Origin of the sequence: Streptomyces sp. LX-29 (assembly GCF_029541745.1) — a bacterium.
In the GTDB taxonomy this organism is placed as follows: Bacteria; Actinomycetota; Actinomycetes; order Streptomycetales; family Streptomycetaceae; genus Streptomyces.
Genome location: NZ_CP089746.1, coordinates 4,359,961 through 4,475,303 on the forward strand (window position 1 = coordinate 4,359,961; position 115,343 = coordinate 4,475,303).

At 74.2% G+C, this 115,343-nt stretch carries 87 protein-coding genes, 1 pseudogene and 1 riboswitch (2 of these 89 only partly in view); of the genes and pseudogenes, 55 read left to right on the forward strand and 33 right to left on the reverse strand.

The genetic code is table 11. From position 1 onward, the window contains the following. Together LRS74_RS18845 and thpR are read left to right on the forward strand one after the other, a co-directional pair. Positions 1-163: the end of an MFS transporter gene (locus LRS74_RS18845; RefSeq protein WP_277742088.1), read on the forward strand. The gene continues 1,298 nt to the left of window position 1, outside the view; 163 of the gene's 1,461 nt are visible here — the last part of the coding sequence; its start codon lies beyond the left edge, outside the window; its stop codon occupies positions 161-163. 223 nt (positions 164-386) lie between these two features. Continuing rightward, on the forward strand, positions 387-971 hold the full coding sequence (gene thpR / locus LRS74_RS18850; protein WP_277742089.1) for an RNA 2',3'-cyclic phosphodiesterase: 585 nt from the start codon (positions 387-389) through the stop codon (positions 969-971). Positions 972-1,197: 226 nt separating this feature from the next. On the opposite strand, the gene LRS74_RS18855 is transcribed toward thpR, so the two are convergent. Continuing rightward, entirely contained in the window at positions 1,198-2,193 is a 996-nt protein-coding gene (locus LRS74_RS18855; RefSeq protein WP_277742090.1) for an aldo/keto reductase, read from the reverse strand. 161 nt (positions 2,194-2,354) lie between these two features. On the opposite strand from LRS74_RS18855, the gene LRS74_RS18860 reads away from it, so the two are divergent. The 3 genes from LRS74_RS18860 (at position 2,355) to LRS74_RS18870 (ending at position 5,347) form a co-directional block, all read left to right on the forward strand. Further along, positions 2,355-3,011 carry a sigma-70 family RNA polymerase sigma factor gene (locus LRS74_RS18860; protein ID WP_277742091.1) on the forward strand — a complete coding sequence of 219 codons (657 nt, stop codon included), beginning with the start codon at positions 2,355-2,357 and terminating at the stop codon, positions 3,009-3,011. Beyond that, entirely contained in the window at positions 3,008-4,108 is a 1,101-nt protein-coding gene (locus LRS74_RS18865; RefSeq protein ID WP_277742092.1) for a CU044_5270 family protein, read from the forward strand. The genes LRS74_RS18860 and LRS74_RS18865 overlap by 4 nt, the downstream gene beginning before the upstream one ends. A gap of 180 nt (positions 4,109-4,288) precedes the next feature. Further along, positions 4,289-5,347, forward strand: a complete 1,059-nt coding sequence (locus tag LRS74_RS18870; protein ID WP_277742093.1) for a hypothetical protein — start codon at positions 4,289-4,291, stop codon at positions 5,345-5,347. Positions 5,348-5,379: 32 nt separating this feature from the next. On the opposite strand, the gene LRS74_RS18875 is transcribed toward LRS74_RS18870, so the two are convergent. Both LRS74_RS18875 and serC read right to left on the reverse strand, forming a co-directional pair. Continuing rightward, the gene (locus LRS74_RS18875; RefSeq protein WP_277742094.1) at positions 5,380-5,835 is read right to left on the reverse strand and encodes a PPOX class F420-dependent oxidoreductase; all 456 of its coding nucleotides are present in this window, start codon (positions 5,833-5,835) and stop codon (positions 5,380-5,382) included. A gap of 40 nt (positions 5,836-5,875) precedes the next feature. Next, the gene (serC, locus tag LRS74_RS18880) at positions 5,876-6,994 is read right to left on the reverse strand and encodes a phosphoserine transaminase (RefSeq protein WP_277742095.1); all 1,119 of its coding nucleotides are present in this window, start codon (positions 6,992-6,994) and stop codon (positions 5,876-5,878) included. A gap of 217 nt (positions 6,995-7,211) precedes the next feature. Between serC and LRS74_RS18885 the strand changes: the two genes are divergently transcribed. Then, a complete protein-coding gene (locus LRS74_RS18885) occupies positions 7,212-7,442 on the forward strand; it encodes a hypothetical protein (RefSeq protein ID WP_186319304.1) in 231 nt (76 codons plus the stop codon). Between the two features lie 184 nt (positions 7,443-7,626). Next, positions 7,627-10,755 carry an FAD-linked oxidase C-terminal domain-containing protein gene (locus LRS74_RS18890; RefSeq protein ID WP_277742096.1) on the forward strand — a complete coding sequence of 1,043 codons (3,129 nt, stop codon included), beginning with the start codon at positions 7,627-7,629 and terminating at the stop codon, positions 10,753-10,755. Between the two features lie 51 nt (positions 10,756-10,806). Here LRS74_RS18890 and LRS74_RS18895 read toward each other — a convergent pair whose 3' ends face one another. Next, complete coding sequence (locus tag LRS74_RS18895) at positions 10,807-11,700, reverse strand: ABC transporter permease (protein WP_277742097.1); 894 nt, start codon at positions 11,698-11,700, stop codon at positions 10,807-10,809. After that, positions 11,697-12,875, reverse strand: a complete 1,179-nt coding sequence (locus LRS74_RS18900) for an ATP-binding cassette domain-containing protein (protein ID WP_277742098.1) — start codon at positions 12,873-12,875, stop codon at positions 11,697-11,699. Before LRS74_RS18900 ends, LRS74_RS18895 begins: the two co-directional genes overlap by 4 nt. A 92-nt stretch (positions 12,876-12,967) precedes the next feature. On the opposite strand from LRS74_RS18900, the gene LRS74_RS18905 reads away from it, so the two are divergent. The 9 genes from LRS74_RS18905 to LRS74_RS18945 all read left to right on the forward strand — a co-directional run bounded on the left by LRS74_RS18905 (position 12,968) and on the right by LRS74_RS18945 (position 24,913). Next, positions 12,968-13,735: a TetR/AcrR family transcriptional regulator gene (locus tag LRS74_RS18905; RefSeq protein ID WP_277742099.1), complete on the forward strand. Its 768-nt coding sequence runs from the start codon at positions 12,968-12,970 to the stop codon at positions 13,733-13,735. 144 nt (positions 13,736-13,879) lie between these two features. After that, positions 13,880-14,686, forward strand: a complete 807-nt coding sequence (locus LRS74_RS18910) for a TIGR03084 family metal-binding protein (protein ID WP_277742100.1) — start codon at positions 13,880-13,882, stop codon at positions 14,684-14,686. 398 nt (positions 14,687-15,084) lie between these two features. Continuing rightward, positions 15,085-16,776, forward strand: a complete 1,692-nt coding sequence (locus tag LRS74_RS18915) for an acyclic terpene utilization AtuA family protein (RefSeq protein WP_277744819.1) — start codon at positions 15,085-15,087, stop codon at positions 16,774-16,776. Then, on the forward strand, positions 16,773-18,371 hold the full coding sequence (locus LRS74_RS18920; protein WP_277742101.1) for a carboxyl transferase domain-containing protein: 1,599 nt from the start codon (positions 16,773-16,775) through the stop codon (positions 18,369-18,371). Before LRS74_RS18915 ends, LRS74_RS18920 begins: the two co-directional genes overlap by 4 nt. 9 nt (positions 18,372-18,380) lie before the next feature. Next, positions 18,381-20,333, forward strand: a complete 1,953-nt coding sequence (locus tag LRS74_RS18925; protein ID WP_277742102.1) for a biotin carboxylase N-terminal domain-containing protein — start codon at positions 18,381-18,383, stop codon at positions 20,331-20,333. Between the two features lie 137 nt (positions 20,334-20,470). Next, positions 20,471-21,634, forward strand: a complete 1,164-nt coding sequence (locus LRS74_RS18930; RefSeq protein ID WP_277742103.1) for an acyl-CoA dehydrogenase family protein — start codon at positions 20,471-20,473, stop codon at positions 21,632-21,634. A 128-nt stretch (positions 21,635-21,762) separates the two neighbouring features. Then, positions 21,763-23,421 carry an AMP-binding protein gene (locus LRS74_RS18935; protein ID WP_277742104.1) on the forward strand — a complete coding sequence of 553 codons (1,659 nt, stop codon included), beginning with the start codon at positions 21,763-21,765 and terminating at the stop codon, positions 23,419-23,421. An 80-nt stretch (positions 23,422-23,501) separates the two neighbouring features. Next, positions 23,502-24,281, forward strand: a complete 780-nt coding sequence (locus LRS74_RS18940) for an enoyl-CoA hydratase family protein (RefSeq protein WP_277742105.1) — start codon at positions 23,502-23,504, stop codon at positions 24,279-24,281. Further along, the gene (locus tag LRS74_RS18945) at positions 24,266-24,913 is read left to right on the forward strand and encodes a TetR/AcrR family transcriptional regulator (protein ID WP_277742106.1); all 648 of its coding nucleotides are present in this window, start codon (positions 24,266-24,268) and stop codon (positions 24,911-24,913) included. Before LRS74_RS18940 ends, LRS74_RS18945 begins: the two co-directional genes overlap by 16 nt. Before the next feature lie 769 nt (positions 24,914-25,682). On the opposite strand, the gene LRS74_RS18950 is transcribed toward LRS74_RS18945, so the two are convergent. After that, entirely contained in the window at positions 25,683-26,783 is a 1,101-nt protein-coding gene (locus LRS74_RS18950) for a citrate synthase 2 (protein WP_277742107.1), read from the reverse strand. A 449-nt stretch (positions 26,784-27,232) separates the two neighbouring features. On the opposite strand from LRS74_RS18950, the gene pdxH reads away from it, so the two are divergent. Together pdxH and LRS74_RS18960 are read left to right on the forward strand one after the other, a co-directional pair. Continuing rightward, a complete protein-coding gene (gene pdxH / locus LRS74_RS18955) occupies positions 27,233-27,871 on the forward strand; it encodes a pyridoxamine 5'-phosphate oxidase (protein WP_277744820.1) in 639 nt (212 codons plus the stop codon). 636 nt (positions 27,872-28,507) lie between these two features. Next, a complete protein-coding gene (locus LRS74_RS18960) occupies positions 28,508-30,037 on the forward strand; it encodes a PAS domain-containing protein (RefSeq protein WP_277744821.1) in 1,530 nt (509 codons plus the stop codon). Positions 30,038-30,119: 82 nt separating this feature from the next. Here the strand turns inward: LRS74_RS18960 and LRS74_RS18965 are convergent, their stop codons facing one another. Then, positions 30,120-30,875 (reverse strand): SIS domain-containing protein, encoded by a 756-nt coding sequence (locus LRS74_RS18965; RefSeq protein ID WP_277742108.1) that lies wholly within the window; start codon positions 30,873-30,875, stop codon positions 30,120-30,122. A gap of 170 nt (positions 30,876-31,045) precedes the next feature. Between LRS74_RS18965 and LRS74_RS18970 the strand changes: the two genes are divergently transcribed. The 4 genes from LRS74_RS18970 to LRS74_RS18985 all read left to right on the forward strand — a co-directional run bounded on the left by LRS74_RS18970 (position 31,046) and on the right by LRS74_RS18985 (position 35,679). Then, a complete protein-coding gene (locus tag LRS74_RS18970) occupies positions 31,046-31,738 on the forward strand; it encodes a metal-dependent transcriptional regulator (protein ID WP_277742109.1) in 693 nt (230 codons plus the stop codon). A gap of 1,366 nt (positions 31,739-33,104) precedes the next feature. Further along, entirely contained in the window at positions 33,105-33,977 is an 873-nt protein-coding gene (locus LRS74_RS18975) for an alpha/beta hydrolase (RefSeq protein WP_277742110.1), read from the forward strand. Positions 33,978-34,193: 216 nt separating this feature from the next. Further along, entirely contained in the window at positions 34,194-35,042 is an 849-nt protein-coding gene (locus LRS74_RS18980; protein ID WP_277742111.1) for a hypothetical protein, read from the forward strand. 307 nt (positions 35,043-35,349) lie between these two features. Next, complete coding sequence (locus tag LRS74_RS18985) at positions 35,350-35,679, forward strand: SH3 domain-containing protein (RefSeq protein ID WP_260867810.1); 330 nt, start codon at positions 35,350-35,352, stop codon at positions 35,677-35,679. A 118-nt stretch (positions 35,680-35,797) separates the two neighbouring features. On the opposite strand, the gene LRS74_RS18990 is transcribed toward LRS74_RS18985, so the two are convergent. From LRS74_RS18990 to LRS74_RS19000, 3 genes are all read right to left on the reverse strand, one after another. Continuing rightward, positions 35,798-37,453, reverse strand: a complete 1,656-nt coding sequence (locus LRS74_RS18990) for a transporter (protein ID WP_277742112.1) — start codon at positions 37,451-37,453, stop codon at positions 35,798-35,800. Then, entirely contained in the window at positions 37,450-38,250 is an 801-nt protein-coding gene (locus tag LRS74_RS18995; RefSeq protein WP_277742113.1) for an ABC transporter ATP-binding protein, read from the reverse strand. Before LRS74_RS18995 ends, LRS74_RS18990 begins: the two co-directional genes overlap by 4 nt. 135 nt (positions 38,251-38,385) lie before the next feature. Beyond that, positions 38,386-39,051, reverse strand: a complete 666-nt coding sequence (locus tag LRS74_RS19000; RefSeq protein WP_277742114.1) for a bifunctional DNA primase/polymerase — start codon at positions 39,049-39,051, stop codon at positions 38,386-38,388. A gap of 358 nt (positions 39,052-39,409) precedes the next feature. On the opposite strand from LRS74_RS19000, the gene LRS74_RS19005 reads away from it, so the two are divergent. Both LRS74_RS19005 and LRS74_RS19010 read left to right on the forward strand, forming a co-directional pair. Next, the gene (locus LRS74_RS19005) at positions 39,410-40,798 is read left to right on the forward strand and encodes a transcriptional regulator (RefSeq protein WP_277742115.1); all 1,389 of its coding nucleotides are present in this window, start codon (positions 39,410-39,412) and stop codon (positions 40,796-40,798) included. Positions 40,799-40,943: 145 nt separating this feature from the next. Then, positions 40,944-42,872, forward strand: a complete 1,929-nt coding sequence (locus LRS74_RS19010) for a hypothetical protein (protein WP_277742116.1) — start codon at positions 40,944-40,946, stop codon at positions 42,870-42,872. Here the strand turns inward: LRS74_RS19010 and LRS74_RS19015 are convergent, their stop codons facing one another. Further along, positions 42,873-44,225, reverse strand: a complete 1,353-nt coding sequence (locus LRS74_RS19015; protein ID WP_277742117.1) for an ABC transporter substrate-binding protein — start codon at positions 44,223-44,225, stop codon at positions 42,873-42,875. A 171-nt stretch (positions 44,226-44,396) separates the two neighbouring features. On the opposite strand from LRS74_RS19015, the gene LRS74_RS19020 reads away from it, so the two are divergent. Next, entirely contained in the window at positions 44,397-44,846 is a 450-nt protein-coding gene (locus LRS74_RS19020; protein WP_277744822.1) for a hypothetical protein, read from the forward strand. A gap of 29 nt (positions 44,847-44,875) precedes the next feature. Continuing rightward, complete coding sequence (gene purU / locus LRS74_RS19025) at positions 44,876-45,760, forward strand: formyltetrahydrofolate deformylase (protein ID WP_277742118.1); 885 nt, start codon at positions 44,876-44,878, stop codon at positions 45,758-45,760. 166 nt (positions 45,761-45,926) lie between these two features. Here the strand turns inward: purU and LRS74_RS19030 are convergent, their stop codons facing one another. Beyond that, the gene (locus LRS74_RS19030; RefSeq protein WP_277744823.1) at positions 45,927-47,333 is read right to left on the reverse strand and encodes a zf-HC2 domain-containing protein; all 1,407 of its coding nucleotides are present in this window, start codon (positions 47,331-47,333) and stop codon (positions 45,927-45,929) included. Positions 47,334-47,509: 176 nt separating this feature from the next. Further along, a complete protein-coding gene (locus LRS74_RS19035) occupies positions 47,510-48,094 on the reverse strand; it encodes a sigma-70 family RNA polymerase sigma factor (RefSeq protein WP_277742119.1) in 585 nt (194 codons plus the stop codon). Positions 48,095-48,481: 387 nt separating this feature from the next. On the opposite strand from LRS74_RS19035, the gene LRS74_RS19040 reads away from it, so the two are divergent. Further along, positions 48,482-48,841, forward strand: coding sequence for an STAS domain-containing protein (locus LRS74_RS19040; protein ID WP_277744824.1), 360 nt, complete (start codon positions 48,482-48,484; stop codon positions 48,839-48,841). Positions 48,842-49,404: 563 nt separating this feature from the next. Here the strand turns inward: LRS74_RS19040 and LRS74_RS19045 are convergent. Both LRS74_RS19045 and LRS74_RS19050 read right to left on the reverse strand, forming a co-directional pair. Next, positions 49,405-50,511 carry a histidine kinase gene (locus tag LRS74_RS19045; RefSeq protein ID WP_277744825.1) on the reverse strand — a complete coding sequence of 369 codons (1,107 nt, stop codon included), beginning with the start codon at positions 50,509-50,511 and terminating at the stop codon, positions 49,405-49,407. A 242-nt stretch (positions 50,512-50,753) separates the two neighbouring features. Next, positions 50,754-51,494: a response regulator transcription factor gene (locus LRS74_RS19050; protein ID WP_277742120.1), complete on the reverse strand. Its 741-nt coding sequence runs from the start codon at positions 51,492-51,494 to the stop codon at positions 50,754-50,756. 178 nt (positions 51,495-51,672) lie between these two features. On the opposite strand from LRS74_RS19050, the gene LRS74_RS19055 reads away from it, so the two are divergent. Then, positions 51,673-52,590: a DUF4344 domain-containing metallopeptidase gene (locus tag LRS74_RS19055; RefSeq protein WP_277742121.1), complete on the forward strand. Its 918-nt coding sequence runs from the start codon at positions 51,673-51,675 to the stop codon at positions 52,588-52,590. 1,006 nt (positions 52,591-53,596) lie between these two features. On the opposite strand, the gene LRS74_RS19060 is transcribed toward LRS74_RS19055, so the two are convergent. Further along, positions 53,597-54,940 carry a helix-turn-helix transcriptional regulator gene (locus LRS74_RS19060; protein WP_277744826.1) on the reverse strand — a complete coding sequence of 448 codons (1,344 nt, stop codon included), beginning with the start codon at positions 54,938-54,940 and terminating at the stop codon, positions 53,597-53,599. Positions 54,941-55,791: 851 nt separating this feature from the next. Here LRS74_RS19060 and LRS74_RS19065 point away from each other — a divergent pair. Further along, positions 55,792-57,144, forward strand: a complete 1,353-nt coding sequence (locus LRS74_RS19065; RefSeq protein ID WP_277742122.1) for an alpha/beta fold hydrolase — start codon at positions 55,792-55,794, stop codon at positions 57,142-57,144. A 289-nt stretch (positions 57,145-57,433) separates the two neighbouring features. Beyond that, the gene (locus LRS74_RS19070; RefSeq protein ID WP_277742123.1) at positions 57,434-58,825 is read left to right on the forward strand and encodes a M64 family metallopeptidase; all 1,392 of its coding nucleotides are present in this window, start codon (positions 57,434-57,436) and stop codon (positions 58,823-58,825) included. 229 nt (positions 58,826-59,054) lie between these two features. On the opposite strand, the gene LRS74_RS19075 is transcribed toward LRS74_RS19070, so the two are convergent. Both LRS74_RS19075 and LRS74_RS19080 read right to left on the reverse strand, forming a co-directional pair. Continuing rightward, a complete protein-coding gene (locus LRS74_RS19075; protein ID WP_277742124.1) occupies positions 59,055-59,192 on the reverse strand; it encodes a hypothetical protein in 138 nt (45 codons plus the stop codon). A gap of 66 nt (positions 59,193-59,258) precedes the next feature. Further along, positions 59,259-60,434: a winged helix DNA-binding domain-containing protein gene (locus LRS74_RS19080; protein WP_277742125.1), complete on the reverse strand. Its 1,176-nt coding sequence runs from the start codon at positions 60,432-60,434 to the stop codon at positions 59,259-59,261. A gap of 195 nt (positions 60,435-60,629) precedes the next feature. Here LRS74_RS19080 and LRS74_RS19085 point away from each other — a divergent pair, with 195 nt between their 5' ends. From LRS74_RS19085 to LRS74_RS19095, 3 genes are all read left to right on the forward strand, one after another. Further along, positions 60,630-62,399 carry a serine/threonine-protein kinase gene (locus LRS74_RS19085; protein ID WP_277742126.1) on the forward strand — a complete coding sequence of 590 codons (1,770 nt, stop codon included), beginning with the start codon at positions 60,630-60,632 and terminating at the stop codon, positions 62,397-62,399. Between the two features lie 249 nt (positions 62,400-62,648). Then, on the forward strand, positions 62,649-64,307 hold the full coding sequence (locus LRS74_RS19090) for a succinic semialdehyde dehydrogenase (protein ID WP_277742127.1): 1,659 nt from the start codon (positions 62,649-62,651) through the stop codon (positions 64,305-64,307). Positions 64,308-64,494: 187 nt separating this feature from the next. Further along, positions 64,495-66,243: a GMC family oxidoreductase gene (locus tag LRS74_RS19095; protein WP_277744827.1), complete on the forward strand. Its 1,749-nt coding sequence runs from the start codon at positions 64,495-64,497 to the stop codon at positions 66,241-66,243. Positions 66,244-66,292: 49 nt separating this feature from the next. Here the strand turns inward: LRS74_RS19095 and LRS74_RS19100 are convergent, their stop codons facing one another. Next, on the reverse strand, positions 66,293-67,879 hold the full coding sequence (locus tag LRS74_RS19100; protein ID WP_277742128.1) for an IucA/IucC family C-terminal-domain containing protein: 1,587 nt from the start codon (positions 67,877-67,879) through the stop codon (positions 66,293-66,295). A 128-nt stretch (positions 67,880-68,007) separates the two neighbouring features. On the opposite strand from LRS74_RS19100, the gene LRS74_RS19105 reads away from it, so the two are divergent. Further along, positions 68,008-69,741, forward strand: coding sequence for an IucA/IucC family siderophore biosynthesis protein (locus LRS74_RS19105; protein ID WP_277742129.1), 1,734 nt, complete (start codon positions 68,008-68,010; stop codon positions 69,739-69,741). Between the two features lie 193 nt (positions 69,742-69,934). Here LRS74_RS19105 and LRS74_RS19110 read toward each other — a convergent pair whose 3' ends face one another. Together LRS74_RS19110 and LRS74_RS19115 are read right to left on the reverse strand one after the other, a co-directional pair. Continuing rightward, entirely contained in the window at positions 69,935-70,966 is a 1,032-nt protein-coding gene (locus tag LRS74_RS19110) for an LPXTG cell wall anchor domain-containing protein (protein ID WP_277742130.1), read from the reverse strand. Between the two features lie 1,222 nt (positions 70,967-72,188). Then, positions 72,189-72,509, reverse strand: a complete 321-nt coding sequence (locus tag LRS74_RS19115; protein WP_277742131.1) for a chorismate mutase — start codon at positions 72,507-72,509, stop codon at positions 72,189-72,191. A 266-nt stretch (positions 72,510-72,775) separates the two neighbouring features. Between LRS74_RS19115 and guaA the strand changes: the two genes are divergently transcribed. The 5 genes from guaA (at position 72,776) to LRS74_RS19140 (ending at position 77,949) form a co-directional block, all read left to right on the forward strand. After that, complete coding sequence (guaA, locus tag LRS74_RS19120) at positions 72,776-74,362, forward strand: glutamine-hydrolyzing GMP synthase (protein WP_277742132.1); 1,587 nt, start codon at positions 72,776-72,778, stop codon at positions 74,360-74,362. A gap of 117 nt (positions 74,363-74,479) precedes the next feature. After that, the gene (locus tag LRS74_RS19125; RefSeq protein ID WP_277742133.1) at positions 74,480-75,064 is read left to right on the forward strand and encodes a Uma2 family endonuclease; all 585 of its coding nucleotides are present in this window, start codon (positions 74,480-74,482) and stop codon (positions 75,062-75,064) included. Positions 75,065-75,145: 81 nt separating this feature from the next. After that, positions 75,146-75,937 carry a class II aldolase/adducin family protein gene (locus LRS74_RS19130; RefSeq protein ID WP_277742134.1) on the forward strand — a complete coding sequence of 264 codons (792 nt, stop codon included), beginning with the start codon at positions 75,146-75,148 and terminating at the stop codon, positions 75,935-75,937. Positions 75,938-76,100: 163 nt separating this feature from the next. Next, a complete protein-coding gene (locus LRS74_RS19135) occupies positions 76,101-77,360 on the forward strand; it encodes a hypothetical protein (protein WP_277744828.1) in 1,260 nt (419 codons plus the stop codon). A 61-nt stretch (positions 77,361-77,421) separates the two neighbouring features. Then, positions 77,422-77,949 (forward strand): DoxX family protein, encoded by a 528-nt coding sequence (locus LRS74_RS19140; RefSeq protein ID WP_277742135.1) that lies wholly within the window; start codon positions 77,422-77,424, stop codon positions 77,947-77,949. A 71-nt stretch (positions 77,950-78,020) separates the two neighbouring features. Here the strand turns inward: LRS74_RS19140 and LRS74_RS19145 are convergent, their stop codons facing one another. Both LRS74_RS19145 and LRS74_RS19150 read right to left on the reverse strand, forming a co-directional pair. After that, positions 78,021-78,233, reverse strand: coding sequence for a hypothetical protein (locus tag LRS74_RS19145; protein ID WP_277742136.1), 213 nt, complete (start codon positions 78,231-78,233; stop codon positions 78,021-78,023). After that, entirely contained in the window at positions 78,230-79,603 is a 1,374-nt protein-coding gene (locus tag LRS74_RS19150; RefSeq protein WP_277742137.1) for a PspC domain-containing protein, read from the reverse strand. Before LRS74_RS19150 ends, LRS74_RS19145 begins: the two co-directional genes overlap by 4 nt. 168 nt (positions 79,604-79,771) lie before the next feature. Here LRS74_RS19150 and LRS74_RS19155 point away from each other — a divergent pair, with 168 nt between their 5' ends. From LRS74_RS19155 to LRS74_RS19165, 3 genes are read left to right on the forward strand one after another with little or no spacing between them, the layout of a single operon-like run. Next, entirely contained in the window at positions 79,772-81,571 is a 1,800-nt protein-coding gene (locus tag LRS74_RS19155; protein WP_277742138.1) for a serine/threonine protein kinase, read from the forward strand. 43 nt (positions 81,572-81,614) lie between these two features. Further along, positions 81,615-82,895 carry an ATP-binding protein gene (locus LRS74_RS19160; protein ID WP_277742139.1) on the forward strand — a complete coding sequence of 427 codons (1,281 nt, stop codon included), beginning with the start codon at positions 81,615-81,617 and terminating at the stop codon, positions 82,893-82,895. Then, positions 82,892-83,581: a response regulator transcription factor gene (locus LRS74_RS19165; RefSeq protein ID WP_277742140.1), complete on the forward strand. Its 690-nt coding sequence runs from the start codon at positions 82,892-82,894 to the stop codon at positions 83,579-83,581. The genes LRS74_RS19160 and LRS74_RS19165 overlap by 4 nt, the downstream gene beginning before the upstream one ends. 36 nt (positions 83,582-83,617) lie before the next feature. Here LRS74_RS19165 and LRS74_RS19170 read toward each other — a convergent pair whose 3' ends face one another. Continuing rightward, the gene (locus tag LRS74_RS19170; RefSeq protein ID WP_277742141.1) at positions 83,618-84,265 is read right to left on the reverse strand and encodes a lipoprotein; all 648 of its coding nucleotides are present in this window, start codon (positions 84,263-84,265) and stop codon (positions 83,618-83,620) included. 229 nt (positions 84,266-84,494) lie between these two features. Between LRS74_RS19170 and LRS74_RS19175 the strand changes: the two genes are divergently transcribed. Then, on the forward strand, positions 84,495-85,556 hold the full coding sequence (locus LRS74_RS19175; RefSeq protein ID WP_277742142.1) for a Uma2 family endonuclease: 1,062 nt from the start codon (positions 84,495-84,497) through the stop codon (positions 85,554-85,556). A 112-nt stretch (positions 85,557-85,668) separates the two neighbouring features. On the opposite strand, the gene LRS74_RS19180 is transcribed toward LRS74_RS19175, so the two are convergent. After that, entirely contained in the window at positions 85,669-86,229 is a 561-nt protein-coding gene (locus LRS74_RS19180; protein ID WP_277742143.1) for a MarR family transcriptional regulator, read from the reverse strand. Between the two features lie 62 nt (positions 86,230-86,291). On the opposite strand from LRS74_RS19180, the pseudogene LRS74_RS19185 reads away from it, so the two are divergent. Both LRS74_RS19185 and LRS74_RS19190 read left to right on the forward strand, forming a co-directional pair. Next, positions 86,292-86,369, forward strand: a pseudogene (locus LRS74_RS19185) (nitroreductase family protein); the annotation flags it as partial. An 845-nt stretch (positions 86,370-87,214) separates the two neighbouring features. After that, complete coding sequence (locus LRS74_RS19190) at positions 87,215-88,444, forward strand: MFS transporter (protein ID WP_277742144.1); 1,230 nt, start codon at positions 87,215-87,217, stop codon at positions 88,442-88,444. Between the two features lie 59 nt (positions 88,445-88,503). On the opposite strand, the gene LRS74_RS19195 is transcribed toward LRS74_RS19190, so the two are convergent. Next, on the reverse strand, positions 88,504-89,574 hold the full coding sequence (locus LRS74_RS19195) for a C40 family peptidase (RefSeq protein ID WP_277742145.1): 1,071 nt from the start codon (positions 89,572-89,574) through the stop codon (positions 88,504-88,506). Positions 89,575-89,892: 318 nt separating this feature from the next. Here LRS74_RS19195 and LRS74_RS19200 point away from each other — a divergent pair, with 318 nt between their 5' ends. Further along, positions 89,893-90,246 carry a hypothetical protein gene (locus LRS74_RS19200; protein ID WP_277742146.1) on the forward strand — a complete coding sequence of 118 codons (354 nt, stop codon included), beginning with the start codon at positions 89,893-89,895 and terminating at the stop codon, positions 90,244-90,246. Between the two features lie 91 nt (positions 90,247-90,337). Here the strand turns inward: LRS74_RS19200 and LRS74_RS19205 are convergent, their stop codons facing one another. Further along, entirely contained in the window at positions 90,338-91,537 is a 1,200-nt protein-coding gene (locus LRS74_RS19205) for a C40 family peptidase (RefSeq protein WP_277742147.1), read from the reverse strand. A gap of 6 nt (positions 91,538-91,543) precedes the next feature. Further along, positions 91,544-91,728, reverse strand: a riboswitch (cyclic di-AMP (ydaO/yuaA leader). Between the two features lie 172 nt (positions 91,729-91,900). On the opposite strand from LRS74_RS19205, the gene pcrA reads away from it, so the two are divergent. Next, a complete protein-coding gene (pcrA, locus tag LRS74_RS19210; protein WP_277742148.1) occupies positions 91,901-94,423 on the forward strand; it encodes a DNA helicase PcrA in 2,523 nt (840 codons plus the stop codon). Between the two features lie 140 nt (positions 94,424-94,563). Here pcrA and LRS74_RS19215 read toward each other — a convergent pair whose 3' ends face one another. From LRS74_RS19215 to LRS74_RS19225, 3 genes are all read right to left on the reverse strand, one after another. Next, positions 94,564-96,018, reverse strand: a complete 1,455-nt coding sequence (locus LRS74_RS19215; protein WP_277742149.1) for a PLP-dependent aminotransferase family protein — start codon at positions 96,016-96,018, stop codon at positions 94,564-94,566. An 88-nt stretch (positions 96,019-96,106) separates the two neighbouring features. Beyond that, a complete protein-coding gene (locus LRS74_RS19220) occupies positions 96,107-97,771 on the reverse strand; it encodes a M23 family metallopeptidase (RefSeq protein WP_277742150.1) in 1,665 nt (554 codons plus the stop codon). 216 nt (positions 97,772-97,987) lie between these two features. Next, positions 97,988-98,971 carry an alpha/beta fold hydrolase gene (locus LRS74_RS19225; RefSeq protein ID WP_277742151.1) on the reverse strand — a complete coding sequence of 328 codons (984 nt, stop codon included), beginning with the start codon at positions 98,969-98,971 and terminating at the stop codon, positions 97,988-97,990. Between the two features lie 389 nt (positions 98,972-99,360). On the opposite strand from LRS74_RS19225, the gene LRS74_RS19230 reads away from it, so the two are divergent. Beyond that, a complete protein-coding gene (locus tag LRS74_RS19230; protein ID WP_144385342.1) occupies positions 99,361-99,771 on the forward strand; it encodes a cobalamin B12-binding domain-containing protein in 411 nt (136 codons plus the stop codon). A 338-nt stretch (positions 99,772-100,109) separates the two neighbouring features. On the opposite strand, the gene LRS74_RS19235 is transcribed toward LRS74_RS19230, so the two are convergent. Beyond that, complete coding sequence (locus LRS74_RS19235; RefSeq protein WP_277742152.1) at positions 100,110-101,852, reverse strand: DUF5691 domain-containing protein; 1,743 nt, start codon at positions 101,850-101,852, stop codon at positions 100,110-100,112. Between the two features lie 631 nt (positions 101,853-102,483). Further along, positions 102,484-103,989 carry an SWIM zinc finger family protein gene (locus LRS74_RS19240; protein WP_277742153.1) on the reverse strand — a complete coding sequence of 502 codons (1,506 nt, stop codon included), beginning with the start codon at positions 103,987-103,989 and terminating at the stop codon, positions 102,484-102,486. 141 nt (positions 103,990-104,130) lie between these two features. Between LRS74_RS19240 and LRS74_RS19245 the strand changes: the two genes are divergently transcribed. The 7 genes from LRS74_RS19245 to sucD all read left to right on the forward strand — a co-directional run bounded on the left by LRS74_RS19245 (position 104,131) and on the right by sucD (position 114,788). Continuing rightward, positions 104,131-105,288 (forward strand): AAA family ATPase, encoded by a 1,158-nt coding sequence (locus LRS74_RS19245; RefSeq protein ID WP_277742154.1) that lies wholly within the window; start codon positions 104,131-104,133, stop codon positions 105,286-105,288. A 92-nt stretch (positions 105,289-105,380) separates the two neighbouring features. Continuing rightward, complete coding sequence (locus LRS74_RS19250; RefSeq protein ID WP_277744829.1) at positions 105,381-108,443, forward strand: DUF5682 family protein; 3,063 nt, start codon at positions 105,381-105,383, stop codon at positions 108,441-108,443. Between the two features lie 17 nt (positions 108,444-108,460). Beyond that, positions 108,461-109,729, forward strand: a complete 1,269-nt coding sequence (locus tag LRS74_RS19255) for a VWA domain-containing protein (protein WP_277744830.1) — start codon at positions 108,461-108,463, stop codon at positions 109,727-109,729. 175 nt (positions 109,730-109,904) lie between these two features. Continuing rightward, a complete protein-coding gene (locus LRS74_RS19260) occupies positions 109,905-110,867 on the forward strand; it encodes a hypothetical protein (protein ID WP_277742155.1) in 963 nt (320 codons plus the stop codon). Between the two features lie 99 nt (positions 110,868-110,966). Continuing rightward, positions 110,967-112,343, forward strand: a complete 1,377-nt coding sequence (locus tag LRS74_RS19265) for a hypothetical protein (RefSeq protein ID WP_277742156.1) — start codon at positions 110,967-110,969, stop codon at positions 112,341-112,343. Positions 112,344-112,706: 363 nt separating this feature from the next. After that, positions 112,707-113,882: an ADP-forming succinate--CoA ligase subunit beta gene (gene sucC / locus LRS74_RS19270; RefSeq protein WP_277742157.1), complete on the forward strand. Its 1,176-nt coding sequence runs from the start codon at positions 112,707-112,709 to the stop codon at positions 113,880-113,882. 21 nt (positions 113,883-113,903) lie between these two features. Then, positions 113,904-114,788, forward strand: coding sequence for a succinate--CoA ligase subunit alpha (gene sucD, locus LRS74_RS19275; RefSeq protein WP_277742158.1), 885 nt, complete (start codon positions 113,904-113,906; stop codon positions 114,786-114,788). Positions 114,789-114,871: 83 nt separating this feature from the next. Here the strand turns inward: sucD and LRS74_RS19280 are convergent, their stop codons facing one another. Further along, positions 114,872-115,343 carry the 3' end of a DNA-directed RNA polymerase sigma-70 factor gene (locus LRS74_RS19280; protein ID WP_277742159.1) on the reverse strand. The gene runs 929 nt beyond the window's last position, so 472 of the gene's 1,401 nt are visible here — the last part of the coding sequence; the start codon falls outside the window, past its right edge; the stop codon is at positions 114,872-114,874.

A 115,343-nucleotide genomic window follows, 5' to 3' on the forward strand; every position in this document is an offset into this window, starting at 1 on the left:
CTCCGCCCTGTCGGCCCTCACCGTCGGCCTGGTCCTGATCCGACTGGGCGGCCTGCGGCTCCGCGTCGACCTGCGGCGCGGCGAGGGCGGCCGGCGCTTCGCCTTCGTGCCCAGGGACCCGGCACCCACGCCGGAGCCCGAGCGGGTGACGACGGCGGCCTGACCCGCGCGGCCCGCGCCCCGCGGCCCGCCCCCCCCGGTGTACGGGACGCCTGGAGCCCGCTTTGCCCGCTAGGGGCGTCCGCGTCCCTTGCCTGTCGGGCGCGGGCGCCGGTGGCCGCGCGCGGGTCCGGTGGCGCCCACCCGTTCCGCCCCGGCGGAACGACCGACGGCGCGAACGCCCGCGGACCGCGCCGCGTCGGCGTCCGGCGCGGGAGACTCGACGGGTGAGACTCTTCACCGCGGTGATCCCGCCCCCGGAGGCCCTCGCCGAGCTCGCCGCCGAGTTCGACGTCCTGCGTCGGCTGCCCGACGCGGACCGGCTGCGTTGGACCGAGCGGGCGGGCTGGCACTTCACCCTCGCCTTCTACGGGGAGGTGGCCGAGGACATCGTCCCCGAGCTGCGCGAACGCCTCGCCCGTGCCGCCCACCGGGCCCGGCCGCACGAGCTGTGGCTGGCGGGCGGCGGGCGCTTCGGCAACCGGGTGCTGTGGGTCGGCGCCGACGGCGACCTCTGGCCGATGCGTAGCCTCGCCGACGCCACGGCGGCCGCCGGTCGCCGGGCCGGTGCCGCCGTGGACGAGCACCGCCCCTACACCCCGCATCTGACCATCGCCCGCGGCCGCGGCCGGGGGCGTCACTACCGGGGCGAGGTCGACCTGGTGCCCTTCGCCGCCGAGCTCCTCGACTTCGCCGGTGACCCCTGGACCGTCGAGGAGCTGTGTCTGGTCCGCAGCCATCCGCCCACCCCGGGGGAGCGCGGGGCGCAGCCGCGCTACGAGACGATCGGGAGCTGGGCGCTGGGCCGCTGAGCCGTCCGGTTAACCTCGAAGTGTGGATCCCAAGACCAGAAACATGATCATGAGCGGTGGGCTCGTGTTGTTGCTCATCGTCGTGGCCGTGGCGGCGGCCTTCGGCTAGCCGCCCGCGACGGGGGCATCGCCCGTGCCCGGCTCCGGGCCGAGCGCCGCCCCCGCCGCCTCACCGACCTATCGCCTCATCGCCTTCCCGTCCCACCGCCCCATGACAGCGGCCGCCTCACCAGGCGAACGCCTCCGGGGACTCCCCGGGCCCGGGGAAGATCTCGTCCAGTCCGGCCAGCAGCTCGGGGCCCAGCTCCAGCTCGACCGCCCGCAGCGCCGAGGCCAGCTGCTCGACCGTGCGCGGGCCGACGATCGGCCCGGTGACGCCCGGCCGGGTCAGCAGCCAGGCCAGCGCCACCTCGCCGGGCTCCAGGCCGTGCTTGTCCAGCAGGTCCTCGTAGGCCTGCACCTTCTCCCGCATCGCGGTGTCCCGCAGCGACGTCGCGCTGCGCCCCTCGGCGGTGCGCCCGGCCCCGCCCTCGCGTTCCTTACGGAGCGCGCCGCCCAGCAGCCCGCCGTGCAGCGGGGACCAGGGGATGACGCCGAGCCCGTACGCCCGCGCCGCCGGGATCACCTCCATCTCGGCCCGCCGCTCCGCCAGGTTGTACAGGCACTGCTCGCTCACCAGCCCGTACGAGCCGCGCCGCCGGGCCGTCTCGTTGGCCTGGGCGATGTGCCAGCCCGCGTGGTTGGAGGACCCCACGTAGAGGATCTTGCCCTGCTGCACCAGCACGTCGACGGCCTGCCAGATCTCCTCCCACGGCGTCGACCGGTCGACGTGGTGGAACTGGTACAGGTCGATGTAGTCCGTCCCCAGCCGGCGCAGGCTGGCCTCCACCCCGCGCCGGATGTTCAGCGCCGAGAGCCTGTCCTCGTTGGGCCACGGCGCCCCCTCGACGCCCATGTTCCCGTACACCTTGGTCGCCAGGACGGTCTTCTCCCGTCGCCCGCCCCCCTTGGCGAACCAGCTCCCGATGATCTTCTCGGTACGGCCCTTGTTCTCGCCCCAGCCGTAGACGTTCGCCGTGTCGAAGAAGTTGACCCCCGCCCCCAGCGCGGCGTCCATGATCGCGTGACTGTCGGCCTCATCCGTCTGCGGACCGAAGTTCATCGTGCCGAGCACGAGTCGACTGACCTTGAGTCCGGTGCGTCCGAGCTGTGTGTACTCCATGAACCCTTAGCCAACGGCTTGGAGTGCGCTCGAATCAAGGGTGCGCGCCGACCGACCGGCGCGGCGGGACGGCCGTGCGGTCGCGCGCCCGGGGGAGATGTGACGGGAGTCACGGGAAGTCGGTGGGTGGTGCCGAACAGCTCATGGAGGTGAGCACTCAAATGCGTACCCGGGTACGGGCCGGGGATCCGAGCGCGTTCGCGGAGCTTTTCGACAGCTATGCCCGTGCGGTCTACAACCACGCCTTCCGGCTGACCGCCGACTGGTCGACGGCCGAGGACGTGATGGCCGCGACCTTCATGGAGGCGTGGCGGCTGCGCGACAGGGTGGAGCCCGAAGGCGGCTCCCTGCGGCCCTGGTTGCTGGGCATCGCCACCAACACCGCGCGCAACCAGTACCGGAGCAACCGGCGCTACCGGGCGGCGGCCAACGCCGCCGCGTCGGCCGAGCTGTCGGTGCCCGACCACGCCGACGAGGTGGCCGATCGGGTCGACGACCGGCGGCGCCTGGCGAAGGCCCTGACCGCCCTCGCCTCGCTGCGCAGGACGGAGCGCGAGGTGGTGGCGCTGTGCCTGGGGGAGGGCCTGGACTACGCGGCCGCGGCCGAGGCCCTCGGCATTCCGGTCGGCACCGTCGCCTCCCGCCTGTCCCGGGCCCGCCGGAAGCTCCGGGCGCTCGCGGCCGACGAACCGGCCGGCCCGGCCGCCGCGCCGGCGCCGAAACTCATCCGCGGAAAACGGGAAGGCGGCCTTTCGGGCCGACAGACAAGAGGCGATCACGCCCATGTGGTCCGGCCTGCGCAGGGAGGAAACCGATGAACGCGAACACGTCCGGGCAGCGTCCTGCCGAGTGGGAAGAGGGCGCGCGGCTGCTGTCGCAGACGACGCGTGACCTGCCCGCGGGCCGTCACCGGTTCCACAAGGAGCAACTGATGGCCCAGATTCAGCGGGAACAGCGTACGGAGACGGCGGCCCCGGCCCCGGCGAGGACACGGCGCTTCCGGCTGCCGCGCCCGGCGATCGCCCTGCCCGCCATCGCCGCCGCCCTGGCCGGGACGGTCGTCGCCGTCCTGGCGATGCCCGGTGACAACGGAGCCGGCGCGGGAGGCGGCGGCCTCGCCACCGGACCGGCCCTGACCACCCCGGTCGGCGCCGCGACCACCAACGGGGTGCCGCAGCTGCTCGACCGGATCTCCCTGGCGGCGGCCGACGAGCCCCACCCGGTCGTGCGGCCCGGCCAGTACATCTACGTCGAGTCCCAGACGGCGGAGACCTTCCCCAGGACGGTCGGCGACAAGACCACCCTGGTCAGCCACGCGCTGCACCGCCGCCAGATCTGGACCTCTCCGGACGGCACCAAGGGCTGGCTGATCGACCCGGGCGTCAACGAGGACCCCGAGGGAGAGACCCTGAGCCTCCCCGACGAGCTGGGCAACGCCCCGAAGGCCGGCCTGAACTCCCCCTCGTACGACTACCTGGCCAAGCTCACCACCGACCCCGACAAGCTGCTCGCCAAGATCTACGAGGAGACCAGGGGCATGGGCAACTCCCCGGACCAGCAGGCGTTCACCACCATCGGTGATCTGCTCAACGAGAGCTACCCGCCCGCGGAGCTGTACCCGGCGCTGTTCAAGGCGGCCGCGAAGATCCCCGGAGTCGTCGTCGTGAAGGACGCGGTGGACGCGGTGGGCCGGCACGGGGTGGCGGTGGCCCGGTTGGACGAGCACGGCGGCCAGCGCGAGGAATGGATCTTCGACCGGAAGACCCATGTCTTCCTGGGCAAGCGCACCGTTCAGGTGAAGGGGAACAGCGGGGAGGACGGCGTGATCAAGCCCGGCACGGTCACCGGCACCAGCGCCGTCACGTACCGGGCCATCGTGGACGGCATCAAGCGCACCCCGTCCCAGGCGGACTGACGCACCCGCGGGCTGACGGGCCCTGGGCTGACGCGCCTTCGGAGGAGCGCGCCCCGCACCGGCGTGTGACGGCCGGCCCCGATCTCCGGGAGCCGGCCGTCCCGCCGCGGCTCGGGACTTCGCCCCGGGGATCGGTTTCGGAACCGCTCGGACGCGACAGGGCCGCATATCTTTGAGGGCATGCGTGCGCTCCTCACCTCGCTCGGCGTGGCCGGGCTGATCGGCCTCGGGCTGACCGCCGTCGCCCCCGCCGCCGTCGCCGACGACTCCCCGTCCTCGTTCACGATCGAGGACCCGAAGATCACGGAGTCCAGTGGGCTGGCGGCCAGCCGGGTGCACCCGGGGGTGTACTGGACGCACAACGACAGCGACGACGGCCCGTACATCTACGCCGTGGACAGCAGGACGGGCCGCGTCGTGGCCACCGTCACGATGCGCGGGATCGGTGATCCGCGCGACGTGGAGGCGATCTCGATCGGGCCGGACGGCGATGTCTACGTGGGTGACATCGGGGACAACCTGAACGGCACCTGGCCCAAGGTGTGGATCTACCGCTTCCCGGAGCCGAAGCAGCTGCGGGACGTGACGGTGAAGGCGACGCAGTTCACGGTGCGGTACGAGGACGGACCGCGTGACGCGGAGGCGCTGATGGTGCACCCGGTGACCGGCCGGGTGTACATCGCCAGCAAGAGCCAGGACAAGGGCCGGCTGTACGCGGGGCCGGAGCGGCTGTCGACCTCGGGGGAGAACGTCTTCCGCCGGGTGATGGACCTCGGCGACTGGGGCTTCGACAAGGGCGTGACGGACGGCGCCTTCTCGCCGGACGGCAGCCGGCTGGTGCTGCGCGGCTATATCTCGGTGGTGGAGTACCGCTGGAAGAAGGACGGGAAGCCCACGCCGCTGGAGCAGTCGCCGCCGATGCCGTTCCTGCGGCAGGGGGAGTCGGTCACCTTCACCCCGGACGGCGGCACGCTGATGTACGGGTCGGAGGGTGAGCGGAGCCCGGTGAAGGCCAAGGAGCTCGACGGCGAGCTGCTGCCGGACGCGACGGCGAAGGCGCGGGAGCAGGGCGACGACGGCAAGGGCGGCGGCGGCTCCGAGTCGGACGACGGCGGCTCGGGCGGCGGCGACGACCGCAGCGTCCTGGTGGGCGCGCTGGCGGTCGGCGCGCTCGCGCTGGTGTTCTTCGGAGCGCGGGGCAAGGGGAAGGGGAAGGGCAAGCGGCGCGCCGGCGACTGACCTGGTCACGCCGCCCGCCTGACGGGCGGGGGCTAGAACATGCCCGTACCGCCGCCCTCGATCGTCCGTTCGTCCTCGGCGAGCAGCCGCACCTCGTAGTGGAGGGTCCGGTCACGCTTGAGCCGGTGGGCCAGCGGCACGAGGAGGCCGTGGGTGAGCGGGTACTTGCGGGTCAGACACCGGGCGGCGTGCCGGTCCTCGCCGCCGCCCTGCGCGAGCAGATGGACATGGGCCTTGACCGAAGGCCCCGTCGCCCTGCCGCGCAGGGTGGACGGCGCGAGCTCCACCCGGGGGTTGTTCCGCATCCGCCGTGCCTTCCAGGCGTGGCCGAAGGTGCGGATGTACGCGTGGTCCCCCTCCACCGCGATGTTCACCGGCGTGCCGACGGGCGTGCCGTCCCGCTTGTAGGTGGTGAGCAGCACGGCGTACTGCTTCTTGAAGCGGGAGATGGTGGGCGGGGGACCCGGTGGTGGCTGCGCGGTCGTCATACCTCCATGGAGGCACAGAAACCGCGGTTGTACGACTGCGCTACAGCCGTTCGATGACGTAGTCCACACAGGCCGTCAGGGCCTCGACGTCCGCCGGGTCGATGGCAGGGAACATCGCCACGCGCAGCTGGTTGCGGCCCAGCTTGCGGTACGGCTCGGTGTCGACGATGCCGTTGGCGCGCAGCGCCTTGGCGATCGCGGCGGCGTCGATGTCGTCGTTGAAGTCGATGGTGCCGACGACCTGCGAGCGCTTGGCCGGGTCGGTGACGAACGGGGTGGCGTGCTTGGAGGCTTCCGCCCAGCCGTAGAGGGCGCGCGCGGAGGCGGCGGTGCGGCCCACGGCGAAGTCGAGACCGCCCTGGCCGTTGATCCACTCCAGCTGCTCGTTGAGCAGGAAGAGGGTGGTGAGGGCCGGGGTGTTGTACGTCTGGTTCTTGCGCGAGTTGTCGATCGCGGTGGGCAGCGAGAAGAACTCGGGGATGTGGCGGCCGGAGGCGTGCACCCGCTCGGCGCGCTCCAGGGCGGCCGGGGAGAACGTCGCGAGCCACAACCCGCCGTCGGCGGCGAAGGACTTCTGCGGCGCGAAGTAGTAGACGTCGCTCTGGGTGATGTCGACCGGCAGACCGCCCGCGCCGGAGGTCGCGTCGACCAGCACCAGCGAGCCGGCGTCGGCGCCGGGGACCCGCTGGATGGGGAGGGCGACACCGGTGGAGGTCTCGTTGTGGGTGAGGGCGTAGACGTCCACGCCCGTCTCGGCCCGCGGGGTCGGGTGGGTGCCGGGGTCGGAGGAGATCAGCGTCGGCTCGTCCAGCCAGGGCGCGGCCTTGGCGGCCTTGGCGAACTTCGAGGAGAACTCGCCGAACGTCAGGTGCTGGGACTTCGCCTCGATCAGACCGTGGGTGGCGATGTCCCAGAAGGCGGTGGAGCCGCCGTTGCCGAGGATCACCTCGTAGTCGTCGGGCAGCGAGAAGAGCTGGCGCAGGCCGTCCCGCACCTTGCCGACCAGGTTCTTGATCGGGGGCTGGCGGTGAGAGGTGCCCAGCAGTGAGGAGCCGGTGGCGGCCAGGGCGCTGAGCGCCTCGGTGCGTACCTTGGAGGGACCCGAGCCGAAGCGACCGTCGGCGGGCTTGATGTCAGCGGGAATCTGGATCTCAGCCACGGGCGCAGCCTAATCCGTTCGAACTCCGGTGTCGGTAGCGCGTCCAGTCGATGAGACGTGTTTCGCGCCTGTTCGAGACGGCGACGACCTCGGGAAACGTCGGGAAACGTCGACCTACGGTCGGATGATCTTGCGTGACCTCTCACCGTATCGCTCGATAACCACACCGGAGGGCCCGAGCGGCCGAAGACAGCGGACGAGGAAAGCAGGGAGACGCGTGAGCAGCGAGCGCGCACTGGTGCGGTGGGTCGTCGGGGCGGCGACGACGGCGGTGGCGACGGCCTCGGCGGTGGGGCTGTCGGCGGGGGCGGCACACGCCGACGAGTACCCGAAGGACTCGCACAACGGGGCGCGCTTCGCGGTGGTCAACACCGGTCAGATCGACGACCCGATGGAGGACGTGCTGGAGCACTTCCTCCTCTGGGGCGACGGCTACACCTGGGACTGATCCCGGGACCGGCCCTGGAGCGGATCCGGGGCCGGACCCGGGTTCCGGGGCCGGACCCGGGTTCCGGGTCCGGGTCCGGCCCCGGGGTCGGCGGCCGACGGCCGGCGTGGTCCACCGCCGTCGTCCCCGACAGGATCCACCGTCGTCCCCGGCGTGACGGGGTCGACGGTGGACACTGGGACCCATGGCGGATCACGGTGGTCTCAACGATCGCGACGATCGCGGGAAACGTGGGGAGAGCGGGGAGCGTGAGGCGCGCGCGGAGCGCGCGGGGCACGGCCCCGACAGCGATCCGCCTCATGAGCCGCCCCCTGAGCGGTCCTGGGAGCGGCCCCGGGAGCGGCCCCGGGAGCCGGTGCCCCCGCCGACCCGCGGGCCGGGGCCCGCGCCGACCCGGGGACCGACCCGCGGGCCGGGGCCCGAGCCGGCGCCCGAGGCGATCCGTGAGCTGAGTCGGGCGCTGCGTCAGGTCGTCCACGGCGAGGTCGAGTTCGATCCGTCCAGCCGGGCGCTGATGACCATGGACGCCTCCAACTACCGTCGGGTGCCCGTCGGAGTCGTCGCGCCGCGCGACGCCGACGACGTCGCCGCGGCGCTCGCCGTCTGCCGGGAGCACGGGACGCCGGTGGTGGCGCGCGGCGCCGGGACCTCGATCGCCGGGCAGGCCACCGGCACCGGGGTGGTGCTGGACTTCACCCGGCACATGCGCCGCCTGCTGTCCCTCGACCCCGCCGCACACACCGCGGTCGTCCAGCCCGGGGTGGTGCTGGACGAGCTGCGCGCGGCGGCCGCCGGCCACGGGCTGACCTTCGGCCCGGACCCCTCGACGCACAGCCGCTGCACCCTCGGCGGGATGATCGGCAACAACGCCTGCGGCGCGCACTCGGTGGCCTGGGGCACCACCGCCGACAACGTCCTCGCGCTGGAGGTGATCGACGGAGCGGGTGCGGTGCTGCGGCTCGCCCGCGGCCGGGAGGCGTGGGACGCCCTGCCGGCGCGGCTCCGCGACGGGCTGCGCGCCCTGGTCGACGGCGACCTCGCCCTGCTGCGCACCGGCTTCCCCGACCTCCCGCGCCGCATCTCCGGCTATGCGCTGGACGCGCTGCTGCCCGAGCGCGGCCCCGACCCGGCCCGCGCCTTCACCGGCAGCGAGGGCACGCTGGCGGTGTTGACGGAGGCGACCGTGCGGCTGGTCCCGGCGCCCGCCCACCGCGCGCTGGCGGTGCTCGGATACGCCGACGAGAGCGCCGCCGCCGACGCCGCGCACACCCTGCTGCCGTACGGCCCGCTGACCGTGGAGGGCATGGCCGCCGACCTGGTCGGGGCCGCCGCCCCCGAGGGAGCGCCGGCCCGGATCGGCCCGCCCGGCGGCCGCCCCGCCCTGCCGCGCGGCGGTGCCTGGCTCTTCGTGGAGGTCGGCGGGGAGAGCGCCGCCGAGGCGCGGGCGCGCGCCGAGGAGCTGGTGCGCGGCGCCGCCGCCGGCACCACCGGCAGCGCCGTCCTCACCGACCCGGCCGCGCGTCGCGCGCTGTGGCGGGTGCGCGAGGACGCCGCCGGCACCGCGACCCGGATGCCCGACGGCAGCGAGGCGTGGCCCGGCTGGGAGGACTGCGCGGTGCCGCCCGCCCGGCTCGGCGGCTATCTGCGGGACTTCCGCGCCCTGCTGTCCCAGCACGGACTGCGCGGCACGCCGTACGGGCACTTCGGCGACGGCTGCATCCACGCCCGCATCGACTTCGACCTGCTGGGCGCCGAGGGCGTGCGGCGCTTCCGCGCCTTCTCCACCGACCTGGCCGACCTGGTCGTCGCGCACGGCGGCTCGCTGTCCGGGGAGCACGGCGACGGGCTGGCCCGCGCGGAGCTGCTGCCGCGGATGTACGGGGCCCCGATGGTCGCCCTCTTCGAGCGGTTCAAGGACCTGTGGGACCCGGCCGGCCTGCTCAACCCCGGCGTCCTGGCCCGCCCCCGCCCGCTCGACGCGAACCTGCGCTTCGCGGTGCTGCCCACCCGCCCGGTGGACGTCGCCTTCGGCTATCCGCAGGACGGCGGCGACTTCGCGGCCGCGGTGCGTCGCTGCGTGGGCGTGGCCAAGTGCCGTACGACGACGGCCGTGGCGGGCGGCGGGGTGATGTGCCCCTCGTACCGCGCGACCCGCGAGGAGCGGCACTCCACCCGCGGCCGCGCCCGGCTGCTGCACGAGATGCTGGCGGGCGAGGTGGTGACGGACGGCTGGCGCTCGCCCGAGGTGCGCGAGGCGCTCGACCTGTGCCTGGCCTGCAAGGGTTGCCGCAGCGACTGCCCGGTCGGCGTCGACATGGCCACCTACAAGGCGGAGTTCCTGCACCACCACTACGCGGGCCGGCTCCGGCCCGCCGCCCACTACACGATGGGCCGGCTGCCCCGGTGGCTGCGGGCCGCCGCAGCGCTGCGGGCGGCTCCGGTCCTCAACGGGCTGGCGCGCACGCCGCTTTCGGCCGTGGCCAGGCGGCTGGGCGGCATCGCCCCGGAGCGGGACCTCCCCGAGCTGCCGCCGGAGCCCTTCACCCGCTGGCTCGCCCGCCGGGACCGGGAGCGCTACGGCAAGAGCACCCGGATCTACTCCACCAGCGAGACCGTCCTGCTGTGGCCGGACACCTTCACCAACCACCTGTCCCCGTCGGTCGGCCGGGCCGCCGTACGGGTCTTCGAGGCCGCCGGACGGCACGTCGTGCTGCCCCTGCCCACCCCCAAGCCGGTGTGCTGCGGCCTGACGTACGTCTCGACCGGCCAGCTCGACCGGGCCCGCGCGGTGATGCGACGCACCCTGGACCGCGTCAGCCCCTTCCTCGGGACGCCGCTGACCGTGCTGGAACCCAGCTGCGCGGCCACCCTCCGCACCGACCTGCCCGAACTGCTCCCCGACGACCCGCGCGCCGCCGAACTGGCCGCCTCGGTGCGGACCTTCGCGCAGACCCTGGAGGAGTCCGCGCCCGACTGGGAGCCGCCGCGCCTCGACCGGCCGGTCGTCGGCCAGACCCACTGCCACCAGCACGCCGTTCTCGGCGACGCCGCGGAGCGCCGGCTGCGCGAGCGGGTGGGGCTGACCGGCGAGCTCAGCGGCGGCTGCTGCGGGCTGGCCGGCAACTTCGGCTTCGAGCGCGGCCACTACGAGGTCTCGGTCGCCTGCGCCGAGGAGGCGCTGCTGCCCTCGGTGCGGGCCGCGCCGCCCGACGCCGCCGTCCTCGCCGACGGCTTCTCCTGCCGCACCCAGCTCGACCAGCTCGCGGGGCGGCGGGCGCGTCACCTGGCGGAGGTGCTGGCGGAGGCGCTGTAGGGAGCGCGGGGCGGGCCCGGGGTGTCCGGGCCCGCCCCGGCGCGCGGTCGCTCAGCTGCTCAGCCGCTGGAACCTCCGTACCGCCAGCGGCAGGAAGACGACGGTGAGCGCGAGCGGCCAGACCACCGACATCAGCAGCGCGTGCTGCTCCACCCAGCTGTCGCCGCCCGGCAGCGGGTTGCCGAAGAGGTCCCGGATGGCGTTGGCGGTGGAGGAGACCGGGTTCCACAGGGCGATGGCGCCCAGCCAGTCCGGCATCATCGAGGGCGGGGTGAAGACGCTGGAGATCATCCCGAAGGGGAGGGCGACGGCGAAGAGGTTCCCCGCGGTCTCCTGGTTGGGGACCAGCAGACCGAGCAGAACGCCCACCCAGATCAGGGAGAAGCGGAGCAGCAGCAGGAGCGCGAAGCCGGCGAGGGTGGCGAGCGGGCCGTTGCCGGGGCGCCAGCCGATGGCGAGCGCGATCGCCGTCATCACCAGGAGGTCGACGGCCGCGCCGATCACGTCGGAGACGCCGCGCCCGCTGACCACCGCCGACGGCGCCATCGGCATGGAGCGGAAGCGGTCCATGACCCCGCGCTCCTTGGCCACCGCGATCATGACGGCCGTGGTCATGAAGCCGTTGGCCATCGTCATGGCGAACATGCCGGGCAGGGCGTAGTCCTCGTAGTCGGCGCCGTCGCCCACCTTCATGGCGCTGCCGAAGACATAGACGAACAGCAGCACCGAGACCACCGGGACGCCCAGTTGCCAGGCGATGTTGGCCGGCTGCCGGACCAGGTGGGTGAGCTCGGTGCGGACGATGGTCAGGCAGTCCGTCACCGCCCAGTAGGCGCGGCGTCGGAGCGTCTCCTCGGCCGGGTCCGGGGCGGCCAGGCGTCGGATCTCCTCGTCCCGCGCCGCGGCGACCTGGGGTTCCGTGTCCTCGATCTCCATGGTGCTCATGCGGCCACCTCCGCGTCCCGCGCCGTCGTGCCCCGATTCCCGGTCTTCCGTGTCGCCGTCTGCCGGCCCGCGGCGTCGCCGCCCGTGGTGTCCTGGCCCGCGGTTTCGCCGTCCGGGGCGTCGTCGGCCGTGGTGCCCTCGCCCGCGGCGCCGCCGTTCGCAGCGCCGCCGTTCGTGGTGTCCCGGCCCGTCGTGTCGCCGTCCGCCCTGTCCTGGTCCGTCCGTTTGCCGGTCAGCCGCAGGAACACCTCGTCCAGCGTCGGTCGCCGCAGCGCGATGTCCTCGACGGCGATCCGCTCGTCCCGCAGCGTCCGGGCGACCTCGGTCAGCGCGGCCACCCGGTCGGCCACCGGAGCCGTGACCCGCCGGTTCTCGTGGTCGGCGGAGGGCCGGGCGGCCCCGTCCGCCGCCACCCGGGCCACCGTCCGGAGCGCCTTCGGCACATCGGCGGGGTCCCGCACCACGACCTCGATCTGGTCGCCGCCGATCGCCTGCTTGAGTCCGTCCGGGGTGTCGTCGGCGATCTTCCGGCCGCGGTCGAGAACCGCGATCCGGTCCGCCAGCTGATCGGCCTCGTCCAGGTACTGCGTGGTGAGCAGCACCGTGGTGCCGCCCGCGACCAGTGAACGCACCGCCTCCCACACCTCGTTGCGGGCGCGTGGGTCGAGCCCGGTGGTCGGCTCGTCGAGGAAGAGCACCTGAGGGGCGAGGATCATGCTCGCGGCCAGGTCGAGTCGGCGGCGCATGCCGCCGCTGTACTCCTTGGCGCCCTTGTCGGCGGCGTCCGTGAGCGAGAACCGCTCCAGCAGCTCGTCCGCGCGCCGCCGGGCCTGCCGCTTGTCCAGGTGGAACAGCCGCCCGAACATCGTCAGGTTCTGCCGCCCGGTCATGAGCTCGTCGACCGCCGGGTGCTGCCCCGTCAGCCCGATGCTCCGGCGCACCTGCCGCGGCTGGCGCGCGACGTCGAACCCCGCCACCACGGCGCGCCCGCCGTCCGGCCGCAGCAGCGTGGCCAGGATCCGCACCGCCGTGGTCTTGCCCGCGCCGTTGGGCCCGAGCAGCCCGCAGACCGTGCCGTGCGGGACGTCGAGGTCGAAGCCGTCGAGCGCCGCCCGGTCTCCGTACCGCTTCAGCAGTCCTTCGGTGAGAACCGCGCTGTCGTTCCTCGGGGCCACCCGGCCACCCCCATAACTGAGTACGGTGTATGCAGATCGCTCGCAGCGTACACCGTACTCAGTTGTCGGGCCAGGGTTACGATGACCGGGAGATGACCACCGAACACAGCGGAAGCGGCGATGTGTCCCGCAGCCTGGAGCTGCTCTGGGGCACCGGAGAGCGAGCCACCCGCGGCCCCAAGCCCGGGCTCGACCTGTCCCGGATCGTGGCCACCGCCGTGCGGATCGCCGACGCGGAGGGCCTGGCCGCCGTCTCCATGCGCCGGCTCTCCACCGAGCTCGGCGTCGGCACGATGTCGCTCTACCGCTACATCCCCGGCAAGGCCGAGCTGCTCGATCTGATGATCGACCACGTCAACGGGGTCGGCGCCGGGTCCGAGGGGGTGCCGCAGGGCTGGCGCGCCACGATGGAGCACGTGGCGCGCGGCATCTGGGACCTCTACCACCGCCACCCCTGGCTGATCCACGTCGACCAGGGCCGTCCCATCCTCGGCCCCAACGCCATGGACGGGCTGGAGTTCGCCATGCGCGGCCTGGACGGGATCGGGCTCGGCGACCGCGAGATGATCAATGTGCTCGTGGTCATCGACGGCTTCGTCAGCGGCGTCGCCCGCAGCTTCCTCAACGCGGCGATGGCGGAGCAGCGGACCGGTGTCAGCACCGAGGAGTTCTGGAGCGCCCAGGCGCCGGTGCTGGAGAAGGCCGTCACCTCCGGGCGCTATCCGGTCCAGGCCAGGATGACGATGGACGCCTTCGCCGGCACCGGCGAGGAGGTCTTCGAGCTGGGGCTGCGCAGCCTGCTCGACGGCCTGGAGGGGGTCATCGCCGGTCGGGCGGAGGGCGGACGGCGCGACGCCTGAGCGCGCCCGCACCCTCGACTCCCCCTCGAACGGGCGGAGTTCACGCGGCCGAAAATCATGCAAGCACGCTTGATTGTTTCCCGTTCCGGTGCCACCCTCGGCTCCCGGTGAGGTCCGCGCAAGGCCCTACGAGGGGAGCGAGCGTTGTCCCAGGCGCATGTCGTACTCGGTGATCTCCGGGACGAGAGCGAGGAGTTGGAGGCTCTCGTGGTGGCGGCCGGGGAGGAGGCGTGGACCACGGCGACCCCCGCCCCCGGCTGGACCGTCGCCCACCAGATCGCCCACCTCGTCTGGACCGACGAACGGGCCGTGCAGTCGGTGACCGACCCGGACGGGTTCGCGCGGGACGCCGCGGAGGGGCTCGCCGTGGCCGACGTCTTCGTGGACCGGGCGGCCCGGGAGATCGCCCAGGCGAGCCCGGCCGAGCTGCTGCGACGCTGGCGGGCGAGCCGGTCCCGGGTCCAGGAGACGCTGGCCCGGGTGGCGCCGGGCGTCCGGCTGCCGTGGTACGGGCCGCCGCTGAGCGCGGCGGGGATGGCCACCGGCCGGATGATGGAGACCTGGGCGCACGGCGAGGACATCGCGGACGCGCTGGGCGTACGCCGCGCGCCGACCGGGCGGCTGCGGCATGTGGCGCGGATCGGGGTGCGCGCCCGGGACCACGCCTTCACCACGCGCGGACTCACCCCGCCCGCCGAGGAGTTCCGGGTCGAACTCGTCGCTCCCGACGGGGAGCTGTGGGTGTACGGCCCCGAGGACGCCCGCCAGCGGGTCACCGGCCCCGCCCTGGACTTCTGCCTCCTCGCGGTCCAGCGCGCCCACCGCGCCGACCTGGCGCTGCGCGCCGAAGGGCCCGACGCCGAACGGTGGTTGGACATCGCCCAGGCGTTCGCCGGCCCCTCGGGCGAGGGCCGGGCGCCCTCTGGTGCCGCGCCCGGGACCCCGGCGTGAGCTGGTCGCGGTCGTCGCGGTCTTCGTGGTCGGGGAACCCCGACGCGGGGTCCGAGCCGGGGCGGGCGGGGGGAGCGGCGGGATCCACGGACCCCGGGCCGGCCGCGCGGCGCGCCTCGCGGCCGGCGCCGCCCGCGGGCGCGCCGAAGTCCCCGGACCCCGGGCCCGCGGGGCGGAGCGTCCCCCGGGCGGGCGGCGTCTTCGAGCGGGGCCCGAAGGCGCCGCGGTTATCGAGCGGCCCGCCGCCCGCGGGTCCCGGGCGCCCGCCCCGGGGCGCGCCGCCGTCGCGGGACGCCTCACCGCCGTACGCGCGACCGCCGGTCGCCGGTGAGCCGGCGTACGGGACCTCGCCCGCGGAGGGGCCCTCCTCACAGGGGCCGGCGGACGCCCCCGGCCCGCTGCGGATCGGCAACGCCTCCGGCTTCTACGGCGACCGCTTCGACGCGCTGCGCGAGATGCTCACCGGCGGCCCGCTCGACGTGCTGACCGGGGACTACCTCGCCGAACTGACCATGCTCATCCTCGGCCGAGACCGGCTGAAGGACCCGTCCCGCGGCTATGCGACCACCTTCCTCGGGCAGTTGGAGGAGGGGCTGGGGCTCGCCGTGGAGCGCGGGGTGCGGATCGTCGCCAACGCGGGCGGCCTCAACCCGGCCGGACTGGCCGAGGCGGTGCGCGCGCTGGCCGACCGGCTCGGCATCCCGGTGCGGGTCGCGCACGTCGAGGGCGACGACCTGCTGGCACGGGGCGGCTGGGGGCAGGGCGTGCTGAGCGCCCACGCCTATCTGGGCGGGGCCGGGATCGCGGCCTGTCTCCGGGCCGGGGCGGACATCGTGGTGACCGGCCGGGTCACCGACGCGGCGCTCGTCACCGGCCCCGCCGCCGCGCACTTCGGCTGGGCGCCGGACGACTGGCACGCCCTGGCGGGCGCGGTCGTCGCCGGGCACGTGCTGGAGTGCGGAGCCCAGGCCACCGGCGGCAACTACGCCTTCTTCCGGGAACACCTCCCGGAGCACGACCTCCGCCGCCCCGGCTTCCCGCTCGCCGAGCTGTACGCCGACGGCTCGGCGATCATCACCAAACACCCCGGCACCGGCGGCGCGGTCACCGTCGGCACCGTCACCGCCCAACTGCTCTACGAGACGTCCGGCGCGCGCTACGCCGGGCCGGACGTCACCGCCCGGCTGGACACCGTGCGGCTGACCCGGCAGGGCCCCGACCGGGTGCGCGTCGACGGGGCGCGCGGCGAGCCCCCGCCCCCGGAGCTCAAGGTCGGGCTCAACCGGCTCGGCGGCTGGCGCAACGAGGTCACCTTCGTGCTGACCGGCCTGGACATCGAGGCGAAGGCGGCGCTCGTGCGAGCGCAGATGGACGACGCCCTGTCCCGCCGCCCGCCCGCCGAGACGAGCTGGACCCTGGCCCGCACCGACCACCCCGACGCGGCCGTGCAGGAGGAGGCGTCCGCGCTGCTGCGGCTGGTCGTCCGCGACCCGGACCCGGACGCGGTGGGGCGGGCCGTCAGCGGCGCCGCCGTGGAGCTGGCCCTCTCCGGCTACCCCGGCTTCCACCTCACCGCCCCGCCCGGCAAGGGCGCCCCGTACGGGGTCTTCGAGGCCGCGTACGTCGAGGCCGGCGCCGTGCCGCACACCGCGGTGCTGCCGGACGGGGAGCGCGTCGCCGTCGCCCCGGCCCCCGACCACCGGCCGCTGCTCGCCGTCGACGAGCCGCCGCTTCCCCCGCCGCTGCCGCCCGGGCCCAGCCGCCGCGCCCCGCTCGGCCTGGTCGCCGGGGCGCGCAGCGGTGACAAGGGCGGCTCGGCCAACGTGGGCGTCTGGGTCCGCGACGAGGACGCCTGGCGCTGGCTGGCGCACACCCTCACCGTGGACCGCTTCCGCGCGCTGCTGCCGGAGACGGCACCCTTCGCCGTCGTCCGTCATGTGCTGCCGAACCTCCGGGCGCTGAACTTCACCGTCGACGGGCTGCTGGGCGACGGCGTCGCCGCACAGGCCCGCTTCGACCCGCAGGCCAAGGCCGTGGGGGAGTGGCTGCGCTCCCGCCACCTGGAGATACCGGAGGTGCTGCTGCCATGACCGTCCTGGTCTCCGCGCTGGACCCGGCGAGCCCCGACCACGCCGCCCGCCGCGCCGCGATGCTCGACCGGCTCGCCGAGATCGACGCCGAGCACGCCAAGGCGCTCGCCGGGGGCGGCGAGAAGTACACGACCCGGCACCGGGAGCGCGGCAAGCTGCTGGCCCGCGAGCGGATCGAGCTGCTGCTGGACCCCGACACCCCGTTCCTGGAGCTGTCGCCGCTCGCCGCCTGGGGCAGCGACCACCCCGTCGGCGCCTCCGTCGTCACCGGCGTCGGCACCGTCGAGGGCGTCGAGTGCCTGATCACCGCCAACGACCCGACGGTGCGCGGCGGCGCCAGCAACCCCTGGACGCTGAAGAAGGTGCTGCGCGCCAACGAGATCGCCCGCGCCAACCGACTGCCGCTGATCAGCCTGGTCGAGTCCGGCGGCGCCGACCTGCCCTCCCAGAAGGAGATCTTCATCCCCGGCGGGGCGCTCTTCCGCGACCTCACCCGGCTCTCCGCCGCCGGCATCCCCACCCTGGCCGTCGTCTTCGGCAACTCCACCGCCGGCGGCGCCTACGTCCCCGGCATGTCCGACCACGTGATCATGGTCGCTGAGCGGGCCAAGGTCTTCCTCGGCGGCCCGCCGCTGGTGAGGATGGCCACCGGGGAGGAGAGCGACGACGAGTCGCTGGGCGGCGCGGAGATGCACGCCCGCACCTCCGGGCTGGCCGACTACTTCGCGCTGGACGAGCTCGACGCGCTGCGCCAGGCGCGCCGCGTCGTCGCCCGCCTCAACCGGCGCAAGGCGCACCCCGATCCGGGCCCGGCCGAGCCGCCGGCGTACGACCCGGAGGAGCTGCTGGGCATCGTGCCCGCCGACCTCAAGGCCCCCTTCGACCCGCGCGAGGTCATCGCCCGGATCGTCGACGGCTCGGACTTCGACGAGTTCAAACCGTTGTACGGGCCGAGCCTGACCACCGGCTGGGCGCGGCTGCACGGCTATCCGGTGGGCGTCCTCGCCAACGCGCAGGGCGTGCTGTTCAGCCAGGAGTCCCAGAAGGCCGCCCAGTTCATCCAGCTCGCCAACCAGCGCGACGTCCCGCTGGTCTTCCTGCACCACACCACCGGCTACATGGTCGGCAAGGAGTACGAGCAGGGCGGCATCATCAAGCACGGCGCGATGATGATCAACGCGGTGGCCAACTCCCGCGTCCCCCATCTGTCCGTCCTCATCGGCGCCTCCTACGGCGCCGGCCACTACGGCATGTGCGGCCGCGCCTTCGACCCCCGCTTCCTCTTCGCCTGGCCCAGCGCCAAGTCGGCCGTGATGGGGCCGCAGCAGCTCGCCGGGGTGCTGTCGATCGTCGCCCGCGCCTCCGCCGCCGCCAAGGGCCGACCGTACGACGAGGAGGCCGACGCCGGGCTGCGCGCCATGGTGGAGCGCCAGATCGAGTCCGAGTCGCTGCCGCTGTTCCTCTCCGGCCGGCTCTACGACGACGGGGTCATCGACCCCCGCGACACCCGCACCGTGCTGGGGCTGTGCCTGTCCGCGATCCACACCGCACCGGTCGAGGGCGCCCGCGGCGGCTTCGGCGTCTTCCGGATGTGAGGGACCATCGTGATCTCTTCCGTGCTCGTCGCCAACCGGGGCGAGATCGCCCGTCGGATCTTCCGCACCTGCCGCGAACTGGGCATCGCCACCGTCGCCGTCTACTCCGACCCGGACGCCGGGGCGCCGCACGTGCGGGAGGCCGACGCGGCGGTGCGGCTGCCGGGCGCCGCGGCCGCCGACACCTACCTCCGCGCCGACCTGCTGGTGAAGGCGGCGCTCGCGGCGGGCGCCGACGCCGTCCACCCCGGCTACGGATTCCTCTCCGAGAACGCGGAGTTCGCGCGGGCGGTGACCGCCGCCGGGCTGCGGTGGATCGGGCCGCCCGCCGAAGCGATCGAGGCCATGGCCTCCAAGACCCGCGCCAAGGAGCTCATGGCCCGGTGCGGGGTGCCGCTGCTCGCTCCGCTGGATCCGGAGCGGGTCACCGCCGAGCGGCTGCCGGTGCTGGTCAAGGCCGCGGCGGGCGGCGGCGGGCGCGGGATGCGCGTGGTGCGCGAGCTCGCGGCGCTGCCCGCGGAGGTCGCCTCCGCGGCCGCGGAGGCCGCGGCCGCCTTCGGGGACGGCGAGGTCTTCGTGGAGCCGTATGTGGAGCGCGGCCGCCATGTCGAGGTGCAGATCCTCGCCGACGCCGTCGGTACCACCTGGGCGCTGGGCACCCGTGACTGTTCTCTCCAGCGCCGCCACCAGAAGGTGATCGAGGAGGCCCCGGCGCCGGGGCTGGCCGAGGAGCTCCGCGAGACGCTGCACGGCGCGGCGGTGGCGGCGGCGCGCGCCATCGGCTACGTGGGCGCGGGCACCGTCGAGTTCCTGGTGACGGCCGACGGCCGGCCGTACTTCCTGGAGATGAACACCCGGCTCCAGGTCGAACACCCGGTGACCGAGGCGGTGTTCCGCCTCGACCTGGTGGCGCTGCAACTGCGGATCGCGGAGGGCGAACCGCTGCCCGCAACACCGCCGCCGCCCGCCGGGCACGCGGTGGAGGCGCGGCTGTACGCGGAGGACCCGGCGCGCGGGTGGGCGCCGCAGGCGGGGCCGTTGTACGCGTTCTCCGTGCCGGGTGGCTCGGCCGCGGCGCCACGGGTCGACGCCGGCTATGCCGACGGGGACGTGATCGGCACCCACTACGACCCGATGCTGGCCAAGGTCATCGTGTGGGCCCCCACCCGTGCCGAGGCGGTGCGCCGGCTCGCGCACGCCCTGGAGCGGGCCCGTATCCACGGCCCGGTCACCAACCGCGACCTCCTCGTCCGCTCGCTGCGTCACCCGGACTTCCTGGCCGCCCGGGTGGACACCGGCTTCTACGGCCGGCATCTGGCGGAGCTCACCGCCCCGGACGCCGACGACCGGCCGGTCCGGCTCGCGGCGCTGGCCGCCGCGCTGGCGGACGCCGCGGGGCGGGGACGCGCCGGCGGGCTCCCGGCCCGGCTCGGGGGCTGGCGGAACCTCCCCTCCCAGCCGCAGCGCAGGAGCTACCGCCATGAGCCGGGTGGGGATGGATACGAGGTCCGTTACCGCGTGACTCGTCAGGGGCCGGTCCCGGAGGACCTTCAGGGGGTGGCGGTGGTCGGCATCGCGTCCGACGGGGTCACCCTCGAAGTCGACGGCGTGGTACGGAACTTCCGGGTCTCGACCTACGGGGACCGGGTGTACGTGGACACCGCCACCGGCTCGTACGCCCTCACCGCCCTGCCCCGTTTCCCGGACCCCGAGGACCGCGTCGAGCCCGGCTCGCTGCTGGCGCCCATGCCGGGCGCCGTGGTGCGGATCGCGGAGGGGCTGGCCGAGGGGGATCGGGTGACGGCCGGGCAGCCGCTGCTGTGGCTGGAGGCCATGAAGATGGAACACAAGATCACCGCACCCGCCGACGGCGTCCTCGCCGCGCTGCACGCGACCCCCGGCCGGCAGGTCGAGGTCGGCGCGCTGCTGGCGGTGGTGGTGCCGGAGCGAGACGAGACGTGAGGCGCCGGGCCAGGGGAAAGAGTGCTCTGCCGACCCGTGTTGGGGCGATCCCCCGTGAATATACGGTCCAGGAGCCCTACCCCGGAGGCCCACGGCGCCGCCCCGCACAGCGTCACAGCAACCGAGGAGGAGCCACCGTGAGCATCAGCATCGGCATCACCGAGCACAACGACCTCCGCACCGCCGTCGCCGCCCTCGGCGCGCGCTACGGCCGCGACTACTTCCTCACCAGCACCCGCGAGGGCGGGCACACCGACGAACTGTGGGCCGAAGCCGGCAAGCTCGGCTTCATCGGCGTCAACCTGCCGGAGGCGTACGGCGGCGGGGGCGCGGGCATCGCCGAGCTGGCGATCGTCCTGGAGGAGCTGGGCACCGCCGGCTGCCCGCTGCTCCTTATGGTCGTCTCGCCCGCCATCTGCGGGACCGTGATCGCCCGCTACGGCACCGAGGAGCAGCGGCGGCGCTGGCTGCCGGGCATCGCCGACGGTCGCATCCGGATGGCCTTCGGCATCACCGAGCCGGACGCCGGCTCCAACGCGCACCGGATCACCACCACCGCCCGACGGGCCCCGGACGGCGGCTGGCTGCTCAGCGGCCGCAAGGTGTTCGTGTCCGGGGTGGACGCCGCCGACGCCACGATGATCGTCGGCCGTACCGCGGACGCCCGCACCGGCACCCTGAAGCCCTGCCTGTTCATCGTCCCGCGCCAGACCCCGGGCTTCTCCCACCACCGCATCCCGATGGAACTGACCGCTCCGGAGAAGCAGTTCGAGCTGGTCATGGACGAGGTGCGGCTCCCCGCGGACGCGCTGGTGGGCGACGAGGACGCGGGGCTGGACCAGCTCTTCGCCGGGCTCAACCCGGAGCGGGTCATGACGGCCGCCTTCGCCATCGGGCTGGGCCGCTACGCGCTGGGTCGGGCGGTGGAGTACGCCCGCACCCGCCAGGTGTGGAAGCAGCCCATCGGCGCCCACCAGGCCATCGCCCACCCGCTGGCGCAGGCCCACATCGACCTTGAGCTGGCCCGGCTGATGACGGAGAAGGCGGCCCGGCTCTTCGACGCGGGCGACGACGCGGGCGCGGGCGAGGCCGCCAACATGGCGAAGTACGCGGCGGCGGAGGCGGCGGTGAAAGCCGTCGACCAGGCCGTGCACACCCTCGGCGGCAACGGATTGACCACGGAGTTCGGCCTCGCCTCGCTGGTCACGGCGGCCCGGGTGACCCGGATCGCGCCGGTCAGCCGGGAGATGATCCTCAACTATGTGTCGCACCAGACGCTCGGGCTCCCCAAGTCGTACTGAGCGCATCGCGTCTGTCGAGTGTTGTCGAGTGCGCCGCTTGCGCGAAACGGCCGGGACGGTCCATACACAGCCTTACGAAAGCGCCGTATCCGTCGACCGTCGAACCGCCGACACCCGAGGAGCGAGCCATGGTGTTCCGGAGCGATTACCCCGCCGTCCCGCCCGTCGATGAACCCATCCACGACGCCGTACTCGGCCGCGCCGCCGAGTACGGCGAGCGACCCGCGCTGATCGACGGGCTGGACGGCACCGTCGTCAGCTACGCCCGGCTCGACCACGACACCCGCCGCCTCGCCGCCGCGCTCGCCGACGCCGGGGTGCGCAAGGGGGATGTGGTCGCGCTGCACAGTCCCAACTCCATCGTCTACCCGATGGTCTGCTACGGCGTCACCCGCACCGGCGCCGCGCTCACCCCCGTCCATCCTTTGGCCACCGCCGCCGAGTTCGCCGCGCAGCTGCGCGACTCGCGGGCGACATGGATCATCACGGTGGCCGCCCTGCTGGAGGTGGCCCGGCAGGCGGCCGAGCAGGTGGGCGGGGTACGGGAGATCTTCCTCTGCGACCGGGCGCCCGGCCACCGGTCGGTACGGGACATGCTGGAGTGCACCGCCCCGGAGCCGGTGGTGGAGATCGATCCGGGCGTGGACATCGCGGTGCTGCCCTACTCCTCGGGCACCACCGGAGTCCCCAAGGGAGTGATGCTCACCCATCGCAGCATCGCCACCAACCTCGCGCAGCTCGACGCCGTGATCCCCGCCGACCCCGACGACAGCCTGCTGGCCGTGCTGCCGTTCTTCCACATCTACGGACTGACGGCGCTGATGAACGCCCCGCTGCGCAACGGCAGCAGTGTGATCGTGCTGCCCCGCTTCGATCTGGAGCAGTTCCTCGGCGCCGTCGAGAAACACCGGGTGACCGCGCTGTACGTGGCCCCGCCCATCGTGCTGGCGCTCGCCAAGCACCCGGCCGTACCCCACCGCGACCTCTCCTCGCTGCGGTACGTGATGTGCTCGGCCGCGCCGCTGGACGCCGAACTGGCGGCTGCCTGCGCCCGCCGGCTGAACATGCCACGGGTCCTCCAGGCGTACGGCATGACCGAGCTGTCGCCGTGCTCGCACTGCGTGCCCCGGTACGCCGAGGAGGTGCCGCCCGGCACGGTCGGCAAGCTGCTGCCCGACACCGAGATGCGGATCGTCGCGGTGGACGGCGGCGGCCGCGAGCTGGGCGTCGGCGAGACCGGCGAACTCTGGATGCGCGGACCGCAGGTGATGAAGGGCTACCTGGGCCGCGCCTCCGAGACCGCCGCCATGGTGGACGCCGACGGCTGGCTGCACACCGGCGACGTCGGCCGGATCGACACGGAGGGGTGGGTGTACATCGTCGACCGGGTCAAGGAGCTGATCAAGTACAAGGGCTACCAGGTCGCCCCCGCCGAACTGGAGGCCGTCCTGCTCGGCCACGAGGACGTCGCCGACGCCGTCGTGGTCGGGGTGCCCGACGCCGACGGCAACGAGATCCCCAAGGCGTACGTCGTGCCCCGCCCCGGGGCCGAGATCGGCGAGGCCGAACTGATCACCTATGTCGCCGGGCAGGTGGCGCCGTACAAGAAGGTCCGTCGCGTGGAGTTCACCACCGTCGTCCCGCGCTCCGCCGCCGGCAAGATCCTGCGTCGCGAGCTGCGCGCCCGGGAGCGCGCGATAAGCGAGGTGACCTGTGATGTGACGGGCGACGCGCCCGGCGGGGTGACGAGCGACGCGCCCGGCGAGGGGAGCCCGATGGCTCCGTAAGCGCCGCCCGTCCCGCCGCCGGCGCGCCCGGTCGCGCCGGCGGTGCCCGTACCCACCCGAGAAGGGAGTCCGACCACCCCATGACCGACGCCCCGGCCCCGTCCCCCGACGCCGCCCCGACCCCGCTGGTGCGGACCACGCACGAGCGGGGGCTGACCACCCTCACCCTCGACTCGCCGCACAACCGCAACGCGCTCTCCGCCCGGCTGGTCGCCGAGCTGCGCGCGGCGCTGGCGGCGGCGGCCGAGGACCCGGGCACCCGCGCGGTGCTGCTCACCCACACCGGGAACACCTTCTGCGCCGGCGCCGACCTGCGAGAGCCCCGCCCCACCGGCCCGCTCGACCTGGTGGCGCTGCTGCGCGCCATCGTGGAGCTGCCCAAGCCGGTGGTGGCCCGGGTGACCGGGCACGTCCGGGCGGGCGGGCTGGGGCTGCTGGGCGCCTGCGACATCTCGGCGGCCGGGCCCGCCGCGAGCTTCGCCTTCACCGAGGCCCGGCTGGGGCTGGCCCCGGCGGTGATCTCGCTGCCCCTGCTGCCGCGCCTGGACGCCCGGGCCGCCGCCCGCTACTACCTCACCGGGGAGCGCTTCGACGCGGCGGAGGCGGCCCGTATCGGCCTCGTCACCCTCGCCGACGGCGACCCGGACCAGGCGCTGGCCCCGGTCCTGGACGGGCTCCGCCGCGGCTCCCCACAGGGCCTGGCCGCCTCCAAGCGGCTGACCACGGAGGGGGTGCTACGCGCCTTCGACCGGGACGCGGAGCGCTATGCCGAGCGGTCGGCGGAGCTCTTCGGCTCCGCCGAGGCGGGCGAGGGCATGCGGGCCTTCCTGGAACGGAGGGACCCGTGGTGGGCGGAGTGAGGGCCACCGCGCCGGGCGGCCGTACGGCGAGCCCGCCCAAACAGGACCGCAGCCGCGCCACCCGACGGCGGCTGCTGTCCGCGGCCGTGGCCTGCCTGGCCGAACACGGCTGGGCGGGCTCCACGGTCGCGGCGGTCGCCGAGCGGGCCGGAGTCTCCCGCGGGGCGGCGCAGCACCACTTCCCGACCCGCGAGGACCTCTTCACGGCGGCGGTGGAGCAGGTCGCGGAGGAACGGCAGGAGGCGCTCAAGGCCCTGGCCGCCAAGCTGCCGCCGGCCGGCTCCGTCGCCCGCACCCGCACCATCGTCGAGGCCCTCGTCGACCTCTACACCGGCCCGCTCTTCCGCGCCGCCCTCCAGCTGTGGGTCGCCGCCTCCCACGAGGAACAGCTCGCCGCCCGCGTCGCCGCCCTGGAGGCCCGGATCGGCCGCGAGACCCATCGCACGGCCCTGGAGCTCCTGGGCGCCGACGAGGGCGTCCCCGGCGTCCGCGAGACCGTCCAGGGCCTCCTGGACATGGCCCGCGGCCTCGGCCTCGCCAACCTCCTCACCGACGACACCCCCCGCCGCACCCGCGTCATCACCGAGTGGTCCCGCCTCCTGGACACCGCCCTACCCCCACCCCCACCCTGAGCAGCCAGCTCGCGACCGGGGACCCGCCTCAGCGCCGCGCGCTTCGCTCGGGGAGCGCGGGGCCGTGGGAGCGGTGGCACGCCCCCACATCCGACGGCGAGTAGCCCGGCGGTGGTGTCCGGCGGTGCCGAACAAGCCGCAACCGGCTGGGGGACGGGGGTGCGCCGCGCCGCGCGCCCCCGCGGTCGGGGGCGTGGGGGCGGTGGTACGCCCCCACATTCCGCCGCGACGGCGAGAAGCCCCACGGCGGTGTCCGGCGGTGCCGAACAAGCCGCAACCGGCTGGGGGACGGGGGTGCGCCGAGCGCCGCGCGTCCCGCTCGGGATGTGGGGGCGGTGGCACGCCCCCACATCTCGCCGCGACGGCGAGAAGCCCGGCGGCGGTGTCCGGCGGTGCCGAACAAGCCGCAACCGGCTGGGGGACGGGGGTGCGCCGAGCGCCGCGCGTCCCGCTCGGGGCGTGGGGGCGGTGGCACGCCCCCACATCTCGCCGCGACGGCGAGAAGCCCCACGGCGGTGTCCGGCGGTGCCGAAATGCCCGCAACCGGCGCGGGAACGGGCGTGGCTCTCGCTCGGGGGCGTGGGGGCGGTGGCACGCTCCCCCACATCCCGCCGCGACGGCGAGGAGCCCCACGGTGGTGTCCGGCGGTGCCGAACGACCGCAACCATCCCGCCGACCGGATCGGCACCCGCACTCGCGGGCAGACGCAACCCGCCCAGCCCGCCGCAGGCACCCGCAGGCAGGGGCACACGCCCCCCGACGTCGACCCCTAGCGGGAGGCGCCCCCGTAGCCGGCGATGTCGCGCGGGCTGCGCGCGCCCGGGCCCACGTAGCGGGCCGACGGCCGGACCAGTCGGCCCGTCCGCTTCTGCTCCAGGATGTGCGCGCTCCAACCGGCGGTGCGGGCGCAGGTGAACATCGAGGTGAACATGTGGGCGGGGACCTCGGCGAAGTCGAGCACGATGGCGGCCCAGAACTCCACGTTGGTGGCGAGCACCCGGTCCGGCCGCCGGTTGTGCAGCTCCTCGAGGGCGGCCCGCTCCAGGGCCTCGGCCACCTCGAAGCGCGGGGCGCCGAGCTCCTTGGCCGTGCGCCGCAGCACCCGGGCGCGCGGGTCCTCCGCGCGGTAGACGCGGTGGCCGAAGCCCATGAGCCGCTCGCCGCGGTCGAGGGCGCTCCTCACGTACGCGACCGCGTCGCCCGTGCGCTCGATCTCCTCGATCATGCCGAGCACGCGGGACGGCGCGCCGCCGTGCAGCGGGCCGGACATGGCGCCGACGGCGCCGGAGAGCGCGGCGGAGACATCGGCGCCGGTGGAGGCGATGACGCGGGCGGTGAAGGTGGACGCGTTCATGCCGTGCTCGGCGGCGGAGGTCCAGTAGGCGTCGACGGCGGCGACGTGCCGCGGGTCGGGCTCGCCGCGCCAGCGCCGCATGAACCGCTCCACCACGGTCTCGGCCTTGTCGATCTCCCGCTGGGGCACCATCGGCAGACCCTGCCCGCGGGCCGACTGGGCGACGTAGGAGAGCGCCATCACGGCGGCCCGTGCCAGGTCCTCGCGGGCCTGCTCGGCGTCGATGTCCAGGAGCGGTTTGAGGCCCCAGACGGGCGCCAGCATGGCGAGCGCGGACTGCACATCGACCCGGATGTCACCGGAGTGCACCGGGATGGGGAAGGGCTCGGCCGGCGGCAGACCGGGATCGAAGGCGCCGTCGACCAGCAGGCCCCACACGTTCCCGAAGGAGACGTGACCCACCAGGTCCTCGATGTCGACGCCCCGGTAGCGGAGCGCGCCGCCCTCCTTGTCGGGTTCGGCGATCTCCGTCTCGAACGCGATGACTCCTTCGAGCCCAGGCACGAAGTCGGACATCAGGCGGCTCCTCGTGATGTGGTCGACATGAAGCGGTCGACAGTCGACTAAAAGCGGCTCAATCGGCTTCTTGACGGGTGTACCCGGGTCTTGCGGTGCTTTTCGGTTACCCCGGTGATGCCCCGTGCGGGGAGGGGCTCATCCTGCCCCGGCGCACGGCGGCGGGAGCCGCACGGCCACAGTGGACCAGCACAAGATTTTGCGCGGTCGGGCAGCAGCGGGGAAGGGTGAGAAGCGGCACACCGTGCCATTTGGGCCGGAGGGGTTACGCGCGTCGGCCCCGAGGGAAGGCCGATACCGTCCCCTGTCGTCACCCGGGGATGCTGCAAGATAAGCGCGTGCCTCACGACGACTCCCACGACGTCCCCCGCCACGATTCTCCCGTCCCGCACGACTCCGCGCCCGACCGGCCCGACTCGCTCGCCGGCTACACGCTCGACCCGGCCGCGATGCGCAAGCACTACCGGACCGAGGGGCTGGCCGAGGCCGATCTGGCCGCCACCCCGTTCGAGGAGTTCACCCGCTGGTTCGCGCAGACGGTGCGCAGCGGGCTGCCGGAGCCGAACGCGATGGTCGTCTCGACGGCGGACGCGGCGGGCCGGCCCAGCTCTCGCACGGTGCTGATGAAGTCGTATGACGACCGCGGCTTCGTCTTCTACACCAACTACGACTCCCGCAAGGGCCGGGACCTGGCGGCGAACCCGTATGTCTCGCTGCTCTTCCCCTGGCACCCGCTGGCCCGCCAGGTGGTGGTGACGGGCGTGGCCGAGCGCACCGGGCGCGATGAGACGGCGGCCTACTTCCGCACCCGCCCGCACGGCTCCCAGCTGGGAGCGTGGGCCAGCCCGCAGTCCACGGTGATCGGCTCCAGGGAGGAGCTGGACCAGCTCTACGTGGACCTGGCGGACCGCTATCCGCCGGGCGAGCAGGTCCCGGTGCCGCCGCAGTGGGGCGGCTTCCGGGTGATCCCGGAGACGGTGGAGTTCTGGCAGGGACGAGAGAACCGGCTGCACGACCGACTCCGGTACGTGCGCGTCACGGGCGGCGAGGGCGACCAGGGCTGGCGCGTGGAGCGGCTCTGCCCGTAGCGGACCGCAGGGTCGGCGGCGGGGCCCATCAGGCGGGGCCCATCGCGCAGGGACCGTCGGGCAGGGCCCATCCGGCGGGGCCGGCCGCCGGGCCCGTTGGGCGCGGCTGGTTCGCCGTCGGCCGCCCGGCGGGGCCGCGCACGCAGACGACCCGCGAGCTCAGTCCCTCGCACCGGCTGGTGCGAGGGGCCGGCCGGACGTACCGGCGAGCCCGCGGGTCGGGTGACTGCTGGGAATTGGACCGGCGACTACCGCCGGTACCGCGCAAGAGCGCGACGACGGGCCGTCAGCCCGCAGCCACCTCACGCGTCCGGTTGCCATACATCTGCCGAACCACCTCCCTTCTCGTGTACCTCACACACTAGGAACCCCTCCGCGCCCGCACAACCGAATTTCTGGCGGGCAACGATTTCGGCGAACCCCGTGTGGCACGCGTCACGTTCGAGTTCAATAGCCCGACGTGCAGCAGATGCAGCCGCAGCCGCGGACCGCGCGTACAGCAGGGGGTGTCGGGTGACCGCTCCGCAACGTTCCGAACCCGCCCGGTCGAAGCCGACGACGGCACTGGCCGCGGAAGCGGCCCCGCCGCCACCGGAACCCGATCGCGGCGACCGCTCCGACCGCCCCGACTCCGTACTGCTCGCGGCCCTGCTCGACGGCATGGACGCCGCGCTCTGCGCCTTCGACGCGGAGGGCACGGTCACCCACTGGAACCGCGAGGCGGAGCGCATCCTGGGCTGGACCGCGGCCGAGGCGGTCGGCCGCCGGGGGATCACCGGGTGGGCGGCGCGGCCCGCCGACGCCCGCGAGGTGGAGGCGCGGCTGATGGGCGCGATGAGCGCCGCCGGCCGCCAGGTGCACGAGTTCGCACTGCTCACCAAGGAGGGCAACCGGGTCCTGGTGCGCACCCAGACGTCGGTCGTGCAGGGCCCGGGGGGCCGGCCGGCGGGGGTGTACTGCGCGTTCAGCGAGGTGCACGCCCAGATCGACCTGGAGCGTTCCATCGCGCTGAGCGAGACGCTGCTGGACGACGCCTCGTGGGGGGTGATCGTCGTCGACGCCGACCTGCGGCCGGCGGTGGTCAACGACCATGCCGCGCGGGCGCTGCGGACCGGCCGTACGGCGCTGCTCGGGCGCCCGCTGGGCGATGTCCTGGCGCAGGGCGTGGAGGAGGCGGAGAGCGCCCTCCAACACGTCCTGGCCGAGGGCACGCCGCCCGCGCCGGCCGAGATGTGGGTGACACTGCGTGCCAGGGGCGGCGGCGGGGACGCGGGCGAGAACGACGGCCCCGGGACGGGGACCGGCTCCGGTACCGGGGCCGGTTCCATGAGCGGGGAGCGCGAGCTGGAGCGCCGCTGCTGGCGCAGCGGGTTCCTGCGGCTGGCCTCACCGCTCGCCGAGGAGCCGGCGCCGCTCGGGGTGGCCTGGATCTTCGTGGACGTGACCGACGCCAAGCAGGCCGAGCAGGAGAGCTCGCGGTTGCGCTTCCGCAGCAACCAGCTGCACCGCGCGGCGCGCGCCGCCGCCGAGTGCGAGGACCCGGTGGAGGCGGCCACCGTGCAGTTGGACTTCGCGCTGGCGGGCTTCGCGGACCATGCGCTGATCGACCTGGTCTGGGAGCCGCCCGCCGTTCCGCCGGCTGTCGCGCGGCGCGGCGGGCCGGACGCCCCCGGCGCCTCCCCGACCGTCGGCGGGACGATGGACGGCGGCCTGGCCGGGCTGGCGGGCGGCGGCTCCGCCGGGCTGCCGGACCCCACCGGTCCGGTGCGGTTGGTGCGGACGGCCGCGACGCCCGCCGGCGCGAGCGGGCTGAGCCCCTGCCCCTGTCAGCCGGTGCTCTCGGGCGGCATTCCGGTCGCCTATATCGAGGGCCACCCGGCGCTCCAGGCCGCCGAGCGCTGCGGTTCGGTGCGGGCCAGCTCGGGGCGGATGGAGGGCGCCGCCGCCGCGCAGTGGGCGGCCACCCGCAAGTGGCCGGAGGGCACCGCGCACGGCCTGTGCTCGGTGCTCCGCAGCCGGGGCCGCACGCTGGGCGTGGCCACCTTCCTGCGCGGACCGAGCCGCCGCCCCTTCGACCGCTCGGACGCGGCGTACGCCGAGGACGTGTCCGTACGGGTGGCGGCCGCCCTGGACCTGGCGCGCCAGCTGGGCGGGCTGAGGAGCTGAGCGCCTGGGCCGCCGAGTGGCGGACCGGCGGCGGTGGGCGTGCCCCGGCGGGTGGGGCGCGCCTCCGCGGCAGCCGGGTCGGCTACCGCCGGTAGAAGATCCGGTCGGCGTACTCCGCCATGACCCGTCCGTTCCACTCGTGGCCGCCGTCCACGTTGCCGGAGCGGAGCATCGGCGGGTCGATGCCGCGCGCGGCGAGCTCGCCCGCCGCCGTCGCCACCACGGCCTGCATCAGCGCGCTGGTCACGACCGTGGAGGCGGGGCCGAAGGGAGAGCCGATCCCCTCGGCGGTCAGCTCGGCGTCGCCGAGCGGGATCTTGGTGTCGAGGACCAGGTCGCAGTGGTCCTTGAGGAAGGTTCCGGAGGAGTGCCGGGACGTGGTGCCGGTCGCGTACACCAGCGACGTCACGCCGATCACCTTCAGCCCGAGCGCCCGCGCGTTCCGCGCCATCTCCACGGGCAGCGTGTTGCGCCCGGAGAGCGAGATGATGATCAGCAGGTCGCCGGCCTCGACCGGGCTGGTGTCCAGCACGGCGCCCGCCAGCCCGTCCACCCGCTCCAGCGCGCTGCCGAGCGTGGCGGGTACGACATCGATGCCGACCACGCCGGGCACAGGGAGGAGATTCATCAGGGCCAGCCCGCCCGCGCGGTAGACGACATCCTGAGCGGGCAGCGAGGAGTGTCCGGCGCCGAAGGTGAACAGCCGGCCTCCGGCGACCACGGTGTCGGCGATCATCGCCCCCGCGGCGGCGATGCGCTCGGCCTCCTCGTCCCGGACCCGCTGGAGCAGGCCGATGGCCGCGTCGAAGTACTGCCCGGCCAACTTGGGGTCGCTCATCGGCGCGGTGCCCTTTCCGTCTCCGTGGGTGCGTACGCTGGGTGGCGCGGATCACGTTGCGGTCTGGACCATCCGTCTGTCAATACGGAGTGCCGCTCTGGACCCCGTTGTCGGTGGGATGCGTCAGAATTAACGGCAGGGCCACCGCACGACACCATCGAGGGGCACGCATGTCCGGACTCATCGACACGACGGAGATGTATCTCCGCACCATCCTCGAGCTGGAAGAGGAGGGTGTGGTCCCCATGCGGGCCCGCATCGCGGAGCGGCTCGACCAGAGTGGTCCGACGGTCAGCCAGACGGTGGCGCGGATGGAGCGCGACGGGCTGGTCCAAGTGGCCGGCGACCGCCATCTGGAGCTGACGGACGAGGGCCGCCGGCTGGCCACGCGCGTGATGCGCAAGCACCGGCTGGCCGAGTGCCTGCTGGTCGACGTCATCGGCCTGGAGTGGGAGCAGGTGCACGCCGAGGCGTGCCGTTGGGAGCACGTGATGAGCGAGGCGGTGGAGCGCCGCGTGCTGGAGCTGCTGCGCCACCCCACCGAGTCGCCGTACGGCAACCCGATCCCCGGCCTGGAGGAGCTCGGCGAGAAGGCCGAGGCCGACCCGTTCCTGGACGAGTCCATGGTCAGCCTCACCGAGCTGGACCCGGGCACCGAGGGCAAGACCGTGGTCGTGCGCCGCATCGGCGAGCCGATCCAGATGGACGCCCAGCTGATGTACACGCTGCGGCGCGCCGGCATCCAGCCCGGCTCGGTCGTCAGCGTGACGGAGTCCGCGGGCGGCGTGCTCGTGGGCAGCAGCGGCGAGTCGGCCGAGCTGGAGCCCGAGATCGCCTCCCACGTCTTCGTGGCCAAGCGCTAGCCGCCGTCTCACGGGTGCGGCTCTTACGGCCGCACGCTGCGGGGCGGCATTCTGCTCTACCGTGCGCGGGTTTCGTTTCGCGCCTGCGGCGCACTGCGGCCAGCGGTGGAGCGGAGGGGCGGGCCTGGCGCCGTGGCCGGCTGCTGCCGGGTGACCATCCCCGGCCGCGCCGGGCGCGGCGTATCCGTTCGCAGGATCGCTTGATGTAGCGCAAGTACTCCGGCAACCGATTCTGCGACGCACACTGCATCCGCGTGCCGGGCGCAGGAGGTGTCTCTTCGCAGGATTGCTTGATGCGGAGCAAGTACTCCGACAACCGATTCTGCGAGGGGTATCCGCGCCCGCGCCGCGAGACACGGGCTGTACGGGTGACGTGGCCTGACTTACCGGCCGTATGAGAGGAACACGGGCCTGAGCCGCGGCGGCTGGTCGTTCGTCGGCCAACCGGTCACCGGTCACCGGGGCGTCGGACGGCGACGGCGCCGCGGCCGCCTCCCTCCTTCCCGTTGGTGCCGCTGTGCGCCGTAGGCGCGAGACGAGAGCCGCGGTCGGCCGGGCCGAATGCCGCCCCGCGGCGCGCAGCCGCACGATGGCAGCCGCACGACTTCGCGGCCGCACGACCTCGCAGCCGCGGGGCCCGCGGAGCGGGGGCGCAGCGACGGGCAAGTTCACCCTATTCGGCCGAGTTTCCCCCGCGACCTGCGGCATCGGGGCGCCTACCGGGCGGAGTTGTCGGAAATCGAGCGGGCCGGGCCCGGGCGTGCCACTCTGTCGCTGACGCATATGCGTACGGACGCATAAGTGCGCGGACGCGCAGGGGGCGCGATGGGCCCATGGGGCGAGGCGGTGGGCGCGGCTGACACGGCGGGCGGGTTGCGAGGGTTCGCCGTGGCCGCCGGTGTCGGCGGCGTGCCGGCCGGGCGCGGGTCCCGGGCGGTCGGGCGAGGACGCATACGTGGGCGACGCGCCGGGAGTGCGGCGCGGCGGCCACTGGACGGCGGCAGCGGCCACGGCGGGCCCGCATGGCGCGGGGCCCCGGCGGCCTGCGCCGCCGGGGCCCCGCCTCCCCATGTCCCCCCACTTTTCCCCTCATTGCCTCCGGCGGCAGGGCCCGCTGTGCAGCGCACCCTCCCACCGGAGGCGGTGGCGACCCAAAGCCCCGAGCTCTCAGGGTCTGCCCTGGCGGACCCCCTTCCCCAAGTGGTCCGCCTCCCGCTCCTTGTCTCCCCATGGCGGAGGGGCCCAATCCTCTTAGCCGGTCACTCAAACGAGGGGTGTTACGCGCCAAAAGCCTTTGTTCGAATACGAGTTCGATAGCCTGAGTCGGTCAGAGACAGTCGAGAGGCGAATGGGGGTGCCAGGACCCATGGTGCGGCGCATCAACGTCATCGGAGCCGGCAGCGTACGGCTCGCTGCCTGGGAGTTCACCGACCCGCCCAAACCGGCGGGCGGCGACCAAGCGGAGGCCCACCGCTCCGGAGTCCTGCTGTTGCACGGGCTCATGGGTCGCGCCTCGCACTGGGCGGAGACCGCCCGCTGGCTCGCCACCCGACATCGCGCGGTCGCCTTGGACCAGCGTGGCCATGGGCGCAGCGACAAGCCCGCTGACGGCCCGTATACGCGGGAGGCGTACGTGGCCGACGCCGAATGCGCCGTGGAGCGGCTCGGTCTCGCCCCCGTCACCCTGATCGGCCACTCCATGGGCGCCCTCACCGCCTGGCAGCTCGCCGCCCGGCGCCCCGATCTCGTGCGGGCCCTGGTCATCGCCGATATGCGGGCCTCCGCCCTCGGTGCCGCGTCCCAGCGCGAGTGGGCGGACTGGTTCCGGTCCTGGCCGCTGCCGTTCGCCACGCTCGCCGACGTCCGCAGGTGGTTCGGGGAGGACGACCCCTGGCTGGAGCGTCCCAACCCGTCCCGGGGTGAGTTCTTCGCGGAGGTGATGACCGAGCGCGCCGACGGATGGCGCCCCGTCTTCTCCCGCCGCCAGATGCTCACCTCCCGTGAGACCTGGGTGCATGACGCGCACTGGGAGGAGCTCGCCCTGGTCGAGTGCCCGACCCTGGTCATCCGCGGCCTGGACGGCGAGCTCGGGCGGGCCGAGGCCCAGGAGATGGTCCGCGTCCTCCCGCGCGGGCAGTATGCCGAGGTGCCGGACGCGGGCCATCTGCTCCACTACGACCAGCCGGAGGGCTGGCGCCGCGAGGTCGAGTCGTTCCTGGCGGCGGCGGTGCCGGCGTAGCGGCGGCGCGCCCGACGGCCGGACCCGGCGGGGTCCGACCCTGTGACAGCGTCGCCCGCCGGACGCCCCCGGCACCCGCGGCGCGCGCCGCCACCTCCCCAGTCGCCCCTGTCCGTCGAACGGGTGACGTACTGTTCACTCCGCTGCCGTGCTGACGGCAGTGTCGGTCGCCTCGCTGACGTGCGAGGCGTGTGTGAAGAAAGGGACAACGGGGCCATGGGGGTTCGGGACAGACTGCGCGGTTTCGGCGATGCGGTGACCTCGGCGGCGACCACGGCGGGCAAGGACCTCGTGAACCGCGCCAGCCAGGCCGGCCGCGGTGGGGCCACGGCCTCCGGCGACTGGGTGCACGGCGTTCTCGGTGCGCTGCCCGCTCCGGCGGCGCCCGCCGTGGAGCAGTGGGAGTTCTCGCTGGGCGCCCTGGTGTGCCGCCATCCGCGGGTGCCCGCCATCACCGCGAAGGCGCTGCGCTCGCTGGACGGCATCGGCGCGCTGCGCTTCGGCCCCGAGTCGGTGGGCTTCGACGGCGAGGACATCCCGTGGGACAAGGTGGTGCGGATCCAGCTGCACAACGCCTTCGCCGCCATGACCACCGACGCGCTGGACAACGAGGTCGACCGGGTCCGCGAGCTGCTGCCGCCGATCCCCGGCCGCAAGTGGGCGGTCACCAAGGTCGTCGAGGGTCTGGCCGCGGTCGTGCTGGCCTCCGTGGAGCAGGCCGCCGACGAGCGCCTGGACGCGGTCAACGTGGCCTGTGAGATCACCTACCGCGGCGGCATGCTCGGTCGAGAGAAGACGCTGCGCGCCAACCTCTTCACCACCGCGCTCCTGGCCCACCAGGCCGACGTCGCGTACAGCCTGGTGGTCACCGCCCAGGCCAAGGGTGTGCCGGTGCTGCCCGCCGACCCCGGCGCGCTCAGCGTGGAGATGGCCGAGCGGGTGCGCGCGCTGCGCGCGCGCACGGACACGGTGGCGGCCGAGCTCCAGGCGGAGCGAGAGGACGACGGACAGCCGGGCCCGTCGGCCCTGCCGGGCCAGCAGGGCCACCCGGGCCAGCCCGCCTGAGCTCGGCGCCGCGACCGGTGCGGACCAGGGCGGAGCAGGCGGTCCAGGCCCTCAAGGCGGTCCACGCGGTCCCAGGCCGTTAAGGCGGACCCGGGCGCGGTGGGTGGGGCAACGGCTCCGCCCACCCTCCCGAAAAAGATCGATTCCGCATTCACCAGCGCCTTTCCGGCTCGATCTCGCTATTCGGCCTTCCCGCGGTCTTCGTGTGAATGCAGAAGTCCGGTGATGCTAAGGTTTTCGATTGTGTGACCGATTGCATCTCGTATACGGGGGAGATTGCGTGAAAATTCAACACAAATTTTCGATAGTGGCGGTTTCGGTCGCGCTGAGCTTCGGCGGCGTGGTCGCGATGGCGCCCACCGCCTCCGCCGTCAACTCCTCGGCCTGTCGCTTCAATTCGCCCGATGTGAACGTCAAGGTCGACTCCACCGGGGCCCGACTGCGCAGCGGCCCGGGGAAGCGGTACGCCTCCAAGGGCGTGCTCACCAAGGGTGATTCCTTCCGCTACTGGTGCCGCACGGGCGGCATGAAGGACTACGACAAGAGCTGGTCCTACGGAAAGATCCTCAAGCGCACCAAGTCGGGGATCCCGGCGGGCACCCGCGGCTGGGTCTACAGCAGATATCTCGATATGTGACCGCATATCGTTGCGTCGAATGCCGGCCCCCGCCGGCCCGGTGAAACCGCATCACTTCTCCAACCGATGCGAGAGGTTGGGAAGTGCGGACTCACGGGCCGGCGGGGGCTCGGTGTCGTCACCCCTTGGTGACGGCCGTCAGGATCTCCGGGAGACGCGCCGCCGCCCGGGGCGCGGCCAGCCGCAGTCCCGCCTCGGCCACCCCGTAGCCGTACGCCACGCCCAGCGGCAGCACCGTCCACAGCCAGTCATCGGCACCCGCCTGGTGCAGCCAGACGGTCAGCGCGATCAGCGGCGCGCAGATCAGCACGCCCGCGACCATCCCGCCCAGGACGGAGAGGGCCGCGATGCCGTTCTGGCCGGGCGCGACGTTCTTGAAGCCGCTGTCCTGCGGGATGGTGTACGCGTAGTACACGGAGGAGAAGGCTCCGGTGGCGATCAGCGCGCCCGTGAGTGCCAGGGTCAGCCCCAGCGCCTCCGGGAAGGCCGCCCAGTCCTGCGTCAGGGCCGCCGAGCCCAGCACCACCAGCGTCGCGTACGGCAGCGCCACCAGGCCCAGCGCCAGCGCCCGCCCGCGCAGCTCCAGATAGGCGTCGCGCGGCGTGGAGATGGTCTGGGTGACCATCCAGAAGGCGGAGTGGTCCTGACCGAACTGGTTGTACATCTGAAGGCCCATGAGCCCCGTCGCCCAGCACGCCGCGTAGATGCTGCCGGTGCCCTGGAGCACGGTGACCACCGGGACCAGGATGCCGACGGCCAGCCCCGACACCCATCCGGCCTTGGACTTCGGGTCCCGCCAGGCGTAGCGCAGGGTGCGGAGCGCGGCGACGCCGGTGCGGTCCGCCGGCAGCAGCCCGGCCAGCCCGCCGGACGCCTCTCCGGTGCCCCGCCGGCCCGGCTCCGCCGCCTGGAGGGTGGCCGAGTCGGGCGAGCTCATCAGCCGGGTCAGGGAACGCGCCCACCACCACAGCAGCAGCACCAGCGCGGCGGCCGACAGCGCGAGTTGGCCGAGGGCGGCCCCGTACGCACCCTCCCCGGCTCGCCAGACCGCGTCGATCGCGGAGGCGGGCGGCACCCAGCGCAGCACCTCGGCGGCGGGCGTCAGACTCTCCAGGCCGCCCTCGCCGGAGAGCTTCTGCCAGCCCAGGTTCACGAACTGGGCGCCGATCGCGATGAACAGACCGCTGAGCAGGGCGAGATCGCGTCCCTTGCGGCTGGTGAGCAGCCGTACGTTGGCGGTCGCCACGGCCCGCGCCAGCGCGACGCAGACCAGCAGGACGAGGGGCACGGCGACGACCCCGACGGCCACGGCCGCCCCGCCGTGCGCCACGCTGACCACCGAGCCGGCCGCCAGCGTCAGCGTGAACAGCGGGCCGATGCCGATCAGCGAGGAGAGCAGCAGCGCCACGACCAGCGGGCGCGGCCGCAGCGGCAGCATCACCAGCCGGGTCGGATCCAGCGTCTCGTCCCCGCTGGAGAAGAACAGCGGCATCACGGCCCAGCCGAGCGCCATGAGCGCGGTGAGGCAGACCACCAGCGCCTCGGCGTGGTCCACGCCGCGCAGCAGGATCAGCCCCAGCAGTTGGAGGGCGGCGAAGAGCGCCGTGAAGACGAGCGAGGAGATATACGCGGCGCGCCGGCCCGAGGACATGCGCAGGCCGTTGACCAGCAGGGACAGCTTGAGTCTGGCGAAGACCGGGATGGTGGTGCGGGCCGTGACCGGTCGGGCCCGGCCGGCCGCGCCCGGCGCGGGGGTCGGGGCGAGGGCGCTCATCGGGCGTCGCCGCCCAACCAGTCCAGGTCCTGCCCGGCGGCCTGGTCGCCCGCGCCCACCAGCTCCAGGAAGGCGGCCTGGAGGGTGGGGGCGTCACCCCGTACGACCTCCAGCGGGCCCTGGGCGCGGATGCGACCGGTGGCCATCACCGCCACCCAGTCGCACAGCGACTCGACCAGCTCCATCACATGGCTGGAGAAGACGACGGTGGCGCCCGAGGCGGTGTAGCGCTCCAGCACCCTGCGGATGGTCTGCGCCGACACCGGGTCCACGCCCTCGAACGGCTCGTCCAGGAAGAGGACTTCGGGGTTGTGTAGCAGGGCGGCGGCGAGCCCGATCTTCTTCCGCATGCCGGTGGAGTAGTCGACGATCAGTTTGTGCTGGGAGCCCGCCAGGTCCATCACGTCCAGCAGCTGGGTGGCGCGCTTGTCCACCTCGTCGCCGGGCAGTCCGCGCAGCCGCCCCATATAGCTGAGCAGTTCCCGTCCGGAGAGCCGGTCGAACAGCCGCAGCCCCTCCGGCAGCACGCCGATGCGCGACTTCACCTCGACCGGGTCCTGCCACACGTCGTGGCCGACGATCTCGACGCTGCCGGAGTCGGGCCGCAGCAGCCCGGTGACCATGGAGAGCGTGGTGGTCTTGCCCGCGCCGTTGGGGCCGACCAGGCCGATGAACTGGCCGGCGGGCAGCTCCAGATCGATGCCCGCGACGGCGACCTGTTCGCCGAATCGTTTCCACAGCCCCGATATGCGGACGGCGGCCCGGCGGCCCGATGTCTCCTGCGTCTCCCGCGTCATGTGTGCTGAGCCCTTCGACGTGCGCGCGGGGGCTCCGGCGCGGGCCCCCGTCCGCAGCACACCATACGGCCGGAGGACGCCTGCTGTTGGCGGGGGCGGCGACCTCCCGGGGCGGCCGGGCGAGGTGACGGGAGCTCAGCGGCCGCGGGCCGCGGAGGCTTCCCTTCCGCAGGCGTACGCCAGGGCGCTGACCAGCTCCACCGCGTCCGGCAGCCAGCGGTTGGCGGCGGTGGGCTGACGCGCCCACTGCACCGATCCGCGCGAGCCCACCCGGGTCGGCGGCGCCGCCACGTAGGCGCCCTCGCCGTGCGCCACCAGGTCGATCGAGGCCGGCGGCCAGCCCAGCTTGCGCACCAGGTCGGGGACCTTGGGGGCGGCGCCCGGCAGCACGAAGAAGAGCATCCGGCGGTCCGGGGTGGAGGTGATGGGCCCGAGCTCGACGTTCATCCGCTCCATCCGGGCCAGCGCCAGACAGCCGGCGCTCTCCGGCACGTCCAGCGCGTCGAAGGTGCGGCCGGTCGGCAACAGGATCGAGGCGCGCGGAGTCCTGCCCCACACCCGGCGGGCGGCCACGGCGCTGCCGGTGGCCTGGGCGGCCCAGTCCGGTCGGGAGGGGTGGGCGCCGGGGGCGGGACAGTCCAGGGATCCGCACGAGCAGCGCTCCATGCCCCCGTCGGCCTCCAGCCAGGTGCCGGGGAACACGTCCCAGTGGCGCTGCTCGGCATAGCGCACGGCGGCGTCCAGCATGCGCTCGCCGCGCTGCTTGGGGATCTGCGGAGTCTCTGTCACGGTCACGCCCATGGTTTCTTCCACGTGTCTCTCAACTTTCGCCTGCCCCAAGGGTTACGGCTTTCCACCAGGTCAGGAGGGGAGCGCCGACAGGTCATGCGGGGCGCATGGATGCATGGACGGGGGCGCGTGCCCGGGCGCGGCGCGGTGAGCGGGTAACCACCTTCAGTGACGGGGGACCGAAGCGCCCGCCGACCGTACCGCAGACCCCGGGTGGACTCGGAGAAACCCGTCCGAAGCGCAAGCACGACGCGGATGCACGTTGCGGGTGAATACGGGCAAGTCTTGCATTCCCCGTATATCCGCTGGGCATTGATCACCAGGGTACGCGTTCGTCGTGAACGCTTCAGCAGTCACAGGGGGTAGAGCCATGGCCGCTAGGCCGCTCGTGGCGCGACAACCGAACGAACGGTTGCAGGCGCTCATTCAGGAAGCCGGCTGCTCCAACGCCGGCCTGGCCCGCCGCGTGAACATGTGCGGCGCCGAGCACGGACTCGATCTGCGCTACGACAAGACGTCGGTCGCCCGCTGGCTGCGCGGCCAGCAGCCGCGGGGGCGGGCGCCGGGCATCATCGCCGAAGCCCTCGGCCGCAAGCTCGGGCGCACCGTCACCATCGACGAGATCGGCATGGCCAACGGCAAGAACCTCGCCTCGGGCGTGGGCATGCAGTTCTCGCCCACCGTCCTCGGCGCCATCGAGCAGGTCTGCGAGCTGTGGCGCAGCGACGTCGGCCGGCGCGACTTCCTGAGCGGCTCGACCGTCGCCGCCTCGGCGCTGGTGGAGCCCAGTCGGGACTGGCTGATCACCGGCCCGGACGCCCAGGTCGCGCGGACGGCCGGGGCACGGGTGGGGATCTCCGACGTGGCCGCGGTGCGGGCCACCACCGAGGCGATCGTGGAGCTCGACCACCGCTACGGCAGCGGGCATGTGCGGCCGGTGGTCGTCCACTATCTGAACAGTGTGGTCTCCGGTCTGCTGGCCGGCTCCTACCGGGAGTCGGTGGGGCGTGAACTCTTCGCGGCCGTCTCCCGGTTGACCGAGCTGGCCGGCTACATGGCCGTCGACACCGGCCAGCCGGGTCTCGCACAGCGCTACTACATCCAGGCCCTGCGGCTGGCGCAGGCCGCCGGCGACCGTGGATACGGTGGATATGTGCTGGCCGCGAGCATGAGCCACCTCGCCGCACAGTTGGGAAACCCGCGCGAGATCGCGCAGTTGGCGAAGGCCGCCCAGGAGGGCGCCCGCGGTCAGGTGCCGCCCCGCGCGGAGGCGATGTTCCACGCGGCGGAGGCCCGCGGGCACGCCCTGCTCGGCGACGCGCGCGCCTGTCAGCTGGCCAGCGGTCGCTCCATGGACGCCCTGGAGCGTGCCGACGGCCGCCCCGACTCGGGCGACGAGCCGCCCTGGATCCGCCACTTCGACCACGCGTACCTCGCCGACGAACTGGCGCACTGTCACCGCGACCTGGGCCAGGCCGAGCTCGCCCGGCGGCGCGCCCAGGAGGCGTTGGACGGCCACCCGGAGGGTCGGGTGCGACGCCGGGCCATCGGGCTGTTGTTGCTGGCCACGGCCCATGTGCAGCGGCGTGAGGTGGAGCAGGCGTGCCACACCGGCGGGCGCGCGGTGGACCTCCTCGGCCAACTGCGGTCCAACCGCGGGGCGGAGTACCTCGACGACTTCCAGCAGCGCCTGGAGCCCTATCGCGACGAGCCGTCGGTGCGTGAGTTCGGCGCCCGCCTGGAGGTGCAGGCGGCCTGATCCCGGGACGAACGGGGGAGAAGGGAACGACCCCGGCGCCTCGCGCCGGGGGGCGCCCCCTGCGGGTGGGGGATGTGCCTGTCGCGCGGAGTGACCCGGTAGCGTGGCCCGTCGATTCCGTACCCGCACAGCCCTAGGAGTCCCGGTGACGCAGAGCGGACAGGGAAACGATCCGCAGCTCCCCGCGGTCCCGCCCGCCCACGAGGGCGTCGTGCTGCCCGCCCACGGCGACCAGTGGGGCCAGGGCCAGCAGCAGGCGGCCCCGGCCGGCGGTCAGCCCTGGGGACAGCCATGGGGCCCGCAGGCCGCGCAGCAGCCGCCGGCCCAGCCGCAGCCGTACGGACAGCAGCAGCCCGCGGCGCAGCCGCCGCAGCAGCCCGCGGCCTACGGCTACCCGCCCCAGCAGGCCGGCGGCTACGGCTATCCGCCGCAGCACGCCGGAGGGTACGGGTATCCGCCGGAGCAGGCGGGCGGTTACGGCTACCCGCCCCAGCAGGCGGGCGGTTACGGCTATCCGCCCCAGCACGCCGGAGGGTACGGATACCCGCAGCCGGCGCAGCCCCAGCAGCCCCCGCAGCAACCGGCGCCGCCGAACCCCGCGCAGCCCTCCCCGCCGCCGTACGCGTCCCAGCAGCCGTACGTCCCGCAGCAGCCGGCGCAGCCGCAGCCGCCCGCGTATGGCCAGCAGCCGTCCGCGTACGGCCAGCAGCCGCCCGCGGCACCCCAGCCGGGCCCGCCGCCGGTGGCGCCCGCGGAGTCGACCACCGTGCTGCGCCCCGTGCCGTCCGCGGGGCCGACGCCGCCCGCGGCGCCCGGAGCGCCGGGCATGGGTGACGCGACCCAGGTGATACCCCCCGTGGCGCCGATGGACATATCCGCGGCCCCGACGGCCGCCATGCCCGCGGTGCCCTCCGCCCCCACCCCGGGCGCCGACGGCGACGCGACGCAGCTGATCCCCCCGGTCGGGGCGTCCGGCCCCGGCGGGATGCCGCTGCCCCCCGGCAACGCCCCCGCGGTCCCCACCCCGTCCGCCTCCGTGCCGCTGCCGCCGGAGCGCCGTCGAGAGGCGCCCGCGGAGTCCACCACGGTGCTGCGCCCGGTCCGCGCGGACGGCCCGCCGCCGCCCGGGGGTGCGGCGCCGGCGCCCGGCGCCGCGGAGGAGACCACGGTGCTGCCCGGCCCGATCCCGGCCGCCGGCGGCACCACGCCGCAGCCCGGCGGGGCCCCGTTCGCGGTCCGGCCCGGGCGGCCGGGGGAACGGCAGCCGCCCATGGAGTTCGACGGACTCTTCCGGGACGGCGCCGCGCCGGCGGCCCCGGAGCGGCCCGACTCCACCCAGCAGCTCCCGGTCTTCGACGACCGGATGGACCTGGACCCGCCGGGCGCCGGGCGCGGCACCGGGCGCCGGGACGCCGAGCCCCGGCGCGGCCTCTCGCGCGGTGCGCTGATCGGCATCGTGGTGGCGGGCTGCGCGGTCGCCGGGCTGGCGGCGGGTGCCCTGCTCAGCGGCGGGGACGAGAGCGGCGACGACGACAAGAAGAGCGTCAACGCGAGCTCCCAGCCGTCCGTGGAGGAGAAGGAGCCGGCGCCCAAGGAGAGCGCCTCGCCCACCGCCGACCCGGTCGAGGCGCAGGCGAAGGCGCTGGACACGCTGCTCGCGGACAGCAACGACAGCCGTGCCTCGGTGATCGCCGCCGTGGAGAACATCAAGACCTGCAAGAGCCTGGGCACCGCGGCCAGCGATCTGCGCACGGCCGCGCAGCAGCGCAACAACCTGGTGACCCGGCTGGGCCAGATCTCCGTGGACAAGCTGCCCAACCACACCCAGCTCACCGAGCAGCTCAACAAGGCGTGGAAGGCCTCGGCGTCGGCTGACAACCACTACGCGGCCTGGGCCAATCAGGTCGCCGGGAAGAAGGGCTGCCACAAGGGCAAGGCGCGCAGGACCGGCCAGGTCGCCCTCGCCGAGCAGGCCAGCGTCCAGGCGACCCAGGCCAAGACCAAGGCCGCGGACCTGTGGAACCCGATCGCCAGGAAGTACACGCTGACCGAGCGCCGCAAGGAACAGCTGTGATCAGCCGTCGCGCCGCTCCAGGGTCTTCGTCACGTTGACGAAGCCGTCACGGACCGCCACCAGCCTGCCGCCCCGGACCACCTGATAGGTGACGTCGGCGTTCACGATCCGCGGGTAGGCGGGCACGGCCAGCAGGTCGCCGTAGCCCCAGCGCAGCTTCGGGGTCAGGCCGCCGGTGTCGACGGCGTGGCCCCGGTCCAGGGCCCGCTTGACCGCGCGGGCGTCGATGTCGTCGGGGTCCAGGGACATCAGCACCGAGCGGAGCACGGTGTAGGCGATCCAGGTGGTCTGCGAGCCGGGGTCGGCGGTGTCGATCCGGTCGTCGTCGAAGGCGTACTCCGTCACCACGCGGTGCATGGCGCGCCAGCCGGGGTCGTCGGCGGCCGGGTACCAGCCGGTGGCGTACGCGCCCTCCAGGGCGCTGTCCTTGCCGCCGGTGCTGTCCACCAGGGACTGCCGGACGCTGCCGAGGACGGAGGCGATGCGCACCTTCGGCGTGCCGTCCTGGAGCCGCCGGAAGGAGTCGAAGAACGTGTTGGTGCGCTTGCCGAGGGCGGCGGTGACGCAGGCGCGTCCGGAGGCGCCGCCGGAGAGCGCGCCGGCCCCGTCCGCCGTCGTGCCGCCGGTGCCGCCGCCCAGACCGTCCAGCGCGCGCCGGGCCTGCGTGGTGTAGTCGGAGGCGTCCTCGGGGGCGCGGATGTCCTGGGCGGGCCGGCGGCCGCCGGCCCGCAGCCCCGCGTCGAGCAGCCGCGGCAGCTCGTCGCCGGCGATGGTGTCGGGACGCACCAGGGAGACGTGGTCGCAGACGGACGCCAACTGCCGTCCGTTCCCGGCGAGCAGCGCCGCCTGGCCACCGTTGACGGGATAGGAGAAGGGGCTGGAGAACTCGTCCTCGGAGAGGCCGTAGCCGCCTATGTAGGGGATGCCGGCGACCTCCAGCGGGCCCATGAAGGAGCGGCCGTACTGGCTGTAGGAGCCGACGACGGCGACGGCCTTCGCATCGGCGGCCTGGTCGGCGCAGCGCGCGGCCTGCACCGTGTCGTTGCGCTCGTTGCAGGTGATGACCTTGAGCTTGCGGCCGTGGATGCCACCGTTGTCGTTGACCCAGCGGACGTACGCCTGCGCCATGGCCGGCATGCCCGGCATGTTGGTCGCCGCGGTGGCCTCGGGGGCCCAGGTCATGACGACGATGGGGGAGTCGTCGGAGGAGGAGGCGGAGCCGGGGAGCGCGCCGCACCCGGCGAGTGCCGCGGCGCCGAGCGTCGTGCCCAGCGCCAGCGTGGCCCTGGTGCGGAGGGAGCGGGAGGCCGTGGTGCGGCGGGGGCGGGAGAGGGGGCGTCGCCGTCCGGTCATGCCCAGCGAGTCTGCTGTTCGACCAGGAACGCCCTTGCTCTGGAAAGCCGACGCGAGGTGACCGCGGGGTGAATTGCGGGGGCTCCATCGCTCGCATTTGTGAAGAACGTACGATCGGTCATCGTGCAAGGTTCGGAGAAGTCTTCCCGTCGCGGCCGTCGCTCGACCACCATGGGCGCCATGCCGCTCAATGACATGCCGTGGTGGCGCTGGCGCAGCAATGCGCGCTCGGCGCTGCACATGCTCTCCGACCCGGTCTTCCAGCGGGAGTGCTGGCTGACCGGCCAGGACGGGTACGGGGACGTGACCGACGCCGTCTACCGCCTGGTCGAGGACACCTGGCTGGACAACTGGTCCGCCGAGAAGTACGTGGGGACCATATTCCGAGACGCGGAGGAGGCGGTCCTGGTCGACGCCGCCGTGCTGCGGGTGTTGCGGATCCTGCACCAGGTCGGCGCGGACGCCCCGGTGTCGGCGTATCTGGAGCACCCCGGGTGGCCGGAGGTGGTCGCCGCGGCGCGCGACGCCCATGTGCGGCTCGCGACGAACGACGGGGAGGACCCGAACCTGCCCCCGGCGTCCTTGCAGGTTCTGGCCATGATGACCAGAACGTTTCTGTGAGCTTTACGGATGTGCGACGCTATGGAGTCATGACCGACCCGCGCTCCGCCGCCTCTGAACCCGCCTCTGACCAGTACGTTCTCATCCTGTCCTGTCCGGACAAGCAGGGCATCGTGCACGCGGTGTCCAGCTTTCTGTTCATGACCGGTTGCAACATCGAGGACAGCCAGCAGTTCTGCGACCGCGACACGGGTCTCTTCTTCATGCGGGTGCACTTCCGCGCGGAGTCCCCGGTGCGGCTGGAGAGCCTGCGGGCGAGCTTCGCCGCGGTGGGCGAGTCGTTCCAGATGGACTGGCAGATCCACGAGGCCGAGCAGAAGATGCGGATCCTGCTCATGGTCTCGAAGTTCGGCCACTGCCTGAACGACCTGCTCTTCCGGGCCCGGATCGGAGCGCTGCCGGTGGAGATCGCCGCCGTCGTCTCCAACCACACCGACTTCGCCGAGCTCGTCGGCTCGTACGGCGTCCCGTTCCACCACCTCCCGGTCACCAAGGACACCAAGGCGGAGGCCGAGGCGCGGCTGCTGGAGATCGTCCGCGAGGAGCGGATCGAGCTGGTGGTGCTGGCCCGCTATATGCAGGTGCTCTCCGACAGCCTCTGCAAGGAGCTCTCCGGGAAGATCATCAACATCCACCACTCCTTCCTGCCGAGCTTCAAGGGCGCCAAGCCCTACCACCAGGCGCACGCGCGCGGGGTGAAGCTGATCGGTGCCACCGCGCACTACGTGACCGCGGACCTGGACGAGGGGCCGATCATCGAGCAGGAGGTCGAGCGGGTCGGCCACGAGCTCACCCCGGACCAGCTGGTCGCCGTCGGCCGGGACGTGGAGTGCCAGGCGCTGGCCCGCGCGGTGAAGTGGCACAGCGAGCGCCGGGTGCTGCTCAACGGGCACCGCACGGTGATCTTCTCCTGACCCCTCGGCGGGGTCGGGGCCCGGGTCGTCGCCCGGCGGCGCCGGACCACGCCGCCTCGCGTCTCGCGCCGGGCATCTGGCCGTCTCGCGCCGGGCGTCCCGCCATCTGGCCGTCTCGCCGTCTCGCCGTCACGGCGGAACGGTGGGGCGTGCCGCCCGGCCGCGGTCACATACGGGACAGGGCCGCCGAGGTGAGCAGGACGTCGCGGACCGCCTCGGGATCGCCCGCCGCGCCGGCGGCGGCGTCCCGCGGGTCCACGTGCCCGGCCATCAGCTGGTGGAAGGCGTCCAGGTCCATGGCGATGTGCGCCACCTGACGCTCCGGTCCAGCGACCGCCGCGGGTGAGTCGAGAGGGATGTACCAGCGGCCGCCGCCGCTCCCCTCGACCTCCAGACACAGCGCGCGCCCCGGCCTGCCCGCCTCCACCAGCTCCCTGGGCGGGGCGGCCAGCCCGGCCCGGCGGCGCTCGGCCAGGGCGCCGGGCAGCTTTTCCACCCAGAAGCCGATCATCTCGTGCAGATGGTCGGCAGCCGGCGGCTCGTACGGATAGCTGACGGCGTCCGCGATGTCCCCGGCGTGCACCCAGCACTCCAGGGCGCGGTCGAGGAACGAGTCGCGCATCGGCAGCCGGACGTCGCCGAACGGCACCGAGAGCTCGGTGCCCCCGCGACCGGCGAGGGAGACGTTCCGCACCATCGCGTGGGCCTGCTTCCGCCAGGGGCCGCGGATGGCGTCGGGTGCGGCCGAGGCGCCGCCGTACGGGCCCGCGCGGTCCGCGCCGTCGCGGGCCCTGGTCGGCCTCGGGCGGCCGCCGGACGGCTCCGGGGGATCGCGCTGCCATATCGCCGCGGTGCGCTCCATCGGGTGGTCGGGGGCGCCCGGGCCGAGCGGATCGGGCATGCCGAGGGCCGAGGCGAGGATCCCGTCGACCGCCATGAGGTGGGCGATCACCCCGGCGACGGTGGTGGCGCGGGCGACGGTCCGCTCGCCGTCGAACCAGCGCAGCCGCACCTCGGCGCGCCACTCGGCCGGGCCGAAGTCGCGCAGCAGCGCGTCCAGCCGGGCGGCCTCCGTGTCGAAGACGGTGGCCCACTCGGGCACCGGAACACGCGGCGGACGGCGCACGAGACAGCCCTCCAGGACCCGGCTGCGGAGCCGGGGGTCCAGGTCGAGGCTCTCCTCGGTGCGCAGCAGCGCGACGGCCTCGCGCAGCCGCAGCGCCTCCTCGGCGCACGGCACACAGTCGTTCAGGTGTGCCTCCACGGCGGCGGTCTCCTCCGCCGAGCAGGCGGCCAGCGCCCAGGCGCCGAGCAGCGACCTGAGCACGTCGTGCGAGGGCTGCCGGCCGTGCGGGGGCGACTGCCCACGCCGCGCCTCCTCGGCGGTCGCGCCGCCGGACGCCGATGCCGCCGGGCGCGCCGGGTCCGATGCCTCCTTCGCAGTGGTGGGCCGCTCGCCCCGGGCGCCGGCGGGCGTCCCACCAGGGGTCGCGCCCTCCATCGTCGGTTCCGGCGGAGCCGGTTCGTCGAGCCGACTGTCGCCGTCGTCGGCGGCCGGCGGGGGTGGTGCCATCCGCGGCCGGCCGCCGGGTCCGCTCCGGTCGGCGCTGTTTCCGGCCCCGCCGAAGCCGTCGTACCGGTCGAAGCCCTTGAAGCCCTTGAAGCCCTTGAAGCTCTGGAATCCCTTGAAGCCGTCGAACCTGTCGAATCCGTCGAACCCGTCGAAGCGATCCGGTCCTCCGGGGCCGCTCACAGCGACCGCCCATAGCCGGGCGGTGTGGACGGGGAGTGCGCGGCGCTCACGTTCGCCGAGGACAGCAGCTGGAGGCCCAGCCGCAGGCGGCGTCGCGCCTCGTCCTCGGTGACGCCGAGCGCCTCGGCGGCCTGCCGGTAGTCGCGGCGCTGGAAGTAGGCGAGCTCCAGGGCGGCGCGCAGCGGCGCGGGCATGGAGGTGCGGATGTAGTCCGCGCGGGCCGCGGCGGAGGCGTCGCGGATCTTCGCTTCGACCTGCTCCTGCGCGGCCTCGCAGTCGTCGTCTATCAGGGCGGCCTCGTGCTCGCGCAGCCGTCGCACGGCGGCGCGGTGGGTGAGGGTGGCGACCCAGGAGCGCAGCGAGCCCTGCTTGGGGTCGTAGGCGTCCGGGTTCTCCCAGATGTGGCCGAACACCTCGCGTGTGATGCGGTTGGCGCCGCGCTCGTCGTCGAGCACCCGATAGGCGAGGTGGTGGACGAGGGAGGCGAAGCGGTCATAGAGCTCGCCCAGCGCCGCGGCCTCACCGCGGGCGAGGCGCTGCTGCATCTTGCGGTCCCAACGGGGCGGTGTGTCGTGCGCCATGCGGCCCCCATCCCTGTCGTCCCCCGGCCGCGCGGGCCCCGGCCATGGTCTGGTTGGCCCCGGCCATGGTCTGGTTGGTCATGACCATTGTTCCCAGCCCCGCATCGAATGTAGTGCGGACAGGGGACAACACGCCCCTGTTTGGGGCAATGTGGCTCATGATCACGGCTGCGGGTGGTATTGGGGCGATCACTTTACGCAGGATTGGTGGGAGGGGCGGCGCTGGTGGGGCATAAGGTCACTCGTGCGGGTGGTGCCACGGCGTGTTTCACGGGGGATGGGGCGGGCAGCCGCATCTGGGAACGGGAAGTTCCGATTGGCGCGGGCTGGCGACGGGATCCGACCGGCGATCGAGCGAAGGGCATCGGACGCGTGACGTTGAAGGTGATGGAGGGCGAGCGGGGTGAGTGGGTCGTGTTCCAGGTCGCCGGCGAGCTGGACCTGGTGACCTCCCCGGCGGTTCGGCAGCATGTGCACAAGGCGGTGGCCCGTGGTCGGCACGCCGTGGTCCTCGACCTCTCCGAGGTCCGCTTCTGCGACTCCAGCGGGGTCGGCGTGCTGATAGCCGCCCGTCGCCTCATGCGCTCCTGCTCCGGCCGGCTCCGGCTGATCCTCCCGGCCCAGGGCGCCCGCGACGGCTCGCATGTGAACCGCGTCCTCGCGGCCCTCGGCGTCCGTCGCCTCTTCGACGTCTACCCGGATCTGGCCGCTGCCACGACGAGCACGGCGGGGCCGCTCTCAGCGTGACCGCCTCCCGGCGAGGGGCCGTCGACCGGGCCGTGCTCGCGTACACCGCAGGCGCCTTCGCCCCACCGCGACGGGGGCCCGGCGATGGGGTCCGGCGGTGCCGAGCTCGGCGTGACCGGCGCGTTCCTCCCGCCGCGACGGCGGGATGCCCGACGATGGGGTCTCACCGCGCCCGTTCGAGGGGTGACCGCCTCCCCGTGAGGAGGCGTGGCCGGCACGTTCGTCCCGCCGCGACGGCGGGATGCCCGACGGCGGAGTCCGGCGGTGCCGAGCTCACCCGTGCCCGTTCGAGGGGCGACCGCCTCCCGGCGAGGAGGCGTGGACGGCACCTTCCTCCCGCCGCGACGGCGGGATGCCCGACGGCGGAGTCCGGCGGTGCCGAGCTCACCCCGGCCCGAGAAACCCACCGCCTACCCGCACGGCCACCCGCAGGGCCCCGCACGGCCACCCGCAGGGCCCCGCACGGCCACCCGCAGGCCCCGCACGGGCACCCGCAGGGCCCCGCACGGGCACCCGCACGGGCACACGAGCACCCACAAGGCCCCCCGCAAGGGCACCCGCGGTCAGCGGGTCCCGCTGGGGAAGACCGCCAGGACCTGGAAGCCCCCCTCGGGCGTGGCGCCGGCGTCCAGCGTGCCGCCCAGCAGTTGTGCCCGCTCCCGCAGCCCCACCAGCCCGTGGCCCCCGCCGGGGAGCTCGGGGGCCGGGGCGGTCGCGTCGGGCGGTCCGTTGCGGATCTCGACCCGCAGCCCCGGTCCCTCGGCGTGGGTGTCGCAGATCCGCACCCGCACCCGCGCGCCGGGGGCGTGCTTGCGGACGTTGGTGAGCGCCTCCTGGACGGTGCGGAAGGCCGCCCGCTCGACGGCCTCCGGGCGTGCCGTGCCGTCGGTGGCCTCCGGGGTGTACTCGGCCTCGTAGTCGACGTCGAGCGCGCTCACCTCGATCAGGTGCGGCAGGTCGGCGAGGCGCGGCTGCGGGGTGAGGTCGGCGCCGTCGCCGCTGGCCGCGCGCAGGATGCCGACCATGTGGCGCAGCTCGTCGAGGGTGCGCACGGCCAGCTCGCGTATCGTGCGGGCGCCCTCGCGCGCCTTGGGGTCGGCGGAGCTGATCTGCACCGCCCCGGCCTGCAGGCTGATCAGGCTGACCTGGTGGGCGACGACGTCGTGCATCTCGCGCGCGAGCCGCGCCCGCTCGGTGCCGACCACCTGGGAGGCGAGCAGCTCGTCGGCGTGCCGGCGGGAGCGGGTGAGCTCGTCGAGCCGGGCGGCCAGCTCGCCGCGGGTGCGGACCAGCAGCCCGAGCGCGATGGGTGCGATGGCGGTGACGCACGAGTCCATCAGGGTGAGCGTGTTCTCGCGGTACGCGGTGGGGTCCAGGTCCGACACCGGCCACGGGACGAAGTGCGCGGCGGCCAGCAGCGGGGCGCACATGCCGAGCAGCAGCGGGCCCGAGCGGCGCACGGCGACGGTGTAGAGCGCGATCATGGGCGCGAACCACACATAGCCGATGAGGATCCCCGGCAGGGTGGTCAGGAAGACCGTGAGCGGCAGCCGCCGGCGCAGCAGCAGCGCGCCGGCCGCGAGCAGCGACACATTGAGTTCGAGGCCGAGCTCGACGCCGTTGACCAGCAGCGCGTCGGCGACGGCGGTCAGGAACGGGAGCAGCAGCAGCGCCCAGTGCGCGACCCGGTGGCGGGGTGACCGGGCGGGCCGGGCGGCGGGCGCGGGCTCCGGGGTGTGGGCACCGGTGGGCTCGGGCAACCACGCCCGGCTCTGGCGCGGCGCCAGCGGGAGCCGCCCGCCGCGGCGCTGGACCTGGCGGGGGACGCGGGGCGTTCCTTTCGGCACCAACCGAGCGACGGCCTGCTGGGGGCCGCGGAGGCTCGCGCGCGCCGCGCGGAGCGGTCTCGCGATCACCGGACGCCGCCGCTGGGCGGGCGCTCGGCGACGGGCTGCCGTCCCCCGGCGGGGAGCGGTCCCCCGGCGGAGGCCGGTCCGGCGACCGGCGGGCGGCCGGCGACCAGTCCCGCGCGGTCGGCGACGATGGCCGCCTGGACGCGGTTGAGGCCGCCCAGCTTGCCGAGGACCGCGCGGACGTGGTCCTTGACGGTGCTCGGGGCCAGACCCATCCGCTCGGCGATCTGAGGGTTGGGGAGGCCCTCGCCGAGCAGCGCGAGCACCTCGCGCTCGCGCGGGGTGAGGGCCCGCACCGCGGCGGAGGCGGTGGCCTCGGCCTCGGCGGCGAGGAAGCCGCCGATGACGGCGCGGGTGACCCCCGGGTCCAGGACGCTGCCGCCCTGGGCGAGCGTGCGCACGGCCCGGACCAGCTGCTCCGGGTCGGTGTCCTTGAGGAGGAAGCCGGCGGCTCCCGCGCGCAGCGCGGCGGCGAGGTACTCCTGCACGTCGAAGGTCGTCAGCATGGCGATGGCCGGGGGGTCGGGCTTGGCGCGCAGCCGCCGTAGCACCGTCAGCCCGTCCACCTCGGGCATCCGGATGTCCAGCAGCACCACATCGGGCGCGCAGCGCTGCACCGTGGCGACCGCTTCGGCGCCGGAGCAGTCCGCGACCACCTCGATGTCCTGGGCCGTGCCCAGGATCAGCCGCAGTCCGGACCTGACGAGCTGCTCGTCGTCCACCACAGCAACACGGATCACCCGCCGCTCCCTACTCCTCAGCCGCCTCAGCGGTCGTTGTCCAAGAGTGCCCCACCGGTCCGGCATGTGGAGTAGCCCCCTCCGTCCTCTCGGGGGGAGCACCCCCGCCGACCGGCGGGGGTAAGCCGAGACCAGCGGCGGATTCCGCCCCGGACCGCTACCCGGCAGAGTGCCTCACATGCTGCACCATCCTGCGGGAGTCCTCAGGATCCCCGCACGTTCCACGCGACGCCGCGCCTCTGTGCGCACGCTGGCCGCTCTCGCGGCCGCAGGTGTCGTCACGGGACTGATAGCGGGGTGCAGCACACAGTCACAGGCCGCCGCGCCCCCCACACGCGGCGGCCTGTCGACTGCGTACGGACCGGCCAAGGGCGGCGGCCAGGAGCGGGCGCGGGACTTCCTGCGGACGCGACGACTGCTGGAGCACGTGGCCGGGCGGCTGGGCGACCGGCTGCGGTTGCCACCGCGGGTCGAGATCGCGCTCACCGGCCGCTCGTGCGGCAGCTCGGACGTCGCGTACGACCCGGAGAAGGGGCGGGTGGAGCTGTGTTACGAGTTCGTCGACGAGGTGCGGGAGCTCTTCGAGGACGAGGCCGCGGGTTCGGACGCCGCCGGCTCGGTTGACGCGGACGCGGAGGGGGCGTCCGCGGCCCGGGTCGCGGACGCCGTCGCGGACAAGACGGCGGGAGTGGTCACCGAGACGCTGTACCACGAGGTGGCGCACGCGCTCATCGACCGGCTGGAGCTGCCGATCGTCGGGCGCGAGGAGGATGTCGCGGACCAGTTCGCGGCGTTCAACCTGATCCCCCAGGGATCCGCGGGCCGCGCGGCGGTGTTGGCGGCGGCCGAGAACTACGCGCTCTACGCCGAGCAGACCGACCCGCGGGACATCGACTTCGCCGACGAACACCTCCCCGACGCCTCCCGTGCGGCCAACTACCGCTGTTACGTCTACGGCTCCGCGCCCCGGTCCCACGACGACCTCGTCGACGGCGAGCTTCTGACCAAGGCTCGCGCCGAGTTGTGCGAGGACGAGTACGCGGACCTGAGGCGCGGTTGGGGCGAGCTGCTCGCCCCGTACGAGACCGCCCGCTGACCGGCCCCTTCGCGGGGGGAGGGGCCGGCCGGCGGGCGGTCGCCCACCGGCGTCGTGCGACGCCGGGTCGTTCGAGTGTCTCGCCGTCGCGGCGGAGGAGGGGTTCCCGCCGCGACGGCGAGCTGCCACGTCGCTGGAGGCCGCCGGGGCCGGCCCGACCGGGGCCGTTCGGCGCCCCCGCGCGTTCGGCCGCCGCCGGGCCGCGACGTGGAGTGTCTCGCCGTCGCGGCGGGGTGGGTTGCCGAACGGCGCGCGTGACACACGGTGCGCCCGGCGAGGAGGAGCCCGTCCCGCCGCGACGACGAGCGGATGCCCGGGGGAGTCGGTCGGGATCGGCGATCAGCGCACCCGACTTCGCCAGGGTCGGCGAGAGCGTTCCGGCGATGCCCCGGCCCGCCGAGCCCTGGGGAGGGCGCCATCGGCGCGATACCGGGGTCCGGGGCGCTGCCGGGCGGTGCCCACTTCTTGGGCGCGGGGCCGGCTGACGGCCCGGCCGCGGACGTACCCGGCACGGGCACCGCCGGCACGGGTGACACGAACGCCGCGGCGGGACCGTCCGGTGCCGGCGGCGAGAAAGGCGACCACCAAGGCGACCACCAAGGACATCCGGTCCGCTGCCAGACGAAGGCGGTGTGAGGGGCGGCACGCCGCGACCATCGGGCCTTCGAAGAGCCCGAAGACGTCCATCGGACAGCCGAACCCGGCGGTGAGCGGCATCGCCGCGGACAAGCCGACCAGCGGCGCGCTGAGCGACCGCCACACCGGGGCCCGGCGCGCCGCGCCAGCGCGGTGGAGCCGAAGGCCGGGAGCGGCGTGCCGGCCCGCGCGGAGGCCGCCTACGGCCCCGGGCGCGGTCACGGCGCGCGATCGGCGCGTTCCGCGGGACACCCTGCGAGGACGCACCGGGGCGTGGTGCCGGACTCCCCGCCGCGCACACCACCCGGGGGCCAGCTCGGCCTGGCGTGGCGGCCGGGGCCGGACGCCCGCCCCGTCCTCGGGCGGGGTGTCAGAAGGGGTCGGCGGGGGCCGGCCCCAGGGTGGTGGTGCCGGGCGCGGCGCGGTGGCCGAGGCCGGTGCGGTAGGCGTCGAGGGCGGCCTCCACCCGGCCTTCGCGGCGCAGCAGGTCACCGAGGAGGCGGCAGAGGTCGGCGAGGTCTCCAGCCGCCCCGGTGCGCTCCAGGAGGGAGAGCGCGGCGCAGTAGTGCTCTTCGGCGCACTCGGTGTCGCCGCGCTCCTCGGCGATCAGCCCGAGCAGCCGGTGCGCGCCGCCGGCGTGGACCGCGCCGCGTTCCGCGGACAGCTCCGCGACCTCCAGCAGCGGCCGCAGCAGCGCCTCCGCCTCGGCCGCGCGGCCGCGCCGGCGCAGCACGTCGGCGAGCTCCACCTCCACCTGGACGGTGAAGAGCGCCGCCCGCTTGGAGGCGAGCATGTCCCGCGCGGTGCGCAGCTCGTGCTCGGCGCGCTCCAGGTCGCCGTCCTGGGCGTGGACATAGCCGCGCATCCAGTGGCAGTGGGCGAGTTCGGTGCGGATGGAGAGCTGCCGGTAGAGCTCCTGGGCCTTGGCGAGCGAGGCGTCGGCCTCGGCGGTGCGGCCCTCGGCGATCAGGGTGCGGGCCACGCCCCGGTGCATCCCCGCCACCAGCGCCGGATCGCTCACGCGCGGGGCCAGCGCGAGGGCGAGCTCGGCGGCGTGCGCCGCGCGGGCGTGGGCGCCCATGTCCATGTAGGGGGCGATGGAGGCGGTGTAGAGCAGCAGCAGGGCGTCCGGGTCGTGCAGTCCGGAGGCGTTGAGCTCGTCGAGGGTGCTCTCCAGCAGGTAGCAGGCGTAGCGGAGTTCCCCGGCGAGCAGGTGGGCGGTCGCCCGGCCGCGGACGGCGGGGACCCGGCGCGGCAGCGGCTCGTGGGCGAGCAGCCGCTCGGCCGCCTCGAAGTGGTCGCGGGCGATGGTCAGGTCGCCGCTCTCCAGGGCGCAGTCGCCGAGTCCCAGCAGCGCCGCGGCGCGTTCGGCGGTGAGCTCCAGCCGCTCGGCCTCGTGAAGCAGGTCCCGGAAGCCGGCGGCGGCGTCCTCGGCGGCGCCGGTGGCCAGCTCCCGGCGGGCGTCGGTGAGCCGTGCCCGCAGCCGGGTGGCCTCGTGCGGGGAGCGGCCGGTGGCCAGCTCCTCCACGGTGACTCCGAGGCGGCCGGCCAGGTGCCGCAGGGCCGCCTCCGAGGGCCGTACCTTGCCGGCTTCCAGCGTCGAGACGTACGCGGCGCTGTAGGCGGGCTCCGCCAACTGCCGCTGGGTGAGCCGCCGCTCGGTGCGCAGCCGCAGCACCCGACGCCCTATCTCCTCCGGGGACTGTCCGAGCATCCCCGCGTCCCCGCCCTTCGCAGCCCCACGGCCCGCCGATCCACCGCCGGCGACCCGCGCGCCCGCCTCCCGGTCCGCCTGCCCGGTGGCTTCCGCCGCGACGATGGTGCCGGTCGGTTTCGGCTCGGCCTGGGTGGGGCGCGGGGCCGGAGGCGTGGCCGGTGTGGCGCTGGCCGGGTTGGCGGTGTCGGCTCCCCGGGCGGTCTGGCCCGGCGCTTCCGCCGACTCCGGCGCGGAGTCGGCCCGTTCCGGGGTAGAGGTGCCCGTCTCCCGGTCCGCCCGAACGGTGGCTTCCGCCGCGGCGGTGGTGCGGGTCGTTCCGGGGGTCGGTTTCGGCTCGGGCTGGGTGGGGCGCGGGGCCGGAGCCGTGGCCGGCGTGGCGCTGGCCGGGTTGGCGGTGTCGGCTCCCCGGGCGGTCTGGCCCGGCGCCTTCGCCGACACCCGTGCGGAGTCCGCCGGTTCCGGGGCAGAGGTGCCCGTCTCCCGGTCCGCCCGAACGGTGGCTTCCGCCGCGGCGGTGGTGCGGGTCGTTCCGGGGGTCGGTTGCGGCTCGGGCTGGGTGGGGTGGGGGGCCGGAGCCGTGGCCGGTGTGGCGCTGGCCGGGTTGGCGGTGTCGGCTCCCCGGCCGGTCTGGCCCGGCGCCTTCGCCGACTCCCGTGCGGAGTCCGCCCGTTCAGGGCCGGGGGCCCCGGCCACCCTCCGTCCCCGCGGGGCTCGGCCCCGCGGGTCCCGTGTCCGGTCGTCGCCGGCGATCGGTTCGGTCACCGTGCCCTCTTCTCAGCCTCTCGCCCGCCGCCCTGCCGGCGGTAGGTTAATCGCTGAGCTAAGTCCATTGACGTGAGGATTGAAAGATGTCGAAGGCGATGGATTCAGGTCTGCGACGCGCCGGTGACGCCACGATGACCGTCCGTCAGCCAGGGCTGGTCCTCACCGATCACTCCTTCGACGTCCCGCTCGACCACGCCGTGCCGGAGGGGGAGCGGATCCGGCTGTACGCCCGTGAGGTGGTGGCGGCCGATCGGGTCGGGCGGGCTGAGGAACTGCCGTGGCTGCTGTACCTCCAGGGCGGTCCCGGGTTCGGGGCGGACCGGCCGGTGGGGCGTACGGGCTGGCTGGACCGGGCTCTGGACGAGTACCGGGTGCTGCTGCTGGACCAGCGGGGGACCGGGCGGTCCACCCCGGCCAACCGGCAGACGCTGCCGCTGCGCGGCACGCCGCGGGAGCAGGCCGACTACCTCGCGCACTTCCGCGCCGACGCCATCGTGCGGGACTGCGAGCTGGTGCGGCGGCGGCTGACCGGCGGCCGGCCGTGGACGGTGCTGGGGCAGAGCTTCGGCGGCTTCTGCGCCGTGAGCTATCTGTCGTACGCGCCGGAGGGGCTCGCCGCCGCGCTCATCACCGGTGGGCTGCCGGCGCTCGACGAGGACGCCGACGCGGTCTACCGCGCCGCCTACCCCCGCATGGAGCGCAAGACGCTGGCGCACTACGCGCGTTACCCGGGGGACGCGGAGATCGCGCGTCGGATCGTCGCTCACCTCGCGGTCCACGAGGAGGTGCTGCCCGACGGCGGCCGGCTCACTGCGGAATCGTTCCAGCAGTTGGGCATCGTCCTCGGCACGGGCGACGGCTCGCACCGGCTGCACTACCTGCTGGAGGACGCCTTCGTCGCCACCCCGGAGGGCCCGCGGCTGAGCGACGCCTTCACCGAGCAGGCCGCCGCCCTGCTCTCCCGCGCGGGCTCGCCCCTGTACACGCTGCTCCACGAGTCCATCTACGCCCAGGACGGCCGACCCACCGACTGGTCCGCGCACCGGACGCGGGCCGAGTTCCCCCAGTTCGACGCGGACAAGGCGGTCGCCGACGGGCGGCCGGTGCTGTTCACCGCCGAGACCGTGCACCCCTGGATGCTGGAGACCCACGCCGCCCTCCGCCCGCTGCGCCACACCGCCGAACTGCTCGCCGCGCGCACCGGCTGGAGCCCCCTCTACGACGCCGAGCGGCTGGCCGCCAACACCGTGCCGGTCGCCGCCGCGATCTACCACGACGACCTCTACGTCGACACCGCCCACGCGTTGCGCACCGCGCGGGCCATCCGCGGACTGCGGACCTGGGTCACCGACGAGTTCGAGCACGACGGGGTGCGCGCGGGTGGGCGCCGGGTGCTGGACCGGCTGCTGCGACTGGTGCGCGACGACGCCGCGTAGCCGGCCCCGTCGCCGGTGGACCGCGCGGGAGCGACCCGGCCATGGCGGGTCGGTCGTCGCCCGCGAGGTCCCGCGCGGGGTGTGAGCGGCTCGGTACACGGAGTGGGCGTCAAAACTCCTGCCTCATAACGCACTTCGATGACTTTCGCATCCGCCATTGCCCTGCGCCACAGGAGCGTTCTAAGTTGAGCGGCGAATTAATCCGCCTTAACTCGCCGCTTACCCATGGGCGGCGGGCAAGCGCGGATCGCAACTCCCCCCACCACAAGACAGACTTCGGAGCACCCACGTGCCTACCCCCCAGCGCAGAGGCGCGCGCGCCCGCGTACGCACCGGCATACGCAAGCCCATCAACATCCTGGCGCTGACCGCGACGGCCGGCGCCGTCGTGGCCGCGTCGCTGGCCGCCTCCGCCGACGCCACGCCCACCACGAAGGCCGCGCCCCACCCGGCCCCCGTCACGCAGAAGTCCGAACGCACCCACCACGTCGAGTACTTCACCGGCCCCGACGGCCACCCCCGGCACACGGAGGTCCCCGCCGCCACGCCGGAGCGGCTCACCCGCTCCGCCGCGCCGCTCTCCCCCGCGCAGCGGGCCGCCGACGGCGACGTCTCCTCGATCGTGTCGAACGGCTCGACGGAGGACAAGGTCGACGTCGTCTTCATCGGCGACGGCTACACCGCCTCCCAGCAGGAGGACTTCCGCGCCGACGTGCGCGCGAAGTGGGCGGAGATATCCGCCGTCAAGCCCTACGCCTCGTACCAGAAGCTGTTCAACGTCTGGTCCGTGGACGCGGTCTCCCAGCAGTCCGGCGTCTCCGGCGACCCGCAGCAGGGCGTGGTCAGGGACACCGCCCTGGACTCCCACTTCTTCTGCGACGGCATAGAGCGGCTGCTCTGCGTGGACACCGCCAAGGTGGAGTCGTACGCGGCCAAGGCCAAGGACGCCGACCTGGTCATCGTGCTGGCCAACTCGACCAAGTACGGCGGCGCGGGCTACAACGACGTCGTCTCCAAGGTCGGCTACGACGGCATCGCCACCGCCTCCTCCGACAACGAGGACTCCGTCCAGGTGGCGGTCCACGAGACGGGCCACTCGTTCGGCAAGCTGGCGGACGAGTACGTCTACGACGAGTACGGCGACTACACCGGCGCCGAGCCGACCGGCTCCAACATCAGCAAGCTCAGCGCCGAGGAGCTGAGCGCGCAGCGGAAGAAGTGGTACCGCTGGATCGGCCAGGACTCCCCGGACGGCGGCAAGGTCGGGACGTACGAGGGCGGCGGGTACTACCCCAGGGGCATCAACCGCCCCACCGAGAACTCGATCATGCGGACGCTGGGTCGTGAGTTCAACCTCCCCGGCCGCGAGGCGATGATCGCCGGCTTCTACCGGCACGCCAGCGTGCTGACCAGCACCACCCCCAAGGGCTCGGTGCTGGCCCGCAACGCCAAGCTGACCGTCTCCCTCCCGGCCTCGGCCTCCGTGCGGTGGTACGTGGACGGCAAGGAGGTCACCGCGGCCGCGGGGAAGACCACCGTCACCCCCGCCTCGCTGGGCGTCCCGACCGACGGTCGTAGCCACACCCTGAAGGCCACCGCGACCGACCGGACGAAGGCGGTGAAGGACCCGGTGCTGCGCAAGCTGCTCACCGACTCGCGCACCTGGAAGACGAAGGGCTGATCCGCGCGGCCCGCACCGGCCGGCCGCCCCGTGGCACCCCGCCGCGGGGCGGCCGGCCGCCGAGGCCGCGGACCGGCTCCCTGGCCGGACCCCGAGCGGGGGCTTGAAGCCGGGGGCGTGCGGTGGCCACCGGACCCGCCCGCGCGGTGACTCCCGTGCGCGGCCGTGCGGTGGCGCCCGTGCGGCGGCTCCCTGATCCGGCCGCGCGGTGGCCGATGGCCGGCGTCCGCTAGGCCAGCACGGTTCCGGTGCCCGCGCAGCCGCTGCACTGGGTGGTGGTCTTGTTGCCGAGGTGGGTTTCCCACTCCACCTCGCCCGCCCCGCCGCAGTCGGGGCAGATCTTCTCCGGCGGCAGCCCGTCGCTCATGATCAGTTCTCCTTCACCGGGTCGCGCCCGTCCATCATTGCGCAGCAACGCCCGTGTTGGGGGTGTTCAACCCGACAACTCCCGCTCCAGGGGGGTACGGAAGCGAGGCGTGATGCGTGTCTCGCCCAGCCAGCCGGCCAGCCGTTCGGCCTCCGCCGCCACCGCGTGCTCCGCCTCGCGGCCCGTGTCGACCAGCAGCCGCCACACCGGCTCGCCGTCGGGGCGCTGTGCCCAGCCGCCCACGATCCGGCCGTTCCACCACACGGTGGGACCGATGTTGCCGTTGCGGTCGAAGAGCGCCGGGACGTGCTCCGGGTCCAGGTACCAGTCGCGGCCCCGCCAGCCCATCGCCGTCGGGTCCAGGCCCGGCAGCAGCGCGGCCCAGGGCTCGGGCTCGGGGAGCTCGGCGGTGTCCCCGGGGACCGTGAAACCGGGCCCCTCGTCCAGCTCCACCGGCTCCGCGCCGAGGTCGGCCAGGGCCCGACGGGCGTCGGTCAGCGTCCAGCCGGTCCACCACTTCAGATCGGCCTCGGTGGCCGGCCCGTAGGCCGCCAGCCAGCGCCGCGCCAGCTCGGCCTTGGCCTCGCGCACCGGCAGTTCGGGCAGCGGGGGGACCGGCGCCCAGGGGTAGAGGCTGCTGGTCCACGAGCCGCGCGGGCGGCAGCGGCGGATATGGCCGTCGGAGGCGAGCAGCCGCAGCAGCCGGCTGCCGACGCTCTGCCTGGCGGCGTACGACGTCCCGGCCCCGTACTCGATCTGCTCGCGCAGCGCGGGCACGTCCCGGGCCAGCTCGGCGGTGGTCGCCTCGCCCCGCGCGGTGAGCGCGGCCAGCACCGCGCGCTCGGTCGCGGCCAGCCGCTCCTCGTCCCAGCCCCGCGCCCAGTCGGTGAGGTGCTTGAGCAGGGTGGCCCGCTCCTTGGCGGCGATCGCCCGCGCGGTCGAGGAGTTCACCACCGGTGCGAGCCCCGTCGTCACCGCGAACAGGGTGCGCCGCATGCTCAGCAGCTTCACCAGCGACACGTCCTCGTACAGCGCCCGGTCCACCGCCGCGGCGTCCGGCGCCGCCAGCCGGGCGCAGGCCGAGACGTAGACGGTCGCCGCATCGGTGGCGTGCAGGCCGACCACGGCCTCCACCGCCTCCTCCACGGTGGCGGCGCGCCGCGAGGGGGCGAGGAGGTGCCGCCGCCCGAGGCGGGCACGGCGCTGGGCGGGTCCGATACGGGGCGGGCGCGCGGGGCTCATGGGGCGACGGTAGGGGACGGCACCGACAGTCGCCCGCGCGAGCGTCGCCTCCGGGAGCGGGTCGGACGGTGTGCCGGGCGGTACGCCGGGTTCGCGCCGTTGGCCGGTCTCGTGCGGCAACGTCTTCGTCACAGCTTTCCGGTGGGTCCGACCTGGGTGACGGGGCTCGTGGAACTCCGGGTCATGATGGTGGTCATGACGAACCTTGGGGGACGGGCGAACGAGCCCACGAGTTACGGGCTTCAGCCGCCGCAGGCCCCGGCGTCGGGTGAGCCGGTCGTACCACCGGCCGGGGCGGAGCCGCGACCGGGCGGCTACGGGCCGCCGCACCCGGGGGTGCCGGCGCAGGACGCGCCGGCGGGCCCCAGGCCGACCGCCACCGTCGCCGACGCCGCCGGCGGCCCGGACCCGCGGACCGGCGTGGGCGCGGGAACCGGCGCGGCGGAGCCCGACTCCGGACGGGTCATCGGCGGCCGCTACCGGCTGCTCTCCCGGCTCGGCCACGGCGGCATGGGGACCGTCTGGAAGGCGCACGACCAGGTCGTGGACCGTCATGTCGCGGTGAAGGAGCCGCGGGTGCCGGACCATCTGTCGGAGCAGGACCGGCAGAACGTCTATCTGCGGATGCAGCGCGAGGCCCGCGCGGCGGCGCGCATCGACCACCCCTCGGTCGTCACCGTGCACGACGTCGTCATGGAGGACGGCCGTCCCTGGATCGTCATGGAGTTGGTCTCCGGCCACTCGTTGGGCGACCGGCTCGCCGAGGGCACGCTCGACCCGCGCGAGGCGGCCCGGATCGGCGCGGCGGTGCTGGGCGCGCTGACCGCGGCGCACGAGGCGGGGGTGCTGCACCGCGACGTCAAGCCGGACAACGTGCTGCTGGCGCGCAACGACCGGGTGGTGCTGACCGACTTCGGCATCGCCCAGGTCGAGGGCGAGCAGGGCCTGACGGAGACCGGCGCCTTCGTCGGCTCGCCCGAGTACATCGCGCCGGAGCGGGTGCTGGGCCAGCGGCCGGGCCCCGAGTCGGACCTGTGGTCGCTGGGCGTGGTGCTGTACGCGGCCGTGGAGGGCATGTCCCCGTTCCGCCGCTCGCACACCCCCGCCACCCTCCAGGCGATCCTGTCGGCGGAGCCGCAGACGCCCGCGCGGGGCTCCGGGGCGCTGGGCACGCTGATCATGCAGTTGCTGCGCAAGGACCCGGCGGCCCGGCCGACGGCGGGCGAGGCGCGGCAGACGCTGGAGTCGGTGGTCCGGCCGCCGCAGCCGGACCCGACGCTGCTGGCCACCCGGGTGTCCGGAGCGGACGGCGCCGCGCCGACCGGCGGCAGCCGGTTCGTCCCGCCCGTCCTGCACAAGAACCGCAAGGCCCAGTTGGGGCTGGTCGCGCTGGTGTTGGTGGCGGCAGCGGGCGCGGCGCTGGCCGTGGTGAACCCGTTCCGCAGCGAGGGCGGGCTGCCCGCCGGCTGGACGGTCCGGGAGGAGCCGGAGGTGGTCACGGCCTCCCTGGCGGTGCCCGAGACCTACCGCCGCGTCGTGGACGACGACGAGACCGACGGCACCTCGGTGACCTTCAACGACCCCAGTGGCGTCTTCACCATCAGCCTGTCGCGGGTGACCAACGATCACAAGATCGCCGCCTCCACCGCCGCCTCGGACATGATCGAGTGGTACGAGGAGGGCGCCGGCAGCGAGATGAAGGACGCGAAGAGCAAGAAGGGGGCCTCCACCAAGGAGGGCGACGTGACGACCGCCGACGTCACCACCACGTACCGGGAGTACGGCTCCTCCGACGACGCGATCCGCTACGCCTACCGCGACCACCTGGTCGCCAAGGGCGATGTCGTCTGGCAGCTGTCCGTGCAGATGCCGGCCGCCGGCGACGCCCGCGAGAACGGCGACCGGCTCTTCGACGAGGTGAAGAAGCACCTGGACATCGACGGGCTGGAGAAGAAGGCGTCGTAGCGGCGCGGCCTCCGCGCCCACCCGCGCGGAGGTCGTACGCACATCCGGGCGCCCTGGCGGTCACGCGCGCGAAGCCGTACGCGCGTCCGAGCGCCCCGAGGGTCACGCGCGTCCGGGCGGGCGCCGGCGGCGTCCCGGCGGGCGTCCCGGCGACCCTCCGGGGGAGTGTGCCAGCAATCGCTGGCACGATGGCCGAAAAACGGTTACCGACGGGTACCCAAAGGGATCGTCCCGCAATACGCTCATCGCATGACGGACTCGCAGGACAGCGCAACCGCACCGGTTCCGGCCGCGGCCTCCGACACGGCCCCCGGCTCCGCCCCGGGTGGCGGCAATCCGGCCGCCGCCGCGGGCACCCGCACCGCAGCCGACGTCATCACCCCCGACCTGGTCGCCCGGCTCACCCGGGACGTCGTCGGCGGTGCCACCACCACCGCCGGCCGCGCGCCTTTCACCGGGGAGCCGCTCGCCGAGCTGCCCGAATCCACTCCCGAGGACGTCGCGACCGCCTTCGAGCGGGCCCGCGCCGCCCAGCGGGCCTGGGCCGCCACCCCGGTGCGGCGCCGCGCCGCCGTCCTGCTGCGCTTCCACGACCTGGTGCTCAGACGGCAGTCGGAGGTCCTGGACCTCATCCAGCTGGAGACCGGCAAGGCCCGGCTGCACGCCCACGAGGAGATCCAGGCCGTCGTCCTGTCCGCCCGCCACTACGGGCTCAGGGCCGCCGCGTATCTGCGGCCCAAGGGCCACCTGGGCGTCATGCCGACGCTCACCAAGGTCACCGAACTGCGCCACCCGCGCGGCGTCGTCGGCCAGATCGCGCCCTGGAACTACCCCCTGGAGCTCTCCGTCGGCGACGCGCTGCCCGCCTTCGTCGCCGGCAACGCCGTGGTGATGAAGCCCGACACGCAGACCGCGCTCACCGCCCTGTGGGCGCGTCAGCTGCTCATCGAGGCCGGACTGCCGCCCGCCGTATGGCAGATCGTCATCGGCGAGGGCCCCGTCGTCGGCCCCGCCGTGGTCCGGCACGCCGACTACGTCTCGTTCACCGGCTCCACCCGCACCGGCCGCGAGGTCGCCCAGGGCGCCGCCGCCCGGCTGATCGGCTGCTCCCTGGAGCTGGGCGGCAAGAACGCCATGCTGGTGCTGCGCGACGCCGACCTGGACCGGGCCGTCGACGGGGCCGTCCGCGGCTGCTTCTCCTCCGCCGGCCAGCTGTGCATCTCCATCGAGCGGCTGTACGTCCACGACTCGGTGGCCGAGGCGTTCATCGAGCGGTTCGTCGCCCGCACCAAGGCGATGCGGCTCGGCACGGCGCTCGCCTACGGCGCCGAGATGGGCTCGCTGGTCTCCACCCGCCAACTGGAGACCGTCGGCCGCCATGTGGAGGAGGCCGTCGCCAAGGGCGCCACCGTGCTCGCCGGCGGTCGGCCGCGCCCCGACATCGGCCCGCTCTTCTACGAGCCGACCATCCTCGACGGTGTCGAGTCCCCGATGGCGGTCTGCGCCGAGGAGACCTTCGGCCCGGTGGTCTCCGTCTACCGCTTCACCGACGAGGACGAGGCCGTCGAGCGGGCCAACGCCACCCCGTTCGGGCTCAACGCAGCCGTCTGGACCCGGGACGGCCGGCGCGGCCGCGCGATCGCCGCCCGGCTGCGCGCGGGCACCGTCAACGTCAACGAGAGCTACGCCGCCGGCTACGGCAGCGTCCGCGCGCCCATGGGCGGCATGGGCGACTCCGGCCTCGGCCGCCGCCACGGCTCCGAGGGCATCCTGAAGTTCACCGAGCCGCAGACGGTCGCCCAGCAGCGGGCGCTGCCGCTGGGGCCGGCCTTCGGGCTGACGGACGAGAAGTACGCGGCGCTGATGAACCGCGGTCTGCGAGCCCTCAAGGCGCTGCGGCTGCACTGACCCCGCCCCCGAACCCCGGCCGGCAGGCCGCGTACGCATGACCGGCCCGATCCGCGGCCAAGGCGCTGACCAGCACGTTTCCAGGGAGGTACCGGTGTCAGGGGACAAGCGCGCCCGAAACCAGGAGCTACCCGACGGCGATGACCCCGCCCGCGACGCCCCCGTCGACGCGGAGGTCGACTACGACGTGATCGTGGTCGGCTCGGGCTTCGGCGGCTCGGTGTCGGCCCTGCGACTGACCGAGAAGGGCTACCGGGTCGGCGTCCTGGAGGCGGGCCGCCGCTTCACCCGCGACACCCTGCCCAAGAGCTCCTGGAACCTGCGCGACTACCTGTGGGCGCCGGCCCTCGGGCTCTACGGCATCCAACGCGTCCACCTGCTGGGCAAGGTGATGGTGCTCGCGGGCGCCGGGGTCGGCGGCGGCTCGCTCAACTACGCCAACACCCTCTACGTGCCGCCGCCCGCCTTCTTCCAGGACCCCCAGTGGGGGCACATCGCCGACTGGGAACAGGAGTTGCGGCCCTACTACGACCAGGCCCGGCGGATGCTGGGGGTGCGCCTCAACCGCACCCTCACCCCCTCCGACGTGCATCTGAAGGACGCCGCGGAGCGGATGGGCGTCGGCGACACCTTCCACATGGCGCCGGTCGGGGTCTTCTTCGGCGACGGCCACGACGCGGACGGCGCCACGAGGGCGGCGCCGGGCGAGACCGTCCCCGACCCCTACTTCGGCGGCGCGGGCCCGGACCGCGCGGCGTGCGTCGAGTGCGGGGAGTGCATGACCGGCTGCCGCCACGGCGCCAAGAACACCCTCAACGAGAACTACCTGTACCTGGCCGAGCGGGCGGGCGCGGTCGTCGAGGAGATGACCACGGTGGTGGCGGTCTCCGACCACCCCGGCGGCGGCTACCGGGTCGCCACCGTCCCCACCGACGCCCGCCGCCGCGGCCCCCGGCGGACGCTGCGCGCCCGGTGGGTGGTGCTCGCCGCCGGCACCTACGGCACCCAGACGCTGCTGCACCGGATGCGCGACCAGGGCCTGCTGCCGCGCGTCACGGACCGGCTGGGCATGCTCACCCGCACCAACTCCGAGGCGCTGGTGGGCGCCCAGACCACCGAGCGCCGCTACCGGCGGCGGCACGGCCGGCGGCCGGACTTCACCCGGGGCGTGGCGATCACCTCCTCCATCCACCCCAACGACACCACCCACATCGAACCGGTCCGCTACGGGCGGGGCTCCAACGCCATGGGCGCGCTGTCCATCCTGCAGATCCCCCACGGCGGACGGCTGCCGCGGCTGCTGCGCTTCCTCGCGGCCAACCTCCGCCACCCGGTGCTGTGCGCCCGCTCGCTGTCCAACCACCGCTGGTCCGAGCGGACCATCATCGGCCTGGTGATGCAGACGCACGACAACTCGCTGACGACGTACCGCCGTCGGCGCGGCCCGGGCAAGGGGCTGCTCACCGCCCGGCAGGGGCACGGGGAGCCCAACCCGGACCACATCCCCGAGGGCGCGGAGGCGGCCCGGCTCATCGCCGCGTCCATCGACGGCTTCGCCGGCAGCAACGTCGGCGAGCTCATGGGCACCCCGCTCACCGCCCACTTCCTCGGCGGCTGCCCCATCGGGGAGGACGCCGAGCACGGAGTGATCGACCCCTACCACCGGCTCCACGGGCACCCCGGCATCTTCGTCGTGGACGGCGCCGCCGTCTCCGCCAACCTCGGCGTCAACCCCTCGCTGACCATCACCGCCCAGGCCGAACGCGCCATGGCGCTGTGGCCCAACAAGGGCGAGCCGGATCCGCGCCCGGCCCCCGGCGCCGGCTACCGGCGGCTGGCCCCGGTGCCCCCGGCCCACCCGGCCGTTCCGCCGCACGCCTTCGCGGCGCTGAACCTGCCGGTCCTCCCCGTCCCGACGGTGCCGCCCAAGCGGTGACCGGCGGCGGCCGTCACCTCCCGGGGCGCCCGGCACCGGATGCCGGCGGTCACCCGGTGGCGGCCCGCAGCGGATTGGGCACGGGCACATAGCGGGAGCTGCCGCCGTCGGCGTCCCGCCAGCGCAGCAGCAGATTGGCCTTGGCGGGCAGGTGCGCGGCGGTCAGCAGCTCCCGGACCTCGGGCGGGTCGCCGTGATCCGCCGCGTAGTCGGCGAACACCGCCCGCGCGCGGCGCCACAGCTCCCCACCCAGCTCCGGGTGGCGCTCGTGGATCGCGCCGGCGATCTCGGCGAGGTTGTTGACCACCAGGCAGTAGACCAGCCGCTCCCAGCCGCGCTCCGCGCTCACCCCGGGGTTCGGCGTCCCCGGCCCGAAGCGGCCCAGCACCGCGCGGTGGCGCTCGGCGACCAGCTTGACGCCCTCGTGGTCGCGGAAGAGCACCTGCGCCGGGAGGCCCTCCTCGTCGACGCAGACCAGGACGTTCTGCAGATGGCACTCCAGCACCACGCCGTGCCGCAGCCCGGCGTGCAGCACCGGCGGGACCACGTGGTCGAGGTACCGCTGCCACCAGCCCAGGGCCGCCTCCGGGGTGGTGCCGTCCAGCGGGTTGCCGGGGAAGCCCTCGCTGACACCGGCGGCGAGCAGCGGCGTCACCCCCGGCTTGAGGTGCGTCCCCAGGCCGTCGCGGACGACCACCGCCAGCGCCTCGTAGGCGTCCCGCCCGCCCAGGTCGGCCGTGCGGTAGCCGCGGTCGGACAGCACCGAGGCCAGCGGCAGATACGGGGGCAGGTCGGCGAAGGCGGCCGCCAGCAGCTCGTCCACGATCCGCAGCCACCGCAGGTCGCGCAGCCACAGCCGGCGGATGTCGTTGGTGATCCGCACATCCAGGCTGAACTTGCAGAACAGGTCGGCATCCGGCAGATAGACCGTGCGCAGCGAGGAGGTCGGCACGGCCAGGCCGGCGGTCCGCCCGAGCCGCAGCAGCCGCCCGTCGCGGAAGGCCGGCAACGCCCCGAGCAGCGCCAGCTGCCAGGGGTGCGCGGGCAGCAGCCGGTAGCCGTCGGGCGGTGCCGCGCCGAGGACGTCCAGCGCCGAGGCGTCACCGTCGCCCGCCACCAGGTCCTCCCGCACGCCGAGCAGCTCCAGCGGGAACCGGGCGTACGCCTCCGGGGCGTACGGCAGCCAGCCGTCCGGGGAGCCGGCGCCGCGCGCCTTGGGCGCCGGGTGGTACCGGTGCCCCGCCAGCAGCGCCTGCTCGGAGCGGAGGTACGGGTCCTCGGGGGGCGTCGCGGAGTCGCGGGCCGCCAGCAGCGCCGCCATGACGTCCCGGCTGTCGGCTATCTCGGCGGGCAGGGCGGGGTTGCCGCGGCCGGTGTGCCGGCCGAGCTCCTCCGCGGCCAGCTCCACCAGCCGCGCCAGCGTCAGCGCGCGCCAGCCCCCGGCCGTGCGCAGGGCCGGCTCGCGGGGGTGGCGCCCGGCCCGCACCCGTAGCAGCCTGCCGGTGGCCGGCAGCCGGTACGCGCGATGTCCGGCGGCCCCCTCCGGGTCCCGTTCGGGCCGGGCCACCTCGCGGATCAGGCAGTTGAGGAGCGCGGTCGTCGACAGGGCCTCGGCACGTGTCCCGTCGTCACCCATGACACCTCCCTTCCGTGCGAACCTTCCGTACGGATGCGGCGCGCACCGCACCAGTGTCCACAAGGTGTTGCCCGGTGTCCTGGCGGGTAACTCACCGCGCGCGGGCCCCGATGAAGGGGGTGACTCCCATGGGTGCCGGAACCGGCCATGTCCCGACGGGCCGGCCGGACGGGGTGGGTCGGCCCCTGGAGGCGGCCTTCGCCGCCGAGCTGGCGGCCGTCCGGCCCGAGCTGGGCGACGCCTTCGCCGAGGCCCTGCCACGGGCGCGCTCCGCCGTGCTCGGGCGGCTGTGGCGGGCGCTGCTGTACGAGCCGCTGCCGGGGGTGGCGGGCCGTGACGCGGCGGCGGGCGTGGTGCGGCTCGACGACGGACGGCGGCTGAGCGGGCCGCCGCGGCTGCCGCACGACCTGGACCGGCTGGAAGAGGCGCTGACGCTCCGGTTGGACGGCCGGCCCCACACCCATCCGGCAGGGCTGCTCGCCGCCGTCGCGCTGCCCGGCGCCGCCACGCTGACCGCTGAACTGGATCACAGCGTCGCCTCGTTGGCGCTCTCCCTGGCCGGGGCCGCGGCGCCGCCTCGCGCGTCCGTGGAGCCGCCGGGGGCGGACGAGGAGCTCGCCCACGTCGAGCAGGGCGTGGTCGACGGCCATCCGTACCACCCCTGCTGCCGCAGCAGACCCGGCTTCTCGGTGGCCGAGCAGCTCGCCTACGGGCCGGAGCACCGGCCGGTCGTCGGCGTGGACCTGGCGGTGGTCCCCGCCGACCGCTGCCGGGTCGTGGGGGAGTGGCCGGCACGGCTGCGGGACGGCGACCGGCTGCTGCTGCCGGTCCACCCCTGGCAGGCCGCGCATGTGCTGCCGGAGCTCGGGGGGCCGCCGCTGCGCACCGGGGCGATCCCGGCCCGCCCGCTGATGAGCGTGCGGAGCTTCGCCCCGCTGGCCGGCGGGCCCCATCTGAAGACGGCCCTCTCCATGCGGCTGACCAGCCAGGTCCGGGACATCTCGGCGGGGTCGGTGGCGAACAGCGCCGCGCTGTCCGCGCTGCTGACCCGGGTGGTGGAGCGGCTGGAGCGGCTGGACGGAAGCCTGCGGATCACCCGCAACCTCGGCGCGGTCTCGGCGGTCGTGCACGGCGTGCCCAGCCCGGACCTGGCCGTGCTGCTGCGCGAGTCGCCGTCGGAGGTCGCACGGCTCGGCGCGGGGGAGCGGGTGCTGCCGGTGGCGGCGCTCGCGGCCCGCCCGGCGGCCGGCGGACCGCCCCTGATCCACACGCTGCTGGGATCCGCCGGCGTCTCCGGCGTCTCGGGCGTTTCCGGCCTCTCCGGCTCCTCGGGCGACGCCGCCGTCGACTGGCTGGGCGCCTTCGCCCGGCTGCTGCTGCCGCCGCTGCTGCGGCTGCTCGACTGGGGTGTGGCGCTGGCGGCGCACGGACAGAACCTGCTGGTGGTGCTGGACGCCGCGGCCCGGCCGCGGCGCTTCGTCTACCGTGACCTGGCCGACGGCCGGGTCAGCTCGGCGCGGCTGGGCCGCCTCGGGTTCACCCCACCGCCGCTGGGCGGCCGGGCGGTCGAGGACGACCCGGCGGTGCTGCGGACGAGGCTCTACGGCGATCTGCTCGGGTCCACGCTGAGCGCGCTGGTCGCCGCGCTCGGCGCGGGGGAGCGGAGCGTCGAGGCCCGGCTGTGGGCCGCCGTCGCCGCCGCGGCGCGCGAGGCGTTCGAGGAGCTGCCCGCCACCGCGAGGAGCCGCGCCGACCGCGCCGCGCTGTTCGGGGACGAGGTGCGGGTGAAGGCGCTCACCACGATGCGGCTGGAGGGGGTCGCGGGGGAGCGCTGGATGTCGCTGCCCAACCCGCTGGCCTGAACACGGCGCGCGGAGCATGACCGCGACGCCTCAAGGCGCCACCGGGGCCCTGGAGACACCCGGAGCCACGGAGGTTCCTGGAGACCCCCGGAGACACCCGGAGACATGGCGAAGGGCCGCTCCCCCTCGATGGGAGAGCGGCCCTCGGGCGGGCGCGCCGACGGGCGGACCCGTCGGCGCGCGGCGCACTCCGTCAGGCGGAGCGGCGGCGCACGCCGTAGACCGCGCCCGCGCCCAGAAGGATGGCGACACCACCGACGATGCCGAGGGTCGGCAGCGCGGAGGAGGAGCCGGTCTCGGCGAGCTCGCCGGAGACTGGCAGCTCACGCCGCTCGCCACCCTGCGGGGCGGGGCGGTTGGTGCGGTCGCTCGGCTTGCCCTCGGCCTCGTCCACGTCGCCCGGCTCGCTGCCGGCGACCAGCACGTCGAACTCGTAGTCCCTGGCGTCGGAGAAGCCGCAGACGTCGTCCTCGTCGTGGTAGGCGCCGATCGCCACCGCGAAGCCGTAGCTGCCCGGCGTCTTGGCGTCGACCTTCAGCCGCAGCTTGGCGTCGGCGTACTCACCCGGCTTGAGCTGCTCGACGGTGGCGAAGTAGCCGGCCTCCTCGTGGGTGATGGTGGTCCAGCGGCCGGCGTCCGCGTCGTACCACTGGAGCGTGAGGTATGCCGAGACGTCGTCGAAGTCGTCCTTGGCGATCGCGCCCACGGAGGCGTACGCGTCGACGGTCTTCATCGCCTTGTCCGAGGTGTTGGTGGTGCGGAAGGTGAGGTTCACCCAGCCCGCGCCGGCCACGACCTTGCTCGGCAGACCCCGCAGCTCGGTGCTGACGGCCACCTCGTCGGTGACGTCCTCGCACACCTCGTCGTCCTCGGTCGGCTCGGGGCTCGGCTCCGACGTCGGCTTGCCGGTCGGGCCGGGCGTCGTCGGCGTGGGGGCGGTGTCGGTGGGGGTGGGCGCGGTCTCCGTCGGGGTCGGCGCCGTGTCGGTGGGAGTCGGCGAGGTCTCCGTCGGAGTGGGCGTGACCGTCTCGGTGCTGGTCGGCGTCTCGGTCGGCTCGTCGGTGGCCGTCGCGGTGTCGGTCGGCGTCGGGGTGGCGGGGCTCGACGTCTCGCTCGTCGGCGTCTCGGTCGGCGTCTCTGCGTACGCGATCGGGGCGCCGACCAGCGCGGCGGGTGCGATGGCGGCCGTCACAGCGGCGGCCGCGAGAGCGCGGCGAAGCTTCATGAAGCCCTCACTCAGGGTCCGTACGGGAAGGCCGGCGCGTTGGGGGGCGCGGTCAGGCCGTGCGTTTGCACGTACATGACCAGTGGTGGCGAGAAATGGTTGCGCGACGGACGAAGCTGCTGGGGCGTGAGGTGGATCACTGGCCGAAAGGGGCCGGTGGTGCCGGTGGTGCCTGCGGTTCAGGCGATACGGGACGGCCTGGAGTGCGCCGGGTGAGCGAAGGGCCCCGGGGCGCCCGCGTGCGGCGGGCGTCCACGGGGCCCTCGGCGATCAGCACCGGCGTCAGGGCGGCGCCGGTGCCGACGGGCGGCGCCGGGGGGTAGCGCCGCTGGCATGGGGCATGGCGTGAAAGCGTGGTGGCGGCGCGCTGTAGTGCGGTCTTGACAGTGAGCGAAGGGGTCGTTCGCGGCCACTGCGGATGACTGCATCGTGGTGGATGCGCCACATCGGGCGCAACCGTTTCGACCGGATACGGTCGGTCCCAGGCGTCCCCGGGACCGACCGTCCTTGAGTGGTGACCGGGCTGCTGTCCCCTGCTGACCGGTCACCGCGCCGCAGCGAGGTCCCACGACGCGCCACCCGGATCACCGCAGGGGGGCCACGTCTCATCGCCGCGGCGGATCTGAGCCACGCGCGGACTGTGGTGCGGACCGCTCCTGGCTGGCGCGGTCACCGGTACCAACGAGGGGTCTCCGCCGCCGGTCACGCGCCGTACGGGTGACGGAGCAGGACGTCCCGTTACGCCGCCCGCGACCCCTGATCGGCGGGGGCTCGCCGCCCCGGTCGGCCCCCGAGCCCTCCCGGGGCCCGCCCACCCGCTGGGGGCGCCCTGTGCGCCCCGGGGCCCCGAGGGCAGCCCTGGAGCCCTGGGTGCCGCGGTGGCTGCCCAGGCCACGAGGGTGGCCCTGGGCGTCGCGGTGGCTGCCGGGCCCCGAGGGCGTGCCGTGCGTCCCGGTGCGGCCAGTCGGGCCCGCGGGCAGGCCCCTGCGCACTGGTGCCGCCCGCCGGGCCCGGACCGGCGCCGAGCGTGCTCTGCCGGGCCTCAGCCCCAGCCGCTCGATCACCACCCCCGGCCCACCCTCGGGCATGCCCCGCCGGGCTCGGCCGCAGCCGCTCGGTCACCCCTCCGGGGCCCGGGTCACCCCGGGCGTTCCCCGCCGGGCTCAGGCGGCCGCTCGATCACCCACCGGGCCCCGGTCACCCGGACCCTCCCCGCCGGGCCTCAGGCGCGGCCGCGGCACAGCTCCAGCAGGGTCATTCCGAGCGCCGTGCCGTGCCGGCCCAGCCCCTCGCGGTAGCGGGCGAGGATCTCCATCTCGCGGCTCAGGCTCAGCCGCGGCCCGCCGGAGGCGATCCGGGACCGCTGGATGGTGGCCGAGACGGCCATCCGTTCCTGGACCAGCCCGATGATGCGTCGGTCGAGATCGTCGATCTCCAGCCGGGCCTCGGGCACGGAGACGGCGGCGGCCTCCCCGGCGGTGGCGTCCTCGATGGCCGGGGTGGCGGTGCGGGTGTCGCGCACGGTGGTGGTCTGCGGGCTCATGGTGTCTCTCCTGGGGTGTCTCGGCCCCAGGCGGCCCGGGTGACCTGCAAAGACTCCGAGAAACACAGCGCGCCCCGGGCCTTTGTCGGCCCGGGGCGCCTGGGAAGTCGCTTGTCAGATGTTCAAGCAGCACGACCATGGCAGCCGGACGGGCCGGTGCCATAGGTAAAGACGGAGGTCAGCTGCGTGAACATGGCCAACAGTATGAGCCCGTTAGAATCGAAAGTCCAAACCCCATTTGCACGACCCGCCGGAAGGCCGCCGCAGTGCCCTCAGCGACCCCAGCCGCCACGCCCGACACCGTCCTGGTCGTCGACTTCGGCGCGCAGTACGCACAGCTCATCGCCCGCCGCGTCCGTGAGGCCCGGGTGTACAGCGAGATCGTGCCGTCCACCATGCCGGTGGCGGAGATGCTCGCAAAGAAGCCGAAGGCGATCATCCTCTCCGGTGGTCCCTCCTCCGTCTACGCCGAGGGTGCTCCCACCCTCGACCGCTCGATCTTCGAGGCGGGCGTGCCGATCTTCGGCATGTGCTACGGCTTCCAGTTGATGGCCACCACCCTCGGTGGCACCGTCGACAACAACGGTGCCCGTGAGTACGGCCGCACGCCGCTCACGGTCTCCAAGTCAGGCTCCACCCTCTTCGAGGGCACCCCCGTCGAGCAGTCGGTGTGGATGTCGCACGGCGACGCCTGCTCCGCCGCCCCCGAGGGCTTCACCGTCACCGCCTCCACCGACCAGGTGCCGGTCGCCGCCTTCGAGAACGACGAGCTCAAGCTCTACGGCGTGCAGTACCACCCCGAGGTGATGCACTCCACCCACGGCCAGCAGGTCCTGGAGCACTTCCTCTACCGGGGCGCCGGCATCGAGCCGAGCTGGACCACCGGCAACGTCATCGAGGAGCAGGTCGCCGCGATCCGCGCGCAGGTCGGCTCCAAGCGTGCCATCTGCGGCCTCTCCGGCGGCGTCGACTCCGCCGTGGCCGCGGCCCTCGTCCAGAAGGCCATCGGCTCCCAGCTGACCTGCGTCTACGTCGACCACGGCCTGATGCGCAAGGACGAGACCGAGCAGGTCGAGAAGGACTTCGTGGCCGCCACCGGCGTCCAGCTGAAGGTCGTCGACGCGCAGGAGCGGTTCCTCACCGCGCTCGCCGGCGTCTCCGACCCGGAGACCAAGCGGAAGATCATCGGCCGCGAGTTCATCCGCGTCTTCGAGCAGGCGCAGGCCGAGATCATCGCCGAGGGCGCCGCCGACGGCGAAGAGGTCGCCTTCCTCGTCCAGGGCACGCTCTACCCGGACATCGTCGAGTCCGGCGGCGGCACCGGCACCGCCAACATCAAGTCGCACCACAACGTGGGCGGCCTCCCCGAGGACCTGGAGTTCGAGCTCGTCGAGCCGCTGCGCCAGCTCTTCAAGGACGAGGTCCGCATGGTCGGCCAGGAGCTCGGCCTGCCCGAGGAGATCGTCCAGCGCCAGCCCTTCCCGGGCCCGGGCCTGGGCATCCGCATCGTCGGCGAGGTCACCAAGGAGCGGCTGGACCTGCTCCGCGAGGCCGACGCGATCGCCCGCGAGGAGCTCACCGCGGCCGGCCTGGACCGCGAGATCTGGCAGTGCCCGGTGGTCCTGCTCGCCGACGTCCGCTCGGTCGGCGTCCAGGGCGACGGCCGCACCTACGGCCACCCGATCGTGCTGCGCCCCGTCTCCTCCGAGGACGCCATGACCGCCGACTGGTCGCGGCTGCCGTACGACGTGCTGTCGCGGATCTCCACCCGCATCACCAACGAGGTCGACGAGGTCAACCGCGTGGTGCTGGACATCACCAGCAAGCCGCCGGGCACCATCGAGTGGGAGTGACCTCCCGCTAGACCGGTCAACGCCGACGCCGTCGCTCATTCGTTTGAGCGGCGGCGTCGCCGTTTGCCGGTCGATACGCTGTTCTCACGGCCGAGAATCCCGTCCATGGGAGGAACCATGACCGCTGAGCTCGCGCACCCCTGGCCGACGCCGCCGCAGGACGGTTACACCGTGGACGACCTGCTGACCCTGCCCGACCTCCCGCCGCACACCGAGTTGATCGACGGGAGCCTGGTTTTCGTGAGTCCGCAGCGTTTCTTTCACACGCTGACCATGTACCTGCTGGAGAAGGGGCTGCGCGCCACCGCACCGCCCGAGTTGCGGGTCGCCCGGGAGATGACCGTGGTGATCGACAAGCGCAACGGCCCGGAGCCCGACATCTCCGTCGTGCGCGCGGAAGCGTTCCTCGACAGCGACCAGACCTACTTCAAGGTGGCGGATGTCGTCCTGGCGGTGGAGGTGGTCTCACCGGACTCGGAGTCCCGTGACCGCGACACCAAGCCGCACAAGTACGCCAGGGCGGGCATCCCGCACTTCTGGCGGGTGGAGCGGGCCGGGCACAACGGGAGGCCGGTCGTCCACGTTCACGCACTCGACCCGGAGAGTCGCACGTACAGGTTCACCGGCATGTACCACGACGTACTCAAGCTCTCCGTCCCCTTCGACATCGACATCGACCTCACCGAGATCGACCACCTCTGACGGCCACCCGCCTCCGCCCCCTGTGTTCCCGCCGTGACCGCGGGTAGCTTGCGGGAACGGACGGATGTGGAGGTGCGTGCGATGCCCGAGCAGCGGCCCGAGCCGGTACCCGCCGAGCGGCTTCATCTCGCGATGCCGCCGCGGCACGCGTCGGTGGCGGAGGAGCGGCTCCATCGGAGGCAGCGGCTGGCGGCGGCGCTGCGGCTGTTCGGGCGGTTCGGGTACGAGGACGGGGTGTCGGGCCATATCACCGCGCGGGACCCGGAGTTCACCGACTGCTGCTGGGTGAACCCGTTCGGGATGCCCTTCCGGCAGGTCACGGCGAGCGATCTGGTGCTCGTCAACGCGGAGGGTCAGGTCGTCGAGGGGCGGTACCGCGTCAACCAGGCGGCGTTCGGCGTTCACTCGTACGTGCATCGGGCCCGCGCGGACGTCGTCGCCGTCGCGCACAGCCACACGATCCACGGACGGGCGCTCTCCGCGCTGGGCGAGTTGCTCGATCCGATCACCCAGGACGTCTGCGCGTTCTTTGAAGACCACGCCGTGTACGACGCCTATTCGGGCGTGGCGGCCGACCCGGCGGAGGGGCGGGCGATCGCGGCCGCGCTCGGCCCGTACAAGGCCCTCATCCTGCGGAATCACGGCTTGTTGACGGTCGGCGACTCGGTCGACGCGGCCGCCTGGTGGTTCATCGCGATGGAGCGCGCGTGCCAGGTGCAGTTGGCGGCGAAGGCGGCGGGCAAGCCGGTCCTGATCGACCGCCGCGGCGCCGCCCGGATCCGCGAGCAGCTCGGAAACGATCTCGCCGCGTGGATCAACTACCAGCCGCTGTACCAGGAAATCACCCGCGCCGAACCCGACCTGTTGACCTGAGACCGGCTGTACGTACGGCACAATTCCCTCGCGACGCACGACAGTTGGGAGAGGCCCCGTGGCGGTGGAACAGGCGCGAGACGCCACGACGGGTACGGCAGTGGACCCGCACGGCTACCCGGATCCGTGCGCGACCTCGTACGCGAAGCATGCGCACCCCCCTATCCCTCCGCACGCCTCCGCGCACCCCGCCGGTCACGGCGAGGACTGCGGCTGCGCGCGCGGCGCCCGGGACGCCCATCGGCGGGCGGTGTCCGCCTTCGCCGAGCTGCGCGACCGGCTGGCCGACGGCCAGGGCCTGCCCGCCGCGCTGGCGCACTCCGCCGGGGCCTCCCGGCAGTGGGTCTCCGACGAGCTGCGGCAGGCGGCCCGCGGCGTCGCCGAGCGCGGCCGGGCGCAGGGCGCGGCCTGGCTGGCGGCGGTGTGGAAGCGCGCGGTGGCCTGGGTGTGGGGCGTGATCGGCGTGCTGCTGCTGGTGCAGTTGGTCACCGCGCTGGTCGCCGGCGACGGCTGGTCGGTGGCGCGCACGGCGGGCCTGGTGGCCTCGCTGGTGACCGGCGCGCTGTTGACCCTCGCCGCCTGGCTGCACCGCTCGCGCGGCGGCCCGCTGGCGCCGCTGATCGGTGAGGACAACCGGCTGTCGACCTCCCGCGCGGTGGCGGTCGGCTGGGTGCTGCTGGCCGTCTTCGCCGTCCTGCTGCTCGCGGTGGAGCGCGCCGCGGACTCCCGCCGGGGCTCCGCCGCCGTCGACGGCCTCGACCTCGCCCGCTCCGCCGCCCTGCTCACCGTCGTCGCGCTGACCTGTCTGGTGGCCGTGCTGGCCCGGCTGGTGGTCGCCAACCGGGTGCGCGGGCAGCGGACGCAGAAGGTGCGCGCCGACCGCCCGCGCGCCGCCGACCTGCTCACCGATGACGCGGGCCGGGGCAGCTTCACGGACGCGCAGTACGTGGTCGTCAACGCGGCGGCCGTCGTCTTCGCCGCCGTCCTCCTCGCCCGGGAGCCGCGCCGGCTGCCCGAACTGCCCTGGGCGTTGGCGGTGCTGGCCGTGGTGTCCGCGGTGACCTACCTGGCCGGGAAGTACGCCGAGGGCGGCCGGCCCACCGTGCTCTCGGTGGTCCGGGCCCGCGAGGCGGGCGATCTGGACGCGCCCATCCGCACCGGCGACGACATCGAGATCCGCGGCAGCGGCTTCGTCCCGCCCGGCGCCCAGGAGCCGGACCGGCTGGCTCAGACGGTGGTGCGGATCGGCACGGTCCACGTCCATGTGCCGCTGATCCCCGTCGCGGGCGGCTTCACCAACCCCACGGACACGGTGCTCACCGTCCCGGTGCCGGTGGACGTGGAGCCGGGCCGGGTCGAGGTGCTCGTCATCACCGCCTCGGGCGCCGAGACCAACCGCTATCCGATCGACGTCGTCGACTGAGCGTTCGCCGCCCGCCGTCCGTAAGACCGGGTGACGGCACGAGGGAAGGGCGGCGGACGGCATGGCGAAGGGAAACCGCAGGGGGCGGACGCGCGGCGCGGGCGGCGGCCCGGCGACGGGCCGGCGGGCGGTCGCCGCCCGGTACGCGCTGGTGCCGCTGCGCCTCTTCCTCGGCGTCACCTTCGTCTACGCGGGCCTCGACAAGCTCACCACGCCCGGCTTCTTCGCGGCCACCGGCGTCGACTCCCTCGGCGCCCAGATGCGGGGCGTGCGGGACTCCGCCGCCGTGCCCTGGCTGGTGGACCTGGCGCTGAAGAGCCCGGAGGGGTTCGGCTACGCGATCGCCTTCGGTGAGCTCGCGGTCGGCCTCGGCACCCTCTTCGGCCTGCTGGCCCGCGTCGCCGCCCTCGGCGGCGCGCTGATCTCCCTCAGCCTGTGGCTCACCGTCAGCTGGCGGACCGAGCCCTACTACTACGGCAACGACCTGGTGTATCTGATGGCCTGGCTGCCGCTGGTGCTGGCGGGAGCGCCCCGGATCTCCCTGGACGCCGAGATCGCCAGACGGCGGGGGCGGCGGCTGCCCGTCTGACCCCGGGCGGGGTGCGACACCCGCGCTGAGACCGGGCGGGTCCCCCGGGCGCCGGACCGGCCGCCGTCGGGTCAGCCCGTTCGCCGGCGGGCCCGTCTGCGGCGTCCCGCGTAGGTGAGCCAGGTGGCCAGTCCGGCCAGGGCGAGCCCGGCCGGGAGGGCCAGGAGCGGGGCGAAGGCGGGGACGTCGAGCTCGCCGGCGGCGTCGAGGGCGTACAGCCCGGCCAGGCCCAGGAAGAGCAGGCCCGCGATGAGCTTGCCCGGCTCGAAGGGGTGGGGCCTCATGCGCGGTCCACCTCCACCTGACCCAGTCCGACCTTCAGATCGAGCTCCAGCGTGCCGCGCGGTTCGCGACCGTCGGCCGGCTTCAGGGTCACCCTGGCCTCCTCGCCGGGCGCCACGTCGATATCGCCCTCGGTGTCCTCCGGGAGCGAGATGTCGCCCAGCCCCACCTCGACCTCCAGCTCCACCGTCACATCCGGCGGCACGACCACCGCCAGCCGGCCCGCGCCGACCTCGGCGGTCACCGCCGCCGTCTGGCCCTCCCGCAGCCCCAGCCCGGTCAGCCGCAGGGTGCCCACACCGGTGCCCAGTTCGTACGGGGCGCGGGACGCCGCGGCCGCGCTCGTCGGAGCCCAGGTCCTGCGCGTCCAGTCGGTCGTCACGGACTTCGGCAGGGCGGCGGCGCCCGCCAGCAGGACGCAGGTCAGCACGGCGGAGACCAAGGTGCCCGCGCCGGTGCGCCCGTACCGGGTGCTGACGAGCAGGCCCAGACCGAAGACACCGAGCGCGGCGGCCAGCCCGATCTCCAGGGTGGTGCCGAGCGGCCGCTCGCCCCAGGTGGCGCCGATGCCGGCCGCGGCGGCCAGCAGGGCCGTCAGGAAGGTCCAGCCGCCGATCGGGACGCGCTCGCGGGGTGGGCGGGCGGGCGTCGGGACCCGTTCCCTGTCGGGCGGCCCGTACCGGAGGCGCGGGGCCTCGGTGGCCGGCGCGGCCGCGGGGGTCTCCGTGCCGTCGTCGGGACCCCACAGATAGCCCGTGCCGACGTGCCCCGTCGTGCCGTCCTTGACGATCGGGTCGCGCCACCAGGAGGGGCCGCCGCCGGGCGGCGGCGGGGCCAGCGTCTCGGGCGGCGCGTCGGCGACCGCCTGGGCGGTGGCGGCGTCGACGGCGCCGGTGCCGCTCTCGGCCTGGCGGCGGTGGAGCGACCAGTAGCCCGCGCCGACGGTGGCGAGCGACAGCATGAGAGAGAAGGTGACGACGTTGCCGTTGTTGAGCATCGACAGGAACAGCCCACAGCCGATCAGCGCGCACAGCACCGCGGTCAGCGCCGTCCCCTCCACCCGCCCGGACAGCAGCCTGCGACCCTCGTTCTCCTCCTCGCCGTAGAGCGGGATCAGCAGCCAGCAGAAGCCGTAGGCGATCAGGCCGAGGCCGCCCGCGACGGCGAGCACCGACAGCGCCACCCGGAAGATCACCGGGTCCATGTCGCAGTAGCGGCCGAGACCGCCGCAGACCCCGCCGACCACCTTGTGCTCGCGGCTGCGCCGCAGCGGGCCGGAGGGCGGCGGCGGGGCGGACGGGTCGCTCGCGTCGCGCGGGCCGTGCGCGCCGGGCGGCCCGGACGCGTCCGCCACGGGGTGTGCGTCGGTCATGCGGTCCATGGTGACAACCGGGGGCCCGGTGCGACACACGGGGCGACCCTGGACCTTCCCTGAGATCATCCCTGACACGGCTGCGGCTATCTTGTTCCTTCGAACACATGCGGGGCAGGCATGTGGACGCGGGGCAACGGCGGGGCAGATGGGGCTAAGGGGTACGCGGTGTCGGAGGGTGGGCGGCTGGTCGCCGGACGCTACCGGTTGATCGAGAAGGTCGGCCGCGGGGGAATGGGCGCGGTGTGGCGCGCCGAGGACGAGTTGCTCGGCCGTCAGATCGCGGTCAAGCGGCTGCACGTCTCCCCGCACCTCGCCGACGACGAGCTGGCCACCCTCTACGAGCGCACCCGCCGCGAGGCGCGCAGCGCGGCCCGCATCACCCATCCCAACGTGGTCGTGGTCCACGACGTCGTCGAGGACGGCGGCCGGCCGTGCATCGTCATGGAGTACGTCCCGGGCTCGACCATGGCCGACCTCCTCAAGGGCGGCCAGACGATACCCGCGGCCGAGGCGGCCCGCATCGGACTCGCCATGGTCTCCGCGCTGCGCGCCGCGCACGCCGCCGGGGTGCTGCACCGCGACGTCAAGCCGGGCAACGTCCTGCTGGGCGCGGACAAGCGGGTGGTGCTCACCGACTTCGGCATCGCCATGGCGACCGGCACCTCCACCCTCACCAAGACCGGCGAGGTCGTCGGCTCCATCGACTACATCGCCCCCGAACGCGTCAGGGGCCGCAAGCCGGGTCCGGCCTCCGACCTGTGGGCGCTCGGCGCGACGCTCTATCAGGCGCTGGAGGGCCGCCCGCCGTTCCGCCGGGACACCGCGATGGAGACGGCGTACGCGATCGCCGTGGACCCGGTCGACCCGACGCGCAACGCCGGCCCCCTCACCTCGCTCGTCGAGGCGCTGCTGGACAAGGACCCGGACCGGCGGCCGTCGGCGGACGCGGTGGAGCGGATGCTGCGGGTGCCGCTCTCCGACACCGACACCACCCTCTTCCCCGCGGTCTCGCTGACCCGGCCGACGGCGGTGCAGCCGGCGGCCAAGCCGGTGCGGGAGCCGGCGACCCCGGAGCCCCCCAAGGCCCCGCCCGCCCGCAACGAACCCGCCTGGGCGCGGGAGCCGGCGCGAGCGCCGGAGCCCGAGCCCGAGCCCGTCCGCGACGAACCGGCGCCGGCCCCGGAGCCGCCGCGGGCCCCGGAACCGGCCCGGACGACGGCGACCACCCGGACGCCGGAACCCTCGCGCACCACCGTGACCACCCCCGCCTCGGAGATCCCGTACAGCGGCGGGACCAGCCGCCGCGCCGGCATCCGCACCTTCCTGAGCGTGGTGGCGGCCGGCGTGGTCGGCGCGGCCGTGGTGACGGGGATCTACCTGGCCTCGGGTGGGGACGGCGGCGGGACGAAGGCCGAGGGGAAGAACGAGACCAAGTCCCCCACCCCGGTGAAGACGAAGCACACCGCCCCGCCGGTCCCGGAGGGGTACGTGCTCAACCGCGTGGGCGAGCTCGGCCTCTCGGTGCCCGTCCCGAAGGGCTGGACCCTGGACTCGATGAGCGGCCGGGCGGTGAACTTCGTCGATCCCACCGGCGAGGCGAGCCTGCGGATCAACGTGCTGGACTTCGCGAGCACCGACCCGGTCGAGCACTTCAAGGAGGTCGAGAAGGACCTCCGCGCCAAGTACTCCTGGTACGAGCGCAAGCGGCTCCAGGAGACCAAGTTCCGGAACCAGCCCGCGGCCATATGGGAGATGGAGTTCCAGGGCGACACCAGGCGGATCAGCGCCATCGACCTCGGCTGGGGCCGGGTGGGGGAGAAGGAGTACGCGCTCTACCTCTCCGCGCCCACCGACGTGTTCGACTCGTACCGCTCCGTCTTCGACCGCGCCAAGGAGGGCCTGCGGCTCCCCGGGGACGTCGAGCCCCGCGGGGCCGGGAAGCCCTCCGGGTCCGATCAGGGGTGACCCCTGATGCCGTCGGCCCGCTGACCGTGTGACGATCGGGACCATGACCACCGCCACGCCCCCCGCCCCCGAGCCGCCGCTGCGCAGGTTCTACCGCAGCGCCGAGGGCCGGATGCTCGGCGGTGTGGCGCGCGGGCTGGCCGGCCATCTGGGCCTGCCGGTCTCCTGGGTGCGGATCGCCTTCGTCGCCCTCTTCCTGGCGGAGGGTTTCGGCGCGCTGGTGTACGCGCTGTTCTGGTTCGTGGTGCCGCTGGGCGTCGGCGGCGTGGACACCGAGCGGCCTTCGCCGCTCTCGGGCGCCGCCGCCGGACCTGACGGCAGGCGTCGCCGGTTCGCCCGCAGGCCGGACAAGGGGCAGCTGCTGGCGCTGCTGGCGCTGCTGGTCGGCGCCGGGATCTTCGTCGAGAGCTTCCACCTCGGTCGGGCCAACGCCTATATCTGGCCGCTGCTGTTCATCGGCGCGGGCGTCGCGCTGGTGTGGCGGCAGGCGGACAACGCGCGCCGCGCCCAGTGGGTCGAGCTCAGCCGCAGCAAGCGGGTGCTGCCGATCGCGCGGGGCGCGGCCGGGGTGCTGCTGGTCGGTGTGGGCGTCACCGGAATCGTCGTGATGCAGGGCTCCGGCCGGCATCTGGGCGCCGTGCTCCAGGCATCCCTCGCGGTGGTCGTCGGCGTGGCGCTGCTGGCCGGCCCGTATCTGGTGCGGATGATGCGGGACCTGTCCGAGGAGCGACTGATGCGCATCCGCGCGCAGGAGCGCGCCGAGGTCGCCGCCCATGTCCACGACTCGGTACTGCACACGCTCACCCTCATCCAGCGCAACGCGGACGACGCCCGCGAGGTGGCCCGGCTGGCCCGTGCCCAGGAGCGGGAGCTGCGCGCCTGGCTCTACCGGCCGGAGGGCACCGGCAAGGACGAGGCGGAGCAGCCGCGGACCCTCGCGGAGGCGGTCCGGGCCACGGCCGCCGAGGTCGAGGACTACCACGGGGTGCCGATCGAGGTGGTGGTCGTCGGCGACTGCCCGCTGGACGAGAGGCTGAACGCCCAGCTCCAGGCCGCGCGCGAGGCGATGGTCAACGCCGCCAAGTACGGTGGCGAGGGGGGACCGGTGCAGGTCTACGCCGAGGTCGAGGGCCGTACGGTGTTCATCTCCGTGCGGGACCGGGGGCCGGGCTTCGACCTGGAGGCGGTCCCGGACGACCGGATGGGCGTACGGGAGTCGATCGTCGGTCGGATGCAGCGCAACGGCGGCACGGCGCGCCTGCGCTCGGCGCCGGACGGGGGCACGGAAGTGGAGCTGGAGATGGAGAGGGCGGAGACGACATGACGACGACCGAGGCCGAGGGGACGACGCGCCGGGTGCGGGTCGTGCTCGTCGACGACCACCGGATGTTCCGCACCGGGGTGCAGGCCGAGATCGGCCAGACGGACCGCACGGGGGTGGAGGTCGTCGGCGAGGCCGCCGACGTCGACCAGGCCGTCACCGTCATCAACGCCACCCGCCCCGAGGTGGTCCTGCTCGACGTCCATCTGCCGGGCGGCGGCGGGGTGGAGGTGCTGCGCCGCTCCAGCGCCCTGATGGCCGACCCGGAGCGCCCGGTGCGCTTCCTCGCACTCTCCGTCTCGGACGCCGCCGACGACGTGATCGGAGTGATCCGGGGCGGCGCGCGCGGCTATGTCACCAAGACCATCACCGGCGCCGACCTCGTCGACGCCGTCTTCCGCGTCTCCGACGGCGACGCCGTCTTCTCCCCGCGCCTGGCCGGCTTCGTCCTCGACGCCTTCGCCTCGACGGACGCCCCGCCAGTCGACGAGGACCTGGACCGGCTCACCCAGCGCGAGCGCGAGGTGCTGCGGCTCATCGCCCGCGGCTACGCCTACAAGGAGATCGCCAAGCAGCTCTTCATCTCGGTGAAGACGGTCGAGTCCCATGTCTCGGCCGTGCTGCGCAAGCTCCAGCTCTCCAACCGCCACGAGCTGACCCGGTGGGCGACGGCGCGACGCCTGGTGTGACGTCCGCCGGGCGTGCGGGTCGGCCCTGACCGCGGTTCAGGAGGCCGCCATCGTCTCCTTGGCCAGCTCGTACGCCGGCAGCATCTCCTCGTGCTCCTGGGTGTCGAATCCGCCCAGGTGCACCACCACCCCGCCCTTGGGAGTGACGACGGCGAAGGCGCGCTCGCGCTTGGGGTCGTCCTCGTAGCCGGGCGCGGCGTTGAGGTAGGAGACCTCGGCGGCGGCCAGCGAGCCCGCCTTGAGCTCGCGGTACTCGGGCTTGCGGTGGTACTTGTCGTCGGCCATGAAGGACTTCAGCAGCTCCAGGGGCTTGGTGCCGGTGCCGCCGTCGTCGTTGGTCCACACCCGCAGGAAGCCGATGTTCCCGGCGGGCTTGGCGTCGATCTCGCAGGCGAGCTTGACCGGGCCCTGGCTGATGAGGAAGGCGGCCGGCTCGTCCTCCTTGGGCGGCGTCACGGCCTTCGGCTTCCAGGACTCGGCGAGGCCGAACGCCACGGGGAGCGGGCAGGCCGAGCCCTTGCCGCCGACCTGACCGGCCTTCGGGGCCGCCGCCACGGTGTCCTTCTTGCCCGCCTTGCCGCCCTTGCCGCTTCTTTCGTCGTCCGACCCCGAGTCGGACGAGCAGCCGGTGAGTACGCCCAGCGCGAGCGCAGCGCACACCGCTGCCCGCCCGAATCCACGCATGACTGTCCCTTACGTACGAAAGTTCGAAGAATCGCGGGAGCAGATTACGTCACGCGAGGAACGCCGCGCGGCGATATGCGGGCTCGCCATCCCCGCCCACTCCTGGGCCGACTTCATAGCCGAGCTTCGGGCTTCGAGATTCGAGCCGCCTACCTAAGGAACGGGTGGCCTCCCCGCCCGCGAAGCATCGATCGCCGCGTACCTCGATCGGCTGCCCGACGGTGCCGCAATGGACGCCAAGACCCTCGCGAAGTCCTTACCCGCCTACGGCCAGCAGGCCGTCCGTACCGCCCTCAACGCCCTCTCCGCCGTCGGGCATCTGCGGCGCGTGCGGGAGACGATCGGCGGCGGGCGTACGCAGCGGGTGTTCCGGACGTACTTCTCGCGGACGGCGCGCGAGGACGCGTGGTGGGCGCGGTTCCTCGCGGGTAGCGAGGCAGGTGACGGCGCGCGCAAAGGCGCGTACGAGAAGCCCGCCGCGATGGCTCCACCGGCGCCACAGGCACCACCGGCGCCGAAGGGCGCCCCCCGCTCCGCCGCGTACCAGGCCCTCGCCGCCCTTGGCTGCGCCAACCCCCGTATGACCCTCTCAGCCGCCGAGTGCGCCGCGCTGGAGTCGCTGGCGGCTGAGTGGTTCGCGCGTGGGGCGACCCCGGCGCACTTCGCCGCTGCCCTCACGGCCGGGCTCCCGCCCGAGATCCACAGCCCCGGCGCCCTCGCCCGCAGCCGGCTCCGTGCCAAGCTGCCACCCGAGCCCGCCGCCCCGCCCGCCGCGGAGCCCCCGCCGCCCCGGCGTCTCGTCGAGTGCACGAACTGCGGCCGCCCCGGTCGCCCGGAGAACCTCCCCGGCGGCCTGTGCCGCGCCTGCCGGGGCGAGCTTCCGGCTCGTGGTCCGGGCGGGCCGACGGCCGTCGAGATCCATGCCCACGTCGCGCGGCTGCGAGCCGTCAACGACACACAGGTCAAGCCCGTGCCGGACGGGGATCACGACGAGATCATCATGTGGGTGCAGGAGCAGTGCATGCAGCACCGGCCTGACGTGCGGCTCTACCGGGAGCGCCGCCTGAAGGTCGAGGGCTACCGCAGGGGCCGTGCCATTCCGGATGGTGCTCTCGCGCCTCGCAGGCACTTCACCGGGCACGGCGAGTGGTCCGACCCGGATGGCGTGCTGATGGTCGTCGAGGTCACCTCGCACGACTCGGACACCGACCGGCGTGATCGTAGGGAGAAGCGCGACGCCTACGCCGGGGCGGAGATCCCGGTGTACCTGCTCGTCGATCGCGAGCCGTGAGCCCCCGCCTGCCCGGCCGGAGGGGGCCGGGGTGGCGGAATCTGAAGCCTGGGTCGGTTGAGGCTGCGCAAGGGATGCCGAAGTCCGGCCGAGGCTGTCCTCTGCGCCTTGATCAGGTGAGCGTCGTGTCGCCCTGCGCCTCGAGAATCTTGCGTAGCCCCGAGGCGATCTGCTGGCACTCCTCGGGGGTCAGGACGGACAGGATCTCGTCGTAGTCCCGCAGGTGGGCGGCCATGGCCTCGTCGACCAGTGTCTTGCCGCGCTCGGTGAGACGGATCTTTACCGATCGTCGGTCCGCGCGGTCGCGGATCCGCTCGACCAAACCCTTGTCCTCCAGGCGGTCCATGCGGTTCGTGATGGCGCCCGGGGACACCATGGCCGCTTTCGCGAAGGCGCCGGCGCTGAGCGTGTAGGGCGGGCCCGAGCGGCGCAGCGTGGCCAGCATGTCGAACTCGCCCATGTTCACGGCGAATTCGTCGTTGAGCCTTTTGAAGTGCTGGTCGTACACGCGCTGCATGCGCAGCACGCGCCCCAGCACCTCCACGGACTGCAGGCTGCCCTCCAGCTCGGGCCGTTCCCTGCGCCACTGCTCGACGATCAGGTCCGCCGCATCGGTCACGTCATCACCCTCTCCGCGGTGTATTTCAACCATAAAAGACTTGACGTTGAACAAGCAACCATGCTGTTCTTTCAACGTCAAAAGATTTGACCTTGAAGGACCTTCTGGAGCCACACATGTCCCCACAGCCCGACCCCGCCGCCCAAGACCTGCTCTTCCGTGAGGCTCGCACCGCCAACGCGTTCACCGGCGAGCAGACGCACCGTCAGCGACCTGGTGCCGTGCGGGCGGAAGACCTGAAGCTCTCGTACTCCGACGGCCGACCGGCCACCCTCGGCGTCGAGGCGGTCAACCGCGTACTGCGCACGGTGGGCGTGCGGGTCAGTCAGATCCCCGTTCCCGCGGAAGCTCAGCCGATTCTGGAGGCGTCCAAGGGGCAGGCGCTCTCGGAAGAGGAAGCCGCGGAACTGATGTCGCTGTTCAGCCTGGATCGGGGGCAGCTCCTGGAGCAGGTCGAGCTGGCCGGCCGCCGCCCGGAGGCGCATCGGGGCGGATTCCTGAACACCTCCGAGGTCGGCGTTCCCCCGTACCCGAAGGTGTACGACATGCGGACGATGGACGCCGACGCCCGGCACGCCGTGCAGGCGCGCTTCGGCAGGCTCCACGTGAACAGCTCCGACCACGGCGTCGGCGTCGACGAAGTGATGACGGCCGTCTCCGGTGGCCCGTGGACGTGGTTCTACCTGTTGCCCGACGGCGTGGTCGCGAAGCTGTCGCTGGGCGCGGTCGAGGCCGGCGATCCGGCCTGGCGCGTGAGCTACCCCGGCCTGGGCCCCCACGGCGCCTTCCTCGATGCCGAGCACGGTCTGATCGTGGCCTACGTCCACGGCCCCGAGCAGTTCGTCATGCGCTACGAGGAGCCGGGCGTGGACGGCGCACAGGTGCTGGGCACGAATCCGTGGATCGACTTCAGCGGCGGCGCCCCGCGGCTGCTCGACGAAGTGACCACGCGCTGACCAGCGCCGACGGTGACTGCCTCATGGCCACCGTCCGATCCGCCCCTCACCCACCAGGCACACGAACCCCAGCAGGAAGAGAGATGCCCACCATCACCGGGGCGGCCGCCACGCGCACGCCCTCCCCCTCTGCCCTCGCCGAATCCGTGCGTCGCGTCCCCATCCTGTGGCTGGCGTTGCTCGCCACACCGGTCGCCGCCGCCAACAATGCGACCGTCCTGATCCTCGGCGACATGAGCCGCTCCCTCGGTATCAGCACCGCCGGCGCATCATGGCTGGTCACCGTCTTCGCGCTGGCACTGGCGGTCGCGACACCACTGATCGCGACGCTGGTACGCCGGCGCGGCACGCGCACCGCGCTGTGGCTGAGCGCCGCCTTCGTCGCCGTCGGGACCGCGGTGGTGGCCACCTCGTCATGGCTTCCGCTCACCCTCGTCGGACGGGCCGGTCAGGCGGCGGGCGGAGCGGGCATGATGGCCATCGCCATGAATCTGGCCGGCACCGCCCGCCGCATGGGTGTGATCAGCGCCGGGTTCGGGATCCTCGGCGCAGTGGGTCCGCTGCTCGGCGAGCGCCTCACCGACGCCCTCTCCTGGCGGGCCGCCCTGTCCGTCGTGCTGGTCACCCTCCTGGCCGTCCCCGCGGTCAGCCGACACACCACCCGGGTTCCGACCACCGAGGGCCGCTTCGACACCCGGGGCGCGGTGCTGTTGGCGGTCCTGTCCAGCAGCCTCGTTCTGCTGCCGTCGAACCCGCTGCCCGCCCTCGCCGCAGCAGCCGTCACCGGCTCACTGCTGTCCCTGCACATACGTCGCCGCCCGGACGGCTACGTCCCGGCAGTCGCCCTGCGCTCCCGGCTCTTCCGCAGTTCGGTCCTGATCGCCCTCGCCCTGTCCGCGTCGTACTTCACGCTGCTGTTCGCGATCCCGCAGCTGATCGCCGACCGGGCCGACTGGTCGACCGGCTCGGTGGCCACGGGCCAGATGGTCGCCATGATCATCGGATCCGCGCTCACCCTCGGCTTCGCGGCCGTCGCCGCGCGCCTGGGTCACACCAGGGTGCGGGCGATCCTGATCGCGGTGGGGGTACTCGCCGCAACGGCGGCGATCTTCGCCCACAGCGCGATCATCCTGTTCGTGGCAATCGGCCTCGCCGTCTTCAGTGCCACCGGCGTCAACGCCACCCAGTCCATGACCGCGGCCTCCGCCGTCCCCGATTCCCAACGCCCCACCGGAATCGGCCTGTTCCAGCTCGCCTACCTCATGGGCGGAGCCCTCGGCCCGGCGCTCGCCACCCTGCTGGTCCTTGGCTGACACCTGCGTCGATGACAGTCACGTGGACGGTGACATCTCTATTCGGAGGTACCGGCCGCTCACACGGGCCGCGTCGCCCCCGTGAACGGCATCTGGTCCACCGGCGCCAGCCGGACCGCGGAGCCGGGGCGCGGGGCGTGGATCATCTGGCCGTCGCCGACGTAGAGGCCGACATGGCTGACGCCGGAGTAGAAGAAGACCAGGTCGCCGGGGGCGAGTTGGTCGCGGGAGACCCGCCGGCCGGCGCTGATCTGGGTGTAGGTGGTGCGCGGCAGGGCCACCCCGGCGGAGCGCCAGGCGGCCTGGGTGAGCCCCGAACAGTCGTAGCCCGAGGGGCCGGTGGCGCCCCAGACGTACGGCTTGCCCAGGGCGCCGTACGCGTAGGAGACGGCCTGCGCGGCCCGGCCGGAGGGGGCCGGGGCCGCCGCCGCGGGCCGCGCGGAGGCGGCCTGCTTCGTCGGCCGGGGCGCGGCCGCGGGCCGGGCCGGTGCGTCGGCCGCCGCGATCCGCGCCCGCTGTGCCGCCGTCAGCTGCCGTAACAGCCGTTCCGCGGCGGCCAGCTTGCCCTCGATCGTCCGCTTGTGGCGGGCCAGCGCGTCACGGGAGCGCCGGAGCTCGGCCAGTCGGCCGCCGGCCTCCGCGCGGGTCTGTCGGAGGCCGCGCAGCTGGCGCGCCACGCCGGCGGCGGCCGCGGCCTGCCGGCTGTCCGCGCGGTCGGCGAGCGAGGCGCGCTCCAGGTACTGGTCGGGGTCGGAGGAGAGGGCCAGTTGCAGCTCGGGGGCGACCGAGCCGGAGCGGTACTGCGCGGTGGCGGCGGAGCCCAACGCGTCACGGGAGGCGTTGAGCCGCTCCGCCTTGCGGGCGGCCTCGTCGCGCAGCTCGTCGTACCGGGCGCGGGCCGTGTCGGCCTTCTCCTTCGCGCCGTTGTACCGCTCGGTGGCCTCCTCGGCCTGCCGGTGGTACTCGTCGACCTTCGCCTTCACCTGCGCGGGGGAGAGCCGCGGCTGGGCCTGCGCGTCGGTGTCGGCTCCGGTCACGGCGCCGGCGACCCCGGCGAGGGCCAGGGCCGCGGCGGCGTGGGCCGAACCGCCGGGGAGCAGCCGCCGTCTGGGCTTCCGATGCGAGGCCACGACGTGATCACCATTCCTTCCGGGGTGACGGCGGCGCCCCTACGCAGCGTGACGAGGAGCGGGCCGGCGTCTGGAGGAGGACGCTAAGCCCGCGCGCGGGGCCAAGGCGGGGCGATGCGGGAGAGTGAATGGATTCGGCGGCTCGGCGACCGGAGCTGAGAGCTTGGGCGGCGGGTCGCCGCAGGTGAACGCGCGGGTCTGACCGAGGTTCCGAAGACGCCACGGTCGCGGGGCGCGCGATGGTATACGGGCACCGCCGCGAGCGGCACGGCACCCACGCGGCCTGCCGGCGCCCCGCCGCGGCTACGCTCCGAGGCCATGAACGTACTGATCAACGTCTTCGTCGGCCTCCACATCGTCGGCATCGCCGCCCTGCTCGGGGGCTTCCTCTCGCAGATGAAGGCGATGCGCGGGGGCGAGGCGCGGATGACCCCGGGCATGCTGCACGGCGCGCTCACCATGCTGATCACCGGCGTGGCCCTGGTCGGGCTCAACCAGGCCGACGACCAGCCGGTCAACAACCTCAAGATCGGGATCAAGATGGCGCTGCTGATCGTGATCCTCGCGCTGGTCTACGTGAAGCGGGACGAGGAGCGCGTCGCCACGCCCGTCTTCGGCCTGGTGGGGCTGCTGACCACGGCGAACGTCTTCATCGCGGTGCTGTGGACCTGAGCGGGCCGGGACCGGGGGCGCCGGTTCCGGTGCCCGCCGGTTCCCGCACCCGCCCGCCGCGGCGCCCCGGGATGACGCCGGGCGCCGCCGGCTAGGCCGGGCGCACGTTGCCGTAGATCGGCATCTCCGTGATCGGAGCGATCTTCACGACGTCGCCCGGCTTCGGCGCGTGGATCATCATTCCGTCGCCGATGTAGAGCCCCACATGGCTGATGTCGTCGTAGAAGAAGACCAGGTCACCCGGGATGAGCTCGGACGTCGCCACCCGCTGGCCGACCTTCACCTGGTCCCAGGTGGTGCGCGGCAGGGTGACCTCGGCGGACTTCCAGGCGGCCTGGGTGAGCCCCGAGCAGTCGTACGAGCCGGGGCCGGTCGCTCCCCAGACGTACGGCTTGCCGAGCTGGGCCCGGGCGAAGGCGATCGCCCGCTCCGCCTTGGTGGCGTGTGAGCCGGAGTCGCTCCCGGAGCCCGAGCCGGACCCGGTGTCGGTCCCGGTCCCGCTGTCGCCGCCGGCGTCCTGGTCGGGCGTGGGCTGCTGCCTGCGCCGCTCGGCCTCCTCGCGCTGCCGCTCCTTCTCCGCCAGTTCGGCGGCCTTGCGGCGGGCCTCCGCCTCCTTGCGCCTCTCGATCGCCGCCAGTCGCGCCTTCTCCTCGGCGGTCAGCCGCGACAGCAGCGTGCGGGCCTCCGCCAGCTTGCCCTGGACGGTCTCCTTCTTGGCCCGCAGCCGCTTCTGCGACTCGGACAGCCGGGTCAGGCTCCGGGCGGCCTCGGCGCGCTGGGTGGCCGCCTCCGCCGTCTGGACGCGGAAGTCGTCGACCGCCTCCTTCTGGCGGCCGGTGAGCCGGTCCATGAGGTGGCTCCGGTCGAAGAAGTCCTGCGGGTCGGAGGCGAGCAGCAGGGTCGCGGTGTTCGCCACCCCGCCGTGCCGGTACTGGGCCGCGGCGTACGCGCCCAGGACGCGCCGTGCCTCGTTGAGCTTCTCGGTGCGCCGCGCGGCGTCCTCGATCATGCGGTCCACGGTGGCGCGCTGCTTGTCCGCGCGCTCCTCGGCCGCGTTGTACTCCTGGGTGGCGGTGCCCGCCTCCCGGTAGAGCGTGTCGACCCGCTCCTTGACCTCCTCCATGGTCGGCTCGGGCGCGCGGGGCGCGGCCTGCGCGCTCGGGGCGGCCTGGGACAGCAGGGTGACCGAGGCGAGGGCGGCGGTGGTGACGCCGACGGCCGTCCGGCGGCCGGCGGGCGCGGACTGGATCCGGGCGGATATCCGGGGGCGCGGTTTGCGGTGCGACGCCAAGGAGGCGCCTCCTTCCGTGGACCGCCTACCGGGTTAGCTGTCGGGTTCGGGCGTCGGAAGGCTGCCCTACGGTCCGTACGGGCCGGTGTCGAGCGAGAGCACCGATGGCCGGTGGTCCGATACGGTCTGATTCACCCCGGTCCTGCGTGTGGGTCCCCGGCTCCGGGTGCCTGGTGGGGCAGGGCCGGACTCGACGGAGGCGGCCCGTGCCGGCGCGGTCGCCGACGGGCGGTGCGGGCCGCTTGGGCGAGCACGCTAGCCAACGCGCGGGGCTCCTGGGAAGCCTGGTGTTCGATTTGCCCCGACACCATTCCGTGACTTCGTCGGCCCGTTGTCGGTGCGGACGCCTAGACTCGTGTGGCGATGAGCAGCAGCCTCTTTGACGACAGCTTCCTGGCGGGCCTCGAACCTTCGGGCGAGGAGCCCCCGCCGCCGCCCGAGGACCCCGAGGACGTCGGGTACGCGGCCGCGGAGGAGGTGCCGCACGACCTGTTCGGCGACACTTTTAACGTGCCCGCACCGAGGGAGCCCAGGGACACCCACTACCGGGACGGCGCCCCCCGCCCCGCCGTCGACCCGGCGGCGCTCCTGGAAGGGCTCAACGAGCAGCAGAGGGCCGCCGTCGAGCACTCCGGCGGACCGCTGCTGATCGTCGCCGGCGCCGGCTCCGGCAAGACCCGGGTGCTGACCCATCGCATCGCCCATCTGCTCGGCACGCGCCGGGTGCACCCCGGCCAGATCCTGGCGATCACCTTCACCAACAAGGCCGCCGGCGAGATGAAGGAGCGCGTCGAGGACCTGGTCGGCCCGCGGGCGAGCGCCATGTGGGTGATGACCTTCCACAGCGCCTGCGTGCGCATCCTGCGCCGCGAGTCGAAGAAGCTCGGCTTCACCTCGTCCTTCTCGATCTACGACGCGGCCGACTCCAAGCGGCTGATGGCGCTGGTCTGCCGGGACCTCGACCTGGACCCCAAGCGCTTCCCGCCCAAGTCCTTCAGCGCGAAGGTCTCCAACCTCAAGAACGAGCTCATCGACGAGGAGACCTTCGCCGGCCAGGCCGCGGACGGCTTCGAGAAGACGCTCGCCCAGGCGTACGCGATGTACCAGTCGCGGCTGCGCGAGGCGAACGCGCTGGACTTCGACGACATCATCATGACGACGGTCAACCTGCTCCAGGCGTTCCCGGACGTCGCCGAGCACTACCGCCGTCGCTTCCGCCATGTGCTGGTCGACGAGTACCAGGACACCAACCACGCGCAGTACACACTGGTGCGCGAGCTGGTGGGCACCGACACCGAGGAGCTCCCCGCCGCCGAGCTGTGCGTGGTGGGCGACGCCGACCAGTCGATCTACGCCTTCCGCGGCGCCACCATCCGCAACATCCTCCAGTTCGAGGAGGACTACCCGCAGGCCAGGACGATCCTGCTGGAGCAGAACTACCGCTCCACCCAGACCATCCTGAACGCCGCCAACGCGGTCATCGAGCGGAACGAGAACCGCCGCCCCAAGAACCTGTGGACCGAGGCCGGCGCCGGGGCGACGATCACCGGCTATGTCGCGGACACCGAGCACGACGAAGCCCAGTTCGTCGCCGACGAGATCGACCGGCTGACCGACGACGGCCACGCCAAGGCCGGCGACGTCGCCGTCTTCTACCGCACCAACGCCCAGTCCCGCGTCTTCGAAGAGATCTTCATCCGGGTGGGCCTGCCCTACAAGGTCGTCGGCGGCGTGCGCTTCTACGAGCGCAAGGAGGTCCGGGACGTCCTGGCCTACCTGCGGGTGCTGGCCAACCCTGAGGACACCGTCCCGCTGCGGCGCATCCTCAACGTGCCCAAGCGCGGCATCGGCGAGCGCGCCGAGGCGATGATCGAGGCCCTCGCGCTGCGCGAGAAGATCTCCTTCGCGCAGGCGCTGCGCCGCGTCGACGAGGCGTACGGCATGGCGGCCCGCTCCAGCAACGCCGTGAAGCGCTTCAACACGCTGCTGGAGGAGCTGCGCACGGTCGTGGAGTCGGGCGCCGGCCCCGCCACCGTGCTGGAGGCCGTCCTGGAGCGCACCGGCTACCTCGCCGAGCTGCAGAACTCCACCGACCCGCAGGACGAGACCCGCATCGAGAACCTCCAGGAGCTGGCCTCGGTCGCCCTGGAGTTCGAGCAGGAGCGCACCGAGGCCGAGCCGGGCACCCTCGCCGAGTTCCTGGAGCGGGTGGCCCTGGTCGCCGACTCCGACCAGATCCCCGACGAGGACACCGAGGGCACCGGCGTCATCACCCTGATGACCCTGCACACCGCCAAGGGCCTGGAGTTCCCGGTGGTCTTCCTGACCGGCCTGGAGGACGGCGTCTTCCCGCACATGCGGGCGCTGGGCCAGACCAAGGAGCTGGAGGAGGAGCGCCGGCTGGCGTACGTGGGCATCACCCGCGCCCGCGAGCGGCTGTACCTGACCCGGTCCACCATGCGCAGCGCTTGGGGCCAGCCCTCGTACAACCCGCCCTCGCGCTTCCTGGAGGAGATCCCCGACCAGTATCTGACCTGGAAGCGGACCGGGCCGTCGACACCGTCGGCCAGCATGAGCGCGCTGGGCTCGCGGGGCTCCGGGGCGTCGATGGGCGCCATGGGCGCGGTCTCCGGGATCACCTCCGCCCTCTCGGCCTCCTCCGCCGCCCGCGGCAAGACGGCTGCCAGCGGCTTCGCCACCCGCCGTGCCACGGAGCGGCCCGTGGTCGCGCTGGCCGTCGGCGACCGGGTCACCCACGACACCTTCGGGCTCGGCCGGGTGGTCGGGCTGAAGGGCAGCGGGGACAGCGCGGAGGCGACGATCGACTTCGGGGACGAGAAGCCGAAGCGGTTGCTTCTGCGGTACGCGCCTGTGGAGAAGCTCTGACGCTCCGCGGGGGTGTTTGACCTCTGAGGGGCTGTGGGGGCTGGGCTGCGGGGTCTGTGACCTGCGGGTGGTCTGTGGCTGGTCGCGCGGCTCCCCGCGCCCCGGGCGGGGCACGCACGTTCCCCTGACGGGGGGTCCTGCTACGGGGCCTGCTCCGGGGGCAGTGCGCGGCACAGGGCCTGTAGTGCGTCCGCGTAGGCGTGGTCGGGTGGGGTCGCGTAGCCGACCACCAGCCCGTCGACGGGGGGTGTGGGGCACTCGGGGTGGCGGTAGGGCGCCAGGCCCTCCAGGGCCAGGCCCTGCCAGACCGCGTCGCGCACCACGGCCCGCTCGGTGCCCGGCGGCAGGCCCAGCACGGCGTGCAGCCCGGCGGCGATGCCGGTGACGCGGATGTGCGGGGCATGCTCGGCGAGCGCCGCGACGAGCTGGTCGCGGCGGCTCCGGTAGCGCTGCCGCATCCGGCGTACGTGCCGGTCGTAGCCGCCCGACTCGATGAAGTCCGCCAGCGTCAGCTGCTCCAGGGCGCTGGTCCACGGCTCCCGCTGTCCCTTGGCCGCGATGACCGGCTCGACCAGATGGCCGGGCAGCACCATCCAGCCCATGCGCAGCGCCGGGGAGAGCGCCTTGCTGACGGAGCCCAGATAGATGACCCGGTCGGGGTCCAGGCCCTGCACCGCGCCGACCGGCTGCCGGTCGTAGCGGAACTCCCCGTCGTAGTCGTCCTCCACCACCAGCCCGCCGCCGGTCCGCGCCCAGTCGACCACGGCCGACCGTCGCTCGGGGTGGAGCGGGCCGCCGGTGGGGAACTGGTGGGCGGGGGTGAGCAGGACCGTTCCGGTCCCGCGCGCCGTCGGGCCGGACAGCGCGTCGACCACGGCGCCGTGCTCGTCGATGGGCAGCGGGACGGTGCGGACTTCGGCGTCGGCCAGGAGGGAGCGGTGGAAGGGCAGCCCGTAGGACTCCACGGCGAGCGGGGCGGGCCCGTCGGCGGGCGCGCCGGGCCACTCCAGCACCCGGGCCAACAGCCGCAGGGCGCCGGCGAAGCCGGTGCAGATGACGATCCGGTCGGGTTCGGTGCGGACGCCGCGGACGCGGGCGAGGTACTCGGTCAGGGCGCGGCGCAGCTCGACGCGGCCGTGGGGATCGCCGGGGCCGAACGCCTCGTTGGGGGCGGCGTTCAACGCCCGACGGGCGGAGGCCAGCCAGGCGGCGCGCGGGAAGGCGGACGGGTCGGGCTTGCCCTGCACCAGGTCCAGGACCGGGCGGGCGTGCGGCTGCGGCGGGCGCCGACGCACCGGCGCGGGGCGCAACGGTTCGGCACGTCGGGCGACGCGGGTGCCGGAGCCCTGACGGGCGGTCAACCAGCCCTCGGCGACGAGCTCGGCGTAGGCGTCGGCGACGGTGTTGCGGGCGATGCCGAGGTCGGCGGCGAGGGACCGGTAGGGCGGCAGCCTGGTTCCGGGGGTCAGCCGCCCGGTGCGGATGGCGTCGCGCAGGGCGCGCATCAGGACGGCGCGGCGGCTACCGGCGCCGGTGAGCTCAAGGTGGAGGTCGCTGCCGAGGGTCTCGGCGGCTCTGACCCAAGAGTCCGTCATGGGACGGAGCCTAGGTGGTGGGCCCGGAGCGACCGCGGGGTGGTCGCGGCCGTGACGGCGGGCGCGGCGCGGGGCGGCCGCCGGCGGGTTACATCGGGTCGAGCCCGTGGCTGCGCAGCCACGGCACCGGGTCGATGGCCGAGCCGCCGCCCGGGCGGACCTCGAAGTGCAGGTGGGGACCGGTGGAGTTGCCGGAGTTGCCGGAGTACGCGATGACGTCCCCGGCCTTCACCGAGCCACTCCGGATCTTGGTGGTGCTGAGATGGCAGTACCAGGTCTCGGTGCCGTCGGGGGAGGTCACTATCGCCATGTTTCCGTACGCGTTGTTCCACTGGGTGCGTACGGTGCCGTCGGTGGCGGCCATCACCGGCGTGCCGTAGCTCACCGGGAAGTCGATGCCGGTGTGCACCGACATCCAGTTGATGCCGGCCTGTCCGTAGCCGGCGCTCAGTCCGTGCTGGGCGACCGGGAGGGCGAACTTCGGCCGCAGCCGCTCCTTGCGCGCGGCCTCCTCCGCCGCCCGCTTCCGCTCGGCCTCCTGACGCTCCTTGAGGTCGATGCGCTCCTGGGTGCGGCTGGCGCGGTTGGCGAAGTCGTCGGCGTTGCGGGTGACCCCGGCGAGTTGGGTGTCCAGCTTGCTGTTGGCGACCGACGCCTTGACGGGCGGGGCGTCCTTGGCGGCCTGCGTCGTCTTGGACTCCTCCTTCGCATCGCTGCCGATGCCGCTGACGGCGGCCGCGGCCACCGCGGTCACGCCCATGATGGCGACCGAGGGGACGGCGACGGTGAGGAGCGCGGAGCGCTTGGGGCGGGCGGCCGCGGTGCGGCGGCGAGCGCGGGCTCCGTCGCGGCGGGCGGACTCGCGGCGCGGGGCGTCGGTGGGGGCTGCCGCGTCGGTGTCGGCGTGCGGCGCGACGAGGACGGGTTCGGCGTCGTCCGGGTCGTCGTGGAGCTCCCGATCCGGGCGGGGCGCGTCGTCGGCGTGCGCGGCCTCGGCGGCCGCGGGGGCGGCGGAATCCCCGTCGGGCGTGGGGTCGTGCCGCGGCTGCTCGCCGTCCTGGGCCCAGAGGGTGGCGTCCCAGGTCTGGGTCAGACCGGTGTCGGTTCCGGCGCCGGTGTTCCAGTGGCCGCTGTCGTATGAACCGCCGGTGTCGTACGAGCCGCCGGTGTCGTACGAGCCGGTGCCGTGCGAGCCGCCGGTGTCGTACGAGCCGGTGGCGTGCGGGTCGTAGCCGCCGGGGGCGGCCGCCGCCTCCCAGGTCCCGCCGTCCCAACCGCCCGAGGCGTCGGCGGAGTCCCAGGATCCGGTGTCCCAACCGCCGCTGTCCCAGGAGCCGCTGGTGTCCACGGCGCCGTGCTGGGCGGGGATGTCGGCCTGACCGGAGACGTCGGTGACCGGCTGGTAGTCGGCACCGGACCAGAGCGCGGAGGTGTCGTACGCGCCGGAGTCCCAGTGCTGTGTGGCGTCGCTGGAACCGGCGGCCCACTGGGTGGCGTCGTAGTGACCGCTGGTGTCGTACGGGCCGGTGGCGTGCGCGTCGTAGCCGGGGTAGGCGCTGGTGTCGTAGCCGGCGGCGAGCTGGTCGAAGGAGCCGGTGGAGTAGACGTCGGTGCCGGTGACGTAGCCGTCGTACGCAGCGTAGGAGTGCGCGGAACCCTGCTGCTCCTCATAACCCCCGTAGTGCGGGGTGTAAGAGGCGTCGGGAGCGGGGACGGTCGGGATGGAGCTCCCCGACGGGTGACGGTCGTTCACCACCAACTTCTCTTTCGCCTCGGCAGCAGGAGCTGGGGGTCTGGGGGGATCCCCAGGGCGGTGCAGTGCGGCGACTGTACCCGGCAGTATGCGACGGCGACAATCTTCGGCGGGGCACCGGCGGCACAGGAAAGGGCTTTTGGTCGTCTTTCGGCTGTCTGAACGCCATTGCTTGGCTCGGCGTTCGAATCGTGTTCGGGGAATTCGCCGATGTGTTCAGGCAACCGAGGCGGTGCCGGAAGCGTCCGCCGGTGGGTCCGGAGGGCCGTCCTCCGTGCGTTCCGGTTGCGCCTTCGGTCGAGGGTTCGACCGGGTGTCCCGGCGCGTCGACTTCGGTTCGGTCGACTTCCGCTCGGCCTCGCCCCGTCCTTCCGTTTCGGGCTGTTCCTCCGCTTCCGGTTCGATCGGGGACCCGTCCAGGGCCTGCCTGACCCCGGTGGCTATCGCGGGGTGCACCGGGAGCGCGAGATGCCCGACGCCCTTGACGCAGACGTTCTCGGCCCGCAGGTCGGGGTGGTCGATCCGGGCCGTCTCGACGGGCGTCATCACCTGGTCCATGTCGCTCCAGAAGCTCACGAACCGGGTGCGGCAGCCCGGCGCGGGCAGCCGCAGCTCCTCGATCACGGTCGAGTCCGGGCGCATCTGGCGCACGATGGGGTGCGCCGAGAGCAGCGGCGCGGCGCGGGTGCCGCTATGCGGGGTGCCGAGCGTCACCAGGGTGTGGACGCGGGTGTCGCCGCCCAGGCGCTGCACGTAGTAGCGGGCGATCAGGCCGCCGAGGCTGTGCCCGACCAGATCCAGCCGGCGCTGGCCGGTGCGGGTGCAGATCTCCTCCACATGCTTGCCCAGCAGCTCGGCGGCGGTGCGGATGTCGCAGGTGAGCGGAGAGTAGTTGAGCGCCTCGACATGGTGTCGACCGTGCTGACGCAGCGAGCGGCGCAGCAGCACGAAGACGGATCGGTTGTCGATGAACCCGTGGAGCAGAAGGACGGGCCTGTGAACCTGGCTTTCGGGAGATTTCGACGCGCGCTCGGACGACGAGGGCGCCGAGTCCTCCGGCGGGTGCTCCTGTGCGAACCCCGTCGGGTACAGCAGGACGTGCGCGGCGAGCACCGCCACGTCGACTGCGGTGGCCCTCACCAGCGCCGTGGAGGAGCGCAGTGGGGAGAGCAGGGAATGGGGAAAGGGAATGGCCCTCATGGCGCCGACCTCCCGAATCGGCACGACGGGGGGCGGCTCTGCCCCCGTGTGCCCTTGCGGGCAGCCGAGGCGGGGTGGGTGGGGGCCGGGCCCGGATTGACGGCCCGGCTCTTGGGCGGACCGCACCGCCGCGCCGTGCGGCTACGGCGCGGCGGTGCGATTCCCCGCTGCGGCTCCCTGACAGCCGTACACGAGTCTCGTGTGCGTCCGCCTCGACTGCCTCTCGGCGTCGGATGCGAACCGGTTACGACTGTTTCCGATCGTGTCCCATATGTGATTTCCCCCTCGCCGCTCGCCGCGAAACTGCTGCGTGCGGGAAGCTGGAGATAACGTTCGTTCACCGCTTACGGGCGGTTACGGCTGTCGTGCAACGGAGCATGGAGGCAGTGATGGGAGTGACTGGTCCGATCCGCGTGGTGGTGGCCAAGCCGGGGCTCGACGGCCACGACCGCGGGGCCAAGGTCATCGCGCGGGCGCTGCGCGACGCCGGTATGGAGGTCATCTACACCGGCCTCCACCAGACACCGGAGCAGATCGTGGACACCGCGATCCAGGAGGACGCCGACGCGATCGGCCTGTCCATCCTCTCGGGCGCGCACATGACCCTGTTCGCGAAGGTGCTGGAGCTGCTGCGCGAGCGCGACGCGGCGGACATCAAGGTCTTCGGTGGCGGGATCATCCCCGAAGAGGACATCCCCCCGCTCAAGGAGCAGGGCGTCGCCGCGATCTTCACCCCCGGCGCGACCACCACCTCCATCGTGGAGTGGGTGCGGGAGAACGTCCGCCCGGTCGCCGCCTGAGCCACCCCTTCCCGCCTCCCGGCCCCGAGCGGACGCCGGGAGGCGCCTACATGCCGCCGCGACCTCGCGAGACGAGGTTGGCGGGGGCCGGTGGTGGTGCGGCGACCGTGAGGGGGCCGCGCGGGTCCTGGCGCCTGGGTGGTGCACGGCTTCGGGCCGGGTGGTCCGTGCCGGGATGCTCGGCGGGGCCGCTCCCGCCGCGCCCGTGCGTGGCGACGATGGCGGGGGCGGGGATGCTCAGCGGGGCCGCTCCCGCCGCGCCCGTGCGCGACGAGGAGGGCGGGGCCGGTGGTCGTGCGACGGCACTGTCGGAGGCGCCCGGTGGCGGGCCGGTCCCGTCACGGGGCGCATGGCGAGCCCGGCGGGGCGGGGGTGAGGAGTTCGGCGCGCATGGTGGCGCGCAACCGCAGGGTGCCGACCAGCCGCTGGAAGGCTTCGGACCAGTAGCCGACCGCGCCGGGAGAGCCGTCCTCCGGGTCGTCCGGGGTGGCGGTGAGCACCTCCAGACGATCGGCCTGGGACGGGTCGAGGCAGCGCTCGGCCAGCCCCATGACGCCGCTGAAACTCCACGGGTAACTACCGGCGTCGCGGGCGATGTCCAGGGCGTCGACGACCGCGTGGCCCAGCGGCGCGGCCCAGGGCACGGCGCAGACGCCGAGCAGCCGGAAGGCGTCGGACAGGCCGTGGGCGGCGATGAACTCGGCCACCCAGACCGCCCGCTCCGCGGCGGGCAGCGCCGACAGCAGCTTGGCCGGGTCGCGCCAGGACGCCGCGGTGGCGGCGGCCGCGAGCACCGCCTCGCCCGCCGCGGGCGGCGTGCTGAGTGGCTCCGACGGGGCGCCGAGCAGGGCGCGGGACCAGGCGGTGTCGCGCTGCCGGACGGCCGCCCGGCACCAGGCGGCGTGCAGGTCGGGTTGCCAGCCGTCGGCCACGGGCAGGGCCACGATGGCCGCCGCGTCCAGCCCGCCGAACCACTCCGACCAGCGCTCCAGCGGCGTCGCCTCGACCAGCTGGCCCAGCCACCAGGCCCGCTCCCCGCGCCCCGCCGGCGGCTTCGCGACGACCCCGTCGCGCTGCATCCCGCCGTCGCACTCGACGGGCGCCTCGACGGCGACGCGCGCCGCCGTGCCGTCCGGCGCCACCTCCAGCGTGACGTACGCGCGGGTCCGCTCGGCCATGCGACCGGCGAGGGCGGATCCGGGGAGGGCGGAGAGCAACTCGGCGGCGGTGGCGCGCACATTGCGGCTGCGATCGGACAACGCCGCCTCGAGGAAGGGCTCGTCGCCGGCCGACAGCTCCTCGCGCAGCGAGTCCAGGAACATCAGCCGGTCCTCCGCGCGCTCCGTCGCCCAGGTGCCGGCGAGCAGCCTCAGGCCGGCGGCGGGGTCGCGGTGCCGTACGGCGCCGAGCACCGCGACGCGCTCCGCGAACAGCCCTTCCTGCCAGCGGGGTTCGGCCGCCCGCAGGAGCGCCTCCGTGGTCTCCGGGGCGTCGCCCGAGGGGGCGGGGCCGAGCGCCGAGGGCAACCCCGCAGCCGGCGGACGCCCGGCCGCCCCTCGGCGGGCGAACTTCCACTCCGGGTTGAGCGCGGCCAGCCACAGGGCGCGCGGCCCGGCGAGCACGAGCGCCTCCGGGCGCAGGTCGGTGCGGGCCCGGGCGGCGTCGAGCAGGGCGGGGAGGAGCGGGGCGGGCGCGCGGTAGCCGCGCTCGTTGGCGAGGGCGAGCCACTGCGGCAGCAACTCGGTGAGGTCGGGGGCGGCACGCGTGCCGGAGTGGCCACCGGCGGAGCGGTCCGCCAGCAGCAGCGCCAGCCGTCGCCGCGCGGCCGGGGGCAGCGGCGGCCGCGGGTCTTCCGGCGCGGGGGCGGGGGCGGCCCAGGCGGCGGCGGGCCGCAGCCCGGCCCGCCGGGCCACCGTGCTGAGCGCGGCGGCGTCCAGCAGCGCGCCGGGTGCCTCCTGCCCGGGGCGCGGGGTGACGGGCGGCCGGCGGCGGTCGGTACCCAGCAGGGCGGCGGCGAGGAGGTCGTCCCAGGCGGGGACGGCTCCGGCGTGGTTGTCCGCGTCGGTCGCGGGGTGGTTCACGGCGTCCTCCGTCTGTGCGGGCGGTCGATGGTCGGGCGGAGTGGGTCGGGTCGGGTCCGGTGAGGTCGGTCGTGGCGGAGGGTCGGGGCGGTCGATGGTCGGGCGGAGTGGGTCGGGTCGGGTCCGGTGAGGTCGGTCGTGGCGGAGGGTCGGGGCGGTCGATCGGGGTGGTCGATCGGGGTGTCGCGGAAGGGCGGCGGTCCTGGCGGCCGCACACGGGACCCGTCACGGAGTCGACCGTGGCCGGCGGCGTCGTCCACCGCGGGCCCGGACACCGGGCCCGCGCAGGTCGCTTGTCTCGGGGAGCGGTCCGTGGCCAGGCACGAGTCCCCCGCCGGCCCCGGGCGCCGGCTCAAGGCACCGGCTGCGGGTGTCGGTCAGGGTGTTGGGCAGGGCGTCGGTTCGGAGCCGGTTCGGGGGTCGGTTCGGGGGTCGGGCCTCGGCGGTGGGCCGGCTCGCCGAGGTGCTCGGGTACGGCGGCCGTGGAGGGCGGTGCTCATGAGGCCGGGCGAGTGGGGTCGGGGCTCAGGGGGCCGGGGTGCTCCGGTCGGGGCTCATGGGACGGGTCGGGTGGGGTCGGGGAACGAGACTGGGCCGTGGGGCTGGGCCGCGGGGTCGGGTGGGGCGGGACTCACAGGGGCACGGGGAGGGGGTCCCAGGTCGTCACGGGGGTGAAGCCGCGGTGGCCGCACTCGCCGAAGACCGTGATCGGGCCGCCGCCGGAGACGGCGGCGAGCTGCCACAGATTGGCGCGGCCCAGGCAGCGCGGGTCGACGGGGAGGGCGGTGCCGGTGCGGGTGTCGGCCAGCTGCCAGCCCTCCCCGCGGGGTATCGGCGTGACCTGCGCGAGCACGGTGGGCCAGGCGTCCAGCCACGGGTCCGCCCGCAACGCCTCCCCGTACGCGGCCAGGGCGGCGGCCGGGTCGACGCCCGGCGGCGGCCCCGGCTCGAGGCGCGCGGGCGCGGACTCGGCGCGGCGGGGGCCCAGCACAGCGCGGAGCGGCCGGGCCGAGGGGTAGTAGACGAGGTCGGCGTCGAGCATCAGCCCGGTGGGGAACGCGAGCTCCGGGGCGCGGCCGGCGGCGCCGAACGAGAGCAGCAGCGCCATCCGCTCCGTGCGCTCCCCGCGCAGCCAGATCCGGCGCGTGGTGAGCCTGCCGTCGGCGCTGTCCTGCTGGCCGAGCACCAGCCAACGGTCCCGTACGGCGGGGCCCGAGGAGAGCACCTCGGCCGCGTTCGAACTGATGCCGACGCGGGCGCGGGTGGTGGCGGCCAACTCCTCGGGCAGTTCGTCCAGATGGAGAAAGCCCTGGTTGAGCAGGTGGATGAGCGCGGCCTCCTCCAGCAGTCGGGCAGGCCAGCCGGGACCGGAGGCCCGGATGGCGCCCAGCTCGCGGACCCGCGCCTCCAGCCCGGGTGCCTGGGCGTCCACCATCCGGGCCGCCGTCTCGTCCCATGTCGCGTACGCGGCGTGCGCGTCGTCGACGTCGCCGGTCGCGGCCAGTCCCTCGCGCAGCAGGTCGGCCAGGCGGCGCTCCAACTCCGTGGCGCCGGCGGCGATCCGCTGCCCGCGGCGCTCGGCCCGCCGCCGGGCCGCCCCCGGATCGGCGGCCCCCGAGCCACCCGAGCCACCCGAGCCACCCGAACCCCCCGGGACGTTCGAGCCGGCCGTGTCGTCGGCACCGCCGGCGCCGGGTGTCCCGCCCGCCGCCGCACGCTCGGACCGTCGCCGCCGACCGCTCAGCCACCGCTCGGCCCACGGCGGCGGCTCGGTCGCCTCTCGTACAGCCCCCTCTCCCGTCTCGGCCGCCGCCCACAGCAACAACAGGCCCAGTGCGTGCTTGCACGGAGACTTCCGGCTCGGGCACGTGCACGCGGCGGTCGGGCCGGTCGGCCCGGAGAGATCGACCACCGTCTGGTACGGCGTGCTTCCCCCGCCCTTGCAGAGCCCCCACACGGAGGTCCCCGGCGAAGACGCCCCCGCGCCCCCGTCCGGGTCCACCGCGCCGCTCGTGACCGTCCCCGTGTCCGACCACGGATCGGCGGTCGCGAGCCTGCTGCCCGCCTTGCGTGATGCGGCGTCAGGAGCCAGCTCCAGCACCTGCTCCGCCGTCCAGCGTTCCCCCTGCGGATTCATGTGGACGACGTTAGATTCCGCCACTGACAATCGCCCTGGCCTGCACGTTCGTTGACGCCGGACCGATTGTCAGTGGGGTGGTGCAAGGTGGTTTTCAGATCCGGATCCCGGACCGAGTGACGAGCTGGGGGAGCTGTGACCATGACTGTGCCCGGACCCGCGGACACGCCCTCGACGCCGGCCCAGACGCCGCCGTCCACCCCGTCCCCGACCCAGGCCCCGGCCGCTCTGCGACCGCATGCCGAGGACGCCTTCGCCGATGAGCTGAAGGCCCTCGCGGCCGCCGACGACCGGCCGCGGCCGGAGCGCTGGCGGCTCTCTCCCTGGGCGGTGGCCACCTACCTCCTGGGCGGCACGCTGTCCGACGGCACCGTCATCACCCCGAAGTACGTGGGCCCCCGGCGGATCGTCGAGGTCGCCGTGACCACGCTGGCCACCGACCGGGCGCTGCTGCTGCTCGGCGTGCCGGGCACCGCCAAGACCTGGGTGTCGGAGCACCTGGCGGCGGCGGTCAGCGGGGACTCGACGCTGCTGGTGCAGGGCACCGCCGGCACGCCGGAGGAGGCCATCCGCTACGGGTGGAACTACGCACGGTTGCTCGCGCACGGCCCCGACCGCGAGGCGCTGGTGCCCAGCCCGGTCATGCGGGCCATGGCGCGGGGGATGACCGCCCGGGTGGAGGAGCTGACCCGCATCCCCGCCGATGTGCAGGACACGCTGATCACCGTCCTGTCGGAGAAGACGCTGCCGATCCCGGAGCTGGGGGAGGAGGTCCAGGCGGTGCGCGGCTTCAATCTGATCGCGACGGCCAACGACCGTGACCGGGGCGTCAACGAGCTCTCCAGCGCGCTGCGCCGCCGGTTCAACACCGTGGTGCTGCCGCTGCCCGCCACGCCTGAGGACGAGGTCGACATCGTCGCCCGCCGCGTCGACCAGCTCGGCCGCTCGCTCGACCTGCCCGCCGCGCCCGAGGGCGTGGACGAGATCCGCCGGGTGGTCACCGTCTTCCGTGAGCTGCGCGAGGGCGTCACCTCCGACGGGCGCACCAAGCTCAAGTCGCCCTCCGGCACGCTCTCGACGGCCGAGGCCATCTCCGTGGTGACCGGCGGCCTCGCCCTCGCCGCGCACTTCGGAGACGGCGTGCTGCGCTCGGGCGACGTGGCCGCGGGCATCCTGGGCGCGGTCGTCCGCGACCCGGCGGCGGACCGCGTCATCTGGCAGGAGTACCTGGAGGCGGTCGTCCGCGAGCGCAAGGGCTGGAAGGACTTCTACCGCGCCTGCCGTGAGGTGAGCGCGTGACCGCGTCGCGGCGGGGGGCGCGGGCTCCGCGCGGGGAGAGCGCGCCGGGCGGCGGTCGGCCGGGCGCCGGGCCGGGACCGGTCCTGCTGGGTGTGCGGCACCACGGGCCGGGCTCGGCGCGAGCGGTGCGGGAGGCGCTGGACGCCTGCCGACCTGCGATGGTGCTCATCGAGGGGCCACCGGAGGCGGACGCGCTGGTGGGCCTCGCCGCCGACGAGCGGATGAGGCCGCCGGTGGCGCTGCTGGCGCACCTCGTGAACGACCCGGGGCGCGCGGCCTTCTGGCCGCTGGCGGAGTTCTCGCCGGAGTGGGTCGCCATCCGCTGGGCACTGGCCCACGAGGTGCCGGTGAGCTTCATCGACCTGCCCGCCGCGCACTCGCTGGCGCTCGCCGCCGCCGGCCCGGGGAAGCCCGAGGCGGTCGAGCCGGAGGCGGTTGAGCCCGAGGCGGCGCGCCCCGATGGGGCGGCGGCGGACTCCGACGTGGCCGAGGACGACGCGTGCGGCGGCGATCGGGCCGCCGGTGGCCCGGATGCCGGCGGCCCGGCCGGCGATGGCCCGTCTCGGGGCGGCCCGGCAGTGAGCGGTCCGGCCGGCGGTGTCCCCTCCGCCGGTGAACCGGCCGGCGCCGGCCCGGACATCGGCGCGACCGGCGTCAGCCCGGATGCCGGCGGTCCGGCAGCCGGTGCCCCCTCCGGCGACGACCTCGCCATTGGTGACGACCCCGCCACCGGCGACGACCCCGCCACCGGTGACCCGTCCGGCGGGGACACGGAGGCGGCCGACGCGCGTGTGGACCCGTTGGCCGTGCTCGCCGGGGCGGCGGGGTACGACGACCCGGAGCGCTGGTGGGAGGACGTCGTGGAGCACCGCCGCGCGGCGGCGTTCCAGGAGGCTGGAGACGTCGACGCGGACGACAGCCACGCCGCCCGTGCGCTGGCCCCGTTCGAGGCGCTGGCCGAGGCCATGGCCGAGTTGCGCGCCGCGTACGGGCTCGGGGGCCACTCCCGCGACGCCGTGCGGGAGGCGCACATGCGGCTGCGGCTGCGCGAGGCACGGCGGGAGTTCGGGGACGCGGTCGCGGTCGTCTGCGGGGCGTGGCACGTGCCGGCGCTGTCCCAGAAGACCACCGTGACCGCCGACCGCGCCCTCCTCAAGGGGCTGCCCAAGGCCAAGGCGGAGTTGAGCTGGGTGCCGTGGACGCACCGCCGTCTGGCCCGGCACAGCGGCTACGGCGCCGGCATCGACTCGCCCGGCTGGTACGCCCACCTCTTCCACGCGTCCGACCGCCCCGTGGAGCGTTGGTTGACCCGGGTCGCCACCCTGCTCCGCGCCGAGGACCACGCGGTCTCCTCCGCCCATGTCATCGAGGCGGTGCGGCTCGCGGAGACGCTGGCGGTCATGCGCGGCCGCCCGCTGGCCGGACTGACGGAGACCCTGGACGCCGTCCGCGCGGTGATGTGCGAGGGCTCCGAGGTGCCGCTCGCCCTGGTCCACGACCGCCTGGTGGTCGGTGACGAGCTGGGCGAGGTGCCCGACTCCGCACCGGCCACCCCGCTCCAGCGGGATCTCACCCGCGCTCAGCGTTCGTTGCGCCTCAAGCCGGAGGCGCGGGAGCGCGAGCTGGACCTGGACCTGCGCAAGGACACCGACGCGGCGCGCGGCCGGCTGCTGCACCGGCTGCGGCTGCTCGGCATCGACTGGGGCGTCCCCGCCCGCTCCGCGCGGGCCAACATCGGCACCTTCCGCGAGACCTGGCGGCTGTGCTGGGAGCCGGAGCTGTCGGTACGGGTCGCCGAGGCGGGGGTGTGGGGGACCACCGTGCCGTCCGCCGCCACCGCCAAGGCGGAGTCGCTGGCGGCGGGGGCGTCGACGCTCGCCGAGATCACCGAACTCGCCGAGCGGTGTCTGCTCGCCGGCCTCTCCGACGCGCTCCCCGTCGTGATGCGCGCCCTGGCCGACCGCGCCGCGCTCGACGCCGACGTCGGGCACCTCGCCCAGGCCCTGCCCGCCCTGGTCCGCTCCGTGCGCTACGGCGATGTGCGCGGGACCGACACGGCGGCGCTCACGGACGTGGCCGCCGGTATCGCCGAGCGTGTGATCGTCGGCCTGCCGCCCGCCTGCGGCGGGCTCGACCGGGACGGGGCGGCCGAGATGCGCCGCCATCTGGACGCCGTGCACCAGGCGGTCGGCCTCCTCGCCGAGGCGCGGTCCGGCCCGGTGACGCCTGCCGCGAGTGATCCCGGCGACCCGTCCCCAGCCGGCGGTGACGACCCGGGCCGGCTGCCGCCCCCGCACGTCCGTTCCGACATGGACGGGCTGGACGCCCGGTGGCGCGGCGCGCTGCGTGGGCTGGCCGACCGGGACGGCGTGCCGGGGCTGATCCGCGGCCGGGCGGCGCGGCTGCTGCTGGACGACGGGGCCCTGGCCGAGGGGGAGGCGGCGCGGCTGATGCGGCTGGCGCTCTCGCCGGGCACCGCGCCGCCCGAAGCGGCCTCCTGGATCGAGGGCTTCATCGGCGGCGGCGCGGGCGGCGGGATGCTCCTGGTGCACGACGAGCGGCTGCTGGCCCTGGTGGACGGCTGGCTGACCGGTGTGCCGGCTGACTCCTTCACAGATGTGCTGCCGCTGCTGCGCCGCACGTTCTCGGCGTACGAGCCCGGTGTCCGCCGCACCCTGGGCGAGCTGGTCCGCCGCGGCCCGGTCGACCGGTCGGGGGTCGCGGGGGCCGGCGGCGCCCCGCGCACCCCGCCCGCGCCCGGCTTCGGCCCGGAGCTCGACCCGGCGCGCGCGGCCGCCGTGCTGCCGACGCTCGCCCTGCTGCTGGGCCACCACCATCCCGGCGGTCCTCTCGACGCCGGCGGTCTCCGCGATGCCGGCGGTCCCGGTGGTCTCCGCGACTGCCCCGACGCCGGTGGTCACCCTGATGCCGGCGGCCGCCTCGACGCCGGCGGTCTCCGCGATGCCGGCGGTCCCGGTGGTCCCGGTGGTCTCCGCGACTGCCCTGGCGCCGGTGGTCATTCCGACGTCGGCAGTCGCCCCGGTCCCGGCAGCCGTCCCGGCGCCGGTGGTCATTCCGACGTCGGCGGTCGCCCCGACTCCGGTGGTTGCCGTGAGGCCATCGCCACGACGACCGGCGCGGAGGTGCGCGCATGACCAGTGAGGTGAGCGACATGACCGACGTGACCGGGGCCACCGCGGAGGGGTGCGGCCTCGACGCCGCCGACATTGCCGACACCGCTGAGGTCCGCGAGCGGCTGCGCCGTTGGCGGCTGGTGCTGGGCGGCGGCGGGGGCGACGCGGCCGACGGCACGGGGTGCGTGCTGGGAAGTCGGGACGCCGCGATGGACCGAACCCTGGAGGCGCTCTACGGGGGCGACGGCAGCAGGGGCCCCGGCGGCCCCGGTGGCCCCGGTGCGGCCGCCGCGGGCGGTGGGGCCGCGCGGTCCGCGGGGCTCGGCGGGTCCGCGCCCCAAGTCGCCCGCTGGCTCGGCGACATCCGCGACGACTTCCCCACCTCGGTGGTCCAGGTCATGCAGCGCGACGCCATCGACCGTCTCGGGCTGTCGGCGCTGCTGCTGGAGCCGGAGATGCTGGAGGCGGTCGAGGCGGACGTGCACCTGGTGGGCACGCTGCTCTCGCTCAACAAGGCGATGCCGGAGACCACGAAGGAGACCGCGCGGGCCGTGGTCCGCAAGGTGGTCGAGGACCTGGAGCGGAGGCTCGCGTCCCGCACCCGCGCCACGCTGACCGGGGCGCTGGACCGCTCGGCCCGGGTCAGTCACCCGCGCCACCGTGACATCGACTGGAACCGCACCATCCGGGCCAACCTGAAGAACTACCTGCCGGAGCACCGCACGGTCGTGCCGGAGCGGTTGGTCGGCTACGGCCGGACGGCGCACGGGGTGCGGAAGGAGGTCATTCTCTGCGTCGACCAGTCGGGCTCGATGGCGGCGTCCGTCGTATACGCCGCGGTGTTCGGCGCCGTGCTCGCCTCGATGCGCTCCATCGCCACCCGACTGGTCGTCTTCGACACCGCCGTCGTGGACCTCACCGACCAGTTGGACGATCCGGTGGACGTGCTGTTCGGGACCCAGCTGGGTGGGGGCACGGACATCAACCGGGCGCTGGCGTACTGCCAGTCGCGGATCACCCGACCCGCCGACACCGTCGTGGTGCTGATCAGCGATCTGCACGAAGGCGGCATCCGGGCCGAGATGCTGAAGCGGGTGGCGGCGATGAAGGCGTCGGGGGTGCGGTTCGTGTCGCTGCTGGCGCTGTCGGACGAGGGCGCGCCCGCGTATGACCGGGAGCACGCGGGGGCGCTCGCGGCGCTCGGCGCGCCGGCCTTCGCCTGTACACCAGACCTGTTCCCGGAGGTGATGGCGGCCGCGATCGAGAAGCGTCAACTGCCCATACCGGACAAGGCGCCGCATCGGTAACCGGGGGGTTGCGCGGCCCCCCGTCCCTCGTGCAAGGATCAAGCCACCGGCCGGAACGTGTGGTCATCCGTTCGCCCGGCCAATCCAGACTCCCCGTCGCCACCCCCGTCGTAGCGCGCAGGCCCGCCATGCCGGGCGCCGCGGCGCACCGTCGTTCCCAGGGAAGGTTCCGCTCGTGTCCGTCGCGTTCACCGTCTCCGCCGCCGTGCGCCCCTCGCGCACGGTCGCGGCGCGGCGGGCGCTGCTGACCGTGCTCCTCCTCGGGGGCTTCCTCGCGCTGGCGTTCATCCTCGGCGGCAGCGCTCAGGCCGCGGAGCGGGGCGAAGGGACGGAGGTCCCTGTCGGCGCGGGCCGGCCAAGCGTCTCCCCGGCGCCCGACACCCGGGCGTCCGGCGTCGACCACGAGGTCGACGCCACCGAGACCCGTGACGGAGCAGGGGACGCGGCCGCCGTGCGCCGTCCCCGCTCCCTCAGCCCCGTCAAGGTCGTCGAGGCGACGCACCGGCGGACCGTGGAGCGCGTCGAGTCCACGGCCGAGACCGTGCGGGCCGTCGAGACGGTGCTGCGGGAGGCCGTGCGGCCGGTCACCGAGCCGGTGGAGCGCATCGCCGCGCCGGTCGGCGAGGTGGTGCGCGACACCACCGGCGCCCTGCCCGCGAACCCGGTCGGCGACGTCGGTCCCGGGGCGGGCGAGGACGCCCGCCCGGTCGACCCGACGACGCCGGATGACGTGGCCCGACCGGCGGCCGACGGCCGTGCGACGCCGGACGTCACCGCGTCCGACCGCCGTGCGGCGGGGTCGACCGACGCCGCCAACGCGCCTGTCTCTCCAAGCAATTGGGACGTTCCCGTCCCGTCAGCCGATGTCGCCGACGATGCGCCGCGTCCCGTGGCGCGGGTGGCGGACGGCCGGTCTCGCGACGGGGAGTCCCCGGTGCCGAGCCGACTCCCGCGGGCCCCGTACGGGACGGTGTCCTCGTCCGCCGGCGACGGCGGCGCCCCTCGCGGCGGGGACGCGCCCGCCGCCCTGCCGCCGTCCGGCGTGGCCCGCTTCGGGCTGGTGCCCGGCGCGGTGAGCGGCGACAGCTCCGCGCCGACGCGCGAGCGCTACCACGAAATCCTCGAATTCCCCGGCTAGGGCAGACCGTCTCCCCCGTCTGCTGAAGACCTGCCGCGCGGGGGCGGGACAGGTCTGCCCGTTCGCCAACTCCACGAATTCGAAGGACTTTTCTTCACCATGCGTACCAACCTTCGCCGTTCCATCCTCGTCGCCGCCGCTGCCACCGGAATCTGGGCGCTGGGCACCGCGGCCGCCAGCGCCGACGAGCGTCCCGAGGCACCGGTGACCGACGCCGTGACCAGCACCGTGAGCGGCGCCACCGACACCGCCAAGGGCGCGCTGCCGGCCGAGGGCCTGTCGACCGAGGGCCTGTCGACCGGTGCGCTGGACGGCGTCACCGACACCGCCGACCTGGGCAAGGTCACCGACCTGGGCGAGGCCGCGGACCTGAGCAAGGCGGCCGACCTGAGCAAGGCGACCGACCTGGGCAAGACCGCCGACCTGAGCAAGGTGACCGACCTCGGCAAGACCGCCGACCTGGGCAAGGTCGCGGACCTGAGCAAGGCGACCGACCTCGGCAAGGCGACCGAGCTGGGTAAGGCCGGGGATCTGGGCAAGGCGGCCGACCTGGGTCAGGCCCGGCGGGTGGTGGACGGGGCGGTCGAGCGCGCCGGCGACGTCGCCGACCTCGACGGTCTGTCCGGTGAGGTGCCCGGCGCGCTGCCGGGCATCCCGGTGGTCGGCTCGCTGCCGTCCGTCCCGGCGGTCCCGTCTGTTCCCTCCGCCCCGTCCATCCCCTCCGTGCCCGGCGCCCCGACCCTGCCCGCCGAGCTGCCGACCGAGCTGCCCTCGCTTCCCGAGGTGCCCGCCGGCCCCGGCTCCGCCGGTGATCTGCTCGCCGCGCTGGCCGGTGCCGGCGTCCGTCCCGAGCAGCTGACCGGCACCGCGCAGGGCGCCGTCGCCCAGACCCGCCCGACCGTCGACCGGGTGGCCGACGACGTGCTGCCGCCCGTCGCGCGCCCGGTCGTCGTCGAGGCGGTCCCGGTGGCCGAGCGGGCCGCCGGCGACACCGGCGCGCTGGCTGAGCACGCGACCGGAGCCACCACCCCCTTCGCCCGGACCGTGGCCGGCGGGGCGGTGTCCCTCACCACCGGCGCCACCGAGGGGGCCTACGACCTCGCGGGCGGGGTGACCGGCGATGTGCGGGGGCTCGCGGGCGACGCGACCGGGTCGGCGGGGGTCCTGGCCGGCGACGCGACCGGTGACGCCCGCACCTTCGCCGACGGAGTGACCGCCACGGCCGCTCCGTACGCCCAGGTCCTGACCGCCACCGCGGCCGCGGACGGCCAGCGCGCCGCCGGCAACGCCGTCTCCGGTGCCCAGCGGATCCTGCCGGCCGTCCCCGCCGACCTCGCCGACCTGAGCAACGCCGCGAACATTCCGGCGCTCCCGGCCCTGCCCACCGGAGCCGACCTGCCGACGGCCCTCCCGGCCGTCGACGGCGTCCCGGCGACCCTCCCGACGCTGCCCGCGACCGGCGGCCTCGGCCTCTGATACACCCGTGCCGCCATTCGGCCGTACGGCGGTACCGCCGAATGGCACGGGCGCGACGGCGCTGACTCGACCGACCGGGCGACCCCCTTTGGGGAGGGGGCTGCCCGGTCGTCGCTTATGCCCCCGATGACCCCTACCGCATTCGAATGCATGGCCCGTACCCCGATCTGTGACCGTAATCACCGCGTGAGTGTGACCTGTGATTTAGGGACCCAGGTCCCACGGGGATAACCTGCGAGGCGGACATGCCGCGTACCCGGCGCACGTGTGCCGCCCTCGTCAAAGATCGCGTCCTCACGCTGCCACCGCGGCACGCCCGCGCAGACAACGAACCGCGAAATCCAGGAAAAGGGACGGACGCGCGTGGACCTGTTCGAGTACCAGGCGAGGGACCTCTTCGCCAAGCACGGTGTACCGGTGCTGGCCGGTGAAGTCATCGACACGCCTGAGGCGGCGCGCGAGGTGACCGAGCGGCTCGGCGGCCGGTCGGTCGTCAAGGCGCAGGTGAAGGTCGGCGGCCGCGGCAAGGCCGGTGGCGTCAAGCTGGCCTCCGACCCGGAGGACGCGGTCGAGAAGGCCGGTCAGATCCTGGGCATGGACATCAAGGGCCACACGGTCCACAAGGTGATGCTGGCCGAGACCGCGCCGGAGATCGCCGAGGAGTACTACGTCTCGTACCTCCTCGACCGCACCAACCGCACCTTCCTGGCCATGGCCTCCGTCGAGGGCGGCATGGACATCGAGGAGGTCGCGGCCACCAAGCCCGAGGCCCTCGCCAAGATCCCGGTCGACGCCAACGAGGGCGTCACCGCGGAGAAGGCCCGCGAGATCGTCGCGGCCGCGAAGTTCCCGGCCGAGGTCGCCGACCAGGTCGCCGAGGTCCTCCAGACGCTGTGGAAGACCTTCATCGCGGAGGACGCGCTCCTCGTCGAGGTCAACCCGCTCGCCAAGGTCGCCGACGGCCGCGTCATCGCGCTCGACGGCAAGGTCTCCCTGGACGCGAACGCCGAGTTCCGTCAGCCGGGCATGGCCGACCTCGAGGACAAGGCGTCGGCCAACCCGCTGGAGGCCGCGGCCAAGGCCAAGGGCCTCAACTACGTCAAGCTCGACGGCGAGGTCGGCATCATCGGCAACGGCGCGGGTCTGGTCATGTCGACCCTCGACGTCGTCGCCTACGCCGGTGAGAGCCACGGTAACGTCAAGCCGGCCAACTTCCTCGACATCGGTGGCGGCGCCTCCGCCGAGGTGATGGCGAACGGCCTGGAGATCATCCTGGGCGACCCGGACGTCAAGTCCGTCTTCGTCAACGTCTTCGGTGGCATCACCGCCTGTGACGCGGTCGCCAACGGCATCGTGCAGGCCCTGGAGCTGCTGAAGTCCAAGGGTGAAGAGGTCACCAAGCCGCTGGTGGTCCGCCTCGACGGCAACAACGCCGAGCTGGGTCGCAAGATCCTGACGGACGCCGACCACCCGCTGGTGCAGCAGGTGGACACCATGGACGGCGCGGCCGAGCGCGCCGCCGAGCTGGCTGCGAAGTAAGGGACGAGGGACACCACAACCATGGCTATCTTCCTCACCAAGGACAGCAAGGTCATCGTCCAGGGCATGACCGGCTCCGAGGGCCAGAAGCACACCCGCCGGATGCTCGCCTCCGGCACCAACATCGTCGGTGGCGTGAACCCGCGCAAGGCCGGCACCACGGTCGACTTCGACGGCACCGAGATCCCGGTCTTCGGCTCCGTGGCCGAGGCCATCGAGCAGACCGGTGCGGACGTCACCGTCATCTTCGTCCCGGAGAAGTTCACCAAGGACGCGGTCATCGAGGCGATCGACGCCGAGATCCCGCTCGCCGTGGTGATCACCGAGGGCATCGCGGTCCACGACACCGCCAGCTTCTGGGCCTACGCGGGCGAGAAGGGCAACAAGACCCGGATCATCGGCCCGAACTGCCCGGGTCTGATCACCCCCGGCCAGTCCAACGCCGGCATCATCCCGGCCGACATCACCAAGCCGGGTCGCATCGGCCTGGTGTCGAAGTCCGGCACGCTGACCTACCAGATGATGTACGAGCTGCGGGACATCGGCTTCTCGTCCTGCGTCGGCATCGGCGGTGACCCGATCATCGGCACCACCCACATCGACGCGCTCAAGGCGTTCCAGGACGACCCCGACACCGACCTGATCGTGATGATCGGTGAGATCGGCGGCGACGCCGAGGAGCGGGCGGCCGACTTCATCAAGGCCAACGTCACCAAGCCGGTCGTCGGCTACGTGGCGGGCTTCACCGCCCCCGAGGGCAAGACCATGGGCCACGCGGGCGCCATCGTCTCCGGTTCGTCCGGCACCGCCCAGGCGAAGAAGGAGGCCCTGGAGGCCGCGGGCGTGAAGGTCGGCAAGACGCCGTCCGAGACGGCGCGGCTGGCCCGGGCGGCCCTGGCGGGCTGATCCCGACCGCAGCGAGGCCGTGGGCCCGTACCCCTCCTGGGGTACGGGCCCACGGCCTTTTTCCGGCCCAACTCCCCTTTGTTTCACGTGGAACGTGCGTTCTGTCCGGGTGCGGTCGCGGGTGTGGGTGTGGGTGAAGGCGTCGGTGAGGCTGTGGGGCCGGCCGCGGGGGAGCCCGCCGGCTCGGGGCGGACCGGCTCCGAGGCCGGGGTCTCCGCGTTCCGGGTGACCGCGACGGTCAGCCCCATCAGGACCAGGAAGAGGACGGCGCCGGCGATGGCGGCCCGCGTCCAGCGGCGCACGGCCCGCTCGCTCGCCTGTCGTACGGCTCGGGCCGCCCGGCGCGGCGCCGGCTGCCCCGCGGCCAGCGCGGTCAGTTTCTCGCGGAGGATCCGGCTCTGCTCGGTGGGCGACGCGTCGTGCAGTTCGGGCAGCGGATCGGTGAGCGCCCGGTGCCCGCGGATGATCCGGTTGGCTGTGGCCGGCGTGCTCGCCTGCGACTCGGCGGCGGTCTCGGCCAGGCCGAGAGCGAGGCCGTCGTAGAGCACCAGGGCG

Excerpts from the sequence above, each read along its gene's own strand:
- LRS74_RS19225 (WP_277742151.1), bottom strand. The coding sequence starts at position 98,971 with ATGAGGGCCATTCCCTTTCCCCATTCCCTGCTCTCCCCACTGCGCTCC.
- LRS74_RS19060 (WP_277744826.1), bottom strand. The coding sequence starts at position 54,940 with ATGCTCGGACAGTCCCCGGAGGAGATAGGGCGTCGGGTGCTGCGGCTG.
- LRS74_RS19000 (WP_277742114.1), bottom strand. The coding sequence starts at position 39,051 with ATGGGCGTGACCGTGACAGAGACTCCGCAGATCCCCAAGCAGCGCGGC.
- LRS74_RS19125 (WP_277742133.1), top strand. The coding sequence starts at position 74,480 with ATGACCGCTGAGCTCGCGCACCCCTGGCCGACGCCGCCGCAGGACGGT.
- LRS74_RS18870 (WP_277742093.1), top strand. The coding sequence starts at position 4,289 with ATGCGTGCGCTCCTCACCTCGCTCGGCGTGGCCGGGCTGATCGGCCTC.
- LRS74_RS19215 (WP_277742149.1), bottom strand. The coding sequence starts at position 96,018 with ATGACGGACTCTTGGGTCAGAGCCGCCGAGACCCTCGGCAGCGACCTC.
- LRS74_RS19165 (WP_277742140.1), top strand. The coding sequence starts at position 82,892 with ATGACGACGACCGAGGCCGAGGGGACGACGCGCCGGGTGCGGGTCGTG.
- sucD (WP_277742158.1), top strand. The coding sequence starts at position 113,904 with ATGGCTATCTTCCTCACCAAGGACAGCAAGGTCATCGTCCAGGGCATG.
- LRS74_RS19245 (WP_277742154.1), top strand. The coding sequence starts at position 104,131 with ATGACTGTGCCCGGACCCGCGGACACGCCCTCGACGCCGGCCCAGACG.
- LRS74_RS19190 (WP_277742144.1), top strand. The coding sequence starts at position 87,215 with ATGCCCACCATCACCGGGGCGGCCGCCACGCGCACGCCCTCCCCCTCT.
- LRS74_RS19175 (WP_277742142.1), top strand. The coding sequence starts at position 84,495 with ATGGACGCCAAGACCCTCGCGAAGTCCTTACCCGCCTACGGCCAGCAG.
- LRS74_RS18905 (WP_277742099.1), top strand. The coding sequence starts at position 12,968 with ATGACCACCGAACACAGCGGAAGCGGCGATGTGTCCCGCAGCCTGGAG.
- pdxH (WP_277744820.1), top strand. The coding sequence starts at position 27,233 with ATGCGCAAGCACTACCGGACCGAGGGGCTGGCCGAGGCCGATCTGGCC.
- LRS74_RS19005 (WP_277742115.1), top strand. The coding sequence starts at position 39,410 with ATGGCCGCTAGGCCGCTCGTGGCGCGACAACCGAACGAACGGTTGCAG.
- LRS74_RS18995 (WP_277742113.1), bottom strand. The coding sequence starts at position 38,250 with ATGACGCGGGAGACGCAGGAGACATCGGGCCGCCGGGCCGCCGTCCGC.
- LRS74_RS19085 (WP_277742126.1), top strand. The coding sequence starts at position 60,630 with ATGACGAACCTTGGGGGACGGGCGAACGAGCCCACGAGTTACGGGCTT.
- LRS74_RS19065 (WP_277742122.1), top strand. The coding sequence starts at position 55,792 with ATGTCGAAGGCGATGGATTCAGGTCTGCGACGCGCCGGTGACGCCACG.
- LRS74_RS19170 (WP_277742141.1), bottom strand. The coding sequence starts at position 84,265 with ATGCGTGGATTCGGGCGGGCAGCGGTGTGCGCTGCGCTCGCGCTGGGC.
- LRS74_RS19150 (WP_277742137.1), bottom strand. The coding sequence starts at position 79,603 with ATGACCGACGCACACCCCGTGGCGGACGCGTCCGGGCCGCCCGGCGCG.
- LRS74_RS18890 (WP_277742096.1), top strand. The coding sequence starts at position 7,627 with ATGGCGGATCACGGTGGTCTCAACGATCGCGACGATCGCGGGAAACGT.
- LRS74_RS19035 (WP_277742119.1), bottom strand. The coding sequence starts at position 48,094 with ATGGCGCACGACACACCGCCCCGTTGGGACCGCAAGATGCAGCAGCGC.
- LRS74_RS19110 (WP_277742130.1), bottom strand. The coding sequence starts at position 70,966 with ATGAAGCTTCGCCGCGCTCTCGCGGCCGCCGCTGTGACGGCCGCCATC.
- LRS74_RS18990 (WP_277742112.1), bottom strand. The coding sequence starts at position 37,453 with ATGAGCGCCCTCGCCCCGACCCCCGCGCCGGGCGCGGCCGGCCGGGCC.
- LRS74_RS19145 (WP_277742136.1), bottom strand. The coding sequence starts at position 78,233 with ATGAGGCCCCACCCCTTCGAGCCGGGCAAGCTCATCGCGGGCCTGCTC.
- LRS74_RS18970 (WP_277742109.1), top strand. The coding sequence starts at position 31,046 with ATGTCCGGACTCATCGACACGACGGAGATGTATCTCCGCACCATCCTC.
- LRS74_RS19090 (WP_277742127.1), top strand. The coding sequence starts at position 62,649 with ATGACGGACTCGCAGGACAGCGCAACCGCACCGGTTCCGGCCGCGGCC.
- LRS74_RS19240 (WP_277742153.1), bottom strand. The coding sequence starts at position 103,989 with ATGAATCCGCAGGGGGAACGCTGGACGGCGGAGCAGGTGCTGGAGCTG.
- LRS74_RS18975 (WP_277742110.1), top strand. The coding sequence starts at position 33,105 with ATGGTGCGGCGCATCAACGTCATCGGAGCCGGCAGCGTACGGCTCGCT.
- LRS74_RS18860 (WP_277742091.1), top strand. The coding sequence starts at position 2,355 with ATGCGTACCCGGGTACGGGCCGGGGATCCGAGCGCGTTCGCGGAGCTT.
- LRS74_RS18940 (WP_277742105.1), top strand. The coding sequence starts at position 23,502 with ATGACCGACGCCCCGGCCCCGTCCCCCGACGCCGCCCCGACCCCGCTG.
- LRS74_RS19100 (WP_277742128.1), bottom strand. The coding sequence starts at position 67,879 with ATGGGTGACGACGGGACACGTGCCGAGGCCCTGTCGACGACCGCGCTC.
- LRS74_RS19160 (WP_277742139.1), top strand. The coding sequence starts at position 81,615 with ATGACCACCGCCACGCCCCCCGCCCCCGAGCCGCCGCTGCGCAGGTTC.
- LRS74_RS18965 (WP_277742108.1), bottom strand. The coding sequence starts at position 30,875 with ATGAGCGACCCCAAGTTGGCCGGGCAGTACTTCGACGCGGCCATCGGC.
- LRS74_RS19200 (WP_277742146.1), top strand. The coding sequence starts at position 89,893 with ATGAACGTACTGATCAACGTCTTCGTCGGCCTCCACATCGTCGGCATC.
- LRS74_RS19040 (WP_277744824.1), top strand. The coding sequence starts at position 48,482 with ATGGAGGGCGAGCGGGGTGAGTGGGTCGTGTTCCAGGTCGCCGGCGAG.
- LRS74_RS18895 (WP_277742097.1), bottom strand. The coding sequence starts at position 11,700 with ATGAGCACCATGGAGATCGAGGACACGGAACCCCAGGTCGCCGCGGCG.
- LRS74_RS18920 (WP_277742101.1), top strand. The coding sequence starts at position 16,773 with ATGACCGTCCTGGTCTCCGCGCTGGACCCGGCGAGCCCCGACCACGCC.
- LRS74_RS19255 (WP_277744830.1), top strand. The coding sequence starts at position 108,461 with ATGACCGACGTGACCGGGGCCACCGCGGAGGGGTGCGGCCTCGACGCC.
- LRS74_RS18950 (WP_277742107.1), bottom strand. The coding sequence starts at position 26,783 with ATGTCCGACTTCGTGCCTGGGCTCGAAGGAGTCATCGCGTTCGAGACG.
- LRS74_RS19265 (WP_277742156.1), top strand. The coding sequence starts at position 110,967 with ATGCGTACCAACCTTCGCCGTTCCATCCTCGTCGCCGCCGCTGCCACC.
- LRS74_RS19105 (WP_277742129.1), top strand. The coding sequence starts at position 68,008 with ATGGGTGCCGGAACCGGCCATGTCCCGACGGGCCGGCCGGACGGGGTG.
- LRS74_RS18980 (WP_277742111.1), top strand. The coding sequence starts at position 34,194 with ATGGGGGTTCGGGACAGACTGCGCGGTTTCGGCGATGCGGTGACCTCG.
- LRS74_RS19140 (WP_277742135.1), top strand. The coding sequence starts at position 77,422 with ATGGCGAAGGGAAACCGCAGGGGGCGGACGCGCGGCGCGGGCGGCGGC.
- LRS74_RS19075 (WP_277742124.1), bottom strand. The coding sequence starts at position 59,192 with ATGAGCGACGGGCTGCCGCCGGAGAAGATCTGCCCCGACTGCGGCGGG.
- LRS74_RS18875 (WP_277742094.1), bottom strand. The coding sequence starts at position 5,835 with ATGACGACCGCGCAGCCACCACCGGGTCCCCCGCCCACCATCTCCCGC.
- LRS74_RS19230 (WP_144385342.1), top strand. The coding sequence starts at position 99,361 with ATGGGAGTGACTGGTCCGATCCGCGTGGTGGTGGCCAAGCCGGGGCTC.
- LRS74_RS18855 (WP_277742090.1), bottom strand. The coding sequence starts at position 2,193 with ATGGAGTACACACAGCTCGGACGCACCGGACTCAAGGTCAGTCGACTC.
- purU (WP_277742118.1), top strand. The coding sequence starts at position 44,876 with ATGACCGACCCGCGCTCCGCCGCCTCTGAACCCGCCTCTGACCAGTAC.
- LRS74_RS19055 (WP_277742121.1), top strand. The coding sequence starts at position 51,673 with ATGCTGCACCATCCTGCGGGAGTCCTCAGGATCCCCGCACGTTCCACG.
- LRS74_RS19020 (WP_277744822.1), top strand. The coding sequence starts at position 44,397 with ATGGGCGCCATGCCGCTCAATGACATGCCGTGGTGGCGCTGGCGCAGC.
- LRS74_RS19030 (WP_277744823.1), bottom strand. The coding sequence starts at position 47,333 with ATGGCACCACCCCCGCCGGCCGCCGACGACGGCGACAGTCGGCTCGAC.
- pcrA (WP_277742148.1), top strand. The coding sequence starts at position 91,901 with ATGAGCAGCAGCCTCTTTGACGACAGCTTCCTGGCGGGCCTCGAACCT.
- LRS74_RS18935 (WP_277742104.1), top strand. The coding sequence starts at position 21,763 with ATGGTGTTCCGGAGCGATTACCCCGCCGTCCCGCCCGTCGATGAACCC.
- LRS74_RS18865 (WP_277742092.1), top strand. The coding sequence starts at position 3,008 with ATGAACGCGAACACGTCCGGGCAGCGTCCTGCCGAGTGGGAAGAGGGC.
- LRS74_RS19080 (WP_277742125.1), bottom strand. The coding sequence starts at position 60,434 with ATGAGCCCCGCGCGCCCGCCCCGTATCGGACCCGCCCAGCGCCGTGCC.
- LRS74_RS19115 (WP_277742131.1), bottom strand. The coding sequence starts at position 72,509 with ATGAGCCCGCAGACCACCACCGTGCGCGACACCCGCACCGCCACCCCG.
- LRS74_RS19015 (WP_277742117.1), bottom strand. The coding sequence starts at position 44,225 with ATGACCGGACGGCGACGCCCCCTCTCCCGCCCCCGCCGCACCACGGCC.
- LRS74_RS19130 (WP_277742134.1), top strand. The coding sequence starts at position 75,146 with ATGCCCGAGCAGCGGCCCGAGCCGGTACCCGCCGAGCGGCTTCATCTC.